This window comes from Streptomyces sp. NPDC088747, assembly GCF_044751025.1.
Lineage (GTDB): Bacteria > Actinomycetota > Actinomycetes > Streptomycetales > Streptomycetaceae > Streptomyces.
On sequence record NZ_JBIVKZ010000020.1, the window covers coordinates 114897 to 198549 of the forward strand.

General features: G+C 71.5%; 64 protein-coding genes and 1 pseudogene (1 of these 65 running past the window's edge). 33 read left to right on the forward strand and 32 right to left on the reverse strand.

Features of this window, described 5'->3' with window-relative positions; translation table 11 throughout:
- The 3 genes from ACIP79_RS35615 to ACIP79_RS35625 all read left to right on the forward strand — a co-directional run.
- Window positions 1–253 carry the 3' portion of a PH domain-containing protein gene (locus ACIP79_RS35615; protein WP_401230285.1) on the forward strand. Its footprint begins 203 nt before the window's first position, so 253 of the gene's 456 nt are visible here — the last part of the coding sequence; its start codon lies off the left edge, out of view; the stop codon is at window positions 251–253.
- 199 nt (window positions 254–452) lie between these two features.
- Window positions 453–1778: a hemolysin family protein gene (locus tag ACIP79_RS35620; RefSeq protein ID WP_383685825.1), complete on the forward strand. Its 1326-nt coding sequence runs from the start codon at window positions 453–455 to the stop codon at window positions 1776–1778.
- The gene (locus ACIP79_RS35625) at window positions 1775–2872 is read left to right on the forward strand and encodes a hemolysin family protein (protein ID WP_401230288.1); all 1098 of its coding nucleotides are present in this window, start codon (window positions 1775–1777) and stop codon (window positions 2870–2872) included. Before ACIP79_RS35620 ends, ACIP79_RS35625 begins: the two co-directional genes overlap by 4 nt.
- 232 nt (window positions 2873–3104) lie before the next feature.
- On the opposite strand, the gene ACIP79_RS35630 is transcribed toward ACIP79_RS35625, so the two are convergent.
- On the reverse strand, window positions 3105–4967 hold the full coding sequence (locus ACIP79_RS35630) for an AAA family ATPase (RefSeq protein WP_401230290.1): 1863 nt from the start codon (window positions 4965–4967) through the stop codon (window positions 3105–3107).
- 434 nt (window positions 4968–5401) lie between these two features.
- Window positions 5402–5992, reverse strand: coding sequence for a uridine kinase (locus ACIP79_RS35635; RefSeq protein WP_401230431.1), 591 nt, complete (start codon window positions 5990–5992; stop codon window positions 5402–5404).
- A gap of 392 nt (window positions 5993–6384) precedes the next feature.
- On the opposite strand from ACIP79_RS35635, the gene ACIP79_RS35640 reads away from it, so the two are divergent.
- The 3 genes from ACIP79_RS35640 to ACIP79_RS35650 all read left to right on the forward strand — a co-directional run bounded on the left by ACIP79_RS35640 (window position 6385) and on the right by ACIP79_RS35650 (window position 8969).
- Complete coding sequence (locus ACIP79_RS35640) at window positions 6385–7776, forward strand: peptidase C39 family protein (RefSeq protein ID WP_401230293.1); 1392 nt, start codon at window positions 6385–6387, stop codon at window positions 7774–7776.
- A gap of 241 nt (window positions 7777–8017) precedes the next feature.
- Entirely contained in the window at window positions 8018–8164 is a 147-nt protein-coding gene (locus ACIP79_RS35645; protein ID WP_401230296.1) for an SCO1431 family membrane protein, read from the forward strand.
- Between the two features lie 139 nt (window positions 8165–8303).
- Complete coding sequence (locus tag ACIP79_RS35650; protein WP_401230298.1) at window positions 8304–8969, forward strand: TetR/AcrR family transcriptional regulator; 666 nt, start codon at window positions 8304–8306, stop codon at window positions 8967–8969.
- Between the two features lie 51 nt (window positions 8970–9020).
- On the opposite strand, the gene ACIP79_RS35655 is transcribed toward ACIP79_RS35650, so the two are convergent.
- Window positions 9021–10286 carry a glycoside hydrolase family 18 protein gene (locus ACIP79_RS35655; protein ID WP_387186931.1) on the reverse strand — a complete coding sequence of 422 codons (1266 nt, stop codon included), beginning with the start codon at window positions 10284–10286 and terminating at the stop codon, window positions 9021–9023.
- 345 nt (window positions 10287–10631) lie between these two features.
- On the opposite strand from ACIP79_RS35655, the gene ACIP79_RS35660 reads away from it, so the two are divergent.
- The 3 genes from ACIP79_RS35660 (at window position 10632) to ACIP79_RS35670 (ending at window position 14616) form a co-directional block, all read left to right on the forward strand.
- The gene (locus ACIP79_RS35660) at window positions 10632–11840 is read left to right on the forward strand and encodes an acyl-CoA dehydrogenase family protein (protein ID WP_383682909.1); all 1209 of its coding nucleotides are present in this window, start codon (window positions 10632–10634) and stop codon (window positions 11838–11840) included.
- 424 nt (window positions 11841–12264) lie between these two features.
- Complete coding sequence (locus tag ACIP79_RS35665; protein WP_401230301.1) at window positions 12265–13509, forward strand: hypothetical protein; 1245 nt, start codon at window positions 12265–12267, stop codon at window positions 13507–13509.
- 12 nt (window positions 13510–13521) lie between these two features.
- A complete protein-coding gene (locus ACIP79_RS35670) occupies window positions 13522–14616 on the forward strand; it encodes a phosphotransferase family protein (protein ID WP_401230304.1) in 1095 nt (364 codons plus the stop codon).
- 32 nt (window positions 14617–14648) lie between these two features.
- Here the strand turns inward: ACIP79_RS35670 and ACIP79_RS35675 are convergent, their stop codons facing one another.
- A complete protein-coding gene (locus ACIP79_RS35675; RefSeq protein WP_383682912.1) occupies window positions 14649–15086 on the reverse strand; it encodes a hypothetical protein in 438 nt (145 codons plus the stop codon).
- A gap of 265 nt (window positions 15087–15351) precedes the next feature.
- On the opposite strand from ACIP79_RS35675, the gene ACIP79_RS35680 reads away from it, so the two are divergent.
- The 4 genes from ACIP79_RS35680 (at window position 15352) to fxsA (ending at window position 19704) form a co-directional block, all read left to right on the forward strand.
- The gene (locus tag ACIP79_RS35680; protein ID WP_383682914.1) at window positions 15352–15792 is read left to right on the forward strand and encodes an Lrp/AsnC family transcriptional regulator; all 441 of its coding nucleotides are present in this window, start codon (window positions 15352–15354) and stop codon (window positions 15790–15792) included.
- A 64-nt stretch (window positions 15793–15856) separates the two neighbouring features.
- On the forward strand, window positions 15857–17470 hold the full coding sequence (locus tag ACIP79_RS35685) for an amidohydrolase (RefSeq protein WP_401230306.1): 1614 nt from the start codon (window positions 15857–15859) through the stop codon (window positions 17468–17470).
- A gap of 542 nt (window positions 17471–18012) precedes the next feature.
- Window positions 18013–18804: a polyprenol monophosphomannose synthase gene (locus tag ACIP79_RS35690; RefSeq protein WP_401230307.1), complete on the forward strand. Its 792-nt coding sequence runs from the start codon at window positions 18013–18015 to the stop codon at window positions 18802–18804.
- Between the two features lie 324 nt (window positions 18805–19128).
- The gene (gene fxsA, locus ACIP79_RS35695; RefSeq protein WP_401230310.1) at window positions 19129–19704 is read left to right on the forward strand and encodes an FxsA family membrane protein; all 576 of its coding nucleotides are present in this window, start codon (window positions 19129–19131) and stop codon (window positions 19702–19704) included.
- 194 nt (window positions 19705–19898) lie between these two features.
- Here fxsA and ACIP79_RS35700 read toward each other — a convergent pair whose 3' ends face one another.
- The 4 genes from ACIP79_RS35700 to ACIP79_RS35715 form a co-directional block, all read right to left on the reverse strand.
- On the reverse strand, window positions 19899–20273 hold the full coding sequence (locus ACIP79_RS35700; RefSeq protein ID WP_164314920.1) for an RNA polymerase-binding protein RbpA: 375 nt from the start codon (window positions 20271–20273) through the stop codon (window positions 19899–19901).
- Window positions 20274–20526: 253 nt separating this feature from the next.
- Window positions 20527–21876 carry an MFS transporter gene (locus ACIP79_RS35705; RefSeq protein ID WP_401230313.1) on the reverse strand — a complete coding sequence of 450 codons (1350 nt, stop codon included), beginning with the start codon at window positions 21874–21876 and terminating at the stop codon, window positions 20527–20529.
- A 42-nt stretch (window positions 21877–21918) separates the two neighbouring features.
- On the reverse strand, window positions 21919–22686 hold the full coding sequence (locus ACIP79_RS35710; protein WP_401230315.1) for a glycerophosphodiester phosphodiesterase: 768 nt from the start codon (window positions 22684–22686) through the stop codon (window positions 21919–21921).
- Window positions 22683–23429, reverse strand: a complete 747-nt coding sequence (locus ACIP79_RS35715; RefSeq protein WP_401230318.1) for a YitT family protein — start codon at window positions 23427–23429, stop codon at window positions 22683–22685. Before ACIP79_RS35715 ends, ACIP79_RS35710 begins: the two co-directional genes overlap by 4 nt.
- A 29-nt stretch (window positions 23430–23458) precedes the next feature.
- On the opposite strand from ACIP79_RS35715, the gene ACIP79_RS35720 reads away from it, so the two are divergent.
- Window positions 23459–24961: a PLP-dependent aminotransferase family protein gene (locus ACIP79_RS35720; RefSeq protein WP_401230321.1), complete on the forward strand. Its 1503-nt coding sequence runs from the start codon at window positions 23459–23461 to the stop codon at window positions 24959–24961.
- Between the two features lie 47 nt (window positions 24962–25008).
- Here ACIP79_RS35720 and ACIP79_RS35725 read toward each other — a convergent pair whose 3' ends face one another.
- Together ACIP79_RS35725 and ACIP79_RS35730 are read right to left on the reverse strand one after the other, a co-directional pair.
- Window positions 25009–26568 (reverse strand): hypothetical protein, encoded by a 1560-nt coding sequence (locus ACIP79_RS35725; protein ID WP_401230323.1) that lies wholly within the window; start codon window positions 26566–26568, stop codon window positions 25009–25011.
- A 41-nt stretch (window positions 26569–26609) separates the two neighbouring features.
- Window positions 26610–26804 (reverse strand): hypothetical protein, encoded by a 195-nt coding sequence (locus ACIP79_RS35730; RefSeq protein WP_383682928.1) that lies wholly within the window; start codon window positions 26802–26804, stop codon window positions 26610–26612.
- A 258-nt stretch (window positions 26805–27062) separates the two neighbouring features.
- Here ACIP79_RS35730 and ACIP79_RS35735 point away from each other — a divergent pair, with 258 nt between their 5' ends.
- The 5 genes from ACIP79_RS35735 to ACIP79_RS35755 all read left to right on the forward strand — a co-directional run bounded on the left by ACIP79_RS35735 (window position 27063) and on the right by ACIP79_RS35755 (window position 32444).
- Window positions 27063–27455: an ankyrin repeat domain-containing protein gene (locus tag ACIP79_RS35735; protein WP_401230326.1), complete on the forward strand. Its 393-nt coding sequence runs from the start codon at window positions 27063–27065 to the stop codon at window positions 27453–27455.
- Between the two features lie 301 nt (window positions 27456–27756).
- On the forward strand, window positions 27757–29175 hold the full coding sequence (locus ACIP79_RS35740) for a HEAT repeat domain-containing protein (protein WP_401230328.1): 1419 nt from the start codon (window positions 27757–27759) through the stop codon (window positions 29173–29175).
- Window positions 29176–29314: 139 nt separating this feature from the next.
- Entirely contained in the window at window positions 29315–30439 is a 1125-nt protein-coding gene (locus ACIP79_RS35745) for a glycosyltransferase family 4 protein (protein WP_401230330.1), read from the forward strand.
- Complete coding sequence (locus ACIP79_RS35750; RefSeq protein WP_401230332.1) at window positions 30436–31590, forward strand: glycosyltransferase; 1155 nt, start codon at window positions 30436–30438, stop codon at window positions 31588–31590. The genes ACIP79_RS35745 and ACIP79_RS35750 overlap by 4 nt, the downstream gene beginning before the upstream one ends.
- The gene (locus ACIP79_RS35755) at window positions 31587–32444 is read left to right on the forward strand and encodes an SGNH/GDSL hydrolase family protein (RefSeq protein WP_401230334.1); all 858 of its coding nucleotides are present in this window, start codon (window positions 31587–31589) and stop codon (window positions 32442–32444) included. Before ACIP79_RS35750 ends, ACIP79_RS35755 begins: the two co-directional genes overlap by 4 nt.
- Before the next feature lie 26 nt (window positions 32445–32470).
- Here ACIP79_RS35755 and ACIP79_RS35760 read toward each other — a convergent pair whose 3' ends face one another.
- Genes ACIP79_RS35760 through ACIP79_RS35780 form a run of 5 tightly spaced genes read right to left on the reverse strand, consistent with a single transcriptional unit; the run spans window position 32471 to window position 36899 of the window.
- A complete protein-coding gene (locus ACIP79_RS35760; RefSeq protein ID WP_383682942.1) occupies window positions 32471–33340 on the reverse strand; it encodes a biotin-dependent carboxyltransferase family protein in 870 nt (289 codons plus the stop codon).
- A complete protein-coding gene (gene pxpB / locus ACIP79_RS35765; RefSeq protein WP_401230337.1) occupies window positions 33337–33954 on the reverse strand; it encodes a 5-oxoprolinase subunit PxpB in 618 nt (205 codons plus the stop codon). The genes ACIP79_RS35760 and pxpB overlap by 4 nt, the downstream gene beginning before the upstream one ends.
- Window positions 33951–34709 (reverse strand): LamB/YcsF family protein, encoded by a 759-nt coding sequence (locus tag ACIP79_RS35770; RefSeq protein ID WP_401230340.1) that lies wholly within the window; start codon window positions 34707–34709, stop codon window positions 33951–33953. The genes pxpB and ACIP79_RS35770 overlap by 4 nt, the downstream gene beginning before the upstream one ends.
- A 22-nt stretch (window positions 34710–34731) precedes the next feature.
- Entirely contained in the window at window positions 34732–35583 is an 852-nt protein-coding gene (locus ACIP79_RS35775) for a putative hydro-lyase (protein WP_401230343.1), read from the reverse strand.
- Window positions 35580–36899, reverse strand: a complete 1320-nt coding sequence (locus ACIP79_RS35780; protein WP_401230345.1) for an MFS transporter — start codon at window positions 36897–36899, stop codon at window positions 35580–35582. Before ACIP79_RS35780 ends, ACIP79_RS35775 begins: the two co-directional genes overlap by 4 nt.
- Window positions 36900–37079: 180 nt before the next feature.
- Here ACIP79_RS35780 and ACIP79_RS35785 point away from each other — a divergent pair, with 180 nt between their 5' ends.
- From ACIP79_RS35785 to ACIP79_RS35800, 4 genes are all read left to right on the forward strand, one after another.
- Window positions 37080–37784, forward strand: coding sequence for a GntR family transcriptional regulator (locus ACIP79_RS35785; protein ID WP_401230347.1), 705 nt, complete (start codon window positions 37080–37082; stop codon window positions 37782–37784).
- A gap of 131 nt (window positions 37785–37915) precedes the next feature.
- On the forward strand, window positions 37916–39442 hold the full coding sequence (locus tag ACIP79_RS35790) for a hypothetical protein (protein WP_401230350.1): 1527 nt from the start codon (window positions 37916–37918) through the stop codon (window positions 39440–39442).
- Window positions 39443–39686: 244 nt separating this feature from the next.
- Window positions 39687–40577, forward strand: a complete 891-nt coding sequence (locus tag ACIP79_RS35795; RefSeq protein ID WP_401230353.1) for a hypothetical protein — start codon at window positions 39687–39689, stop codon at window positions 40575–40577.
- 246 nt (window positions 40578–40823) lie between these two features.
- Complete coding sequence (locus ACIP79_RS35800; RefSeq protein WP_401230356.1) at window positions 40824–45692, forward strand: hypothetical protein; 4869 nt, start codon at window positions 40824–40826, stop codon at window positions 45690–45692.
- Here the strand turns inward: ACIP79_RS35800 and ACIP79_RS35805 are convergent.
- The 7 genes from ACIP79_RS35805 to ACIP79_RS35835 all read right to left on the reverse strand — a co-directional run bounded on the left by ACIP79_RS35805 (window position 45680) and on the right by ACIP79_RS35835 (window position 56655).
- A complete protein-coding gene (locus ACIP79_RS35805) occupies window positions 45680–47263 on the reverse strand; it encodes a GMC family oxidoreductase (RefSeq protein WP_401230358.1) in 1584 nt (527 codons plus the stop codon). The two genes, ACIP79_RS35800 and ACIP79_RS35805, sit on opposite strands and share 13 nt — an antisense overlap.
- Before the next feature lie 42 nt (window positions 47264–47305).
- Window positions 47306–48901 (reverse strand): APC family permease, encoded by a 1596-nt coding sequence (locus ACIP79_RS35810; RefSeq protein ID WP_401230361.1) that lies wholly within the window; start codon window positions 48899–48901, stop codon window positions 47306–47308.
- Between the two features lie 361 nt (window positions 48902–49262).
- Window positions 49263–50729, reverse strand: a complete 1467-nt coding sequence (locus ACIP79_RS35815; protein WP_401230363.1) for an aldehyde dehydrogenase family protein — start codon at window positions 50727–50729, stop codon at window positions 49263–49265.
- Entirely contained in the window at window positions 50722–51852 is a 1131-nt protein-coding gene (locus tag ACIP79_RS35820; RefSeq protein ID WP_401230365.1) for an aromatic ring-hydroxylating dioxygenase subunit alpha, read from the reverse strand. Before ACIP79_RS35820 ends, ACIP79_RS35815 begins: the two co-directional genes overlap by 8 nt.
- Window positions 51853–51863: 11 nt before the next feature.
- A complete protein-coding gene (gene solA / locus ACIP79_RS35825; protein ID WP_401230368.1) occupies window positions 51864–53018 on the reverse strand; it encodes an N-methyl-L-tryptophan oxidase in 1155 nt (384 codons plus the stop codon).
- A 21-nt stretch (window positions 53019–53039) separates the two neighbouring features.
- Window positions 53040–55496: an FAD-dependent oxidoreductase gene (locus tag ACIP79_RS35830; RefSeq protein WP_401230370.1), complete on the reverse strand. Its 2457-nt coding sequence runs from the start codon at window positions 55494–55496 to the stop codon at window positions 53040–53042.
- Between the two features lie 325 nt (window positions 55497–55821).
- The gene (locus ACIP79_RS35835) at window positions 55822–56655 is read right to left on the reverse strand and encodes an IclR family transcriptional regulator (RefSeq protein ID WP_401230372.1); all 834 of its coding nucleotides are present in this window, start codon (window positions 56653–56655) and stop codon (window positions 55822–55824) included.
- A gap of 238 nt (window positions 56656–56893) precedes the next feature.
- Between ACIP79_RS35835 and ACIP79_RS35840 the strand changes: the two genes are divergently transcribed.
- Together ACIP79_RS35840 and ACIP79_RS35845 are read left to right on the forward strand one after the other, a co-directional pair.
- On the forward strand, window positions 56894–57214 hold the full coding sequence (locus ACIP79_RS35840) for a bifunctional 3-phenylpropionate/cinnamic acid dioxygenase ferredoxin subunit (protein ID WP_387186954.1): 321 nt from the start codon (window positions 56894–56896) through the stop codon (window positions 57212–57214).
- 223 nt (window positions 57215–57437) lie between these two features.
- A complete protein-coding gene (locus tag ACIP79_RS35845; RefSeq protein ID WP_401230374.1) occupies window positions 57438–58712 on the forward strand; it encodes an NAD(P)/FAD-dependent oxidoreductase in 1275 nt (424 codons plus the stop codon).
- A 136-nt stretch (window positions 58713–58848) separates the two neighbouring features.
- Here ACIP79_RS35845 and ACIP79_RS35850 read toward each other — a convergent pair whose 3' ends face one another.
- The gene (locus tag ACIP79_RS35850) at window positions 58849–59514 is read right to left on the reverse strand and encodes a hypothetical protein (RefSeq protein ID WP_401230377.1); all 666 of its coding nucleotides are present in this window, start codon (window positions 59512–59514) and stop codon (window positions 58849–58851) included.
- Window positions 59515–60104: 590 nt separating this feature from the next.
- Here ACIP79_RS35850 and ACIP79_RS35855 point away from each other — a divergent pair.
- The 5 genes and pseudogenes from ACIP79_RS35855 (at window position 60105) to ACIP79_RS35875 (ending at window position 68160) form a co-directional block, all read left to right on the forward strand.
- Window positions 60105–63080 carry a nitrate- and nitrite sensing domain-containing protein gene (locus tag ACIP79_RS35855; protein ID WP_401230380.1) on the forward strand — a complete coding sequence of 992 codons (2976 nt, stop codon included), beginning with the start codon at window positions 60105–60107 and terminating at the stop codon, window positions 63078–63080.
- Window positions 63077–63517 (forward strand): roadblock/LC7 domain-containing protein, encoded by a 441-nt coding sequence (locus tag ACIP79_RS35860; protein ID WP_401230383.1) that lies wholly within the window; start codon window positions 63077–63079, stop codon window positions 63515–63517. The genes ACIP79_RS35855 and ACIP79_RS35860 overlap by 4 nt, the downstream gene beginning before the upstream one ends.
- Before the next feature lie 15 nt (window positions 63518–63532).
- Window positions 63533–63934, forward strand: coding sequence for a DUF742 domain-containing protein (locus ACIP79_RS35865; RefSeq protein ID WP_401230385.1), 402 nt, complete (start codon window positions 63533–63535; stop codon window positions 63932–63934).
- A gap of 24 nt (window positions 63935–63958) precedes the next feature.
- A pseudogene (locus ACIP79_RS35870) lies at window positions 63959–67574 on the forward strand (hydantoinase B/oxoprolinase family protein).
- Complete coding sequence (locus ACIP79_RS35875) at window positions 67555–68160, forward strand: GTP-binding protein (protein WP_401230388.1); 606 nt, start codon at window positions 67555–67557, stop codon at window positions 68158–68160. The pseudogene ACIP79_RS35870 and the gene ACIP79_RS35875 overlap by 20 nt, the downstream one beginning before the upstream one ends.
- A gap of 127 nt (window positions 68161–68287) precedes the next feature.
- On the opposite strand, the gene glpK is transcribed toward ACIP79_RS35875, so the two are convergent.
- The 5 genes from glpK to ACIP79_RS35900 all read right to left on the reverse strand — a co-directional run bounded on the left by glpK (window position 68288) and on the right by ACIP79_RS35900 (window position 74483).
- Complete coding sequence (gene glpK, locus ACIP79_RS35880) at window positions 68288–69808, reverse strand: glycerol kinase GlpK (protein WP_401230390.1); 1521 nt, start codon at window positions 69806–69808, stop codon at window positions 68288–68290.
- Between the two features lie 13 nt (window positions 69809–69821).
- Window positions 69822–70562, reverse strand: coding sequence for an MIP/aquaporin family protein (locus ACIP79_RS35885; RefSeq protein WP_401230393.1), 741 nt, complete (start codon window positions 70560–70562; stop codon window positions 69822–69824).
- A gap of 509 nt (window positions 70563–71071) precedes the next feature.
- Window positions 71072–72739: an EAL domain-containing protein gene (locus ACIP79_RS35890; protein ID WP_401230396.1), complete on the reverse strand. Its 1668-nt coding sequence runs from the start codon at window positions 72737–72739 to the stop codon at window positions 71072–71074.
- 99 nt (window positions 72740–72838) lie between these two features.
- Entirely contained in the window at window positions 72839–74029 is a 1191-nt protein-coding gene (locus ACIP79_RS35895) for a lipid-transfer protein (RefSeq protein ID WP_401230399.1), read from the reverse strand.
- A gap of 28 nt (window positions 74030–74057) precedes the next feature.
- Complete coding sequence (locus ACIP79_RS35900) at window positions 74058–74483, reverse strand: Zn-ribbon domain-containing OB-fold protein (RefSeq protein ID WP_401230435.1); 426 nt, start codon at window positions 74481–74483, stop codon at window positions 74058–74060.
- 297 nt (window positions 74484–74780) lie between these two features.
- On the opposite strand from ACIP79_RS35900, the gene ACIP79_RS35905 reads away from it, so the two are divergent.
- Complete coding sequence (locus ACIP79_RS35905) at window positions 74781–75320, forward strand: NUDIX domain-containing protein (RefSeq protein WP_383685904.1); 540 nt, start codon at window positions 74781–74783, stop codon at window positions 75318–75320.
- Between the two features lie 43 nt (window positions 75321–75363).
- On the opposite strand, the gene ACIP79_RS35910 is transcribed toward ACIP79_RS35905, so the two are convergent.
- Entirely contained in the window at window positions 75364–77730 is a 2367-nt protein-coding gene (locus tag ACIP79_RS35910) for a TIM-barrel domain-containing protein (RefSeq protein WP_401230402.1), read from the reverse strand.
- Between the two features lie 212 nt (window positions 77731–77942).
- On the opposite strand from ACIP79_RS35910, the gene ACIP79_RS35915 reads away from it, so the two are divergent.
- Window positions 77943–79910: an acetoacetate--CoA ligase gene (locus ACIP79_RS35915; RefSeq protein ID WP_401230405.1), complete on the forward strand. Its 1968-nt coding sequence runs from the start codon at window positions 77943–77945 to the stop codon at window positions 79908–79910.
- A gap of 130 nt (window positions 79911–80040) precedes the next feature.
- Entirely contained in the window at window positions 80041–80931 is an 891-nt protein-coding gene (locus ACIP79_RS35920) for a hypothetical protein (protein ID WP_401230408.1), read from the forward strand.
- A gap of 67 nt (window positions 80932–80998) precedes the next feature.
- On the opposite strand, the gene ptsP is transcribed toward ACIP79_RS35920, so the two are convergent.
- The 3 genes from ptsP to ACIP79_RS35935 form a co-directional block, all read right to left on the reverse strand.
- A complete protein-coding gene (ptsP, locus tag ACIP79_RS35925; RefSeq protein WP_401230412.1) occupies window positions 80999–82669 on the reverse strand; it encodes a phosphoenolpyruvate--protein phosphotransferase in 1671 nt (556 codons plus the stop codon).
- A 77-nt stretch (window positions 82670–82746) separates the two neighbouring features.
- Window positions 82747–83196: a PTS glucose transporter subunit IIA gene (locus ACIP79_RS35930; RefSeq protein ID WP_401230415.1), complete on the reverse strand. Its 450-nt coding sequence runs from the start codon at window positions 83194–83196 to the stop codon at window positions 82747–82749.
- 203 nt (window positions 83197–83399) lie between these two features.
- Window positions 83400–83653: hypothetical protein (locus tag ACIP79_RS35935; RefSeq protein ID WP_401230417.1), on the reverse strand; the 254-nt coding region annotated here is incomplete at its 5' end.

Sequence of the window (83653 nt, forward strand, 5' to 3'; positions counted from 1 at the left end):
CGTGGCCGACGAGAGCGGCGTCACCGTCGTCAACATCGCCAGCAGCAGACACCTCGCCTGGGCGGAGATTCTCCAGGTCAACCTGCGTCCGGGCGACCCCTGGGTGTTCCTCGACCTCAGCGACGGCACCAGCCTGCCCGCGCTCGGCATCCAGCCGGGCATCGCCAAACAGCGCGCGATCGGGGACGCCCGCGCCCTGCGCGCCCTCGCCGAGGCCCGCTCCACGGGCCACTCCGAGGAACATCAGGGCTGACTCTCAGCCTTCCACCCTGCCGCACGGGCCCATGTCTTGATTAATCTGTTGGCGGAGGCGTTTTCACCGCGCCTCCGCCACTGATGTGCCAGCCGGTGCTCAGCGGCCCCCAGCTACCCGAGGAGTGACTCCCTCCAGCGATGGACGGATCGTCCTGTAGTACCTGCGCCGCCCCCTTCCGACATATCGAGGCGGCGGCATGACCATCCCCCTGCTGCTCCTAGGCGCGGCATTCCTGCTCATCCTCGCCAATGGCTTCTTCGTCGCGGCGGAGTTCGGCCTGGTCACGGTCGACAGGCCCGACGCCGAGAAGGCGGCGGCCGAGGGCGACCGACGGGCCGCCACGGTCGTCGACTCGCTCAAGGAGCTGTCCTTCCAGCTCTCCGGCACCCAGCTCGGCATCACCATCACCTCGCTCGTCGTCGGCATGCTCGCCGAACCGGCGCTCGCCGAGCTGCTGCACGGGCCTTTCACCGCGACCGGCCTGCCCGAGGGCGCCGTACCCGGCGTCGCCGTGGTCGTCGGCATGCTGCTGGCCGCGGCCGTCCAGATGGTGATCGGCGAGCTCGTGCCCAAGAACTGGGCCGTCTCCAAGCCCCTCCAGGTCGCCCGCTTCGTCGCGGGCCCGCAGCACCGGTTCGCGCGCACGTTCCGCCCGGTGATCGCCGCGCTCAACGCGGTCGCCAACCGGCTCGTACGGGCCCTGGGCGTCGAGCCCGCCGAGGAGCTGGCCTCCGCCCGCACCCCCGGCGAGCTCATCTCGCTGGCCCGGCACTCGGCACAGGCCGGCGCCCTGGAGCAGGACACCGCGGATCTCTTCGTACGCACCATGTCGCTGGCGGATCTGACCGCGCAGCACGTGATGACGCCGCGGGTGAAGGTCAGCGCCCTCCAGTCCTCGGCGACCGCCGAGGACGTCGTCAACCTCACCCGGGCCACCGGCCTGTCCCGCTTCCCCGTGTACCGGGAGCGGATCGACGAGATCGTCGGCATGGTCCACCTCAAGGACGCCCTCGCGGTGCCCGCGCGGGACCGGCTGCGCACTCCCGTCGGCCGGATCGCCCAGACTCCGCTGCTCGTCCCGGAGACCCTTCCGGTGCGGCCACTCCTCGAACGGCTGCGCAGCGAGCAGCCGATCGCCGTGGTCGTCGACGAGTACGGCGGCACGGCGGGCGTCGTCACCCTGGAGGACATCGTCGAGGAACTCGTCGGAGAGGTGCGCGACGAGCACGACGGCCAGGACCTGCCGGAACTCGCGGCGGCGCCGCCCGAGGACGGGAAGCCCGCGTGGGAGGCCGACGGCAGCTGCCGGGTCGACGTCCTCAAGCGCATAGGCCTCGACGTGCCCGAGGGCCCGTACGAGACCGTCGCGGGCCTGGTCGCCGATCTGCTCGGCCGTATCCCGGCCGCCGGAGACCGCGCCGAACTGCCGGGCTGGCGGCTGCTGGTGCGCCAGGTCGGGCACTACCGCGCCGAGCGCGTCCGTCTGGTGCGGACCGCACCTGTCGCGGAGGCCGTCCGATGAGCGTGCTCCAACTCCTCTTCGCCGCCCTCCTGGTGCTCGCCAACGGCTTCTTCGTCGGCGCCGAGTTCGCGCTCGTCTCCGTACGGCGCAGCCAGATCGAGCCACTGGGGACCGCGCGGGCGCGCCAGGTGCTCTACGGCCTGGAGCGGCTGCCCCAGATGATGGCCGCGGCCCAGTTCGGCATCACGATCTGCTCGCTGACGCTCGGCGCGGTCGCCGAGCCGACCGTCGCGAAGCTCCTGGAGCCGCTCTTTGAGGCCGTCCACCTCCCGCACGGCGTGATCCACCCCCTGGGGTACGTCATCGCGCTCGCCTCGGTCGTCTTCTTCCACCTCGTCATCGGCGAGATGGTGCCGAAGAACCTGGCGATGGCCGCGCCGGAGAGGACGGCGCTGTGGCTCAGCCCCGGCCTGGTCGCGTTCGCGCGGCTGTGCCGGCCGGTCACCGTCGGCCTCGGGGCGTGCGCGCGGGTGATCCTCATGCTGTTCCGCGTGGAGCCCAAGGACGAGGTCGAGGCGGTCTTCACCAGTGAGCAGCTCAACCGTCTGGTCGAGGACTCGGGGCAGGCGGGTCTGCTCGACCCCGAGGAGCAGGAGCGCCTGGAGGACGCCCTGGAACTTGGGTCCCACCCGGTCACGGACGTCCTCCTCGACTCCGGCTCGCTGGTGACCGTGGGCGCCTCGGTGACCCCGGGCCAGGTCGTCGCGCTCACCGCCCGCACCGGCTACTCCCGTTTCCCCGTGGTCGCGGAGAACGGCGCCTTCATGGGCTATCTGCACGTGAAGGACGTACTGGACCTGGAGGAGTCCGACCGTGCGGTGCCCCAGCAGAACTGGCACCACATGACGACCCTGCGGGCCGAACTTCCCCTGGACGACGCCCTCACCGTGATGCGTCGCGCCGCGACCCACCTCGCCCAGGTCGCCGACGCCTCGGGCAGGATCCTCGGCCTGGTCGCGCTGGAGGACGTCCTCGAACTGCTGGTCGGCGAGGTACGGGACCCGGCCCACCGGGAGGTTCCGGCCCCGCCGGTACGGGTGTCGGAGCCACGGGCTAGCGGGGCCCCGGAGGAGGCCCAGGCGCTGGCCAGCTGAGGCGGGGGGTTTCTCGCCCCCTCCGCCCCTACCCGTCCCGTTCCTGGGGCTGCGCCCCAGACCCCCTGGGTCGTTCGTTGTCCGCGGGCCAGCGGTGGCTGGTCGCGCAGTTCCCCGCGCCCCTTCAGGGGCGCGGGGAACTGCGCAATCTTTTGGGGGTCTGGGGGCGAAGCCCCCAGGAACGGGACGGGCAGGGGCGGAGGGGGCGAAAAACCGTTCCTCGGCCCCCGCCTCACAGCGCCGAAGGATCCTGTGGCCCTCTGCCCGAGAGGACCTCCCCGTAGGCCTGCATCAGGTCGGGCAACCGGAGTGTCGACAAGTCGTCGCGGGACAGCGAGCCGGGGTACCCGGACAGCCGTAGATCGCGGTACGCGCAACTCTTCTCGTACAGCGTCCGCAGGAACCGCCCGTTGCCGAGCTCGTCGATCCACCCCTGGTCGACCACGTGCCCGGCGATCGAGCGCAGCTCGTCCAGCGCCTCCTCGTCCCACACGTCACCGTTCTCGGCGGCCAGCACCTCGCCGATGGAGGTGAGTTCGAGCGGGCGGTAGGACGGGAAGTCGACGCGGGTGGTGAAGCGGGAGGAGAGCCCGGGGTTGGCGGTCAGCAGGCGGTCCATGCCCTCCGGGTAGCCGGCCAGTATGACGACCAGATGGTCGCGGTTGTCCTCGGCCCGCTTGAGGAGCACCTGAAGGGCCTCGTCGCCGTACGCGTCCCCCTTGCCGTAGCCGGAGTTGGACAGGGAGTACGCCTCGTCGACGAAGAGGACGCCGCCGATGGCCGAGTCGATCAGCTCATTGGCCTTCACGGCGGTCTGGCCGAGGTACTCGCCGACCAGGTCGGCCCGCTGTGCCTCCACCAGGTGGTCGCCGCCGAGCAGCCCGAGCGCGTAGAACACCCGACCCAGAATGCGGGCCACGGTGGTCTTGCCGGTGCCGGAGGGACCGGAGAAGACGAAGTGCCGCTTGGGCGGCTGCACCGGAAGGCCCTGCCCGGCGCGCAGCCGTGCCATGTTCAACTGCGCGGACAGCGCCTTGACCTGGCGCTTCACGGGTTCGAGGCCCACCATGCGTTCCAGCTCGGCGAGCGCCTCGTCGAGCAGCGCGGGATCGGTCGGCCCCGGCGGCAGCGGCCGCACCGGCACCACGGCCTTCTCGCGCACCATGTCGGTGTCCGGGGGCAGCGCGCCCGGCGGCATCAGCCCCGGCTCCGAGAGCTTCAGGTCCCGCCCCTCCGTGCCGAACAGCGGGTCGATGCCGTCGGGCCCCTCCATCACGTCCTGCCCGACCCCGGCGAGCGTGATCGCGGCCAGGTCGCCGACCTCGTCGTACCCGTCGCCCTCGGAGATCGCCGCGAGCCGCGCCGAGGTGTCCATGAAGGCGGGGTCGACCCGGTGCACCGCCCGGTACAGCGGCAGGGCGGCGGCGGAGCGTCCGGTGCCCTCGTGCGCCCGCGCCAGCCAGTACCGCAGCTCCTTGCGCTGCGGCTGCTCGCTGCGACAGCGCATCAGCGCCGAGGACAGCAGCGGCTCGGCCTGTCCGTACATCTCCAGGCGCACCCGGGCCATCCCGCCGAAGAGGCCGGCCTCGATGCCCAGCATCGCGTCGTGGATCAGCGGGTCGGTGTGCCGGACCAACTGCTCCCAGTCCTTGACCAGATAGGCCCGGCAGCCATGCAGGAAGCGCACCTGCGGGTCGGTGTCGACGGGCGGCAGGCCCGCCAACGACCGGTCCAGCTCGGGGACATGGCGCCCGTCGAGCCAGTGCGAGGCGTGCGCGAGCAGCAGGTCACGCGGGCTTTCGAGCACCGGCTGCACCCACCAGCCCAGCCAGTACCAGGAGTTGAGGGTGCGGCGGTGGCGGGTGCGCTGCTCCCCGAAGCGCTCCCGGTGCCGGAACATCCTCAGGAGCGCGGTCGTCGTGTCCACCCGGAGCGCGTGCAGTCCGAGCCAGCCGTCCGCCATGCCCGGGTCCATCCGCACCGCGGTGCGGAATTCCTCCTCCGCCTGCGGGTAGGCGCCCATCGTGTAGGCGTCCACCCCCCGCAGCCAGGCGAGGTCGGCCGGGGCCTCCGGGCCCTGCGTGCCGAAGTCCATCACGTCCCCCCACAAACCGTGCCCCCGATGGTCCTCCGCCGGGCCGGTGCCCGTCGGCAGCCTTCGTCGAACCGCTGTACCACGGACGGGAGTTGCGCCGGTGCGCAGAGCAGCCGTCCGAATATCGCACCGAGAGGCATCGTACCTGCGGGGGAGTGCCGGGCCGAAGGGTGCGGCACACCCCGTTCCGCGAGGTGGGAGCGTATGGGGCGCTCGCGGCGTGGTGACCGAGGGTGAGCGAAATACGCCCGACGGCGTCCGAAAACCGGTTCAGGGCAGAACGAAGCCCCCGATCACGGGGGAACAACCGGGGGCTTCGCGTCTGCGGGGCGACTTCGAACAGCCGCACATTCAGAACGTAAGACCTGTACGGCCAGTCGGTCAAGCCGAGTTGAGGCACTTAAGGAAGTTCCCCGGCGTGGGTCTTCACAAGTTCAGCACACTGCGGATGGTCCGTCACCGTGAGTCATTTTTCGCCCGGAGCTGCTGGTCACAGCAGGCCCGGAAAGCACCTCGTATCCCTCGGAACACTGCCGTACCAGAAGGTCCGCGAAGGGCCTTGAGGGGTCCTCCAGGAAATGCCGGCGCTCGGCGGAGACCCATTCGCCCCAGAACGCGTCCTGCGCCTCGCCGTCCCGTCGCCGCCCGCGCGACCACGCCTCCTCCCTGGGCAACTCCATCCACAGCAGTCGCGCGAGGTGCGGGCGCAGCGCGCGGCGGCCCGCGCCGACCCCCTCCAGGAGGACCACGGGCGCGGCCGGCAGCGCGCGGACCGGACCGAATGCGCGGGCGGTCCAGTCGTACGGGGTGTAGTGGGCCGTTTCGCCGCGCCCGAGCGGGGTCACCACCTGCTCCAGCAGTCGCCCGGTCCAGGCGAAGAACTCCTCGTGGGTCGCGATGTCGTCGAGGTGCAGTACGGGTGCGCCGCCCAGTTCCCCGGCCAGCAGCTCCGCGAAGGTGGTCTTGCCGGAACCGGCGTGGCCGTCGACGCCGACCAGACGGACGGGGCCGAGGGAGGGCGGCAGCCGGCGCAGGTGCGCGGCGAGGGCTCCGACGTCCCGGACGCCCGCGAGGGCTTCGGCGCCTTCCGCGCCGTCGCCGGCCGCGCTGTCTTCCGTGCTTTCCGTGTCTGCGGTGGCTTCTGTGTCTTCTGTGGCTTCGATATCTCGGATGGGGGATCCCGGGAGGGGTGGGTCGGGTGTGCTATTGGCGTATTTCTGAGAAAGGACTCTATACCGGGCGGCTTCTCGCGTCCGGGCCGCCGCGTTCCCGGTCCTGTCAATGGCGGTGACCAATATTGGTGGGCGCCGCGAGGCCCGAAGTGCTGGCAGAAGCCCGGGACGGCATCCATAGTTGGCGCACACCCGCGCATCGGACTTGCCCGCTTCGGATCGGACACCCCGGGGGTCACCCTTCCATGCCCAGAGCTGAACAGCCGTCCCGTAGAACCGTCTTGACCGTGGCGATGGCCGCGGCCGCCGCGGGCGGCGCGAGTCCGGCCGCCGCTGCGGACTCGTCCGCGCGCCCCGGCCGGGCCCGGCCGAAGGCGTCCTCGGCCGCCCCGTCGAAGGCGCCGTCGGGCCTGGTCGACAACCGCGCCTGGACCTCGTACTCCGACTGGCGCGCCGGTACGGCGAAGGGCACGCGGGCCGTGCCCGGCCACCGTCCCGGCCTGGTTGTCGCGACCCCGGCCGGTACCACGACGTACACCGACCCGCACACGAACCGGACCGCGCTGTGGGAGTACGCGACCTGGACCTCGCCGGTCCACCGGCTCGCGTTTCCCGCCACCGAGGCCGTCGCGTCCTGGAACGCGGACACCCCGGCCGGGACCTGGATCCAGGTCGAGCTGACCGGCACGTACTCGGACGGCACCGCCGCTCCCTGGTACGTGCTGGGCCGCTGGGCGGCCGGCGACCAGGACATCAGGCGGACCTCCGTCGACGACCAGAGCGACGGCAGGAGCAGCGTCTGGACCGACACCTTCGCCATCGACGACGCCGCCACGGGCCTGAGGCTGGACTCCTACCGGCTGCGGCTGACGCTGTACCGCACCCCGGGCACCAAGATCACGCCCACGGTCTGGCGGCTGGGCGTGATGGGCTCGGACGTCCCGGACCGTTTCACCGTGCCGGCCTCCACACCCGGCCTCGCCCAGGAACTGAAGGTCCCGCGCTACTCGCAGGAGACCCACGCGGGCCAGTACCCGCAGTACGACAACGGGGGCGAGGCCTGGTGCAGCCCCACCTCCTCGCAGATGATCATCGAGTACTGGGGCCGCAGACCGACGGCGGAGCAACTCGCCTGGGTGGACCCGGACTTCACGGACCCGCAGGTGTGCCACGCGGCCCGCTACACGTACGACTACCAGTACGGCGGCTGCGGCAACTGGCCCTTCAACTCCGCCTACGCGGCCACGTACAAGGACCTCCAGGGCGTGGTGACCCGGCTCGGCTCGCTCACCGAGCTGGAGACGCTGATCGCCGCCGGTATCCCGGCCATAACGTCGCAGTCGTTCCTCGCGTCGGAGCTGACGGGGGCCGGGTACGGCACCTCGGGCCACCTCATGACCGTCATCGGGTTCACCGCCGACGGTGACGTGATCGCGAACGACCCGGCGTCGCCCAGCGACAGCGCCGTGCGCCGTGTCTACCAGCGGCGCCAGTTCGAGAACATCTGGCTGCGCACGAAGCGGTACAACGCCGCCGGGAACGTGGCCTCGGGCAGCGGTGGCATCTGCTATCTCTACTTCCCGGCCCAGCTCACGGCGCGGCAGCACGCGGCCCTCGTGGCGGTGGGCGTCCGCTGAGGGCGGTGGGCGGGCGGCCCCGCGGAGGAGCCGCCCGCCCGCCCGGCTGACACCGGCCTGTGAGGAGAGGCACACTCCGCGGCGCAGCTGCGGCAGGGGCAGGCTTCCGACGGTGATCCAAGGGTTCCGCGTGACCAAGGTCTCCACCACGGAAAGCGTTTCCGGTGGCAAAGTGGTCGAGTCGGTGGGGAGCCGACGAGAGGCGGGGGAGTCCACCGCACCACTACGTCAGCGAGATGCCATGACCGCGACCTCCGCCACCGCCACCCGAGTCCGCGCCCGCACCGGCGGTCCCAAGGACGACGGCCCCAGGATCCTGGAGCACGTCGCGGGCTGGACCTTCGTCCTGGTGCTCGCCATGCTCGTCACGCAGCTCGGCCTGCTGTGAGCTGACCCGGGCGCTTCTGTCGACGATTCCCCGCCGTCCCCGGCGGACGTCCGCTTGGTCCCTCAGTGCCGAACGAGCCGCTGGTGCCTGTCTGCCATACTGCGGATGTCCCGTCGGCAGCCGGAGACCAGGATCGAAATTGAATAGTAGTCAACAGCGTGCGGTCGAGCCTCCACGCGCGCGCGGTACCGATCGCTCACTGGCGCGCCGCGCCGAACTCATCGTCATCGGGCGGAAGTTGTTCGCCGACACGTCCTACGACGCGCTGTCGATGGACGACATCGCGCGGCACGCGCATGTCGCCAAGGGGCTGATCTACTACTACTTCAAGTCCAAGCGCGGCTACTACCTCGCGATCATCGAGGACTCGGTGACCGAACTGGTCTCCCGTGCGGCGAGCGGCCTCGAACTCCCTCCGGCGCAGCGCGTGCACCGCACCATCGACGGCTATCTGCGCTACGCCGAGGGCAACCAGTCCGCGTACCGCACGATCATCAGCGGCGGAGTCGGCTTCGACGCCGAGGTGCACGCCATCCGGGACGGCGTGCGCGAGGTCATCGTCGAGACGATCGCCGAAGGCGCGTACGGGCGGCGCGAGATCGCGCCGCTGCCGCGAATGGCGCTGCTCGGCTGGCTCTACAGCGTCGAGGGGGCGACCCTCGACTGGATCGGCCACCAGGACCAGGCGCTGCCGCGCGAGACCATGCGCGAACTGCTGGTGAAGATGCTGGGCGGTGCCATGCGGGCCGTCGAGGAGCTGGACCCCACGTACGCCGCTCCGGCCCCCGCACGCCGGGACGCATGAGCGAGGGGCGGAAGTCGCCGGACTCCCGCCCCAAGTCATCGATTCACGCGGCTAGTTGATCGCCTTGATCAGCTCGCCGTTGGTGGTGTCACCGCTCAGCTCCCAGAAGAAGGTGCCTCCCAGGCCCTGCGCGTTCTTGTACGTCATCTTGGTCGAGATGGTCGACGGGGTGTCGTAACTCCACCAGTTGGTACCGCACTTGGCGTACGCCGTGCCGGCGACCGTACCCGTCGCCGGGCACTTCGTCTTGAGCACCTTGTAGTCCTCGATGCCCGCCTCGTACGTGCCCGCCGCCGCGCCGGTCGCCGTGCCGCCGGGCGCCGCCTGGGTGACGCCGGTCCAGCCGCGCCCGTAGAAGCCGATGCCCAGCAGCAGCTTCGAGGCCGGGACACCGAGACCCTTGAGCTTCGCGATCGTGGCGTCGGAGTAGTAACCGGCCCGCGGGATACCGGTGTACGAGGTCAGCGGCGAGTGCGGAGCCGTCGGTCCCGCCGCGTCCCAGGCGCCGAAGAAGTCGTACGTCATCGGGTTGTACCAGTCGACGTACTGCGCCGCACCCGCGTAGTTCGCCGCGTCGATCTTGCCGCCGCTGGTGGCGTCGGCCGTGATCGCCGAGGTGACGAGATTGCCGGTGCCGAACTTCGCGCGCAGCGCCGCCATCAGGTTCTTGTATGCGTCCCTGCCGCTGGTGTCACAGGAGAGGCCGCAGGAGTTGGGGTACTCCCAGTCGATGTCGATGCCGTCGAAGACATCGGCCCACTTGGAGTTCTCGACCAGGTCGTAGCAGGACTGGGCGAAGGCGGCCGGGTTCCTGGCGGCCTCACCGAATCCGCCGGACCAGGTCCAACCACCGAAGGACCAGAGGACCTTGAGGTTGGGGTGCTTCTTCTTCAGCTCGCGGAGCTGGTTGAAGTTGCCGCGCAGCGGCTGGTCCCAGGTGTCGGCGACGCCGTCCACGGACTCGGCGGCGGTGTACGTCCGGTCGGTCGCCGCGTACGCGTCGCCCATCGCGCACTTGCCGCCGGTCACGTTGCCGAAGGCGTAGTTGATGTGGGTGAGCTTGGCGCCCGAGCCGGAGGTCTCGATGTTCTTGACGTAGTACTTCCGGTCGTAGGTGCCCCATTCGGTGAAGTAGCCGACGACCTTGGAACCGGCCGCGGCTGCCTGGGCGGTGCCCGCCGGCGCCTCGGCCGCGGCCGGGGCGGGCTTGGCGGTGGCGGTTGTCGCGCCGGCCAGGAGACCCGCGCCGAGTACGGCACAACAGGCGGCGGACAGGAGCGCCCGGAAGGGGGCGCGGGGGAGGTGCGGTCTGCGCATCGGTGTCTCCTCGTGGGGGAGGGGAGGCCTGGGGGAGCGTGCTGGGACCTGCTGATCGTCCGCGCGTTCACGCCTGCTTGGCATGAACGCGGTGAGACGTGTGGGGAACCCTAGGAGGACTAGACCAGTGCGTCAATGGTTCGGACCAATTTCCCTTTCTTTTAGTAAGCGGTCGTTAACTGGTGACTGGATGCCTCCGATCGGGCATACTCACAGCGCCACCGCCGCTGATCAGCCCCTTCCGTGACCCGGGACGGCAGCATCGGCCGGAGCCAGTGAGACCCGCGGGAGCCATCCCACCCAGATGAGCGTCCGCCAGTGCCCGACAGGGAGGAGAGCGTCGCCATGCCCGACCGCGCCCCGCAGCCGGTGGACCGTCAACTGCCCACGGACGAGGCCCGGGAGCTGATCTCACTCGTGCGCGACATCGCGCAGCGAGAGATCGCCCCGCAGGCGGCGGAGCAGGAGGAAGCCGGACACTTCCCGCGCGACGTCTTCCGTCTGCTGTCCGAGTCCGGACTCCTCGGACTGCCCTACGACTCCGAGTACGGCGGCGGTGACCAGCCCTACGAGGTCTATCTCCAGGTGCTCGAAGAGCTCGCGGCCGCCCGCCTCACCATCGGCCTCGGCGTCAGCGTGCACTCCCTCGCCTGTCACGCCCTCGCGAACTACGGCACCAAGGAGCAGCGGGCCGAGCACCTGCCCGCGATGCTCGGCGGCGGTCTCCTCGGCGCGTACTGCCTCTCCGAGCCGTCCTCGGGCTCGGACGCCGCCTCCCTCCGTACGAAGGCCGTTCGGGACGCTGGGGATGCCTCCGGCTCCGGTGAAGCCGGGAGCGGGGGAGACTGGCTGATCACGGGCACCAAGGCGTGGATCACCCATGGCGGAGTGGCCGACTTCTACACCGTGCTCGCGCGCAGCGGCGGCGAGGGCGCCCGCGGCATCACGGCCTTCCTGGTGCCGGGTGACACGGCGGGGGTGAACGCCGCGCCGCCCGAGAAGAAGATGGGCATGAAGGGCTCGCCCACCGCGCAGGTCCACTTCGACGGCGTACGGGTGTCCGGTGACCGGCGGATCGGCGAGGAGGGCCAGGGCTTCGCGATCGCGCTGTCGGCGCTGGACTCCGGGCGGCTGGGCATCGCGGCCTGCGCGATCGGTGTCGCCCAGGCGGCCCTCGACCAGGCAGTGGCCTACGCCACCGGCAGGCAGCAGTTCGGACGGCCGATCTCGGACTTCCAGGGGCTGCGCTTCATGCTCGCGGACATGGCGACGCAGATCGAGGCGGGCCGGGCGCTCTACCTCGCCGCCGCCCGGCTGCGGGACGCGGGCCGCCCGTTCTCCAAGCAGGCGGCCATGGCCAAACTGCTGTGCACGGACGCCGCGATGAAGGTCACCACGGACGCCGTCCAGGTGCTCGGCGGGTACGGCTACACCGCCGACTTCCCCGTCGAGCGCTACCTGCGCGAGGCGAAGGTCCTCCAGATCGTCGAGGGCACCAATCAGATCCAGCGGATGGTCATCGCCCGTCACCTCGCGGGTCCGGAGTCACGCTGAACTGCCCGTGGCCGTACATGACCGAGGGCGCCACCAGTCGGACCCACTCCGGGTCGTGGCGCCCCGGCAGGGTGCGGCCGCGATCCGCCCAAGTGCGGATGAGGGCACGGTAGATGGGCGGATCCTGGAGCGGCGGCGCCTGCTGAAGGGGCTGCCGAACCGATTCTGCGGGCGCGGACGCGGGGATCCTGCGCCGACGCCCGGTCGGTGAATACGTGGGGGTCATGCCGGGGCAACGCCCGGGTGGGCGGGCAGGTCACCGGCCCCCCGAATCGAGAGTGAGTTCGCGGCGGGCCCGCGGAGGGCCACAGGTTGGCGCCACGACACCTGGCCCATGACGTTCGCCTGACGTACCGTCAATTCTGCCGCCGGGGGCCCACCCCTCCGGGCGACGTCAACTGCCGCGCGCCCAGGGAGGCCTGCCGTGCCCGACGACCGCCCCGTCGCCCTCGACGAGTACCCCGTGCACCAGGTGCCCCTGTCCATGAAGCATGTCGCGACCGGTGACCGGAACGCCTACGACCGCTGCATCTTCCACGTCTTCGACCACCGGGGGCGGATGCTCCTGATCGTGGGGCTCGGGGTGTATCCGAACCTCGGGGTGATCGACGCGTACGCCACCCTGCGGGACGGGAACCGTCTGCACGCGGTACGGGCGTCGGACGCACTCGGCGAGGACCGCATGAAGCTCGCCGTGGGACCACTGCGGATCACGGTCGAGGAACCGCTGCGGCGGCTGAGGCTCCAACTGGACGACGAGACCGTGCCGGCGTCACCGACGGGGTCGCTGCTGGGCTCCTCACCCGGCTCCGTCCAGCGCTCCCCGTCTGATTCCCCGCCGGATCCCGGGCCGGAGTCCCGCCCGGATCCCGGCCCGGTCTCTCCGCCGGACTCCCTCGCGTACGACCTCACCTGGACCGCCGACTTCCCCGCCCTCTGGGAGCCGCACCACATCCAGCGTCGCGGCGGCAGGCTCACGCTGGAAGGGCGCCGCTTCGTGCAGGCGGGCAGCGTGGAGGGGGTGATCCGCGTCGGCGGGAAGGAGACACCCGTCGTGGCGGGCGAGTGGACCGGCACCCGCGACCGCAGCTGGGGTGTCCGGCCCGTCCCCGGTGAGGAGGGCGGACGGCTGTCCGAGGAGAACCCGACCGAGGGCTTCCACTGGGTCTGGTGCCCGGTGCGCTTCGAGGACCGGTTCCTCATGGTCGTCATCCAGGAGGACGCCGACGGGCACCGCACCCTCAATGACGCGACCCTCGTGCGCGAGGGCCACCGAGACCTCCAACTCGGCTGGCCCCAGGCCGACATCAGCTACCGCCCCGGCACCCGCCACCCCAAGTCCGCCGTCATCCACCTCACGCGTCCGGCGGACCGCGGGCCCATGGAACTCGCCATGGAGGTGCTCACCTCCTCCCCGCTCGCCGTCGGCGCCGGCTATCCGCCCGCCACCGACTGGCAGCACGGCACCTGGCGCGGCCACGCCTGGACCGACCGCCGCGTCTACGACCTCTCCGACCCGGCGGCCCATCCCCGCGCCGCGTACGGGGTGATCGACCACGCCGCCCGCTTCACCCTCGACGGCCAGGTCGGTCACGGCATCTTCGAGCACGGTTCGTTCGGCCGCCACGATCCCAGCGGCTTCACCGGATTCGACGCGGTCGCCGACTGAGGGGGCGGCGAGATGGCCACGGCACCCCGCCCCCGTACGACGACCCGCGACGTCCAGGAGCTGACCGGACGGCTGACCGGCTGGCTCGCCGCCCGCCTCCCCGGTGCCACAGCGGTGAACGTGTCCGTCCCCGAGTCCAACGGCCTGTCCAGCGAGACCCTGCTCTTCGACATCGACCACCCCGAACCACCCCTGCGTGCCTGCGCGTTGAGGCTGGCGGCCGATCCGGCGGCGTACACGGTCTTCCCCGTCTACGACCTTCCCCGGCAGTACCGCACGATGCGCCTGGTCGCCGAGCACACCGATCTGCCCGTGCCGCGCGTGCTGTGGTTGGAGGAGGACGCCGGACCGCTCGGGGCGCCGTTCTTCGTCATGGAACGGGTCGCCGGACGCGTGCCACCGGACGTCATGCCCTACACGTACGAGGGGAACTGGCTGCACTCGGCGAGCGACGAGGAACGCGAGCACCTGGAGGCGGCGTCCGTCGGTCTCCTGGCCCGGCTGCACGACCAAGTGCCCCTGGAAAAGACGGACTTCCTTTCCTTCGAGGGCGAGGGCAGTCCACTGGCCCGTCATGTCGAGTCCCAACGCACCTACTACGCCTGGGTCGTTGACGGTCTGTCACGCTCGCCCCTCATCGAGACCGCCTTCGACCGGCTCGCCGACCTGTGGCCGCGCGAGGAGGGCGAGGCGGTCCTCAACTGGGGCGACGCGCGCATCGGGAACGTCATTTACGACGGTTTCGAACCCGCCGCCGTCCTCGACTGGGAGATGGCGGCGCGGGCCCCGCGTGAAGTCGACCTCGGCTGGACCGTCTACCTGCACCGCTTCTTCCAGGACCTCACCGTCGGCTTCGGGCAGCCGGGACTGCCCGCGTTCCTGCGCCGCGACCGGGTGGAGCGCCGCTACGCCGAACTCACCGGGCACACACCGCGGGACATGGACTTCTACACGCTGTACGCCGCCCTGCGCCACGCGATCGTGATGCTGCGTATTGCCTACCGGCAGGTGCACTTCGGCGAGATCGCCGTCCCCCGGGATCCGGACACACTGATCCTGCACCACGACAGCCTGCGAGCCATGGTGCAGGGCAGCTACTGGGATTGACCGGGCGTCAGCCGCGGAAGAGGCGAGGACGGTCAGGCGGCCAGGCGCCGCATCTCGGGAACCCGGATCGGGCGCGAGCTCGGACCACCGACGTGCGAGAACGGCTGGGTCCGCCAGTCGAGACCCTGAGGGAGCGTCAACAGCAGTGCCGTGTCCTGCTCCTGGAGTTCCGTGGTGTCGTCCGCGGGCCGTGCGTCGTCCGCGGCCCGGCCGGTGCCGGTGCAGACCGTGAGCCCGAACGGGTTCCACGGGGAGGCGCACAGCGCGTGCTCGGGCAGGACTTCCTCGTCCGCCAGCAGCGCGATGGGCTGCGCGCAGTCCGGGCAGATCACCCGGTACATCTCGAAGGTGTCGTACGCGTCGAACTCCTCACCGTCCAGGGCGTCCGATTCGACGCCCTCCGGCTCGGGGTCGACGACCGGCTGCTGCCGCTTGGGTGCGGTACGACCAGGGCGCTTAAGACTCTGCATGGGCTTCTCCCCCTCGGGTGGGCCGACAAGGCGCTGCGACCTCGACCACAGCAAGCACTTCCCGTCCCGTCTCTGCGGTAATCACGAGAACATCTCGGAGCCGGTTCCAAGTATGTGGCGTTCGTCACATGCCGCCCGCAGGTGCCCGGCCCGGCACTTTTGTCCCCGGCCGACTCACCGGTCGTACCCTGCCACATCACAAACCGGGTATGACCTGCGCCGCTCAGGTATCCGAGGGGATCAAGGGCCCTGTAGGTTCAGCGCCATGGAGGAGCTCGACCGACAGATCGTGCAGCTGCTCGTCGCGGACGGGCGGATGAGTTACACCGACCTGGGCAAGGCCACGGGCCTGTCCACGTCCGCCGTGCACCAGCGGGTGCGCCGGCTGGAGCAGCGCGGTGTCATCCGCGGCTACGCCGCCGTGGTCGACCCGGAGTCCGTCGGGCTGCCGCTGACCGCCTTCATCTCGGTGAAGCCGTTCGACCCCAGCGCCCCCGACGACATCGCGGAACGCCTGGCAGGCGTCCCCGAGATCGAGGCCTGCCACAGCGTCGCGGGCGACGAGAACTACATCCTCAAGGTGCGCGTCTCCACGCCGCACGAACTGGAGGAACTCCTCGCCCGGCTGCGCGGCCTCGCGGGAGTGTCCACGCGGACCACGGTCGTGCTGTCGACGCCGTACGAGTCGCGGCCGCCCCGGATCTGACGGCCCCGGCGATCTGACGGCCCCCGGCGCGGGGCGCGCGTCCGCAGGGGCGAGACTGTTCCCCATGAGTGAGAGCACCGCCTCGTCGGACACCGTGCTGCTGCGCGGTGGAGAAGTCCACAGCCCCGCCGACCCCTTCGCCACGGCGATGGTCGTCGAACGCGGGCAGATCGCCTGGGTCGGCTCCGAAGGCGCGGCCGACGCCTTCGCGGACGGGGTCACCGAGGTCGTGGACCTCGAAGGAGCGCTGGTCACCCCGGCGTTCACCGACGCACACGTGCACACGACCACGACCGGTCTCGCCCTCACCGGCCTGGACCTGTCCGACGCCCCCTCCCTGGAGGCGGCGCTCGCCCTCGTACGTGACTTCGCCGCCGTCGCTCCCGCCGGACAGGTACTCCTCGGGCACGGCTGGGACGCTTCCCGCTGGCCCGGTGGACGCCCCCCGACCCGCGCCGAACTCGACGGGGCGGCCGGCGGACGCCCGCTGTACCTCTCCCGCCGGGACGTGCACTCCGCCGTCGTCACCACCGCACTCCTGGACCTGGTCCCCGGGGTCACCGACCGCGCCGGATACCAGGACGGCCCGCTGACCCGCGACGCCCACCACGCCGTCCGCAAGGCCGCCCTCGGCGCCGTCACGGGGGAGCAGCGCACCAGGGCCCAGCGCGCCGCACTCGCCCACGCCGCCTCGCTCGGCATCGGCTCCCTCCACGAGTGCGCCGGCCCGGACATCTCCTCCGAGGACGACCTCACCGGCCTGCTGCGGCTCGCCGCCGAGGAGCCCGGCCCCAGGGTGGTCGGCTACTGGGCCGAACAGGACGTCGACAAGGCGCGTGCCCTGGGCGCGATCGGCGCCGCCGGTGACCTCTTCGTGGACGGGTCGCTCGGCTCGTACACCGCCTGCCTCGACCATCCGTACGCCGACGCCGACCACACCGGCGCCGCCTACCTCGACGCGGCGGCCGTCGCCGCCCATGTCGTCGCCTGTACCGAGGCGGGCCTTCAGGCGGGCTTCCACGCCATCGGGGACGCCGCGGTGGGGTCCGTGGTCGAAGGGGTGCGGTCCGCCGCCGAGAAGATCGGCCTGGCCCGCGTGCGCGCCGCCAGGCACCGCGTCGAGCACGCCGAGATGCTCACCCCCGAGACCATCGCGGGCTTCGCCGAACTGGGGCTCACCGCCTCCGTGCAGCCCGCCTTCGACGCGCTGTGGGGCGGTGAGGACGGCATGTACGCGAGCCGTCTGGGCGCTGAACGGGCCTGCACGCTCAACCCGTTCGCCGCCCTGCTGCGCGCCGGCGTGCCGCTCGCCTTCGGCTCCGACAGCCCCGTCACCCCCCTCGACCCCTGGGGCACCGTCCGAGCCGCCGCCTTCCACCGCACGGCCGAGCACCGGGTGTCCGTACGCGCCGCGTTCACGGCGCACACGCGCGGCGGCTGGCGTGCGGTCGGACGGGACGACGCCGGTGTCCTGGTGCCGGGGGCACCCGCGGACTACGCGGTGTGGCGCACCGAGGAACTCGTCGTGCAGGCCCCCGACGACCGGGTGGCGCGCTGGTCCACCGACCCGCGCTCCGGCACCCCCGGGCTGCCGGATCTGACCCCCGGGAACGATCTCCCCGTCTGCCTGCGCACCGTGGTGGGCGGCAGGACCGTATTCGTACGGCCTAACGAGTGATGTGCCGGGGTGGCGCGGCTCCGATCCGCGCCCGCCGCCCCGTCTCGCGACCTGCGAATCCTCCGCACCGACCAGCCCTTTGAGTGAAAACGCGCAGGTCAAACGGCTGTTGACAGTTGGCCGCAGGGGACGGGTAGGTTCGGCCGGGTCCACCACCGGACGTCCGACCGGGGTGCTTCCGCGCGGCCTCGAAGCGCCGCTGGGTCAGGGGTGACGCGCCGCACCGGCGCACCACCACTGGGAGCCAGGCCCAGCGCCCGCGCAACGAGAGGCGAAGGAAACGTTCCGACAAGTCGGCAGGTGTGACCCGGGTGGGGCCCGGACGTTCAGTAGACAACGGCTTTCGGTCGACCCGCAGCCAGCGGGTCCCTGGTCGGCCCGAAGGGCGCCGGGCCCCGATCCGCAGCACGCGCGCCGCGCCGCCCGGATTTCGTCCCGCCCGACTCTTGGCGAATCGACACCCCCGTACCGCCGCCGCGGCGTGGCGGCCCAGGCTGCGGCCACTATGGTGGACCTCTGCGTACGTACTCGAAGGGGCAGCAGTGAACGACGGCGACGGGACCCTGGCGGCGGAAACCCAGGGGAGACAGTTCGGCCCGCTCGGCACGGCCTTGGTGATCATCCCGACCTACAACGAGGCCGAGAACATCAAGAAGATCGTCAGCCGGGTGCGCACCGCTGTGCCCGAGGCGCACGTGCTGGTCGCGGACGACAACAGCCCCGACGGCACGGGCAAACTCGCCGACGAGCTGGCCGCCGGTGACGACCAGGTCCAGGTGCTGCACCGCAAGGGCAAGGAAGGCCTCGGCGCCGCCTATCTCGCGGGTTTCCGCTGGGGCATGGAGCACGGCTACGGCGTCCTCGTCGAGATGGACGCCGACGGCTCCCACCAGCCCGAGGAACTGCCCCGGCTGCTGACCGCCCTCAAGGGCGCCGACCTTGTGCTCGGCTCGCGCTGGGTGCCGGGCGGCCGGGTCGTGAACTGGCCCAAGTCCCGCGAGTTCATCTCGCGCGGCGGCAGCCTGTACTCCCGCGTGCTGCTCGACGTGCCGATCCGCGACGTCACGGGCGGCTACCGCGCCTTCCGCCGCGAGACCCTCGAAGGCCTCGGCCTCACCGAGGTCGCCTCCCAGGGGTACTGCTTCCAAGTCGACCTGGCCCGGCGCGCCGTCAAGGCCGGCTATCACGTCGTCGAGGTGCCGATCACCTTCGTGGAGCGGGAACTCGGTGACTCCAAGATGAGCCGCGACATCCTGGTGGAGGCCCTGTGGCGGGTCACCACGTGGGGCGTGGGGGAGCGGGTCGGGCGGATCACGGGGCGCAAGTCCCTCTGAGGCCCCGGGGACGCCTCGGGGATCCTCCGGGAGGCCCCGGGACCCTCCGGCGGGCGGTCCGACCGGCGTACGGCTGTGCCGCCCGCGCCGGTCGGGAGGCGTCCTGTCGGTCCCGCTGGCAGAAGCGTCCCGCCCGCCGGTTCCACAGGTGGTTTTTCGCCCTCTCTGCCCCCTCCGCCCCTTCCCGTCCCGTATCCGGGGGCTGCGCCCCCAGACCCCCGCTGTCGCGCTTCGCGCTCGTCCTCGAACGCCGGACGGGCTGACGCCGGGCCTGTTGATCATCCCCTTATCCCGTACTGAGCCGGGCCCAGGCACACTGGGAGCATGACGACTGGCGCTCCGACTCCCACGCACCCCGCCCGCCCCCGGCGCTCGAGGCTGCGCACCTTCCTGCCCCTCGGCGTCGCCGTGTGGCTGGTACTGGAGATCTGGCTGCTGACCGTGGTCGCGGGGGCGGCGAGCGGCTTCACGGTCCTCCTGCTGCTGATCGCGGGCTTCGTCCTCGGCTCCGTGGTCATCAAGCGGGCCGGGCGCCGCGCCTTCCGCAACCTCAGCGAGACGCTGCAACAGCAGCAGAGCGGGGTGGCGCCCACAGGCGGCACGGGCAGGAGCGACGGCAACGGCCTGATGATGCTCGGCGGCCTCTTCCTGATGATCCCCGGCCTGATCTCCGACGCCGTCGGCCTCCTCCTGCTGATCCCGCCGGTCCAGAAGGCCCTCGGCCGCTACGCGGAGCGCACCATCGAACGCAAGATCTCGGCGGCCGGCGCCGGCACGCTGGGCGACGCCTTCCAGCAGGCGCGTATGCACCGCCCCGACGGCAAGGTCGTCCAGGGCGAGGTCATCAGGGACGACGCGGGCCCGCAGGACTCCGGCCCGCGCCCGCCGCTGAACGGCTGATCGGCCGGCCGGCGCGCCCCGGGGTCCGGCGGCCCCGGGGCGCGCCGGAACACCTGGAACGGCCCGGGACGCACCGGACGCTCGAAGCCCCCGGAACAGGCCCCCGGAACGCACAAAGCCACGGACCCCGTACCTTCCGGTACGGCGCCCGCGGCTGCGTGCGTGCGTGGTATGCCGCTCAACCCCCTGAAGGGTTACGCGGACTTGCGGCTGTCCCGCGGATGAACCGCGATGTTCATCGCGCCGGAGCGCAGAACCGCCAGACGCTCCTCAAGGACCTCTTCGAGTTCCTCTCGGGTGCGTCGCTCCATCAGCATGTCCCAATGTGTACGCGCGGGCTTGGCCTTCTTTTCCTCAGGGCCGTCGCCGTCCACCAGGAGCGCCTGGGCCCCGCAGACCTTGCACTCCCACTCGGACGGGATCTCCGCCTCCACCGAGAAGGGCATCTCAAAACGATGTCCCTTCTCGCATGCGTACTCCACGGCCTGGCGCGGGGCCAGGTCGATGCCGCGGTCCGTCTCGTAGCTTGTCACCACGAGCCGCGTACCGCGAAGAGCTCGCTCACTCATGAATCGTGCCTCCCGGGCTTGTCGCCCACAGGACAGGTGTCGCTGTCGTCGTCATCCGGTCAACGTCCGGTCGGCGGTAAAGATTCCCGTTCCGGGTCATGCGTCGCCGTCTAGCCGCCCCTTGTTGTACCCACAGGCGCCCGCTTTGTCACATCTGCGGGCAGATGTCACCCGGCGTTTCAGTAACTTGACACGCAGTAACGGTACGCCTGGCAGGCCAAACGCGTACACTACCGGCCTTTGGCCTCCGGCGCTAAATCCTGTCCGGTACGGGATTTCCCGCGTCGCGTATCGCCTGCCGCACCGGCACCCTCGCGAGCAGCACGAATCCGATCGCGAAGAAGGCCACCAGCGAGATGATCGCGTCCCGATAACTTCCGGTCAGCTGGTAGGTGAGCCCGAACAACAGCGGCCCCAGCCAGCTCATGCCCCGGTCGCTCATCTCGTACGCCGAGAAGTACTCGGCCTCCTTGCCGCTCGGCACGAGGTGCGAGAACAGGGAGCGGGAAAGTGCCTGGCTGCCGCCCAGCACGAGCCCGATGCCGGCGGCCAGGACGAAGAACCAGACGGGCGCGCCGGCGGGGAGGAAATATCCGGCGGCGAGGGTGACGGTCCAGGCGACGAGTGAACCGAGGATCGTACGTTTCGCGCCGTATCTGCGCGCCAGACGGCCCATGCCCAGGGCGCCCCCGACCGCCAGCACCTGAACCAGCAGGACGGCGACGATCAGGGTCGACTGACCGAGGCCCAGCTCTTCCGATCCGTAGATCGACGCCTGCGAGATGACTGTCTGGATGCCGTCGTTGTAGACGAGGTAGGCGAGCAGGAAGGAGAGGGTGAGCGGTTTGCCGCGCATGTCGCGCACGGTGGCCGCCAGTTGGCGCCAGCCGGGTGTCGAGGCGGTCCCGGCGGGTGCGGTGCGGCGGTCGCGCAGGCGCTTGAGCGGTACGAGGGTGAAGGCGCCCCACCAGACGCCCGCCGAGGCGAGGCAGATGCGCACCGCCGTTGACTCCGAGACGCCGAAGCTGTCGTGGGCCGTGAACAGGAGGAGGTTCGCGACCAGGACGAGTGCGCCCGCCGCGTAGCCGAAGGCCCAGCCTCGGGAGGAGACCGCGTCACGCTCCTCGGGCGGGGCGATCTGCGGCAGGTAGGAGTTGTAGAGGACCATCGACACGGCCACCGAGGCGTTGGCGACGACGAGCAGCAGACCGCCCAGCAGATAGCGGTCGCCGGCCAGGAAGAACATGCCCGTGGTGGCCGCGGCGCCCACGTAGGCGGCGATCGCGAGCAGCGGCTTCTTGCGCCCCGTGCGGTCGGCGGCGGCGCCGGCCATCGGCATCACGACGATGGACAGGATGACGGACGCCGAGACCGCGTACGCGAAGAAGGAGCCGGCCCGGACCGGGATCCCCAGGGGATGGACGAAGCCGTCGGCGTCCGCCGCCGCCTTGGCCACCGACGTCAGGTAGGGGCCGAGGAACACGGTGAGCACGCTCGTCGAGTAGACGGAGCACGCCCAGTCGTACATGTACCAGCCGTGTTGCTCACGCCGCCGTTCGACGGCCTCGTCGGCCGCCTCCGCACGCACGGTGTCAGTGCCCACCCGTGCTCCTCGCTTCCCCGTGAACCAGCTGTGCCGCGGGGCTCAGACCCAGGTGCCCCGGTCCTCTAGAACCCCGCGCAGCGTGTCGATGTGATCGGTCATGATGCCATCGACTCCCAGGTCCAGGAGCCGGTGCATCCGATCGGCGTCGTTGACCGTCCAGACGTGGACCTGCAGCCCGCGCGCGTGGGCGGCGCGCAGGAAGCGCCGGTCGACCACGGGCACGCCCGACTGCGACACCGGTACCTGGGCGGCGACCGCCGAACTCCGCACCGCCGCCGGTATGCCGTACGAGCGCAGCCGGAGGCCCAGGACGCCCCGGGTGCCGTACGAGGTGGCCAGGCGCGGTCCGGCCAGGCGCTGGGCGCGGAAGACGCGCGCCTCGGAGAACGAGCCGACGCAGACGCGGTCCCAGGAGCGGGTGCGGCCGATCAGGTTGAGCAGGGGGTGGAGGGCGGGTTCCGCCTTGATGTCGACGTTCCAGCGCACCTCGGGGAAGGTTTCGAGCAGCTCCTCGAAGAGAGGCACCGGTTCCCTGCCCGCCACGCGCGCGTGGCGCACGTCCTCCCAGGGGAGGTCCGCGATCCGGCCCGCCCCGTCCGTCACCCGGTCCAGGGTGGAGTCGTGGAAGGCGACGAGCTTGCCGTCCGCCGTCGCGTGCACGTCCGTCTCGATGTAGCGGTAGCCCGTCTCCACCGCCCGCCGGAACTGGCTCAGGGTGTTCTCCAGGCCGTCCGCCGCGCCGCCGCGGTGGGCGAAGGCGATCGGGCCTGGGTGGTCGAGGTACGGGTGGCGTATCCGGGTGCTCACCCGGGAAGTATGGCGTCCTCCGGTTGACCGGTGGCAACGACCGTGCTGCCGCCCGGTGCCGTGGGAACGGCGAACACGCGCAGGAAGAGCTGCGCGAGCGGGCCGATCGAGAGCGCGTAGAGCACGGTCCCGACGCCGACCGTTCCGCCGAGGACGAAGCCGGTCACCACGACCGCCACCTCGACGGACGTCCGCATCAGCCGGATCGAGCGGCCCGTGCGCTGGTGCAGTCCCGTCATCAGGCCGTCGCGCGGTCCCGGACCGAAGCGCGCGCTGATGTAGAGGCCGGTCGCGGCGCCGTTCAGCACGATGCCCGCCACGAGCAGGGGTATCCGTACGGCCAGGGCGTGGGCGTCGGGGAGCAGGGCGAGCGCGCCGTCCATGGCGATGCCGACGACGAAGACGTTGGAGACCGTGCCCAGGCCCGGACGCTGGCGGAGCGGGATCCACAGGAGCAGTACCGCCGCGCCCACGAAGATCGACACCACGCCGATGGTCAGGCCGGTCCGCTCGGCGAGACCCTGGTGCAGCACGTTCCAGGGCTCCAGCCCGAGGCCCGACTCCACGAGGAGGGCCGAACTCACCCCGTACAGGGTCAGCCCGGCGTACAGCTGGACGAGTCGGCGCGGCAGCCTTCTTCCGGGCCTGGACCTGTGCTCCGGGCGTGTGGACAAGAGGAACCCCCTGTGGTGGTCGTGGCCTGACCCGTGGCACTCTGTGGCTTGAGAACTCATCCTATCCATGGCCAATTCAGGGAAGGTGGACTGGGATCATGACGCAGTGGACTTCGGCTGTGGGCGCCGCTCAGCTCGCCCGGCTCCTCAGCTCTCAGCAGGAGCGCCCCGCGGGGGCGGGCACCAAGCGCCCGCCCGCCTATCGCGCCCTCGCCGACGGCATCCGGCTGCTGGTGCTCGAAGGCCGGGTGCCGGTCGCCGCCCGGCTGCCCGCCGAGCGCGAACTCGCGCTGTCCCTGTCCGTCAGCCGTACGACGGTCGCCGCCGCCTATGAGGCGCTGCGGGCCGAGGGATTCCTGGAGTCCCGCCGGGGAGCGGGGAGCTGGACCGCCGTACCCGCGGGCAATCCGCTGCCCGCGCGCGGGCTCGAACCCCTGCCGCCCGAGGCCCTCGGATCCGTGATCGACCTCGGCTGCGCGGCGCTGCCCGCGCCCGAGCCGTGGCTCACCCGGGCCGTCCAGGGCGCCCTTGAGGAACTGCCGCCGTACGCGCACACCCACGGCGACTACCCCGCCGGGCTGCCCGCCCTGCGCTCGATGCTCGCCGAGCGGTACACCGCGCGCGGCATCCCGACCATGCCCGAACAGATCATGGTGACCACCGGGGCGATGGGCGCGATCGACGCGATCTGTCATCTCTTCGCGGGACGCGGCGAACGGATCGCCGTCGAGTCGCCGTCCTACGCCAACATCCTTCAGCTGATGCGCGCGGCCGGGGCCCGGCTGGTGCCCGTCGCGATGGCCGACGGGCTCGCCGGGTGGGACCTGGACCGCTGGCGGCAGGTCCTTCGGGACTCGGCGCCACGGCTCGGCTACGTCGTGGCCGACTTCCACAACCCGACCGGGGCCCTCGCCGACGAGGACCAGCGGCGGGTGCTGGTGGACGCGGCCCGGTCGGCGGGGACGGTGCTCGTCGTGGACGAGACGATGAGCGAACTCCACCTGGACGACGACGCCTCGGCCATGCCCCGTCCCGTCTGCGGCTTCGACCCCGCCGGGTCCACCGTCATCACCGTCGGCTCCGCCAGCAAGGCCTTCTGGGCGGGGATGCGGATCGGATGGGTACGGGCCGCCCCCGACGTGATCCGCAGTCTGGTCGCCGCGCGCGCGTACGCCGACCTGGGCACGCCCGTACTGGAACAGCTCGCCGTGAACTGGCTGCTCAGCACCGGGGGCTGGGAGCGGGCCGTGGAGATCCGGCGGACGCAGGCCCGGGAGAACCGGGACGCCCTGGTGGCCGCCGTACGGCGTGAGCTGCCCGAGTGGGAGTTCTCGGTGCCGCGCGGCGGGCTCACGCTGTGGGTGCGGACCGGCGGGCTGTCGGGGTCGCGGCTGGCCGAGATGGGTGAGCGGGTGGGGGTCCGCGTGCCGTCCGGGCCGCGGTTCGGTGTCGACGGTGCCTTCGAGGGGTATGTGCGCCTGCCGTTCACCGTCGGCGGCGCGGTGGCCGACGAGGCGGCGGTGCGGCTGGCCGCGGCGGCGCGGCTGGTGGAGACGGGTGCTGCCGGGGGGAGCGAGACGCCCCGCACGTTCGTGGCTTAGCGGAGGCCGGCTGCCGCCCCCGGGCTACGGCCTCATGGGTGGTGTCCTCATACGCCCGACGGGCTGATCTCCACGGGCAGCGGGTCCGCCTCCGCCGGAGCCGTCCGCTCCGGGAGCAGGTCCAGGACCGCCCTGCGGTGGGTCTCGCTGGTCGCGTCGTCGTAGGGGTCCGGGGTGGCCGGGACCTGGAGACGCAGGACGGGGCCGGTCCCCAGCCGGGCGTACCCGCGGCCCGGGGGCACGTCGCGGGTGGGAGTGGTGTGCGGGGGCGCCCCGAGCACCGCTTCGAGCTGGGCGGGGGACGCGGGACCGAGCACCACGCGTGCGCGGGTGTGCTGGCGGACGGCGTCGCTGAGGGAGTCGAGGCTCTCGAAGTGCTCGGCGACGACGACCGTGACCCCGGCCGCGCGGCCATGCCGCAGGGGGACCTGAAGGAGCGACTGGGGGTCGTTGCGGCCGTCCACGGCGGCGAAGTGCCCGAGGGCGCTCGGCCGGTCGAGCAGGATCCACAGCGGGTGCTTGATGTCGTCCGGCGCGGCCTGGCCGGCCTGCCGGGCGCGGTTCGCCGAGATGAGGCGCCGCTCCGTCTCGTGGGCGGCCCACTCCAGGCTGGCGAGCGCCCCGGCGAGCCCGCACTCGACGGCCAGGACCCCCTGGCGGCCGGTCAGGCACGCGTACTCGCCCGTCCCCGCGCCCTCGACGATCACGACGTCGCCGTACTGGAGGCACTGGAGGGCGATCGAGCGCAGCAGCGTGCTGGTGCCGCTGCCGGGCTCGCCCGCGACCAGCAGATGGGGTTCGGTCGAGCGGACACCGGTGCGCCAGACGACCGGGGGGACGTCGCGCTGCTCCTCGCCGTAGGTGAGCGGGAGCGTGCGCTGGACGTCGGCGGGGTCGGTGAAGCCGAGGACCGTCTCGCCCGGTGCGGTCACGAACCGCTGGGCGGCGATGTCCGTGGGAAGCGGCGGGAGGACCGTGATCGCCAGCTCGTTGCCTTCCTCGTCCCACTCGAAGTGGTACTCGCGGCCACGGCCCGACTTGGCGTGCAGCAGCTGCTCGATCCGCGCGCGGGAGTCCGCCTCGCCGTCGGTGAAGTACGCCGGGTAGCGCACGAGGAGCCGGCACACCCGACCGTCGTCGTCGAACTCGTACGACGCGAAGGCCTTCTCCCAGTCGCCGCCGTGCGCGTAGAGCGGGTCGGGGTCCTCCGCGGCGGAGAAGTACGGGACCAGGGCCTCGTACAGCGTCCGCAGGCGCTGGGTCTGCGACTCGTCGGGGCCGGTCGGCGCCGGTTCGACGCGTTCGCGGCCCGCCCAGGCTGCCGCCGCCATCAGCGAGATGGCGGCGAGCAGCGGTCCGTACGGCACCAGTGCCACGACCAGGACCACCGAGGCCACCAGGAACAGCAGTGGCCCGCGGCGGTCCTTGGGCGTTTCGGCCCACTTGCGCCGTCCGGCAGCCGCCAGCCGGCGCAGCCCACGAGTGATCGTGATCAGCGGGTGGAGGACATCGGTGGCACTGTCGGCTGCCGTCCGGGCCAGATCCCGGCTTCGGGCGATCTGCGCGCTGCCGTTGCTCAGAATGCGGGGGAGAGGGCGCCGGGCCACTGCTGTCTCCTGATGGTGCGTACGAGAAGGGGGGAGGGACGTCAGAACTTGATCCCGCCGAGGAGGCCCGCGAGGCTCTCCCCGCCGGCCTTGATGCTCGGGGCGATGGCGGTGCTCGCCATGTAGAACCCGAACAGGGCGGCCACCAGGGCATGCGACGCCTTGAGCCCGTCCTTCTTGAAGAAGAGGAAGACGATGATGCCGAGAAGGACGACGCCTGAGATGGACAGAATCATTTGAGCTCTCCTGGTTCGTGGGGACAGTCACCATGAGTTCTTCCAGGATCACAGCATGTATCCATACGATAAAAGGTGCAACTAGGTGAATTTCGCTGGATTTCACCCGAGTGGCGGAGCCGTTCGAGCCCTCTGAACAGGCCTTCGGCACCCCGCGCTCCGTTGTGATCTTCGCCGCGCGGGGTGCCGGTCAGGTGCCCCCGGAGCCAGTAGTCTGGCGATTCACCCGAACGGTTGCAGTGAGAGGCGGTCCGGCCGATGAGTGAAGCCCCCGACCCGGAGGTCGTGGAGCTGGCGACCAAGATCTTCGATCTGGCGCGCCGTGGCGAGACGGAGGCACTGGTGGCGTACGTCGACGCCGGCGTTCCGGCGAACCTCACCAACGACCGCGGTGACTCGCTCGTGATGCTCACCGCCTACCACGGTCACGCCGACGCGGTACGCGCCCTGCTGGAGCGCGGCGCCGAGGCGGACCGCATCAACGACCGCGGCCAGACTCCGCTCGCGGGGGCCGTCTTCAAGGGTGAGGAAGCGGTGATCCGGGCGCTCCTGGACGCCGGCGCCGATCCGGCCGCGGGCACCCCGTCGGCCGTCGACACGGCCCGGATGTTCGGCAAGGCCGAGCTGCTCGAGTTGTTCGGAGCGCACTGACTTGGCCGTCCTGACCAGGTAGAACGAAGAAAACGGGGGAGGCGGAGCGGGGCCGCCGGAAATGCGGTCGCGGCAGGAAGAACCGCTGGGTCATCATGACGTCGTGATTCACGGACGCGATGGCTGGGCAGGTGTTGCCGCACCGCGCGGGCCGTGAAGCGGCCCGCACGGGCCCACTGACGAGAGGCAGAGGAAGATGGTCTACAGCAAGCAAGAGACGGCGGGCGCTCCGACGTGTTGTCACGCGGCCAGGTAATGCAGGATCCCGGTTGCGTCGACGCTTGATGTGAGGCTGTTTCCCATGTTCGATCCGGTCATAGCGCCCAGCGGTACGCTGCTCGGCCTGCTCCAGAGGGGCCGCGGTGACGGCACGCTGCACGCGCTCACCGCACCGCGCGCCGAAGCGCTCGCGGCGCTCAACCAGTGTGTGCTCCGCGACCCACGCCACGACTGGCAGGTGGAGAACCGCTCCCTCTACTACGCCCGCCTCTACCTCGATCTGAGCGGTGAGCTCGACGAGATCGAGCGGCATCTCTTCGACGTCGAGGACGTCCTCGACGACTGCGAGTCCCGCACCGGGCTCGCCCTCGCGGTCCTCGGACACCTGGCCTCGTACGGCAGGCAGGACGCGCTGCGGCTGCTGCGCGAGTACGCCGCCTCCGGCGCCAACTGGGCCTGGGCCCTGGACGAACTGGCGCTGCGCGACGACGACGCCGGCCTGCGGGCCCTCGCCGCCCCCGTGCTCGCCCGGTTCGCGGCCGACGAGGAGGGTGAGGCCGCGCTCGCCGCCACCGTCCGCGACGCGTTCGAGCCACGGCCCTGGCGGCTGTGGGCCGACGACCCGCGCGAATCGATCGGCACGCGCGTGCGTGCCGCCCAGGAACAGGGCTCCTTCGACCGCTGGCAGCGCCAGATGCGACCGTCCGGGCCGCGTCCCGGCTGGAGCGTGCGCGCCGTGTTCGAGTGGGCCGAGCAAGGCATCGAACGGGGAGCCGCGCTGCACGTGCCGGCCGCCCGGTGTCTCAGCGCCGTCGCCGGACCCGAGGACCGGCCCGAGATCGTCGAGGCCGCTCGCGACGGCGGCGACGGAGCCCGCAGCACCGCTCTGCGCTATCTCGCCGACAGCAACGATCCGGACGCCCTCGACCTGATCGAGGAAGCGGCCGTCACCGGGTCGGCGGCCGTCGCCGAGGCCGCCGTGGACGCCTTCGAACGGATGCGGAGCGTCGCCGCCGTCGACCGGGCACGGAGCTGGGCCCACCGGCCCGACGCCCTGGGCGCCGCCGCAGGCCGGATCCTCGCCTGCCGGGGCGGCACCCGGGACAGCGAACTGGTGCTGGGCGCGCTGCGCGAAGCCGTACGGGGCGAGGGCCCCGACGCCCCGACACTGTGGACTCTCGTCGACGGCACCGGACGGCTCGGCATCATCTGCGCCGCCCCCGTCCTGCGCCACGTGTACCGCGAGACCGCCTCGTCCCATCTGCGCGGGCGCGCCGCCCGCGCACTCGCCGCCACCGATCCGTCCTTCCCCGCGGGGTTCGCCGTCGAGTGCCTGTGGGACTGCGAGGAGACCACCCGCGAGGTCGCCGCACGGCACGCCGAGACCGGTGACGCGCGCGTGGTGGACCAGCTGCGCAGGCTGGCGACGGATCCGGCCGAGGAGGCCGAAGTACAGACGGCGGTACGGAGCAGAATCGGGCCGGACATGCCCGCCGTATGAACGTCCGGTGACTCGTGAGCCGGGAAGTCGTGGACACGGACTGACCTGGACGGGTGCGGAGTTCAACGCTCATGGGACGTTCCCCGTACGGAAAGATCCACGTTGACGCGGGCACGTCCAGCGGGGCGAGAACACGGGTATGCGTGTCGTCATCGTGACCGAATCCTTTCCCCCCGATGTGAACGGCGTGGCCCACTGCGCGCTTCAGACCGCCCGGCACCTCGTCGATCGCGGTCACGTTCCCCTCGTCGTCGCCCCGGCCACCGCCGCCGGGAGCGGGCCCGACGCCACCGCGCCGTGCCCTGTCGTCCGTGTCCCCTCTCTTCCGCTCCCGGGTTACCCCCAGGTCCGCGTCGCACTCCCCAGCCGACGCGTCGCCGCGGCGATCACCGCACACCGCGCGGACATCGTTCACCTGGCCAGCCCCTTCATCCTCGGCGTCCGCGGCATGGCCGCGGCCGCCCGGCTCGGCATCCCCGCCGTGGCCGTCTACCAGACCGACCTCGCCGGGTACGCCCGCACCTACGTGGGCGCGGGAGAGGCCACCGCCTGGCGGCGCATCCGCTCCGTGCACGCCGCCGCCGACCGGACACTCGCCCCGTCGAGCGTCGCCCTGCACGACCTGGAGGCACACGGTGTGCCGCGGGTTCGGCTGTGGGCGCGCGGCGTGGACACCGAGCGGTTCCGCCCCGACCGCCGGGACGAGGCGATGCGCCGGGAACTGGCGCCGAACGGCGAGCTGATCGTCGGCTACGTCGGCCGGCTCGCCCCCGAGAAGCAGGTCGAACTGCTCGCCGGGGTCTGCGGTCTCGACGGCGTACGCCTCGTGATCGTCGGCGACGGGCCGAGCCAGGTGAGCCTTACCGAGCAGCTGCCCGGCGCCGTCTTCCTCGGGCGCCGCACGGGTGACGAACTCGCCCGGATCTTCGCCTCGCTGGACGTCTTCGCGCACACCGGCCCCTTCGAGACCTTCTGCCAGACCGTGCAGGAGGCCATGGCCAGCGGAGTGCCCGTCGTCGCGCCGGCCGCGGGCGGACCCCTCGACCTGGTGGCCCACGGGCGTACCGGATTCCTGGTGCCGCCGCGCGACGCCGACGCCGTACGCGACGCCGTGTCGGCCCTGGCCGTCGACCCGGGGCTGCGGGCCGCCTACGGCGCCGCCGCGCGCGACATGGTCGAGGGCCGTACCTGGGCCGCCGTCGGCGACCAGCTCATCGGACACTACGGCGAAGTGCTCGCCGCGAGGACGGTGATGGCGGCATGAGCCTGCGCATCGTACGGCTCGCCAACTTCGTCGCCCCCGCCTCCGGCGGCCTGCGCACCGCGCTGCGGGAGCTGGGCACCGGCTACCTGGCCGCGGGACACGAACCGGTGCTCATCGTCCCCGGAGAGCGCGCCACCGACCGGGAGACGGAACAGGGACGCGTCATCACGCTGCCCGGACCGGTACTCCCCGGCACCGGCGGCTACCGCGTGCTCACCGACAAGCGGCGGGTCACCCGGCTCCTTGAGTCGCTGGCCCCCGACCGCCTGGAGGTCTCCGACCGGACCACCCTGCGCTGGACCGGCGTCTGGGCGCGACGGGCCCGGGTGCCCGCCGTGATGGTCTCGCACGAGACCGCCGACGGGGTGCTGCGGACCTGGGGGCTCTCCGAGGGCATGGCCCGGCGCACCGCCGACGCCCTCAACGTCCGCACGGCACACACCTATTCGCGTGTCGTGTGCACGACGGAGTTCGCCGAGCGTGAGTTCGTCCGGATCGGCGCCCGCAATGTCGTACGCGCTCCGCTGGGCGTCGATCTGGAGGGGCGGGACCCCTCGCTCCGGGATCCCGCGGTGCGGGCCCGCTACGCGCGCGCGGACCAGGCCCTGCTGGTGATGTGCTCCAGGCTGTCCGTCGAGAAGCGGCCCGGTACGGCGCTGGACGGCCTTGAGGCCCTGCTGCGCCGCGGAGAGCGTGCCGTTCTCGTCGTCGCGGGGGACGGGCCGCTGCGGGCCCGGCTCGAACAGCGTGCCCGGGAACGGAGGCTCCCCGTCACCTTCCTGGGGCACCTCGCGGACCGAGCCGCGCTCGGCGCGCTCCAGGCCTCGGCCGACGTCTGCCTGGCTCCCGGGCCCGCCGAGACCTTCGGGCTCGCCGCCCTGGAGGCGATGGCCTGCGGCACACCCGTGGTGGCCAGTTCCCTGTCCGCCCTGCCGGAGGTCATCGGGTCCGCCGGGGCCACCGCCGCGGACAACGGGGAGTCCTTCGCGGACGCGGTGCGGCTGCTGCTGGGGCGTCCCGAGGGCGAGCGCCGGGAGGCGGCACGCGCGCGTGCCGAGTGTTTCGGATGGAACACCGCCGTCGAGGGCTTCCTCGCCGCGCACGACGCGGTGGTCGAGGTGCGGCCGCGCCTCCAGGAGGGCGTGGGATGAGACCGCTTCGTTTCGTCGCCCTCGGGGACTCGCTGACGGAAGGGGTGGGCGATCCCGTCGGCGACGTGTGGCGGGGGTGGGCCGAACTGCTCGCGCGAGGGCTCGCCCCGGCGGACGCACCCGCGGACTTCATCAACCTCGCGGTCAGCGGCGCCCAGACGCGGGACGTGCTGGAGCGCCAGACGCCCGAGGCGATGGCGCTCGGGGCCGACGTGGTCTCCGTCGTCATAGGCGTCAACGACACCCTGCGGTACACCTTCGACATCCATTCCGTGGCCGCGCGGCTCGACGAGGTGTACGCGGCGTTCCGGGCACAGGGAGCGGTGGTGATGACTGCCTGTCTGCCGGATCCCGGCTACATGCTGGGGCTGCCGGGCTCGCTCGCCCGGCCGCTGGCCCGGCGCCAGCGGGCCGTCAACGCGGTCGTGCACGCGCTGTCCGAGCGGCACGGGGCGCTGCATCTGCATGCCGCGGAGGAGGACTGGCTCAAGGACCGCGCGATGTGGAGCGCCGACAAACTGCACCCGGGGGAGCGGGGACACCGGGCGCTCGCGCTCCGGTTCCACGCGCTGCTCGGGGAGCGGGGCATCGCCACCGGGGTCCAGCCCTCGGCCGAGCCGGAGTTCCCGGCGCCCACGCGGTCGGCGAGTCTGTGGTGGCTGGCCACCGCGGGGACCGGGTGGGTCGCCAGGCGGTGCACGGACCTGCTGCCGCAGCTGCTCACCCTCGCCGCCGCCGAGGTACGCCACAAGGCGCGCGGCACCAGCGCGCGCCTGGACCTGAGCGCCTCGCACGCCGTGGCCGCCGCGCTGGCGGCCCTGACGGTGACCGAACAGCAGCCGGACGCGGCCTGAAAGGGCCAGGTCCGCTCCGGGCCCTCTCAGCGGCGTCGTACGGCCGTGAACCGGACCGGCGTGCCGGGGACGGCCTGCGCCGCCGCCGGGAGGTCGGCCGGACGGACCACGGCGACCACCGGGTACCCGCCGGTGGTCGGGTGGTCGGCCAGGAACACGACCGGCCGGCCGTCGGGCGGTACCTGGACGGCGCCGAGGACCATGCCCTCACTGGGGAGTTCGCCCGGGACCGCCCTCTCCAGTGAGGGCCCCTCCGTCCGCAGGCCGATGCGGTTGCTCGCCGCTGACACCCGGTAGGCGCGGGTGGTCAGGGTGCGCAGCGCCTGGGCCGTGAACCAGTCGTCGCGCGGGCCGAGTGTCACCCGTAGGACCAGTTCGGACGGCGGGCCGGGGTGCGGGACCACGTCCACGCGCGCGTGGACGGTGCCGGGACTGCCCATCGGCAGCACCATGCCGTCCGTGAGCGGCGGGGGGCCGAGGCCCGAGAGGAGGTCCGTGGAGCGGCTGCCGAGGACCGGCTCTACGGCTACCCCGCCGGAGACGGCGACGTAGCTGCGCAGTCCCGCGCGCGCGGTGCCGACATCCAGCGTCGCGCCCGCGGGAACGTGTACCGGCGCTCCCCAGGGGGCGGGGCGGCCGTCCACGGTGACCGGGCAGGGCGCGCCCGTCACGGCCGCGAGGAACGCCGAGCGCGGGCGCAGGGCACATCCGTTGAGCGTCGTCTCCAGTACGGCCGCCTCGGCGGCGTTCCCGACCAGGCGGTTGGCCAGCGCCGCCGCGGGCCCGTCCAGCGCGCCGGAGCGCGGTACTCCGAGGTGGGCGTGGCCGGGGCGGCCCTGGTCCTGGACGGTGGTCAGGACGCCGGCCCGTACGACGGACAGGGCCCGGTCCGTCATGAGCACCTCGCGGGTACGAAGCGGACCCGGGTGCCGGGGACCAGCAGCGCGGCCGGCACGCGCGCGTGGTCCCACAGCACGGCGTCCGTGGTCCCGATCAGCTGCCAGCCGCCCGGCGACGAACGCGGGTACACACCGGTGTAGGGACCGGCGAGCCCCACGGAACCGGCCGGGACCGTGGTCCGCGGTGTCGCCCTGCGGGGCACGTCGTAGGCGGAGGGCAGGCCCGTGAGGTAGCCGAACCCGGGCGCGAACCCGCAGAAGGCGACGCGGAACACGGCCGCCGAGTGGATCTCCGGCACCTCCCGCTCGGGGACGCCCCACAGGGCCGCGACGTCCGCCAGGTCGGGACCGTCGTACCGTACGGGGATCTCGACGGCCCGCTCCGCGCGCGCGGACAGCGCCGGGATGTCCCAGGAGGCGAGGCGGCCCGCCAGGCGCACCGGGTCGTCCAGGCCGTCCAGGAGGACGGTGCGGGCCGCGGGGACGATCTCGGCGACCGACAGCGAGCCGTCCGCGCGGCGGCGCAGCAGTTCGGCGTGCAGCGCCTGCGCCTCCTCGCCCGAGGAGACCTCGACGAGCAGGGCACGGTCGCCGACCGGCAGTGCCCTCATGCGAACGCCTCCACGCGGACGCCCGCGGCTTCGAGCCCGGCGCGGACCCGGCGGGCCATGTCGACCGCGCCCGGGGTGTCCCCGTGCAGGCAAAGGGAGCGGGCGCGGACCGCGACGTGCTCCCCGGAGTGCGAGGTCACGACCCCGAAGCGGGCCAGGCCCAGCGAGCGTTCGAGGACGGCGTCCGGGTCCGTGATCACCGCGCCGTCCTGGGTACGCGGAACCAGGGTGCCCTCCTCGGTGTACGCGCGGTCGGCGAACGCCTCGGTGACGGCGGGCAGGCCGGCCTGCTCGGCCAGTTTCAGGACACGGGAGGACGGGAGTCCGAGGACGGGCAGGGAGGGGTCCGCGAGCAGTACGCCCTCGACGACCGCCCCCGCCTGTTCCTCGTCGCGCACGACGCGGTTGTAGAGCGCGCCGTGCGGTTTCACGTATGACACGCGTGACCCCGCCGCCCGCGCGAAGACCTCGAGGGCGCCGATCTGGTAGGCCACTTCGGCCGCCAGCTCGTCGGGCGGCACATCCATCGCGCGCCGCCCGAAACCCGCCAGGTCTCGGTAGGAGACCTGGGCGCCGATCCGTACTCCGCGCTCGGCCGCCAGTGCGCACACCCGCCGCATGGTGGTCGCGTCCCCGGCGTGGAAACCGCAGGCCACATTGGCGCTGGTGACGACGGACAGCAGCTGTTCGTCGTCGGTCAGGCGCCAGCGGCCGAAGCCCTCGCCCAGGTCGGCGTTGAGATCGATCGGTGTCATCAGGTGCCGTCTCTCCTCCTGTTCAGGCCACTCGGTACTGCTCGTCACGGGTGTCCGTGAGGAACATCTGACCCGGTGCGTGCGTGATCGCGAAAGGTGGCCTGGACGCCATCACGGCCGCCTGAGGTGTCACTCCGCAGGCCCAGAACACCGGGATGTCGCCCGGTTCGGTGTCCACCTTGTCACCGAAGTCGGGCCGGCTGAGATCCCCGATGCCGAGCCCCGAGGGCTCGCCGCAGTGCACCGGGCTCCCGTGTACCGCGGGCAGCAGGCTGGTCTCCCGGATCGCCGCCGCCAGGTGCTCGGGCGGGACCGGGCGCATGGACACCACCATGGGACCGTGCAGCCGGCCCGCCGGACGGCACTGGCGGGCCGTCACGTACATGGAGACGTTGCGGCCCTGTTCCAGGTGGCGCATCGGGACTCCCGCCTGGCCCAGCGCCCACTCGAAGGTGAAACTGCACCCGATGAGGAACGAGACCAGGTCGCCGCGCCAGTGACCGAGCACGTCGGTCGGCTCGGCCACCAACTCGCCGTGCTCCCACACCCGGTAGCGCGGCAGGTCGGTGCGCAGGTCCGCGCCCGCGGCGAGCGGAGTGGTCCACGAGCCGGCGTCGGTGACGTCGAGGACCGGGCAGGGCTTGGGGTTGCGCTGACAGAAGAGCAGCATGTCGTAAGCCCAGTCGGCGGGCACCGAGATCAGGTTCGCCTGGGTGTGGCCCGCGGCGACTCCGGCGGTGGGACCCGACAGGCCCGAACGGAACCGCTCACGCGCCTTCTTGGGGGTCCACGCGTGCGCGTGGCTGTCGACGAGGTTCAACGGGAGGTCCCGGGGGGTGTCGATCACGGGGATCACAGCGGCCGTGGCTGTCACAGGAGTTCCTTTCCGCGGGTCTCGGGGAGTCCGATCAGCGCCAGTGCCGCCAGGGCGTATCCGATGGCACCGAAGACCAGTGCCCCGCCCACGCCCCAACTGTCCGCCAGGAAGCCGACGGTGGTGGGGAAGACGGCGCCCACGGCGCGGCCGGTGTTGTACGTGAAGCCCTGCCCCGTGCCGCGCACCGCCGTCGGGTACAGCTCGCTGAGGAAGGAACCGAAGCCGCTGAAGATGGCCGACATGCAGAAGCCGAGCGGGAAACCGAGCACGAGGACAAGGGTGTTGGCGCCGCTGGGGATGTTGGCGTAGGCGAGGATGCACACCGCCGAGAGGATCGCGAAGAGCAGGATGTTGCGCTTACGGCCCAGTCTGTCGGTGAGGTAACCGCCGGTGAGGTAGCCGATGAAGGCCCCGGAGATCAGGAACGTGAGGTAGCCGCCGGTGCCGACGACGGACAGTCCGCGCTCCGTCTTGAGGTAGGTGGGCACCCAGGTGGCCAGCGTGTAGTAGCCGCCCTGGACACCGGTCGACAGCAGCACCGCGAAGAACGTGATCCGCAGGAGCCCGGGACTACCGGCCGACGCGGGCTTGAAGATCGCCGTGAACGAGCCCTTCTCGGCGCTCTTCCTCCGCACGGCGGCCGCCTCCGGGGCGTCCTCCACCCGGCGCCGCACCCAGACGACGAGCAGGGCGGGCAGCGCGCCGGTCCAGAACATCACGCGCCAGGCCAGGTCGTCGTCGAGGAACTGGAAGACCACCGTGTAGACGATCACGGCGAGTCCCCAGCCGACGGCCCAGGAACTCTGGATCGCGCCGAGCGTGCGGCCACGGTGCCGGGGGCTCGCGTACTCGGCGACCAGGATCGCGCCGACCGCCCACTCGCCGCCGAACCCGAGCCCCTGGAGGGCGCGGAAGACCAGCAGGGTCTCGTAGTTGGGCGCGAAACCGCAGGCCACGGTGAAGACCGCGTAGGTGATGACGGTGATCATCAGGGCCTTGACGCGCCCGATCCGGTCCGCGACCACACCCGCGATGGCGCCGCCGATCGCCGAGACGACCAGCGTGACGGTGGTGAACAGGCCGGTCTGGCCGCTGTCGAGGCCGAAGTACGCCGCCAGCGCGACCATGCTCAGCGGCAGTGTGAAGTAGTCGTACGAGTCGAGGCCGTAGCCGCCGAACGCGCCGGCGAAGGCGCGGCGGCCACGCGGACCGAGAGCCTGGAACCAGGTGAACGGGCCGTCCTGAGTGGGGAGTTCGGCCGCGCCGGGCCGCTCTTCGGCGGTCAGGGACTGGGGTGGAGGGGTCGTGCTCATGGGCACCTCGCAGAGAGGGACGGAGGGTGCTTGGGCTGAGCCGTGCCGTGCGGGAAGCGTCTCGCGCCGGAGCCGTACGGGGTCGTACGACCGGCGTCTGACCCTCAAGGTAGAGGATCGTTGAACGATCCCTCAATACCCATGTTGTTTCGTTCTTGTATCTGCGATTGAATTCCGGACATGGCAGAGCTGAGCGGACTGGCCGACGACCGCGCCCTGTTGGGCCGTACCAGCACCGCGGAGCGGGTGGCGGACATCCTCAGGAGCCGGATCGCCGAGGGGTACTTCCCGCCCGGCACCCGGCTGTCCGAGGACAGCATCGGTGCGGCGCTCGGCGTCTCGCGCAACACGCTCCGCGAGGCGTTCCGGCTGCTCACGCACGAGCGCCTGCTCGTCCACGAACTCAACCGCGGGGTTTTCGTGCGGGTCCTGACCGTCGAGGACGTCGAGGACATCTACCGCACGCGCACCCTCGTCGAGTGCGCCGTGGTCCGGGGGCTCGGCGAACCGCCGTACGCCGTGGACGGCCTCGCGACAGCCGTGGCGAACGGGCAGCGGGCGGCGCGGGAAGAAGAGTGGACGGGGGTCTCGACCGCCAACATCCACTTCCACCGGGAGCTCGTCGCGCTCGCCGGAAGCGCCCGCACCGACGAGCTGATGCGCAGCGTCTTCGCCGAACTACGCCTCGCTTTCCACGTGGTGGACGACCCGCGGCGGCTGCACGAGCCCTACCTCGCGCGCAACCGCGAGATCCTCCAGACCCTCCAGAAGGGCGACCGGGACGGGGCCGAGCGGCTGCTCGCCGGCTACCTCGACGACTCGCTCCGGGGACTCTTGGCGGTGTACGGGCGGCGGGTGGCCGACGGGGCGCGGGGAACCGGCTGAGCGGCTGACCGGCTGAGCGGCTGACCGGCGGCGACGAGGCCGCCGCTGCTGGGATGGCCGCCGCCGTGTGACGGCCGGTCGCTTCTGCGTCGTTTCGACCGTTGTCAGACCGAGGACCTAGTCTGTGCACCGTGACTTCGCCTGCATCGACGGACAGCGTTCCGCCCCAGCTCAGCGCGGGGCCGCGCCCTGCCCCGGGCCCGGCCGCCGACGAGGGTCTGGCGCGGCGGCTCCGCGCGCTCGCCTGCACGGCGCCGCTGCACGACCTCGACGTGCGCAAGGCGAATCTCGCCGGTGAGTACTCGGTCTACGGCATGGCGGAGGTGGCCCTCGCCGCCATCGACCTCGTCACGCTGAACATGGACTTCGACACGGGCGCCGACCACGATCAGATAGTGGCCAGGCTCATCCCGCGCATCGCCGCCCAGGCCCCGCGCCGTCCCGTGGCCGAGCACGAGCGCGTCGCCCGCTGGGTCCTGGAGAACCTGATCAACGTCGGCAGCGTCGACCGCGGCTTCCGGGCCGTATACGGCACCTTCGCGCCCGACGGCTCCTACGTACGCCGTGACTACGACTTCAAGCTGATCGAGGAGGTGCCCGGGTACGGCGGAAGTGTGTACCTCCGTACGACGGACGAAGCGGTCAACGTGCTCGTCGGCGCCCTCGACACCGACGTCACCAGCGCCCAGATCGCCGCCGAGGTCAAGCTTGAGGTGCTGATCAGCCGCGGCCGACTGGCCGACGCGCAGCTCGCCGCCGAGCAGGCCAGGTACCGGACCGTGCAGTACGCGGAGACGCTCCGCCGGGCGCTGGACGCGACCCGGCGCAACGTGCGCGCGGTGGACTGGCTCCAGACCGTGCCCGACCTGATCGCGGAGGCGCTCGACCACGTCGCCGACCGGTACCGCCACGAGAACGCGATCCTCACCAACATCCGCAAGGCGCGCGACGAGTCCGAGGACCCCGAGCAGAAAAGGCGTGCCGCCGAGCTCGTGGACATCGTCAAGGACTGCATCCGCAGGCACACGCAGCTCCAGTCCCGGCTTCTGGAGGCCGGGCCGCTGTTCCGTGCCGAGCAGGACCGGCAGGCCTTCGGCACACCCATGACGACCTCGGGCATAGATCTCTACGGGCATCTCGTCGCCCCCGTGCTGCCGTTGCCCGTGGAGAAGGCGCTGCGGGTGACGGACGCGTTCTTCGCGCGCGGGACAGGGCTGCGCACGCCGATGGCGGTGAGGGTCGGCGACCTCGTCGACATGCTGCTGACGCCTCCCCTGGAGCGGGAGCATCTGGGCGCCGAGATGCCCGAGCCCGACCTGATCGCCACACCGGACGACAGCCGGTTCAGCGAGGAACAACTGGCGAGCGCCATGGAGCTCCTCGATCTGCCGGCCGACGCCCCGCGACGGTTGTCCGGCCTGCTCGCGGACGCCCGGCGCCGGGATCCCGAACTGCCCTACCTCGTCGCACTGCTGGCCGTGCACGCGGCCAGCCCGCCGGTCGGTACGGCCTACCGGCAGGGCGAGGGGAAGCTGCTGTTCGCGGTGGACGACGGCGCGGAGCTCGACGATCCGGAGTTCGGCGGGGCGGACCTCATCGTCGGCATGGCCCTGCTGGACACGGTGGGGATGGCGGCGGGCAGGACGGAGGCGGCGTGAGGTCTTTCGGAATGTACTTCGGGGCGTCGTTCCGACTGCCGGGCGGGGTGCCGTCGCGGTCGCCGCTCGGGGTGCTGTCGCCGGCGTCGTGCGGGGTGTTGTCGCCGACGTCGTCCGGAGTGCCGTCCGGGGCTCGGTCGGCAGGTGCCGGCGGTGCCCGCACCCGTCCGGTGCGCCGGTCGTGGTCGGGTGGCCTCTGCCCAGCCGCCCGCCCTCTCGTCGATCAGACCAAGGAGTTCCAACCGTGACCGAGCACGCCGAGTGGAGTGACCCCGAGGCCGTCGTCGCGCCGCCGACCGCCGCCGTCACCCCGGCCGACGCGGCCGACGCCGCGCGGCTCGTCGCCTTCGGGCTCCAGCCCAAGCTTCAGCCCGCGCGCGACCAGGAATACGCCGAACTGCTGCGCCGGTACCGCGAGGACCCGCCCTTCGCCCGGCTCGCGGACGCCGTGGCCACCGGGCTTGGTCTTGTCGTCCTGGAGGTGTCCCCGCGCGCGGGGATGGCCGTGACCGCCGCCGAGGACTCCGTGTTCGCCGTCCGCATGGGCGACTACGCACGGCGGGCCTCGGCGGACTCCGGGGACCGGTTCCTGCACGGGCTCGCCCATCTCGCCGTCGCCGCCATGTCGTTCCCCCGCCCCGAGGACCTCGCGGACGACGGATACATCGGGCGGGTCTCGGTCAACGGAGTCGACGCGTTCGTCCGGCAGGCCTGCCGTCGGCTGGAGGAGCGGGCCGAGGAGCAGGGGCAGAACACCGACCCGGCGACGGACACCCCGGGACTCGAGGCGGCCTGGCGGATCTGGGCGCGGCGCAGCTCCACCGGGGCCACCAAGGACGCGCGAAGACTGGCCGGTTCCACCACCGGCATCGTCGCCAAGGCCGTCGCGTTCCTCACCGACTCCGGGTTCCTCCAGCGCACCGGGGACGACTCCGGGGGGACGTACCGGACGACCGCCCGTTATCAGCTCCAGGTCCGCGACATGGCAGGCAGTGCCGCGATGGCCGAGCTCATCGAGCTGGGCGTCGTCCCCGTGACCGACGGCACCGCGAGTCTGCTGCCCGCCGAGGACACCGACGACGTGGAGCTGGCCGTCGGGGCGGGGCTGCCGTTCCACTCCGGAGCGGGTGGCTGAACGGCGGCGTGCTCTGCGACGCCGGGGCGGCGGCCGCACCGGGTCCGCTCAGCCGCACCGGCCCGCCGGCCATACCGGTCCGCTCAACCGCACCGGCCGGCTCGGCCCTCGACGAGCGAGTCACCGTAAGACCTGGTCACGGCAAGACAGACCTGGTCACCGTACGACCGAGTCACGAACCGACCGAACTACCGACCGAACCACTGACCGCCTCGACTTCCCTTACGACTACGAGAGTTCGCCGCCATGTACGAGCTGTCCCGGGTCCGCCTCTACTCCATCGGGCCTGCCGGTGCGCGCTATGCCGACACCGTGCTTGACCTGCGAGGAGTGGGTCAGCCGGTGCCCGACCCCGCGCCCACGCAGGCGGAGTTCTTCGAGGAGGAGCCGGTCGGGCCGCCCCGCCGCCCGGCCCCCGCGGGCGTGCTCTTCCTGGAGAACGGCGGCGGGAAGTCGGTGCTGCTCAAGCTGATCTTCTCGGTGATGCTGCCGGGACACCGCAACACCCTGGGCGGCGCCAGCTCCGGTGTGCTGCGCAAGTTCCTGCTCGCCGACGACTGCGGGCATGTCGCGCTGGAGTGGCAGCACACGCTGACCGGTGAGTGCGTGGTGGTCGGCAAGGTGAGCGAGTGGCGCGGGCGGCAGGTCTCCAACGACCCGCGCAAGTTCGCCGAGGCCTGGTACTCCTTCCGGCCAGGGCCGGGACTGAGCCTGGACAACCTGCCGGTCGCCGAGGCCACCACCGTACGGCCGCCCGTGGAAGGCGCGTCCGGGGCGCAGGGACGACGGCGCACCATGAAGGGTTTCCGGGACGCGATGACCGAGGCGGGCAAGGCGTACCCGCACCTCGAAGTGCACTGGGAGGAGATCCACGACCGCTGGAACGAACACCTCGGGGATCTGGGCCTGGACCCCGAACTCTTCCGCTACCAGCGCGAGATGAACGCCGACGAGGGCGAGGCCGCCGGTCTCTTCGCCGTCAAGAAGGACTCCGACTTCACGGACCTGCTGCTGCGGGCCGTCACCGACACCCGGGACACGGACGGACTCGCCGATCTGGTCGGCGGGTTCGGCAACAAGCTGGGACGCCGAGCCGAACTCATCGCCGAACGGGACTTCACGGCAGGGTCGGTGGACCTGCTCGGCCGGATCGTGGAAGCCGCCGAGGCACGGGCACGCGCACGTGACGTCCACGCGGGCGCCGAGCGGCGTACCCGGACGCTGGCCAGGCGACTGTCCGCGCGTGGCGTGGGCGAGCGCGGCCGGGCCGGCGAGCTGGCGCAGGGCGTCACCGGCGCCGCGCACACCGTCACCGAGGCCGAGGGCGCCCGCTCCACCAGCGCGCTGATCGCCGCCGAACTCGCCTACCGGCACGCCTCGTTGGCGCTCGCCGGCGCGGAGAAGGCCGCGGCGGCGCAGAAGCGTGAGCTGGCCGACGCGCGCACGCTGCACTCGGCCTGGCAGGCCGCCGAGGCCGTACTGCGGCATCGCTCCGCCGCCGACCGCTCCGCGCGCGTGGCCGACGCGATCCGCGAGGCCGAGCGGGACGCCGCGCCCGCCCTCGCCGCACGGGCCAAGGCCGCCGTCGACCTCGTACGGGCCCTGCACCGTGCGGCCGACGGCGCCGAGGCGCTCGCCAACGAGGAGGAGGAGCGGTCCGCCGGGCTCCAGGAGGTCGGCGAGAGGGCCCACGCGGACGCGACCGCCGCCGCGACCGCCGCGCAGCGCGCCCGCAGTGAGATCGGGCACCTGCGGCAGCGCCTGAGCGAGGTCGAGCAGGAGACCACCGAGGCGGTGCGGGCCGGCTGGCTCGACGACAGCGCCCCCGACGCCGACCCGGCGCGGGCCGCGCTCGCCGCGAGCGACGCCGAGAAGACCGCTGTCGCGGCCTGGGACACCGCCCGCGAAGCCTCGCGGCGCGCTTCGGACCACGCCCGCGAGGCGGCTTCCGTGGCGTCCCGCGCGGAGTTGACCGCGGCCCGCGCGGCGGACGCGGCGACGGCGGCCGAGCGCTCCTACGACGCCGAGCGCGGCACCGCTGAGGGCTTGGCGGGGGAGGAGCGGCTCGCGGAGCTGCTGAGCCTGCCGGGCGCTTCCGGTGGGGGGAGAGGCGGGGTACCGGTTCCCAGGGCGGGAGCGGAGGGTTCCCCGGGGCGCGGGGCGGGCGGCGACTCCGACCGTGTCGGCGACGACGCCCGCGGCGGTCCCCGTACAGGGCGGATCCGCTCGGGCGCCGGCGACGCCCCGACCGCGGTCGATGGGTACGGCAAGGACGGCGGCGCGGCATCGGCCCGCTCAGCACGCGGAGCGGACGACGCCGGCAGAGCGGAGGGTGTCGGCCGAGCTGACGGGGCCGACAGGGCGGGCGGGGCTCATGGCGAGACCTGGCCGGAGGGTGAAGGCGCCCTGGCCCCCGAGCAGTTGGACCACTACGCCGACGAACTGCGTGAGCTGCTCGACGACGGGGTGGCCGCCGCCGAGCGTCAGCTGTTCGACCTGCGGACCGCCGCCGCCGACGACGCCCGGATCCTCGGGGCGCTCGGAGACGGCGGGCTGCTGCCGCCCGGCCCGGACGTGCTCGCCACCGTCGAGTACCTCGGCGAGCACGGGATTCCCGCGCTGCCCGGCTGGCGCTACCTCGCCCAGGCAGTCGACCCCGTCGACCACGCGCGGGTGCTGGCCGCCCGGCCCGAACTGGTCGACGGTGTGATCATCACCGACCCGGCCACCCACGCCCGGGCCCGCGAGGCGCTCGACGACGCCGCCCTGCTGCCCAGGTCCGCCGTCGCCGTCGGCACCGCCGCCGCGCTGCTCGCCCCGACTCCGGCGCCCGGCACGGGCGACGGAGACGTCTTCCTCGTACCGCCGAACCCGGCCATGCACGACGAACACGCCGCCGACGAGGAGCGCCAGGCACTGCGCACGCGCGCGACGCGGCGCGACGAGGAGATCCGCGAGCTGGCGGGGCGGCTCGCCAAGGACCGTGAGCTGGCGGCACGGCTCGCGTCCTGGCGCACCGGATGCCCCGCGGGACGACTCGTCGAACTGGCCACGACCGCCCGCGAGGCACGCGCGTTCGCCGAGGAGGCCGAGGCCGAGCTGACGGAGGCCCGCGCCGCGCGGGCCGAGGCGGACGAGGCGGCGGCCGAGGCGGCCCTCGTCCGGGACGAGCGGCAGGAGGCCGCCCAGCGTGCCCGGCGCGCCGCCGACGCGCTCGCCGGCCTCGCCTTCCGACTGCGCGAGCGGGCCGGCTGGCAGGTCAAGGTACGCGAACTCGCCGACGAGGCGACGGAGTCGGAGGCTCGCGCCCAGCTCTGTCTGGAACGCGCCCGCGCCGCCGACGAGGACCGGCGCGGCGCCCAGCGCGCCGCGGACGACGCCCGCCGCACGGCCCGCGCGCTGCGTGCCGAGCGCGCCGAGATCGCCGGCGCCCCCGACGACGTACCGCAGGACGAGCCGACGGCCGCGAAGTCGTCCCTGCCCGCCCTGCGCGAGGCCTACCGGGCGGCATCACAGCTCTACGAGAAGGTCGGCGTCGGCGCCGACCTCCGCGCCGAACAGGCGCGCGCCGAGAGCGAGGAGAGCGCGGCGCTCGCCGAGTGGGACCGGCTCAGCAACAAGGTGCGTACGCGCGCATCGCAGCTCCTGGAGTCGCCGGACGGTTCCGACGGGCCGTCCCGGCAGGCCGCGGCCGCCCGTGCCGAGGAGCTCGTGCAGCTCCTGGAGACCCGGATGTCGACCGCGAGCGAGCAGCTCGGGCGGCTGCGCGGCGAGGCCGAGCGGCACGCCCCCGAGGACGGCACGTCGCACACCGAGCTGTCGCAGGACCTGGTCCCGCGCGACGCCGAGCACGCGCAACTGCTGCTGCGCACGGCCACCGGTGAACTCGCCTCCCGTACAGAGGCGTTGAGCCAGGCACGGGAGGCCCACGCCGAACTCCTCGACGCCCACCGGGCCGCCGAGGACGCGGCCGGCGGTTTCGACGAGACCGCCGCCCTGCTCAGGGACCTGCTGCGTGAGCACTCCGAGGAGGAGCACGAGGAGACCGAGCCCTACCCCGGCAGCCTGGAGGAGGCCCGGCACTCCGCCGCCGAGGCCCGCCGCTCGCTGCGCGGCTGCGCCGCCGACCTCTCCGCCGCCGAGGCCGCCGTACGAGAGGCGAGCGACATCCTCGTACGGCATGCCAACTCCACACGCTACGAGCAGGTACGCACCCCGGCGCGGCAGCAGATCCGCGAACTGCCCGCGTCCGCGCTGCCGGAGCACGCCCAGAAGTGGGCGGACGCCTTCGCCCCCCGACTGCGGGTGCTGACGGACGAGTTGGAGCAGCTGGAGCGCAACCGGGACTCGATCGTGGACCGGCTGCGGGGGCTCGTCGAGTCGGCGCTCGCCACGCTGCGGTCCGCGCAGCGGCTGTCGCGGCTGCCGGAGGGGCTCGGCGAGTGGTCCGGGCAGGAGTTCCTGCGCATCCGGTTCGAGGAGCCCGACCAGGCCACGCTCGCCGAGCGGCTCGGCGAGGTCGTCGACGAGGCCACCCGGGCGGCCGTCAAGAAGAACTCGGACATGCGCCGCGACGGCATGTCACTGCTGCTGCGCGGCGTGAGCGCCGCGCTTCAGCCCAAGGGCGTCGCCGTCGAGATCCTCAAGCCGGACGCGGTGCTGCGCGCCGAGCGCGTTCCCGTCGGGCAGATGGGCGACGTGTTCTCCGGCGGCCAACTGCTCACCGCCGCCATCGCGCTGTACTGCACGATGGCCGCGCTGCGCAGCAACGACCGGGGCCGCGACAAGCACCGGCACGCGGGCACGCTGTTCCTGGACAACCCCATCGGGCGCGCCAACGCGACGTACCTGCTGGAGCTCCAGCGAGCCGTGTCGGACGCGCTCGGAGTCCAACTCCTGTACACGACAGGGCTGTTCGACACGACCGCGCTCGCCGAGTTCCCGCTCGTCATCCGCCTGCGCAACGACGCCGACCTGCGAGCCGGGCTGAAGTACATCAGCGTGGAGGAGCACCTGCGGCCGGGACTGCCGCGAGCGGCTGCCGACGAGGAGTCCGGACACAGTGAGATCACCGCTACGCGGATGTTCAAGCGCCCGGCGCCTCAGGGGACTTGAGCCGGGCCCGCTGAGGGGGACCGGACGTCCTCCTTCAGCAGGTCCGCGCACTTCTCGCCGATCATCATCGTGGTGATGCACGGGTTGACGGAGATGAGGTCCGGCATCACCGAGCCGTCCGCCACTCGCAGGCCCTCGATCCCCTTGACCCGCAGCCGTGCGTCGAGCGGGGCCGAGGTGTCGTCGTCCGCGCCCATCTTCACCGTGCAGGACGGGTGGTAGACGGTGTTGTGGGTCCGGTGGATGTAGTCGAGGAGCTCGTCGTCGGTGCGGACGTCGGGGCCGGGGGCCAGTTCGGCGCCCGTCCAGCCGCTCAGCGCGGGCTGCGACGCGATCCTCCGCGCCAGTTTCAGGCCGTACGTCATCACCCGGACGTCGTGCTCGTGGGTGAAGTAGCGCGGATCGACCTTGGGCTTGTCCCGGTAGTCGCGGGTGCGCAGCCGTACGGTGCCGCGTGACTTGGCGCGCGTGACGTTCGGGGTGAGGCAGAAGGCGTTCTCGGACGTCGGGTAGCCCCAGCGCGCGGTGTTCATGTCGAACGGCACCGAGCCGTAGTGGAACATCAGGTCCGGGCGGTCCAGGCCCGGTTCGGTGTCGTAGAAGATGCCCGCCTCCCACCACTGGCTGGACGTGGTCGTCATCGGCTGCTTCGCGTCCCACATGATGACGCCCTCGGGGTGGTCCTGGAGGTTCTCGCCGACGCCCGCCGAGTCCACCAGCACCTCGACGCCGACCTCACGCAGGTGCTCGGCCGGTCCGATGCCCGACAGCATCAGCAGCTTCGGGGTGTCTATGGCGCCGCAGGACACGATCACCTCGCGGCGGGCGCGCACTGTACGGGTGTGGATCAGGTCCGGGTCCAGGTACTCGGCGCCGACACAGCGGCGGCCGTCGAGGACGAGCTTCTTGGCGCGAACTCCGGTGCGCACCTCCAGATTGGGCCGCTTGCCGATGACCGGGTGGAGGTAGGCCACCGACGAGGACTGGCGGATGTTGTTCTCGTCGGAGTTGATCTGGAACCAGTTGGCGCCGCGGACCACGGTCCTGCCGGTGTTGAAGCCGGTGGTGGGAATGCCCGCCTGCGCGCACGCCTCCAACAGGGCCGCGCCGCACGGGTCTTCGCCCTTCAGCGTGCGCAGCTTCACCGGGCCGGTGCGGCCGTGGTGGTCGCCGGGAGCGTCGTTCGACTCCAACCGCCGGTAGAGCGGGAAGAGTTCGGCGGCGCTCCAGCCCGTACAGCCCGCCGCCGCCCAGCCGTCGAGGTCTTCGGCGGGTGCCCAGAAGGCGATGCAGGAGTTGTGCGAGGAGCAGCCGCCGAGCACCTTGGCGCGGGCGTGCCGCATGAAGCTGTTTCCGCTGGCCTGCGGCTCGATCGGGTAGTCCCAGTCGTAGCCGGACTCAAGGAGGCCCATCCAGCGCTCCAGTTTCAGCACGTCGTCGTCGCCGACGTCGCTCGGTCCCGCCTCCAGCACGCACACCGTGACGGACGGGTCCTCGGAGAGCCTGGCCGCGACCACGTTGCCGGCGGTTCCGCCACCGACCACGACATAGTCGAACTCATCTGCGTTCATGGGGAGTTGACCTCCTTGAGTCGGACGCTTACTCGGTCGCTGTCACCTTCGGGGCACACACTCGACGGCCGCGTCGGAGACGGGCGGGGCAGCGGCGGGCGGGGCGACGGCGGGCCGCGTCAGCTGGTGCTCGGCGAGCACTCCGGTCCGGTGCCGCTGCACGAACCAGTAGTAGGCGAAGCCGCCCCCCATCGCGATGCCGACGAAGAGCACGGCGCCCCAGCGCAGGTACCAGTGGAAGGGGGCTGTCGCGTTGTAGACCGCCTCGCGCGGCCAGAGCAGGTTGATCGTCATGGCCGTGCCCCACAGCACCGCGACGATGTTGACGAGCAGTCCCCAGCGGCCGAGCGAGAACTTGCCGTCGCCGGCGGGCTGCCACTGCCCGCGCAGCCGGGCGACCAGCATGGGCACGGTGACCCCGAGATACGCGAGGTAGATCATGATGATGCCGATGCTGGTGACCACGGTGAAGATCTGCGGCTGGCGGATGTTGACCACCAGGATCGCCAGCGCCAGGACGCCGATGATCACCGCGGGCAGCACCGGCGTCTGGAACCGCGGGTTGACCTTGGCCAGTCTGGAGGCGGCGGGCAGGTTGTTGTCACGGGCCATCGCGAAGGCCAGCCGGATCGCCGCCGTGTGGACGGCGAGGGCGCACACGGTGACCGCGATGAACACGCACCACAGCATGGCCTTGCCCGCGTCCTCACCGAGCACGTCGAGGACGATGTACTGCAGGCCGTCCGTGGACAGTTGCTCGCCCTTCAGGCTGGAGACGCTCATCAGGGCGAACAGCAGGACGAGTCCGCCGAGCACGAACGAGGCGATGATGGCGCGGAGGATGGCGCGCGGCGCGTTGCGCGAGGGGTCGACGGACTCCTCGCCGAGCGACGCGGCCGTGTCGAAGCCGTACATCACGTACGCGGACGCGAGCGACGCGATCAGGAACGCGCCGAAGTAGCCGCCCGGCATGCCCGCACCCGTGCCGTTCGTCTCCATGACGACCTGCGGACCGCGCGTGATGTGCACCGCGAACAGGATGATCAGTACGACGGTCGCGATCAACTCGATGAAGACGCCCGCCGTGTTGATCCTGGCCATCAGCTTCACACCGAGGGCGTTCACCAGGGTGGTGAAGACGATGAGCACGGAGGCCAGCAGGACGGCGTTGGTGGCGACGTCGTACTTGCCCGTGCCGTCGCCCACGACCTGGAACACGGACGAGATCTGAGGAAGCGTCAGCTGATACGCGAGGGCCACCGCGGCGATCGACACGATCGAGGCGACCAGCATCGTCCATCCCGCGAGCCAGCCGATGTGCGGGTTGCCCACCTTCTTGGCCCAGTTGTAGACGGAACCGGCCACGGGATAGCGGGCGGCGAGTTCGGCGAAGCACAGCGCGACCATGAACTGGCCGACGAAGACCATCGGCCACGACCACCAGTAGGCGGGTCCGCCGCTGCCGTAGCCGAAGTAGAACAACTGGAAGGTGCCGGTGAGGATGGAGATGTAGCTGATGCCGGCGGCGAAGGTGTGGAAGTTGCCGAGCGTGCGCTTGAGTTCGGGCTTGTACCCGAACTCCGCCAGTTCCGAGTCGTCGTGACTGTGTTTCTCGGGTGGCTGAGCCGTGGTGGTCATGAGCGGCCTCCTGGAAAGGGGGAGTTCTCCCGGACGGGAGGGGAGTGCGGCTCGTGCGGGGTCGTTGGTGCGCGGGTGCGGGTTGGTGGCGCTGAGCGGTGAGTGCTGGATCGTACGCCGGTCAGCGGGTGCGGGGCCCTACGGTGGATCAACGGATTCCGACGTGAGCGACTTTCCGGGGGCGGGGACGGCCGCCGATGACTGCCATGACCGACGCCCGTCGCGGATCGACCCCGGATCGACCCCGGATCGAACCTGGGACGATCCCCGAACGACCTCCGAAGGACTCCCGAAGGACTCCCGAACGACCCGCGACAAGTCCGGTGCGAGTCCGCCACCAATGGCTCCCACGCGGGCGGAGCTAGTCGAACCACCCCTGAGGGCCCGGATTCGTCGTGCGCCAGATGTGCTTCGTCTCGCGGTACTCGGCGAGACCCGCGGGCCCGAGTTCCCGTCCGAACCCGGACTGCTTGTAGCCGCCCCACTCGGCCTGCGGGACGTAGGGGTGGTAGTCGTTGATCCACACGGTGCCGATGCGCAGCGCGGCGGCGACCCGCTGGGCCTTCGCCTCGTCGGAGGTGAAGACGCCGCCCGCGAGCCCGTAGACGGTGGCGTTCGCCAGCCGTACCGCCTCCGCCTCGTCGGTGAACCGCTCCACGGTCAGGACGGGCCCGAAGGACTCCTCCTGGACGACGGACATCCCGACGGAGCACTCGTCCAGCACGGTCGGCGGATAGTAGAAGCCCTCCGGGTGCGGGGGGTCGGCGGGCCGCTCCCCGCCACAGCGCAGCACCGCGCCCTCCTCCAGGCCCTTGGCGACATACGCCTCCACCTTGGCCCGGTGCGCCGCCGAGATCAGCGGGCCGGTCTGCGCCTGCTCGTCGAACGGCCCGCCCAGCCTGATGAGTTGGGCCCGGCGCACGACCTCGTCGACGAGACGGTCGTGCAGCGCGTCCTCCACCAGGAGCCGGGCGCCGGCCGAACACACCTGTCCGGAGTGCAGGAAGACGGCGGTCAGCGTCATGTCGACCGCCGTCTCGAAGTCGGCGTCCGCGAAGACGATGTTGGGGTTCTTGCCGCCGAGTTCGAGGGCGACCTTCTTCACCGTCCCGGCCGCCGCGGCCATCAGCCTGCGGCCGGTCTGGAGGCCGCCGGTGAAGGACACCAGGTCCACGTCCGGATGGTCGCCGAGCGGTGCGCCCGCCTCGGGCCCGGCACCGAGGATCAGATTGCCCGCGCCCGCCGGCAGCCCCGCCTCCGCCAGGAGACGCATCAGATGGATCGCGGTGTGCGGGGTCAGCTCGCTCGGCTTGAGGACGAAGGTGTTGCCCGCCGCGATCGCCGGCGCGACCTTCCACGCCGTCTGGAGCAGCGGATAGTTCCACGGGGTGATCAGCGCGCAGACCCCGACCGGCTCGTACACGATCCGGCTGTCGACACCCGCCGAACCCGTCTCCACGACCCGGCCCGTCTCGCTCGCCACCAGCTTCCCGAAGTAGCGGAAGCAGTTCACGATGTCGTCGATGTCGTACTCGCTCTCCACCAGGCGTTTGCCGGTGTCCAGTGACTCCGCGCGAGCCAGTGCCTCCTTGTCGCGTACGAGGAGGTCGGCGACCCGCAGCAGCAGGTCGCCGCGCTCGTTCGCGGAGGATCGCGGCCAGGGGCCCTCGTCGAAGGCGCGGCGGGCGGCGGCGATCGCGTCGGCCGTGTCCTGGCCACCCGCCTCGTCCACCTCGGCCACCAGCGAACCGTCGGCCGGGCAACGGATCTCACGGGTCCGTTTCTCCCTGGCACTCGTCCACGCGCCGTCGATGTAGAGATCAGCCATCCATGCCTCCCAGCATGCCTATGAGCCACTCGTGGAAGATCCCGATGTGGTGCTCGGTGGGTACCAGGACCCCGCCCCGCCGGTAGACACGCGACGCCATCGCGGGCTGCGTACGTTCGCAGGCCTCGAAGTCCTGGGTGTTGACCCGGTGGAAGAGTTCCACGGACTTCGACACGTCGGCGCCCGACGCGACGACCTCGGGAGCGTAGAGCCAGTCGCACTCCACGACCGTGCGGTCCTCGGCGAGGGGGAACATGCGGTGCAGGATGACATGGTCCGGGACGAGATTGATGAAAACAGTCGGTTTGACGGTTATCGCATAGTAACGGCGGTCCTGGTCGTCCGCCACCGCCGGCAGCTTGCCGAAACCCTCGCTGCCGTCGACCGTGAAACCCTTGATGTCCTCGCCGAACTCGGCGCCGTGGCCGACGTAGGACTGGGCGGCGTAGCCCTCGGTGAACTCCGGCAGTACGTCGGTGAGTTCGGGGTGGATCGTCGCGCAGTGGTAGCACTCCATAAAGTTCTCGACGATCAGCTTCCAGTTCGCCTTCACGTCGTAGGTGATGCGCCTGCCCAGAGCGAGGTTCTCGGTGCCGTAGTGCTCGATGGCCGCCGCGTCGCCGAGCCGCTCCACGGCCGCGCCCATCACCGTCTCCTCGAAGGAGGCCGGCTCGTCGGCCAGGCACACCCAGGCGTAGCCGAGCCACTCCCGCAGGGCGACCTTGACCAGGCCGTACTCGGTGCGGTCGACGTCCGGCATCTTCACCAGGTTCGGCGCCGCGATCAGCCTGCCGTCGAGGTCGTACGTCCAGGCGTGGTACGGGCACTGGAGGTTGCGGCGCACCTCGCCCGCCTCCTCCGTGCACAGCCGTGCCCCGCGGTGGCGGCAGACGTTGAGGAACGCGCGCAGCTCACCGGTGCGCGAACGGGTGACCAGGACGCTCTCACGGCCGACCTGGACGGTGCGGAAGGCGCCGGGCCTGCCCAGGTCGGCGGAGCGGACGGCGCAGAACCACATCGACTCGAACAGTCGCTCCTGCTCGCGCCGGAAGATCTCCGGGTCGGTGTAGTAGCGGCCCGGCAGCGTCGAGATGAGACTCGGGGAGAGGGGGATCGTCGTCACGGGCGTACTCCTCAGGCGGGCGCGGCGGCGAGGCGGTGGGGGTCGAAGAGGTCGATCGGGTGTGCGGTGGCGCCGTTCAGGGCCAGGTCGGCGAGGATCTCGCCGACGACCGGCACGAACTTGAAGCCGTGCCCGGAGAACCCGCAGGCCACCGTGACGGAGTCCGGGTGCGCGGGGTGCCTGGCGATGACGAAGTGCTCGTCGGGACTGTTGGAGTACATGCAGGTGGCGGCCTTGAGGAAGGTGCCGGGCAGATCGGGGATGCACCGGGACATGTGGGCCGCCATGTCCCGGATCTCGTCCTCGTGCACGGTCCGGTCGATGTTCTCCGGAGTGCACTCCACGCCCTTGCGGAAGAAGGCGACCTTCGCGCCGCGGCCCGGTCCGTCGATGGCGGGGAAGCCGTAGACCTGGACCCCGGACGCGTCCTCCCAGATGTAGATGGGGTGGTTCTCCGGGACGAACGGCCCGACCCCCGCTTTCGGCTCGAACCAGTACATGACCTGCCGCTCGATCGTGAACGGCACGCCCAGATCGGTGAGCAGCTGCGGCGCCCACGCCCCCGGGCAGATCACCAACTGGCCCGCCGTGTAGGTGTTCTCGGCCGTGTGGACACGGACCCCGTCCCGGTACGGCTCCCAGCGCGTCATCGGCTCCTCGAAACGCAGGTCGGCGCCCTGGCGGGTGGCGAGCTGGAGGTGCGCGGCGACGGTGTTCTCGGGGCGGACGAACCCGGCGCGCGCCTCGTACAGCGCCACCTCGTCGTCCTGCGGGTGGAGCGTCGGGAAGCGGCGGCGGATGTCGGCCGCGTCGAGGATCTCGTGCGGGAGGTCCCACTGCTCGGCGGAGCGCAGCGAACCCGCGAAGGCCAGCGAGTCGGGAGGGCCGATCATCACGCCGCCGCAGAGCGTCGCGATGTCCCGGCCGGTGGCCCGCTCCACCTCGTCGTACAGCTCGTAGGCGCGCAGCAGCAGAGGCACGTACGCCGGATCCTCGAAGTAGGACTGCCGCGTGATCCGCGAACCGCCGTGGCTGGAGCCCCGGTTGTGGACCGGGCCGAACTTCTCCAGGCCGAGCACGCGGGCGCCGCGCGCGGAGAGGTGATGGGCGGCGGCGCTGCCCATACCGCCGAGACCGATCACGATCACGTCATAGGTCGGGGCCACAGCAAGCCTCCTGATGGTGTGTCAGCGGCGGATGCGGGTCATCTTCGGGTCGAACAGCGGCTCGTCGGCGACGGTCGCGCGGATCTTCTCCCCGAAGTACTCGATGTGCACGCCCGCACCGGCCGGCAACACCGGCAGCCAGGCGTACGCGACGCAGCGGCCCAGCGTGTAGCCGTACGAGGCGCTGGTCACGTAGCCGGCCGGGGCGCCGTCGACATGGACCGGCTCCTTGCCGAGGACGACGGCGGATGGATCGTCGAGGAGAAGCGGGGTGAGCCTGCGCGTGGGCTCGCTCCGAGAGATCCCCCGCAGCGCCTCCTGGCCGACGAACCCGTCCTTGTCCATGCGGACGGCGAAACCGACGCCCGCCTCGTACGGGTTGTGCTCGTCGGTCATGTCGACGCCCCAGGCGCGGTAACCCTTCTCCAGGCGAAGGGAGTTGAACGCAGAACGCCCGGCCGCGACCACCCCGTGCTCCCGGCCCGCCTCCCACAGCGTGTCCCAGAGCCTCAGCCCGAGGTCGGCGCTGGTGTACAACTCCCATCCCAGCTCGCCGACGTACGACAGGCGCATCGCCGTCACCGGGACATGCCCGACGTGGGCCTCCTTGGCGCGGAAGTAGCCGAAGCCCTCGTGCGAGAAGTCGTCGCGGGTCAACGGCTGGACGAGGTCGCGGGCGAGCGGGCCCCAGACGCCTATGCAACAGGTGCCCGAGGTGATGTCCCGGACGTGCACGTCGTCCGGCGCGTGCCGGTTCAACCAGTCCAGATCGGCGGGGGAGTTGGCGCCCACCTGGAAGCGGTCGACGGCCAGCCGCGCGACGGTGAGGTCGGAGCGCACGCCCCCCGTCTCGTCCAGCAGCAGGGTGTACGTGACCGCGCCGGGCTTCTTGCGGAGGTTGTTGCTGGTCATGCGCTGGAGGAAGCCGAGCGCGCCGGGACCGGTGACTTCGAGGCGGCGCAGCGGAGTCATGTCGAACAGGGCGACCCTCTCGCGGGTCGCCTTCGCCTCGGCCGCAGCGATGGGCGACCAGTAGCGGGCCGACCAGGCATCACGCTCGGGGACCGGGGCGAGCGCGTCGACGAGCGGGGCGTTCGCCTCGTACCAGTGCGGACGCTCCCAGCCGCCGCCCTCCAGGAACCGGGCGCCGAGTTCCCGCTGCCTCGCGTAGAACGGACTGACACGCAGCGGACGGGGCTGCTCCATCGGCTGGAGCGGGTGCAGGACGTCGTACACCTCGACGAACTGCCGCGAACCGCGCTCGCGGACGTACGACGGTGAGCGCTGCGCCTCCTCGAACCGCGTCAACTCGCATTCGTGCAGGTCGATGGAGGCGCGTCCGTCGACCATCCACTCGGCGACCGCCTTCGCGACCCCCGCGGAGTGGGTGACCCAGACGGCCTCCGCCAGCCAGAAGCCGCGGAGTTGCCGTGACTCGCCGAGGAGCGGCATGCCGTCGGGCGTGAAGGAGAAGACGCCGTTGAAGCCCTCCTCGATCTCCGTGTCGCGCAGCGCCGGGATCAGCTCGCGGCAGTCCTCCCAACTCGGCGCCCAGTCCTCGTCGGTGAAGGGGAACGAGGACGGCATCTCCATGTCGTTCGCGCGCGCCTCGTCGTAGGGGAGGATCGCGAACGGGTCCACGGGGAGGGGTTTGTGGGCGTAGCTGCCGATGCCGACACGGTCGTGGTGCTCGCGGAAGTAGAGGTCCCGGTCCTGGTGGCGCAGGATCGGCTTCGAGGCCTCCGCCCGCGCCCTGGCCAGTTCGGGGAGCCGCTTCGTCCTCGCGTACTGGTGGGCCAGTGGTTGCAGCGGTACGTCGACTCCGGCCATGCGGCCGATGACCGGGCCCCAGAAACCGGCGGCGGAGACGACGTGGTCGGCGGGGAAGGTGCCGCGGTCGGTGACGACGGCGGTGACCCGGCCGTTCTCCCGCTCGATGCCGGTGACCGTGTGGCGGTCCAGGAAGCGGGCGCCCTTCTCGGTGGCCCGTGCTTGCTGGGCGTGAGCTGCGAGGACGGCGCGGGCCAGCCCGTCGTCGGGTGTGTGGAAGCCGCCGAGAACGACCGACTCGTCGATGAGCGGCCAGAGTTCCTTGCAGCGGGCCGCGCTGACGATCTCGCCGCGCACTCCCCACGAAGTGGCGTAACCGGCCCTGCGATGCAGGTCGGCCAGCCGCTCCGGGGTGGTCGCCAGCTCCAGTCCGCCGACCTGGTCGAAGCAGGAAACCCCGTCCACCGCGAGGGAGTTGAACTTCTCGACCGTGTATCGGGCGAACGCCGTGAGCGTCTTCGACGGACTCGTCTGGAACACCAGACCCGGCGCGTGTGAGGTGGAGCCGCCCGGCGCGGGCAGCGGCCCCTGTTCGAGCACGGTGATGTCTCTCCAGCCGCGGGCGGTCAGCTCGTCGGCGAGCGAACAGCCCACGATGCCGGCGCCCACGATGACCACACGGGGACGGGATTCGGTCGTGCTGGACATGCCCCTCCTTGCCGGGGTACGGAGCGGACGCGCTCAACCAGTGGAATTGCTCTGCTGTTGCGCAATGCACGATGGGTTGCGTGATGAGGAACATATTGAGAACGCCGTCATGGGGTCGTCAAGAGGCGGGGGTTAACCCTTGGCAAAAGGAACGGAGGGTGCGAAACGTGGCTGACACACAGGGGTGCGGAGCAGGGTGATTCCGGGCTCCGGACCCTCCGGTGTCCCGGTGTCCCGGTGTCCCGGTGTCCCGGTGTCTTGGTGCCGCGCGCCGTGCGCCGGCGGCGAGACGCTCACCGTCGCCCGGTGTCCGCCGCAGCCGGCGTCAGAAGCCGTAACCCATCCGGCGAGAGAGTTCTCCCGCGGCGGCGACCGTGCGCTTGGCGAGGTCCGGCAGTCGCTCCGAGTCCAGCCGGTACACCGGCCCGGAGGTGCTGATGGCGCCGATGACCTTGCCGTCGTGGGCGCGCACCGGGGCGGCCACCGCCGCCAGGCCCAGCTCCAGCTCCTCGATCGCGAACGCGTAGCCCTGCTCGACGACCGCCTCCAGTTCGGAGCGCAGCGCGGCCGTGCCGGTGATGGTGCGCTCGGTGAACCGCCGCAGCGGGCGGGCCAGCAGCCCCTCGCGCAAGGTGGGCGGAAGGTGCGCGAGGAGGACCTTCCCGCTGGAGGTGGCGTGCAGGGGTGTGCGTCTGCCCAGCCAGTTCTGCGCGGTGACGGAGGCGGCGCCGCGGGCCTGCATGATGTTGACCGCCGCGTCGTCGTCGAGGACCGCTATGTTCACGGTCTCGCCCAGCTCGTCGGCCAGTTCGCGGCAGACCGGAACGCCCTCCTGCGAGATGTCCAGCCGCACGGCCGCCGCCCCCGCGAGGCGCAGGACGGCGGCCCCCAGGTAGTACTTCCCGCGGTCCTTCGCCTGCGCCACGAGACCGCGGTTCTCCAGGACGCCGAGCAGCCGGAAGGCGGTCGACTTGTGCACGTCCAGCTCGTCGGCGATCTCGGTGACACCCGCCTCGCCGAGCCGCGCGAGGATCTCCAGCACGCTCACGGCGCGGTCCACCGACTGGACGGCACTGCCCGCCGCCCTGCTCTGTTTCTCCGCCGTCGCCCCCTGGGCCCCGGTCCGCTCGGTCGGCTCAGACTTCTGAGTGCGGGTCATGACTCAACTCTCACCACCTGGCGGCCCTGTTTGAGCCGCATCGGCGGGAAGCCCTTGACTTGACGGGACCCCCGCGCGGATTCTGTTGCGCATAGCGCTCCCTCGTGCGCCATGCGAAACATCATGTTACCGAAGCGTCCGGAACCCGACAGGGCTCGAAGACGAGCACCTCAGCGCGGTTCCCGGACCAACTGGACCTGAGCGGCCGGACGACGTGTCCGGACCGAGAGGGGGGCCCATGATTCCCGTCTGCCGCCTCGAAGACCTCCCCGTGGGCGAATCCGTCCGTATCGAGAGCACGCCGCCCATCGCCGTGTTCAACGCCGACGGCGAGCTGTACGCCATCGACGACACCTGCACCCACCAGGACGCCTCGCTCTCCGAGGGCTGGCTGGAGGGCTGTCTCGTCGAATGCCCGCTGCACGCCGCGGCATTCGATCTCCGCACGGGGCAGCCGACGTGCCTGCCCGCCCGCCGTCCCGTCCGCACCCATCGCGTCACCGTCGACGACGGCGTCATCCACGTCCACCTGGCCGCGGAGGAGGGCACCGCCGCATGACGTACGAGCCCGCCTCCGACGATGAGCGGATCACTCCCGAAGGACCACCCGGCCCCCACTCGGCCCGGCGTGCCGCCGACGGGGCCCACTCGGCCCGGCGTGCGGCTGACGGGGCCAACCCCGCCCGGCCTGCCGCCGATGGGTCCCACACCGCCCCGCGTGCCGGCGACGCTGCAGGCCTCGCCCGTGGTGTACCTGGTGTCCCGGTACCAGGGCGCGTCTCATGAGAACCGTGACCGTCGTCGGCGCCTCCCTCTCCGGCCTGTACGCGGCTCGTGAACTGCGAGCCCAGGGTTTCGACGGACGACTGGTGATCGTCGGGGACGAACCCCACCGGCCCTACGACCGACCGCCCCTGTCCAAGGACTTCCTCACCGGCCGCGCCGCCGAGGACCAACTCGCCCTCGCCGACGACGAGGAGAGCGCCGGACTCGACGCCGAGTGGCTTCTCGGCGTACGTGCCCGCGGGCTCGACCCCCGCGCCCGCACCGTCCTCCTCGACGACGGCCGCACCGTCTCCACCGACGGTTTGGTCATCGCCACCGGCGCGTCCGCCCGCCGTCTCCCGGGCGACGGCCTCGCCGGCGTCCACACGCTGCACACCCTCGACGACGCCCGTGCCCTGCGCGCGGAACTCACCCGGGGCCCCGTCCAAGTCGTCGTCATCGGGGGCGGCTTCATCGGCGCCGAGACCGCCTCCTCGTGCACCGTGCTCGGCCACGACGTCACGGTCGTCGAGGCCGCCCCGCTGCCCCTCGTTCCCCAACTCGGCCCCGACATGGCCGCCGTGTGTGCCGCCCTGCACCGCCGGGGCGGCGCCCGCCTTCTCACCGGCATCGGTGTGGAGAGCCTGCGGGGGAGCGGCGCCACGCTGTCGCACGCCGACCCCGCCGCGGCCCCGCGCCGTGACTCCACCGCCGGGCGGAAGACCGACGAGGGGGGCGAGTCACGGCGTACGGTCACCGGCGTGCGGCTCGCCGACGGCCGGACCCTTCCCGCGGACGTCGTGATCGTGGGCATAGGGGCCGGCCCGAACACCGGCTGGCTCGCGGGCTCGACGCTCGCCCTGCGTGACGGCGTGGTGTGCGACGACGGCTGTGTGACCGGGCTTCCACAGGTGGTCGCTGTCGGGGACGTCGCCCGCGTCGGTGGAACGCGCGCCGAGCACTGGACCTCCGCCACCGAACAACCCCGCGTCGCCGTACGCAACCTGCTCGCCGGACGCACCGTGGACACCGCGCGGGCGTTGCCCTACTTCTGGTCCGACCAGTACGGCGCACGCATCCAGTTCGCGGGCCGACGACACCCGGCCGACACCGTCCGTATCGCGGAGGGCGCCCTTGATGACGGCGCACCTGCCGAGGGCGGCTTCCTGGCCCACTACGAACGCGATGGCCGTACGACAGCCGTCCTCTCGGTCGACCGCCCACGCCCGTTCACGCGAGCACGCCGCGAACTCGCCCGTGACGCCGGCCCGGTGGAACCGGCGGCACGGTGACGACCTGAGCGGCCAGTTGGCGGCACGGCGACCCGCCGAGCGGCACCGTGACCCAACGAGCGGCACCGTGACCCAACGAGCGGCCACCGTACGACTCGCCCCGGTGGTCCGCGCCGCGGGCGTGGGCGGCGCGCGCCTAGGAGTGCGACAGCCGGCCGGCTCCGCCCTGCCTGCGTATCCGCTCCTGGGCACGCTGGTCCGTGCGCGCGTGCCGCCGCGCCTTGCGCCGCTCGCGCCGCAGCGCCCGCGCGGTGCTGCTCGGTACCGACACCACTCCGTTGCGCTGGTTCCACACCTGGCGGGTCACCCACACGTCGAGGGCCGCCCAGGTGGCAACGACCGTGCTGGCGACGCTGCTCAGGACCATCGGGAAGGCCAGCCATGAACCCGCGAGGGTGGACAGGAAGGCCACCATGGCCTGGATCAGGGTCACGGAGATGATGAGGAGCGCCCGCACGGCCGCCGTGCGCACCGGGTCGGGCAGCCGTCGCCTGGTCGCGGGCTCCTCGACCCACAACGGCCGGTAGTACACCCGCTCTTCGCGGTCCTCCGCCTCCGGAACCCGCCTCTCCGCCGCGCCGTGACGCTGTGCGGTGCCCTGCGTGTTCGCCGCGCCGTACTCCCGTGAGGTGCCCCGCGGGTCCGCCGCGTGGCGCCGTCCTTCCGTATGGCCGGACGTCTCCCTCGCACCGCTGTGCGGCTGGCTCCGCGTCGGGCCGTGCCCGCCCGGCTCCTCCGCGCGGCTGTGCCTCTCCGCGGTCCTGTCCAGCCCGTCCGTGTGGCCGCGCCCAGCCACCGCCACGCCCTGCCCGTCCACTTCGCCGTACCCGCCCGTCGCCCCGTGTCGCCCGTCCAACCGATCGTGCCCGTCCGCCGGGATGCCGTGATCCGGTGCCTGTCTGGCTGGTTGTACCGCCTCGAGCTCCGCAACGCTGGTCCCCGGCGCCCCGCTCCGCTCCGCCGTGCCCATCAACCCGTCACTCCCCACCGCCCAGCAGACCTGTCGCACCGGTGTCAGCTGACTCCGGCTCCCCTTTGGCTGCCCGGCTTGCGCTGTATTACGCCGCCTGGGTGCGGCATACGGCTCCTGTGGCCGATTCCACCCCCGTCTCCCGTACAGAAAGACGAACAACGTGCACCGAAGATTCCCAAGAAGCGAAGAATTCCGGCCAACTGGCGATGTCCACCTCTCCGATGCGATCCGGCCCCGATGCCGGATTCAGGGAGGCAATCTCCCTCAATGAACGGACAACTCCCCATGTTTCGTTCCCTGGATGAGGTGGGCGCTCCTGGACAGGTCTTCGAGTTCCCCGTGCGTCGGTAGTAGGCTCACGCCGTTTATTGACGCACATGTGTACCCCCGGGCCGGAGGGGGTCGAGCTGGGGGAGGCCATGCGCTTTCGCGGGAAGTCCATCCGCCGGAAGATCGTGGCGCTGCTCCTGGTGCCGCTGGTTTCCTTGACCGCGATCTGGGCGTTCGCGACGGTCCTCACCGGGCGTGAGGCCAACAACCTGTTCAAGGTGTCGGACGTCGTGGAGAAGATCGGCTATCCCACCGAGGACGCCGTCCGCGTCCTCCAGCAGGAACGCCGTCAGACTCTCGTCTATCTGGCCGATCCCCGTGCCTCCGACGCCCTCGCGGCCCTCAGGCGCAGCCGTACCGCCACCGACGACGCCGTCGGGAAGGTCCGCGAGAACGCCAGGAACGGGGAAGTACGCGAGGACATGGGCGCGGGCACGTCCGAGCGCCTCACCACGATCCTCGACGCGTTCGACGGAATCGACTCGCTGCGCCGGAGCGTCGAGGAGGGCACCGTCAACCGGTCCCAGTCGCTCGACCTCTACAACCGGCTGATCGACCCCTGCTATGTCCTGATGACCAACATCCATCTGCTCAACAACGTGGAGATGGACAAGCAGGGCCGCGCCCTGGTCAACCTCGCCCGGGCCCGTGAACTCCTCTCCCGCGAGGATGCCCTCCTCGGCTCCGCACTCGTCGCCGGCCGCATCACCCAGGACGAGATCCGCGACGCCTCCGACCTGATGGCCCAGCGCTCCCTGATGTACGAGTTGAGCCTGCCGCTGCTGCCCTCCTCGGACCGCGAGCGTTTCGAGCGCTACTGGAAGAACGCCGACACCGCGCCCCTGCGCGTCGCCGAGCAGGCCGTCGTCACCTCCGAGCCGGGATCGCCCAGCGGCGTCACCGCGAAGAGCTGGGACACCGCGGCCGGACACGTCCTCGGCGAACTCGGCACGCTCAACGACCAGGCGACCGACCGCTATCAGGACCGGGTCCACCCCGTCGCCATGGGCGTCATCCTCAAGGCGGCCATCGCGGGAGTCCTCGGCCTCATCGCCGTGCTCTTCTCGCTCTTCATGTCGGTGCGCATCGGCCGCGGCCTCATCCGTGACCTGCGCCGGCTGCGCCTGGAGGCCCACGACGCGTCCGGCGTCCGGCTGCCCAGCGTCATGCGCCGACTGTCCGCGGGCGAAGAGGTCGACATCGAGACCGAGGTGCCGCGGCTGGAGTACGACAGGAACGAGATCGGCGAGGTCGGCCAAGCCCTCAACACCCTCCAGCGCGCCGCCGTCGAGGCAGCCGTCAAACAGTCCGAACTGCGCGACGGCGTCTCCGAGGTCTTCGTCAACCTCGCCCGCCGCAGCCAGGTCCTGCTGCACAAGCAGCTCACCCTGCTCGACACCATGGAGCGCAGGACCGACGACACCGACGAACTCGCCGACCTGTTCCGCCTCGACCACCTGACCACGCGCATGCGCCGGCACGCCGAGGGGCTGGTCATCCTCTCCGGGGCCGCCCCGTCCCGGCAGTGGCGCAAGCCGGTTCAGCTCATGGACATCGTCCGTGCCGCCGTCGCCGAGGTCGAGGACTACGAGCGCATCGAGGTACGCCGACTGCCCCGGGTCGCCGTCACGGGCCCGGCGGTCGCCGACCTCACGCACCTCGTAGCCGAACTCCTGGAGAACGCCACGGTGTTCTCGCCCCCTCACACCGCGGTCCAGGTCCTCGGGGAGCGCGTCGCGAACGGCTTCACACTGGAGATCCACGACCGCGGTCTGGGCATGGCGGCCGAGACACTCCTCGACGCCAACCTGCGGCTCGCCGAGACCCCGGAGTTCGAGCTCTCCGACACCGACCGGCTCGGCCTCTTCGTGGTCAGCCGCCTCGCGCAGCGGCAGAACGTCCGTGTCTCCCTCCAGCCCTCCCCGTACGGGGGCACCACCGCGGTCGTCTTCATCCCGGACGCGCTGCTCACCGACGAGGTCCCCGACACCAACGGCATCGGCTTCCGCCTCGACCGGGTGCTGCCCACCAGGGAGGGCGAGGTCGAAGCGGATCTCAAGACCGCGTCCTCCCAGCTCCCGGCCCGCCTCCCCGGCCTGCCCGCGTCGATCCTGGACGGGCCTGTCGAACTGGAGGCACCGGTCGACCTGGACACCCTCAGCGGTTTCCCCGGCGCCCTGAGCGACGACGACACCGAGGGCGGCGGTCTGTTCCGGCCGCGCCGCTCCATCACCGGTGTCACGGGCGAACAGCACCAGCAGGCCCGCGACAGCCGGGGCGAGCCCGCCCGAGCCGGTGACGCCGGCCAGCCGGACGGCCCCGTGCCGCTGCCCCGGCGTAGGGCCCCCAAGCTCGTCAGCTCCCACGGTCGGCCGGTGGCCGAGACACGATCGCGCCGCGACGAGGCCGCCGGGGGAGCGGCAGAGGATTCCGAGCCCGACAGGGGCCTGGAGCCTGCGGCGGGCCCGCAGTCGGGGGAGCGACGCGGTGTGGCGGAGCCCGACGCCACGCAGCCGCTCGCGGCCCGGCGTGTCGAGCGCGCTGAAACCTCGGCGCGGCGCGGCAACCCCGATCTCCCCGACCGCCGAGGCGGCGAACTCCCGGACTCCCGCGGTCTCACCAGGGCCCCCGGGCCCCGCGAGGCTTCCGGCCGCCGCCAGGCACCCGAGATCCGGGGGGCCGCCGAGCTTCGAGAGGCCCCCGCACTGCCCCAACGCGGCCGTCGCGCCGCCTCGGCACCCGGCCCGGGCGACCCGGCTTCCGGGACCGTCCCGCGCCCCGAGGCCGCGACGGCGGGGGACGAACAGGGCGCGGGGCCACTGCCCCGCCGCGTCCGGCAGGCCAATCTGGCCCCGCAACTGAAGAACGACCCCGAGCGGCGCACCGACCGCGACTGGGCCCGTACCGGCAACGGCGCGGACCCCGCCGAACGCGACGCCGACGAGGTACGCAGCAGGATGGCCTCGCTCCAGCGCGGCTGGCAGCGTGGCCGCGAGGAGAACGCCGGGGGCGACGAGCCCCACGACGGCACAGCACCAGGAACGAAAAAGGGGGACGGTCGATGACCGCACCGAAGGCCGACGGGCCCACCGCGAACGGCAACACGTCGGGGGAGCTGAACTGGCTTCTCGACGATCTGGTGGACCGCGTCGCCAGCATCCGCCAGGCGATCGTGCTCTCCGGCGACGGACTTCCCACGGGGGTCTCCAAGGACCTGCCCCGGGAGGACAGCGAGCACCTGGCCGCCGTCGCCTCCGGCTTCCACAGCCTGGCCAAGGGCGTCGGCCGTCACTTCGAAGCCGGCAGCGTCCGCCAGACGGTGGTGGAACTGGACGAGGTCTTCCTCTTCGTCACCGCCGCGGGCGACGGCAGCTGCCTGGCCGTCCTCTCGGACGCCGACTCGGACGTCGGGCAGGTCGCGTACGAAATGACCCTCCTGGTCAAGCGCGTCGGCGTACATCTGGCCGCCGCCCCACGCACCGATCTGCCCGCGGGTGGGTAGTGAGGTGACATGAGCGTGAGCGGGAGCGGAGACGGTCAGGAAAGACCCCACTGGTTCGACGACGAGGCCGGACCGGTGGTCCGTCCGTACGCCATGACACGCGGCCGCACCACCAGTCCGGCCCAACACCGCCTCGACCTGATCGCGGTCGTCGTGGCGGAGTCGTACGCCGACGATCCGGAGGCGGACCAGTCGCTGTCCCCGGAACACGTGGACATCGTCGAACTCTGCCGCGACGCCCCTCAGTCGGTCGCCGAACTCGCCGCCGAACTCGACCTTCCCGTCGGGGTGGTACGGGTCCTCATCGGGGACCTCGTGGAGGAGGAGATGGTCCACGTGACACGTCCCGTACCCCCCGCCGAGCTGCCGGACGAGAGTATTCTGCGCGATGTGATCAACGGCCTCCGGGCGCTCTGAGCAGGGCGGAAGCGGGGAACAGACGTGACAGGCTGGCAGTTCTGGGTCGACCGAGGCGGCACCTTCACCGACATCGTCGCGCGGCGCCCCGACGGCAGCCTCCTCACCCACAAACTGCTGTCCGACAACCCCGCCAGATACACCGACGCGGCGGTCGCCGGGGTACGGGAGCTCCTCGAGGAGGGCGCGGAGATCGACGCCGTCCGGATGGGCACCACCGTCGCCACCAACGCCCTGCTCGAACGCAAGGGCGAGCGAACTCTCCTCGTCATCACCCGAGGCTTCCGCGACGCCCTGCGCATCGCCTACCAGAACCGCCCACGCATCTTCGCCCGCGCGATCGAACTGCCGGAACTGCTGTACGAGCGGGTCGTCGAGGTAGACGAACGGATCGCCGCGGACGGTACCGTCCTGCGCGCCCCCGACCTGGACACCCTCGCGGGCGCCCTCCAGGAGGCGTACGACTCCGGGATCCGCGCCGTGGCCGTCGTCTGCATGCACAGCCACCTCCACCCGGCCCACGAAAAGGCGGTCGGTGAGCTGGCTGCCCGCACCGGCTTCCCGCAGATCTCGCTCTCCAGCGAGGTCAGCCCGCTGATGAGGCTCGTCCCGCGCGGAGACACCGCCGTGGTCGACGCCTACCTGTCGCCCGTGCTGCGCCGCTACGTCCAGCACGTCGCCGACGAACTCCAGGGCGTCCGCCTGATGTTCATGCAGTCCAACGGAGGTCTCGCCGAAGCCGGCCAGTTCCGCGGCAAGGACGCCGTCCTGTCCGGGCCGGCGGGCGGCATCGTCGGCATGGCCCGGATGTCGCAGCTCGCCGGCTTCGACCGCGTCATCGGCTTCGACATGGGCGGCACCTCCACGGACGTGTCGCACTTCGCCGGGGAGTACGAGCGGGTCTTCACCACCCGGCTCGCCGGGGTCCGGCTGCGCTCGCCGATGCTGGACATCCACACCGTCGCCGCGGGCGGCGGCTCCCTGCTCCACTTCGACGGCTCCCGCTACCGCGTGGGCCCTGATTCGGCCGGCGCCGAGCCCGGCCCCGCCTGCTACCGCGGCGGCGGCCCGCTCACCGTCACCGACGCCAACGTCGCCCTCGGCAGGATCCAGCCGGCCCACTTCCCGCGCGTGTTCGGCCCGGACGGCGACCAGCCGCTCGACGACGCGATCGTCCGTGACCGCTTCGCCGCGCTCGCCGACGAGATCCGTGAGCGGACCGGAGACGACCGCACCCCCGAGCAGGTCGCCGAGGGCTTCCTCCAGATCGCCGTGGCCAACATCGCCAACGCCGTCAAGCGGATCTCGGTCCAGAAGGGCCACGACATCACCCGGTACGCGCTGACCACCTTCGGCGGCGCCGGCGGCCAGCACGCGTGCATGGTCGCGGACTCGCTCGGCATCCGCACCGTCCTCGTGCCGCCCATGGCCGGTGTGCTGTCCGCCCTCGGAATCGGACTCGCCGACACGACGGCCATGCGCGAACAGTCCGTGGAGATGCCCCTGGAGGCCTCCACGATGCCCGCCGTCCTGAAGACCGCGGACGACCTGGAGGGCGCGGCCCGCGCCGAACTCCTCGCTGAGGAGGTGCCCGAGGGCCGCATCCGGATCACCCGGCGGGCCCAACTCCGCTACGACGGCACGGACACGGCTCTCACCGTCGAGCTCACCGAGCCCGGCACCATGACCCACGCCTTCGAAGAACGCCATCGCGCCACCTACTCCTTCACCCTCGACCGTCCGGTCGTCGTGGAAGCCCTCTCCGTGGAAGCCACCGGTCTCACCGAACCCCCCGATCTCTCCGCCCTCGCCGTCCTCGAAAACCCCTCCGCCGAACCGGAGACGGCCGCCCTCCACACCGGCGGCGCCTGGCGCGACGTACCCCTGCACCGCCGCGCGGAACTCCCGCCCGGCCAAACGGTCACCGGGCCCGCGGTCATCACCGAGGCCGGCTCGACGACCGTCGTCGACGACGGCTGGCGGGCCGCGACGACCGGCGACGGGCATCTGGTCATGGAACGCGCGGCGATTACGCAGAGTTCCGAAATCGGTACGGAAGCGGACCCCGTTCTCCTTGAGGTCTTCAACAACCTCTTCATGTCGATCGCCGAGCAGATGGGCGCCCGCCTGGAGTCCACCGCCCAGTCGGTCAACATCAAGGAGCGGCTGGACTTCTCCTGCGCCCTCTTCGCCCCCGACGGCAGCCTGGTGGCCAACGCCCCGCACATCCCCGTGCACCTCGGCTCGATGGGCACCAGCGTCAAGGAGGTCATCGGGCGGCGCGGTGACGGGATGCGCCCGGGAGACACCTACGCCGTCAACGACCCCTACCACGGCGGCACCCACCTCCCCGACGTCACCGTGATCACCCCGGTGTTCGACACGGAGAGTGAGCGGATTCTGTTCTACGTCGCCTCGCGCGGCCACCACGCCGAGATCGGCGGCATCGCGCCGGGCTCCATGCCTGCGAACAGCCGCACCATCGACGAGGAGGGCATCCTCTTCGACAACTGGCTGCTCGCCGAGAACGGCCGATTCCGCGAGAACGAGACCCTGGCCCTGCTCACCGAGGCGCCCCATCCCTCGCGCAATCCGCGGACCAACCTCGCCGACCTGCGCGCCCAGATCGCCGCCAACCAGAAGGGCGCCGACGAGGTCGCCCGCATGATCGACAACTTCGGCCTCGACGTCGTACAGGCGTACATGAAGCACGTCCAGGACAACGCGGAGGAAGCGGTACGGCGGGTGATCGACACTCTGCCGGACGGCGAGTTCGCCTACGAGACCGACTCCGGGGCCGTCATCCGGGTCCGCGTCGGCGTGGACCGTGCCAAGCGCGCCGCCACCATCGACTTCACCGGTACGTCCGCGCAGCTCGGCACCAACTTCAACGCGCCCTTCGCGGTGGTCAACGCCGCTGTCCTGTACGTGTTCCGCACCCTGGTCGACGACGACATCCCGCTCAACGACGGCTGTCTGCGCCCGCTGGACATCGTGGTGCCGTCGGGCTCGATGCTCTCGCCCGAGAGGCCCGCCGCCGTCGTCGCGGGCAACGTCGAGACGTCCCAGGCGATCACCGGAGCCCTGTACGGCGCGCTGGGCGTGCAGGCCGAGGGATCCGGCACCATGAACAACGTCACCTTCGGCAACGAGCGGCACCAGTACTACGAGACCGTGGCCTCCGGTTCCGGCGCGGGCGACGGCTTCCCCGGCGCGTCCGCCGTCCAGACCCACATGACCAACTCACGGCTCACCGACCCCGAGGTACTGGAGTGGCGGCTGCCGGTACGGCTCGACGAGTTCGCCGTCCGCCGCGGAAGCGGTGGCGCCGGGCGCTGGAGCGGCGGGGACGGCGTGGTACGCCGTATCCGGTTCCAGGAGCCCATGACCGTGTCCACGCTCTCCCAGCACCGCCGGGTGCCGCCCTACGGCATGGCGGGCGGCGAGACCGGCGCGCTCGGTGCCAACCGGGTGGAGCGCGCCGACGGAACGGTCACCGAACTTGGCGGAAGTGACACGACGGACGTCGGCCCCGGCGACGTACTCGTCATCGAAACCCCCGGCGGCGGTGGCTACGGCCCACCGCCGCTCGACCCCCCATCAAGCAGGAGAAGAGACCGATGATCTTCGGGCGTTCTGAGCGCGGCAAGCCTCCGGTCGAGCCCGTCACCCTCAAGATCCTCGTGGCCGGTGGATTCGGCGCGGGCAAGACGACCCTCGTCGGCGCGGTCAGCGAGATCAAGCCACTGCGTACCGAGGAGGTGCTCACCGAGGCGGGCCGCCCCGTCGACGACACCAGCGGTGTGGAGGGCAAGCACACCACCACCGTCGCCATGGACTTCGGCCGCATCACCCTCCGCGAGGACCTGGTCCTCTACCTCTTCGGAACGCCGGGGCAGAACCGCTTCTGGTTCCTGTGGGACGAGCTCGCCACCGGTTCGCTCGGTGCCGTCGTGCTCGCCGACACCCGACGCCTGGAGGACTGCTTCGCGGCCGTCGACTACTTCGAACGGCGCGCCATACCCTTCGTCGTCGGCGTCAACTGCTTCGAGGGCGCCGCCCAGTACCCCGCCGAAACCGTCCGCCAGGCCCTCGACCTCGACCCCGACGTGCCCGTCGTCCTCTGCGACGCGAGGGACCGGGACTCCGCCAAGGAGGTCCTCATCGGCGTCGTCGAGCACGCCATGGCGTCCGCTTCCGGCCGGCGTCAGCCCGTCACGACCTGACCCCCGGCAACCGGGCACCGCCGGCCGCCCACAGGCACGGCCCGTACCCCCGCCGACCGGGGTACGGGCCGTGGTCGTGCACGCGCGCGTGGCCCACGGGAAACGCACGCGCGCGTGGAGCCCTGTTTCAGCTCGGGTCGTCCTCGTGCCAGCCGAAGCTCTTCTCCACCGCCTTGCGCCAGTTGTGGTACTCGCGGTCACGCACCGAGGCCTCCATGGAGGGCGTCCACTCGACGTCCTTGCGCCAGTGCGACTTCAGCTCGTCGAGGTCGTTCCACACGCCGGTCGCGAGTCCGGCCGCGTAGGCGGCGCCCAGACACGTCGTCTCGGAGACCTTCGGGCGGATCACCGGCACCCCTAGGACATCCGCCTGGTGCTGCATCAGCAGACCGTTCCTGGTCATGCCGCCGTCGACCTTCAGGGTGGTGATCCGCACCCCGGAGTCCTGGTACATCGCGTCGACCACCTCACGCGTCTGCCAGCTCGTCGCCTCCAGGACCGCGCGGGCCAGGTGCGCCTTCGTGACGTACCGCGTGAGCCCGGTGACCACACCCCGCGCGTCGGAGCGCCAGTAGGGCGCGAACAGGCCGGAGAACGCGGGCACGATGTACGCGCCGCCGTTGTCGTCGACGCTCGCCGCCAGTGTCTCGATCTCGTCGGCGTCCCGGATGATGCCGAGCTGGTCGCGGAACCACTGCACCAACGCGCCGGTGATCGCGATCGATCCCTCGAGGCAGTAGACCGGCGCCTCGGATCCGATCTTGTACCCCATGGTCGTCAGCAGCCCGTTCTTCGAGGGAACGGGCCGGTTCCCAGTGTTGAGCAGCAGGAAACTGCCGGTGCCGTACGTGTTCTTCGCCGTACCCACGTCGTAGCAGGCCTGCCCGAACACCGCGGCCTGCTGGTCGCCCAGCGCCGACGCGACGGGAACCCCCGCGAGCTGGCCCACCGCCGTGCCGTACACCTCCGCCGACGACCTGATCTCGGGGAGGATCGACTCGGGGATGTTCATCGCGGAGAGGATGGACCGGTCCCACTGGAGTGTCTCCAGGTTCATGAGCATGGTGCGACCGGCGTTGGTGACGTCCGTGACGTGCCGCCCGCCGTCCGTTCCGCCGGTCAGGTTCCAGATCAGCCAGGAGTCGATGGTGCCGAAGGCGATCTCACCGCGTTCGGCACGCGCGCGCAGCCCCGGCACGTTGTCGAGGAGCCAGGCGGCCTTGGGCCCGGAGAAGTAGCTGGCCAGCGGAAGCCCGGTCTGTTCGCGGAACCGGTCCTGCCCGTCCGTGCCGCCGAGTCGGCCGCAGAGGGCGGACGTACGGGTGTCCTGCCAGACGATCGCGTTGTGCACGGGTTTGCCGGTGGCGCGGTCCCAGAGGACCGTCGTCTCACGCTGGTTGGTGATCCCGAGGGCGCTCAACTGGTCCGCGCGCAGCCCCGCTTTGGCGATCGCACCGGCGACCACCGCCTGCACCTTCGACCAGATCTCGGTGGCGTCGTGCTCCACCCAGCCGGGCTTGGGGAAGATCTGGCGGTGTTCGCGCTGGTCGACGGCGACGATCGCTCCGCCGTGGTCGAAGACGATGCAGCGGCTGGAGGTGGTGCCCTGGTCGATTGCGGCGACGTACTTCTCGGCATGGTCCGTCATGACGTCCCCTTCGTCAGAATGCTGCGTTGTAGATCAGGGCCCCGATGACGGCGCCGACGATCGGTCCTGCCACCGGGACCCAGGAGTAACCCCACTCCGAGGTGCCCTTGTTGGGAATCGGCAGCAGTGCGTGCGTGAGCCGCGGCCCCAGGTCGCGGGCCGGGTTGATGGCGTACCCCGTGGGGCCGCCGAGCGAGAGGCCGATGCCGACGACGAGGAGGGCGATGAGCAGGACGGGCAGGCCCGCGTCCCCGATGCCCGCCACATGCTTGTCGCCGCCGACCATGGCGAGAATGGGCAGCATCAGGGCGACGGTCGCGATGATCTCGGTGATCAGGTTCTGCACCGGGTTGTTGATCTCGGGCCGGGTCGAGAAGATCCCGAGGGTCTCGATCGACTCCTCCTCCTCGGCGTTGAGGTTGAACTGGCCGAGGTAGAGCAGCCAGCACAGCACGGCGCCGATGATGGCTCCGGCGAACTGTCCGAGGACGTAGAAGGGCACGTCCTCCCACTTCGTGGAGCCCTCGACGGCGAACCCGACGGTGACCGCCGGGTTGAGATGGCCGCCCGAGAGCGGCGCGGCGGTGTACGCGCCGGCGAGCACGCCGAAGCCCCAACCGAAAGCGATGACCACCCATCCCGCGCCCCGCGCCTTGGACCCTTTGAGGGTGACCGCGGCGCACACGCCCGCGCCGAACAGGATCAGAATGGCGGTGCCGATGAACTCGCCCACAAAGATGTCCGCGTTGCTCATGGCGGCTCCTAGGCCTGGCCCGGGGCGATCGGCTCCGGACCACCGTGCGGGATGCGTTACCCACGTTTCCCATGGCTGTTTCAGCCGAGGGCAAGGAGGTCCCGTTCCCCGCCCGGTATCCGTGATGAGCGTGCCGTCGCAGTGGGATCGCCGTGGGGATGGCCCAGGTCACAGGTCGCAGACCCGAGCGCCGCGGTGCGTGAAGACGCCTGAATGCGGCGATACCGACTGACACCCGGAAGTGTTCACCGGCGTCCAGAGGCCGTCAAGGTCGAGGACAGCAACGGTTGGAGGCGTGCCGGGGACGGTACCGGGGGACCGGTCCTGGCCGAAAATGGTCGGCTGCGGGCGGTTGGCGTTCGCTTGGGGCGGTGCGTTTCCGTGCGTTCTCGGCCGGGTGCCGGGTGCCGGGTGCCGGGTGCCGTTGAGCGGGCAGCGGGCAGCGGGCAGCGGGCAGCGGGGAGCCGGGGGCTGTCGCCGTACGGCCGACAAGTCGGGGAATCGACTTGTCAGTTCGTCAGTCGGTCGCTCCCGGCGCGGTCGACCCATCCGAACCCGGCATCAGGCGGCGCCGCCCCCGTCCCACGACGGATCTCATGGCCCGGCAGTCCCGCTCGCCCCAGCACCCAACTCGCCCCGCTCAGAGCCTTCGCGGCCTGCTTCAGCGGTGCCAGGCAGGCGGCGGCCTGTCGGTGGTCGCTCACGCTGCCGGGTACGCATACCACCGTGGCCAGCGACAGTGTGATCGTCCGGCCGCCGACCGTCCAGGGTGTGTCGAGCACCGAGACGGCCAGCGGATCGAGAGTGTCCGGGTCCGCGAGGACCAGGAAGTCGTCCCCGCCGATGTGCCCCACCCGTGTCCCCCCGTACGCCGCGTGCTGGAGAGCCTGGCCCACAGCCCGGATCAGATCGTCGCCCGCCGCGAACCCCGCCCCGTCGTTGACCTGTTTGAAGTGATCGACGTCCAGCCAGCTCAGCGCGAACATCCTGCCGTCCGCGATCCGCCGGTCCACCTCGTCCGTGATGGCGTCCGAACCGGGCAGCCGCGTCAGCGGATTGAGCCTCGCGGCCTCCTCGACCCGGCTCTCGGACAGGGCCCGGACGAGATCCGCCAGACGTACGACGCCCACGCACCGCCCGTACCGGTCGACGACCGCGACATCGTCGGACGTGCGGTCCCGGTCCCCGTCCGCCACCACGTCGAGGACCTCCCAGGCGGTGGCGTCGACCCCGACCGTACGAGGCGGATCGCCGAGCTTCGCGGCCGGTCTGTCGGCGTACAGCGCGTGCCCGTAGCGTCCCGACATCGACAGCAGGAACCGGGACCGGTGCACCGACCGGACCGGAACCCCCGAGTCGTCCACGAGTAGCACCCCGGACACGTCGGACGATCCGGTGAGCAGCGCCCGCACCTGCCCCGCGGAGGCCGTGGCGGGCAGCAGCGCGGCGGGCCGCACGAACTGGCGTACGGGCGGACCCGACCGAGGCGTCTCGAAGGCACCGGGGGAGAGGGCCGGAACGTATACCTCCGTCGCGGGCAGCCGTGCGGGCGGTGCGAACAGATCGCCCTGGGCCAGTTGGGCGCCCGCCGACACCGCCGCGGCGCACTGGGACTCGGTCTCCACCCCCTCGACGGACAGCAGCGCGCCCAACTCCTCGCACAGCGTCCGCATGGCCCGTACCGCCGCGGGCCGGGAGAGCAGGGACGCATCGAGTTTCATCAGCTCGGGCGCGAGATCGGTGAGCAGCCGCAGGGGTACGTCACCGTCGCCCACCCCGTCCGCGCAGATCCGGAAACCCTCGCCGCGCAATGCGGAAACCGCGTCCAGGAGGGCGTGTTGCGGCACGTGTGTGTACGGCGGGCCGACATCGACCGTCACCTCCCACGGCCGGCGTCCGGTCTCGCGCACCGCGTCACGCAGTGCCGCGAGCCCGCCGAGGTCGGCAAGGGTCCCGGCGAACACGTTGACGTGCAGTGGCAGCAGGGTCTCCTTGCGGGCCGCCGCACGGATCGCCAACGCGGCCAGCCGACCGTCGAGTTCGGGGTCCCGGCGGGCCTGCGCCAGGATGTCACCGGCTTCCGGGCGGGCGAGTATCTCCAGAGCGGCGACTCCTCCGGTCGTCAGATTGACGACCGGTTGAAAGGCGAAGCGGAGCGTATCCGACAAGGAGGGCACAGCAGCATAATGGCGCCCCCGGCGCACACCCAGGCGCGATTCACGCGCTGTTCACGCGGGAATTCCAGCTCGTCACAGTGGGTACGGGCGCGGACGGGGTCACCGCACGGCGACGACCGACGAACCGTGCCCGAACAGCCCCTGGTTCGCTGTGATCCCCACCCGGGCCCCCGCGACCTGCCGGTCACCGGCGGTGCCCCGCAGCTGCCAGGTCAACTCGCACACCTGGGCGATGGCCTGCGCGGGAACCGCCTCCCCGAAGGAGGCGAGACCGCCGCTCACGTTCACCGGTATGCGCCCGCCCAGCGCCGTGGCACCCTCCCGCAGCAGCTTCGCGGCGCCGCCCTCCGCGCACAGCCCCAGGTCCTCGTACCACTGCAGCTCCAGGGCGGTGGACAGGTCGTACACCTCGGCGAGGGAGAGGTCCTCGGGGCCGATGCCCGCCTCCTCGTACGCCGCCCGCGCGATGGACGTACGGAAGGTGCCGGCCGCGGGCTCCACCGCGGCCGCCGAGTCCGTGGCGATGTCCGGAAGATCGAGCACGGTGTTGGGATAGCGGGGCGTCACCGTGGACACGGCGCGGATCCGCACGGGATCCGCGACGCCGTGGCGCCGCGCGAAGGCCATGCTGGACAGCACGACGGCCGCGCCGCCGTCGGAGGTGGCACAGATGTCGAGCAGCCGCAGCGGGTCGGCGACGACAGCGGAGTCGGCCACCTCCTCGGCGGTGACCCTCTTCCGGTACCTGGCGTTCGGATTCAGCACCCCCAATGCGGCGTTCTTCACCTTGACCTGTGCGAAGTCCTCAAGGGTGTCCCCGTGGACGGCCATCCGCCGCCGCGCGTACAGCCCGAAGTACGTCGGATTGGTCGCCCCCAGGACGCGGAACCTCAGCCAGTCCGGATCGTCCGGCCGGTCTCCGCCCGCCGGGCGGAAGAACCCCTTGGGCGCCGCATCGGCGCCCACCACGAGGACGACCTCCGCGAGACCTGAAAGTATCTGCGCCCGCGCCGTGTTGACGGCCTGCGCCCCCGAAGCGCACGCCGCGTAAACACTCGCGACCCGCGCGCCCTGCCAGCCGAGCGCCTTCGCGAACGTCGCCCCGGCCACATACCCTGGATAGCCGCCGCGCACGGTGTCCGCGCCCACGATCGAGCCGATGTCCCGCCACTCCAGACCGGCGTCGGCGAGCGCCGCGCGCGCCGCCGCCACCCCGTACTCGACGAAGCCGCGCCCCCACTTTCCCCATGGGTGCATGCCCGCGCCGAGCACCGCCACCTCACCGCTCATGCCGTCACCCCCGTACGCCTTGAGCCCCTCACGCCGTCGGCTCCGTCGGCCGCCAACGCCATGTCGTCCACGTCGTCTCCTCGTCCTCGTTCAGCACACCGGGGACGACCTCCACCTCCATGCCCACCGTCAGGTCGGAGGCGGTGATCCCGGGAACCGACTGTCCGAGGACCACGATCCGCTCGCGTTCCAGCTCCACAGCGATCAACGCGTAGGGTTCCCACGAGAGTTCCGGGTCGCTCACATACGGTGACGGAGGCCGGTACCGACTGTCGGTGTAGGACCAGATGGTGCCTCGCCGAGACAACGGCACTTCGGACAGCTCGCCGCCCGCGCAGCCCGGGTTGCGGCAGAAAGCGTCCTCGCGGGGAAAGAAGACCGAGGCGCATGCCGAGCAGTGCGTACCGAGCAGACGGAAGTCGTGGCCCTCTCCGGTGGACCATCCGGCGACCACTGGTGTGCGTGAACGCGACAAGACCCCTCCAGGGCAGTGGATCTGACGGAACGTCAGGAGTGTGCCACGGGCGACGTGAAATGGGCAGGCGTCGAGGAGAACCACAGGGGCGTCCCGGGCGTCGGAGTATCGGTAGGGACGGCCGGGGCCCACGGGGGTGGTTCCGGCCGCTCCTCGCGACCCGGGGCGCACCAACTGCCGTGCCGACAGCGTCGGTCCGTCCACCCTCGACAGGCAGCGAGCACCAAAAGGCCTCCCCTGGGGATGCCCCTCGGGTGATCCGATACAGTCCGCGGCGTGTCAGCATCCGCAACCCCGCACCCACCCGCCGACTTCGCGCCGGACTCGCACTGTTCGAGTTGTGGAGCGCCCTACGAAGACGGCGTCTCCGGCTGGCCCCGCACCTGCGACGTCTGTGCCGCCGTGGCCTACCGCAACCCCCTGCCGGTCGCCGTGGCCATCCAGCCCGTGTACGACGCCGAAGGCACCTCCCTGGTCGTGATCACCCGGACCATCGCCCCCGCGCGCGGGGGCATCGCGCTGCCCGGCGGGTTCATCGACCACCGGGAGGACTGGCGGCACGCCGTCGTGAGGGAACTCAAGGAGGAGACGGGCATCGACGCGGCGGGCCGAGAGGTACGGCTCGCCGACGCGATGAGCTCCCCGGCCGGACACCTGCTGCTCTTCGGACTCCTGCCGGAACGCCCCGCCGCCGAACTTCCGCCGTCCGCCGCCACCGACGAGACAACGGGCTGGCACCTGTTGCGCAGACCGGCCGAACTCGCCTTCCCGCTGCACACCCTGGCGGCGCAGGCCTGGTTCGACGGGCGGTACTGAGCCGGCCCGCCGAAGGCACGTGTCGCGGGCGCTCAGCGAGCCGCTACGGCGTCCTGAGCCCCCGCACCCGCACCGGATACGCCGGCTCGCTCAGCCCGCCCTCACCGTCCCGTCGTACGACGACCTGACGCCCTTCCCAGCGCGCCACATAACGCTCGACCTCCGGCTCGTCCCACCCGTCGCCCGTGTCCGGCACGACGAGTCCGCCCCCGACCCGCCCCCGCGCGGGGGCCCACACCTCAAGCTCCAGTTCGCCGTCGGAACCCCGAACGGGCACCACGGCACCCGCACGCGCCAACACCGGAATCCGTGACAAGGGGGCGTCGATCAGCACCTGGGCCGGCCCTTCGTAGGCCTCCTCGGTCACCGTGTCGTACCAACGCCCTCGCGGCAGCTGCACCGCACGCCGGTCCGCCCCGTGGTCGAGCACCGGCGCCACCAGCAGAGAGTCGCCGAGCAGGAAGGCGTCCTCACAGTCGCGCAGCGCCCGGTCCTCGGGCGTGCCCCACCACACGGGCCGCACATACGGTGCGCCGGTACGGCGGGCCAGATGCGCCAGGGTCATGAAGTACGGGAGCAGCCGCCGCCGTTCGACCAGCGCCACGCGCGCGTGCTCCACGATGTCGTCACCGAACGTCCAAGGCTCCCTGCGCCCCGCCCGCGAACTCGCGTGCGTACGGAACAGCGGCAGATACGCGCCGAGCTGGAACCACCGCAGATACAGCTCGGGCGAAGGACTCCCGTCGAAACCGCCCACGTCGGGCCCCGAGTACGGCACCCCGCACAACCCCAGCCCCAGGACGAGCGACAACGACGCCCGCAGCCCCGGCCAGCCGGTGGCCACATCCCCGGACCAGGTCCCTCCGTAGCGCTGCATTCCCGCCCACCCGGAGCGCGAGAGGATGAACGGCCGCTCCTGAGGCACAAGTTCACGCAGTCCCTCGAAACCGGCCCGCGCCATGCCCAGCGCGTACACGTTGTGCGCCTCCCGGTGATCGCCACCGCGCTCCTCCAGGGAGTGCCGTGCCGAACGCGGCAGCGTCGACTCCCCGAAGGCCGTGAACGACATCGGCTCGTTCATGTCGTGCCAGAACCCGGCGAACCCCTGCGCGAGCCGCTCCTCGTAGAGCCCGCCCCACCACCGCCGCACGCGCGCGTGGGTGAAGTCCGGATAGACCGACTCGCCGGTCCACACGACGCCGCGTACGAGCCGCCCCGAGGCATCGCGGACGAAGGCGTCCTCGGCGACGCCGCTGTCGTACACCCCGTTGCCGCGCTCCGCCCTGACCGCCGCGTTGACGATCGACACCAGCCGGACACCGTCGCGGCGCAGATCCTCCGCGAGCTCCGGCAGCTTCGGGAACTGCTCCCGGTCGACCGTGAACACCTGGTGCGCGTCGTAGTGGTCGATGTCCAGGTGAACGGCGTCGAGCGGAAGCCCGCGCTCCTGGTAACCCGCGACGACCCGACGCACCTCGCGCTCACTCCCGAAACCCCACCGCGCGTGATGGTGCCCCAGCGCCCACGCCGGCGGCAACGCGGGCGCCCCGGTGAGCGAGACCCAGGTGTGCAGCACGCGCGCGGGGGTGCCCACCATCACCCAACAGCGCAGCGGGCCACCGTCCACGCGCAGCTCGCACGACCCGGTCCTGTCGTGCCCGGAGCCGGCACCCTCCTCACCCTCGCGCAACGACACCACGCCGTCCCACGAGGTGTCGTGGAAGACGAGATGCGTCGCCGCGTCGGCGACCACCAACTGCACGGGCATGGTGATGTACAGGGGATCGTCGCCAGGCACGAAGGCCCGCCCGGGATCCGTGTTCCACAGCCGGTACGTCCCCTCGCGCAGCCGGGGACCCGCCGCACGCCCGCCCAGGCCGAAGAACCTCGCGTCGGCGGCCACCTCCGAGCGCTGCATCCAGCGCGCCGTACCACCGTCGACCGGCTCCCACCAACGGGGCGGCAGATCGCGGCGCAGCATCACGCCACCGGGGGTGAGTACCTCGACGGCTCCGTGCCGCGACACGACGACCGTCGCGCGCTCCGCGACCACCCGCCAACCGCCGTCCTTGTCCGGCTCCAGGACGGCCCGCGGGTCCGGCTCCGGGCAACGGCCGGCGAGCGCGTACGACGGCTCGGGTTCCGCCCCGTCCCAACCCCAGAAGACCGCGCCGTTCACCGCGACCATGATCCGCAGCTCGGAGCGGGCGAACCGGACGACTCCACCGCCCGGACCCGGTTCGACGCCTCGCACCGGCCCCGGCACCCGCGCGCGTTCGGCGCCCCGCTGGGGCAGCCCGACGGCATCGGCACGCTTCCTGCGCCAAGCGGCGCGCACGGTACGCAACCCCTGGGCCGCTCCCGCCGAACCGACCACCTTCACCGAACGCACCAGGTCACGACCGTTCATGCTGCTCAGCCTGCCATTGACAGGGCCATAAGTGTGAGTCGTTCAACTGCCGTTCACCCGTGGTCAGAGCAGATCTTCACTTCGGCGACCGAGTGCCACGAACCCTGGTGCCGAATTCGATCACGTGGCATCGTCCATGGCAGCCGCGTGACGCGCACACCCCAGCTCGTGCGCGACAGACGCCCACGACGCGCACAGCCGGGAGCCGCCCCATGACCACCTCCAACCCCACACCGCTCTGGCAGCCCACCGCGGAACGCGTCGGCCGGGCGCGGATCACGAAGTTCCAGTCCTGGGCGGCCGAGCGGCACGGAGCCCCGTCCGAGGGCGGCTACGCGGCACTGCACCGCTGGTCCGTGGACGAACTGGACACCTTCTGGAAAGCCGTCACCGAATGGTTCGACGTACGGTTTTCGACCCCCTACGCGCGCGTGCTCGGCGACCGCTCCATGCCCGGCACGGAGTGGTTCCCCGGGGCCACCCTCAACTACGCCGAACACGCCCTGCGCGCGGCCGACACCCGTTCGGACGAACCAGCGCTCCTGTACGTGGACGAGACCCATGAGCCGACCCCGGTCAGCTGGTCAGAGCTGCGGCGCCAGGTCGGCTCCCTGGCAGCCGAACTGCGCACGCTGGGCGTACGCCCGGGAGACCGGGTCTGCGGCTACGTCCCGAACGTTCCGCAGGCCGTGACCGCCCTCCTCGCGACAGCCGCCGTAGGGGGCGTGTGGACGTCCTGCGCCCCCGACTTCGGCGCCCGCGGCGTCCTCGACCGCTTCCAGCAGGTCGAACCCGTCGTGCTCTTCACGGTCGACGGCTACCGCTATGGAGGCAAGCAGCACGACCGCCGCGACACCGTGGCCGAACTGCGCCGCGAACTGCCGACTCTGCGCGCGGTCGTACACATTCCCCTGCTGGGTTCCGACGCTCCGCAGGGCACTCTGGAATGGTCCGCCCTGACCTCCGCCGACGTGGAACCGGTCTTCGAACAGGTCCCCTTCGACCACCCCTTGTGGGTGCTCTACTCCTCCGGCACGACCGGCCTCCCCAAGGCGATCGTCCAGTCCCAGGGCGGCATCCTCGTCGAACACCTCAAGCAGCTCGGTCTGCACTGCGACCTCGGCCCCGAAGACCGCTTCTTCTGGTACACGTCCACGGGCTGGATGATGTGGAACTTCCTGGTCTCCGGGCTCCTCACGGGCACCACGATCGTCCTGTACGACGGCAGCCCCGGCTACCCCGACACCGGCGCCCAGTGGCGTATCGCCGAACGCACGGAAGCGACACTCTTCGGCACGTCCGCCGCGTACGTCATGGCGTGCCGCAAGGCGGGCGTCCGTCCTTCCCACGACTTCGACCTCGCGCGCGTGCAGTGCGTCGCCACCACCGGCTCGCCCCTGCCGCCGGACGGGTTCCGCTATCTCCACGACGAGGTCCGCGACGACCTGTGGATCGCCTCCGTCAGCGGTGGCACCGACGTGTGCTCCTGCTTCGCCGGCGCCGTACCGACGTTGCCGGTGTACGTCGGAGAACTCCAGGCACCCGGCCTCGGCACCGACCTCCAGTCCTGGGATCCCAGCGGTAAGCCCCTCGTCGACGAGGTCGGTGAACTCGTGGTCACCAACCCGATGCCGTCCATGCCCATCCGCTTCTGGAACGACCCCGACGGCAGCCGCTACCACGACAGCTACTTCGACACCTACCCCGGCGTGTGGCGCCACGGTGACTGGATCACCGTCACCTCGCGCGGCTCCGTCGTCATCCACGGCCGCTCGGACTCCACGCTCAACCGTCAGGGCGTACGCATGGGTTCGGCGGACATCTACGAAGCCGTCGAGCGCCTTCCCGAGATCAAGGAATCGCTCGTCATCGGCATCGAACAACCCGACGGCGGCTACTGGATGCCCCTCTTCGTGCACCTCGCCCCCGGCGCCGCACTCGATGACGCCCTTCTGACCCGCATCAAACAGACCATCCGCGAGCAGCTCTCACCCCGTCATGTTCCGGACGAGGTCATCGAAGTCCCCGGCGTCCCCCACACCCTCACAGGCAAGCGCATCGAGGTCCCGATCAAACGCCTGCTGCAAGGTGCCCCCCTGGAGAAAGCCGTCAACCTCGGCTCCGTGGACAACGTGGAACTGCTGCGCTTCTACGAGGACCTGGCGAAGGACCGCGCCTGACCAGGCCACACGAGCGCCCGGCCCTCGACGACACGTCACCCGCGACGCCAGGAGAGTCCTCACCGGCCGACGTTGTCAGTGCCGCCCGTTACTGTGAGTGAGCATTGATCGACTGCGCACAGGGGGAAACATGGCGCACACCCAGCACCAGACCATGCGACGCGTCCTGCGCCGCGAAATCGCGGGCACCATCGGCCTGTTGACCGACGAGCAGGACTTCACAGCGATGCGGTGCTATCGCACGTTCACCTTCGACGACCACACCACCTACCTCGAACAAGTGGAAGCCCTGCTGAGGACACTCGCCGCGCAGGGCGGCCACACCACGGTGGCGCTCTTCGACCCCGAGGAGTACGCCGAGTTCTGCGCCGACAGCGGCCTGGAGCCCGACGCCCCGTCCAGCCGCACCCGCTTCACAGCCGAACTGGCGTCGACGGGCCCCACTGTCATGTACGAGGGACAGCCCCTCGGCGAACTCGTCCCCGACCTGGTCGACGAGGCCGTCCGCCGGGCGACCTGGGAGTACGCGACCACTGTCCTGGCCCGCATCGGCAACTGCGCCTCCTGCGGCGAGGACATCGGGCGCGCGTCCTTCGCCCGCGCCTCCCACCTGCTCGCCCGCATCCTCGACACTGCGGGATCCGGCGACCTCCATCTCGTGTGCAGCGTCTCGGCAGCGCCCGAAACGCTCGTCGCCGTACTCCGAGCCATCAACGACGCGGGCAGCGTCCACCTCGACGAATCGGAAGCCCTCGAATTCAGCACCGTCCTGGCACTCGGCATCGCCACTCGGAGCGTCGGCGGGCTCGTCATGCGCACCACCGCCCCCGACACGACCGACCGCGTCTACGGATGGCGACTCCGCGGCGAGAACCTGGAACCCCTCACCGCGGCAGAGGTCTTCGACGCCTACTGCACCGACATCGATTCCGGAGACCTGGTCTCGCCCGAATCAGGAGTCGACTACTGCGCGCCGCCGGACCTCGGCGAAAGGGGCGGAATGACGGGTCACACGCACTGAAGCCGAAGGGGCGCCCCACCGGCAGGTGGAGCGCCCCTGGGCACCAGCAGATCGACGTGTTGTCGGGCTACTCGCCGGACAGCACCGCCTGCGCTGCCGTGCGTGCCTCTTCGGCGGTGTCCGCCGCACGTGCGGCGGCAGCGGCACGCTCACACTGCGCCATCGTGTACTTGGCGAGCGTCGCCCGGACGTAGGGAATCGACGCGGCACCCATCGACAGGGAGGTGATCCCCAGACCGGTCAGCACACATGCGAGCAGCGGGTCCGACGCGGCCTCACCGCAGACGCCACAGCTCTTGCCTTCGGCCTTCGCCGCCTCGGCGGACAGCGCGACGAGGTCGAGGAGCGCGGGCTGCCACGGGTCCTGCAGACGCGACACCGCACCCACCTGCCGGTCGGCGGCGAAGGTGTACTGCGCCAGGTCGTTGGTCCCCAGGGACAGGAACTCGACTTCCTGAAGGATCGACCGAGCCCGCAGCGCGGCCGACGGGATCTCGACCATCGCGCCGAACTTCGCCTGGAGCCCGGCCGCACGGCACGCGTCCGCGAAGGCCCTGGCGTCGGTGCGGTCCGCGACCATCGGCGCCATGACCTCGAGGTAGACCGGCAGCCCCTGGGAAGCCTTGGCGAGGGCGGTCAGCTGGGTACGGAGCACATCGGGGTGGTCGAGCAGCGAGCGAAGACCACGCACACCCAGCGCCGGGTTCGGCTCGTCCGCCGGGGTGAGGAAGTCGAGCGGCTTGTCCGCACCCGCGTCCAGCACACGCACCACGACACGGCCCTCGGGAAACGCCTCGAGAACCTGTCGGTACGCCTCTACCTGCTTCTCCTCGGACGGCGCCTGCTTGCTGTCGTCCAGGAAGAGGAACTCGGTCCGGAACAGACCGACACCCTCAGCTCCGGCCTCCAGTGCGGCGGGCACATCGGCCGGGCCGCCGACATTGGCCAGCAGCGGCACCTTGTGCCCGTCCGACGTGGTGCCGGGGCCGCTGGAGGCGGACAGCGCGGCCTTGCGCTGAGCCGCGGAAGCCTCCAACTGGGCCTTCTTCTCGGCGCTCGGTTCCACGAAGATCTCGCCGGTGCTGCCGTCCACGGCGATGACCGTGCCCTCGGTGAGCTCCCCGGCACCGGGCAGCGCGACCACGGCCGGAACGCCGAGTGCCCGCGCCAGGATCGCGCTGTGGCTGGTCGGGCCGCCCTCCTCGGTGACGAACCCGAGCACCAGAGTGGGGTCGAGCAACGCGGTGTCAGCCGGAGCGAGGTCACGAGCGATCAGGACGTACGGCTCGTCGCTGTCCGGGACACCGGGCATGGGCACCCCGAGGAGCCGGGCGACGATGCGGTTCCGTACGTCGTCGAGGTCGGCCACCCGGCCGGCGAGGTATTCGCCGGCTCCGGCCAGAAGCGCACGGTAGGCGGCGAACGCGTCGTAGACCGCGCGCTCGGCCGTGCTGCCGACAGCGATCCGCCGTTCCACATCCGCCATGAGCTCGGGGTCCTCGGCCATCATGGCCTGCGCCTCGAGCACCCCCTGAGCCTCGCCCCCCGCCAGATTGCCGCGCGCAATCAGGTCCGCAGCCACAGCCTCGACGGCCTTGTGGGCACGCCCCTGCTCGCGCTCCGCGTCCTCCGTCGGGATCTGCTTGGCCGGCGGTTCCAGGACGGCCGTTCCCATGTGCCGAACCTCGCCGATCGCCACACCGTGGCTCACGCCGACGCCTCGCAGCGTTGTCTCCATCTCACCCGTCTCCGATAGTGCGGCGGATCGCGCCGCCGCGGTGGTTGTCGTGCTCGTCGGCCACGAGGGCGTAGATGTCACTGCCAGCCGAAGAGCGCGTCTCCGGCCTTGACATCGCCATCCTCGCGGACGTCGGAGAGGGACTCGGCGGTGGCCTCGAGTGCCACGACAGGGCACACGGGGGACTTGCCGGCCGCCTCGACGGCAGCGGGGTTCCAGCGCACGACGGCCTGACCGCGCGTCACGGTGTCCCCCTTGTTGACGAGCAGCTCGAAGCCCTCGCCGTTGAGCTGCACGGTGTCGATACCGAGGTGCGTGAGCACACCATGGCCTTCGCTGTCGACGACGACGAAAGCATGCGGGTGCAGCGAGACGATCACTCCGTCGACGGGAGAGACGGCCTCCGAGGGCTCACGCACGGGGTCGATCGCCATTCCGGGGCCGACCATGGCCCCGGAGAAGACGGGATCCGGAACCGCGGCGAGTCCGATGGCGCGTCCTGCAAGAGGGGACGTCACGGTGGTCATGGGAAGCCTCCCGGGGGTGGAGATATATACGGGCCGTCACTGCCTGTCCCGGACGGCGCACTGCTCAGCAGCGTATGTCATATGAAGTGCAGGTTCCCTGCGAGCGGACCCGGTTGGCGGGCGTCGAGCACAGCGGAATCGATTTGCGCCCGCTCCGGCGCCGCATGTAGAGTCGTACACCTGCTTAGGGCCGGGGGACGCGATCAACTGTCCTCGCCCGGCAGCATCCAACTTGTCAGATCCAATCTCTGGGTCTGGTTCTGCATGTCCGCAGAACCGTGGTCAGAGAGACGAAAATTCACTGATAGTGTTTGGAACACCGAAGGGAAGCGCCCAGAGGAAAGCCCGAGAGTCTCTCGGGTGAGTACAAAGGAAGCGTCCGTTCCTTGAGAACTCAACAGCGTGCCAAAAATCAACGCCAAGTTTGTTGATACCCCGTCTCCGGCCATACGGTCGG

What these genes read in the sequence shown, in the direction of transcription:
- ACIP79_RS35885 (WP_401230393.1), bottom strand. Translation starts at nt 70,562, where the DNA reads ATGAGCAACGCGGACATCTTTGTGGGCGAGTTCATCGGCACCGCCATT.
- ACIP79_RS35745 (WP_401230330.1), top strand. Translation starts at nt 29,315, where the DNA reads ATGCGTGTCGTCATCGTGACCGAATCCTTTCCCCCCGATGTGAACGGC.
- ACIP79_RS35630 (WP_401230290.1), bottom strand. Translation starts at nt 4,967, where the DNA reads ATGGACTTCGGCACGCAGGGCCCGGAGGCCCCGGCCGACCTCGCCTGG.
- ACIP79_RS35740 (WP_401230328.1), top strand. Translation starts at nt 27,757, where the DNA reads ATGTTCGATCCGGTCATAGCGCCCAGCGGTACGCTGCTCGGCCTGCTC.
- ACIP79_RS35840 (WP_387186954.1), top strand. Translation starts at nt 56,894, where the DNA reads ATGATTCCCGTCTGCCGCCTCGAAGACCTCCCCGTGGGCGAATCCGTC.
- ACIP79_RS35620 (WP_383685825.1), top strand. Translation starts at nt 453, where the DNA reads ATGACCATCCCCCTGCTGCTCCTAGGCGCGGCATTCCTGCTCATCCTC.
- glpK (WP_401230390.1), bottom strand. Translation starts at nt 69,808, where the DNA reads ATGACGGACCATGCCGAGAAGTACGTCGCCGCAATCGACCAGGGCACC.
- ACIP79_RS35875 (WP_401230388.1), top strand. Translation starts at nt 67,555, where the DNA reads ATGATCTTCGGGCGTTCTGAGCGCGGCAAGCCTCCGGTCGAGCCCGTC.
- ACIP79_RS35920 (WP_401230408.1), top strand. Translation starts at nt 80,041, where the DNA reads ATGGCGCACACCCAGCACCAGACCATGCGACGCGTCCTGCGCCGCGAA.
- ACIP79_RS35835 (WP_401230372.1), bottom strand. Translation starts at nt 56,655, where the DNA reads ATGACCCGCACTCAGAAGTCTGAGCCGACCGAGCGGACCGGGGCCCAG.
- ACIP79_RS35640 (WP_401230293.1), top strand. Translation starts at nt 6,385, where the DNA reads ATGCCCAGAGCTGAACAGCCGTCCCGTAGAACCGTCTTGACCGTGGCG.
- ACIP79_RS35815 (WP_401230363.1), bottom strand. Translation starts at nt 50,729, where the DNA reads ATGGCTGATCTCTACATCGACGGCGCGTGGACGAGTGCCAGGGAGAAA.
- ACIP79_RS35895 (WP_401230399.1), bottom strand. Translation starts at nt 74,029, where the DNA reads ATGAGCGGTGAGGTGGCGGTGCTCGGCGCGGGCATGCACCCATGGGGA.
- ACIP79_RS35830 (WP_401230370.1), bottom strand. Translation starts at nt 55,496, where the DNA reads ATGTCCAGCACGACCGAATCCCGTCCCCGTGTGGTCATCGTGGGCGCC.
- ACIP79_RS35770 (WP_401230340.1), bottom strand. Translation starts at nt 34,709, where the DNA reads ATGACACCGATCGATCTCAACGCCGACCTGGGCGAGGGCTTCGGCCGC.
- ACIP79_RS35660 (WP_383682909.1), top strand. Translation starts at nt 10,632, where the DNA reads ATGCCCGACCGCGCCCCGCAGCCGGTGGACCGTCAACTGCCCACGGAC.
- ACIP79_RS35670 (WP_401230304.1), top strand. Translation starts at nt 13,522, where the DNA reads ATGGCCACGGCACCCCGCCCCCGTACGACGACCCGCGACGTCCAGGAG.
- ptsP (WP_401230412.1), bottom strand. Translation starts at nt 82,669, where the DNA reads ATGGAGACAACGCTGCGAGGCGTCGGCGTGAGCCACGGTGTGGCGATC.
- ACIP79_RS35720 (WP_401230321.1), top strand. Translation starts at nt 23,459, where the DNA reads ATGACGCAGTGGACTTCGGCTGTGGGCGCCGCTCAGCTCGCCCGGCTC.
- ACIP79_RS35680 (WP_383682914.1), top strand. Translation starts at nt 15,352, where the DNA reads ATGGAGGAGCTCGACCGACAGATCGTGCAGCTGCTCGTCGCGGACGGG.
- ACIP79_RS35860 (WP_401230383.1), top strand. Translation starts at nt 63,077, where the DNA reads ATGACCGCACCGAAGGCCGACGGGCCCACCGCGAACGGCAACACGTCG.
- ACIP79_RS35685 (WP_401230306.1), top strand. Translation starts at nt 15,857, where the DNA reads ATGAGTGAGAGCACCGCCTCGTCGGACACCGTGCTGCTGCGCGGTGGA.
- ACIP79_RS35675 (WP_383682912.1), bottom strand. Translation starts at nt 15,086, where the DNA reads ATGCAGAGTCTTAAGCGCCCTGGTCGTACCGCACCCAAGCGGCAGCAG.
- ACIP79_RS35760 (WP_383682942.1), bottom strand. Translation starts at nt 33,340, where the DNA reads ATGACGGACCGGGCCCTGTCCGTCGTACGGGCCGGCGTCCTGACCACC.
- ACIP79_RS35655 (WP_387186931.1), bottom strand. Translation starts at nt 10,286, where the DNA reads ATGCGCAGACCGCACCTCCCCCGCGCCCCCTTCCGGGCGCTCCTGTCC.
- ACIP79_RS35735 (WP_401230326.1), top strand. Translation starts at nt 27,063, where the DNA reads ATGAGTGAAGCCCCCGACCCGGAGGTCGTGGAGCTGGCGACCAAGATC.
- ACIP79_RS35625 (WP_401230288.1), top strand. Translation starts at nt 1,775, where the DNA reads ATGAGCGTGCTCCAACTCCTCTTCGCCGCCCTCCTGGTGCTCGCCAAC.
- ACIP79_RS35755 (WP_401230334.1), top strand. Translation starts at nt 31,587, where the DNA reads ATGAGACCGCTTCGTTTCGTCGCCCTCGGGGACTCGCTGACGGAAGGG.
- ACIP79_RS35855 (WP_401230380.1), top strand. Translation starts at nt 60,105, where the DNA reads ATGCGCTTTCGCGGGAAGTCCATCCGCCGGAAGATCGTGGCGCTGCTC.
- ACIP79_RS35915 (WP_401230405.1), top strand. Translation starts at nt 77,943, where the DNA reads ATGACCACCTCCAACCCCACACCGCTCTGGCAGCCCACCGCGGAACGC.
- ACIP79_RS35750 (WP_401230332.1), top strand. Translation starts at nt 30,436, where the DNA reads ATGAGCCTGCGCATCGTACGGCTCGCCAACTTCGTCGCCCCCGCCTCC.
- ACIP79_RS35930 (WP_401230415.1), bottom strand. Translation starts at nt 83,196, where the DNA reads ATGACCACCGTGACGTCCCCTCTTGCAGGACGCGCCATCGGACTCGCC.
- ACIP79_RS35810 (WP_401230361.1), bottom strand. Translation starts at nt 48,901, where the DNA reads ATGACCACCACGGCTCAGCCACCCGAGAAACACAGTCACGACGACTCG.
- ACIP79_RS35785 (WP_401230347.1), top strand. Translation starts at nt 37,080, where the DNA reads ATGGCAGAGCTGAGCGGACTGGCCGACGACCGCGCCCTGTTGGGCCGT.
- ACIP79_RS35910 (WP_401230402.1), bottom strand. Translation starts at nt 77,730, where the DNA reads ATGAACGGTCGTGACCTGGTGCGTTCGGTGAAGGTGGTCGGTTCGGCG.
- ACIP79_RS35715 (WP_401230318.1), bottom strand. Translation starts at nt 23,429, where the DNA reads ATGGATAGGATGAGTTCTCAAGCCACAGAGTGCCACGGGTCAGGCCAC.
- fxsA (WP_401230310.1), top strand. Translation starts at nt 19,129, where the DNA reads ATGACGACTGGCGCTCCGACTCCCACGCACCCCGCCCGCCCCCGGCGC.
- ACIP79_RS35780 (WP_401230345.1), bottom strand. Translation starts at nt 36,899, where the DNA reads ATGAGCACGACCCCTCCACCCCAGTCCCTGACCGCCGAAGAGCGGCCC.
- ACIP79_RS35700 (WP_164314920.1), bottom strand. Translation starts at nt 20,273, where the DNA reads ATGAGTGAGCGAGCTCTTCGCGGTACGCGGCTCGTGGTGACAAGCTAC.
- ACIP79_RS35730 (WP_383682928.1), bottom strand. Translation starts at nt 26,804, where the DNA reads ATGATTCTGTCCATCTCAGGCGTCGTCCTTCTCGGCATCATCGTCTTC.
- ACIP79_RS35805 (WP_401230358.1), bottom strand. Translation starts at nt 47,263, where the DNA reads ATGAACGCAGATGAGTTCGACTATGTCGTGGTCGGTGGCGGAACCGCC.
- ACIP79_RS35845 (WP_401230374.1), top strand. Translation starts at nt 57,438, where the DNA reads ATGAGAACCGTGACCGTCGTCGGCGCCTCCCTCTCCGGCCTGTACGCG.
- ACIP79_RS35645 (WP_401230296.1), top strand. Translation starts at nt 8,018, where the DNA reads ATGACCGCGACCTCCGCCACCGCCACCCGAGTCCGCGCCCGCACCGGC.
- ACIP79_RS35800 (WP_401230356.1), top strand. Translation starts at nt 40,824, where the DNA reads ATGTACGAGCTGTCCCGGGTCCGCCTCTACTCCATCGGGCCTGCCGGT.
- pxpB (WP_401230337.1), bottom strand. Translation starts at nt 33,954, where the DNA reads ATGAGGGCACTGCCGGTCGGCGACCGTGCCCTGCTCGTCGAGGTCTCC.